This is a genomic window from Paenibacillus sp. J22R67 (assembly GCF_059692175.1).
On the sequence record NZ_JCAUAX010000013.1, the window covers coordinates 1 to 115,343 of the forward strand.

Here is a 115,343-nt window from a genome sequence, read left to right on the forward strand (position 1 = left end):
TTTAGGCTCATTCAGCATACGTTAGCGATGAAAAACATCGTTACAGCGGCGGGACCGGCGCGTGCGGGTGAATTCCGCGCTAGATAAGCGTGTTTTACAACGTTACAGCAGGCTTTAGGCGTATTCAGCATGCGTTAGCGATGAAAAAAATCGTTACAGCGGCGGGACCGGCGCGTGCGGAGGATTTCCGGAATCGTCTCCAAGTTGATCGTTTCTTAAGCGCGTAGCAAACCCTCACTGGTTGTATTGATAACCGAACTCGACGTAAGCAGCCCCTCCATGCGATGGGGCTTTTTGTCGTAGCGGATGGGCTTGCCTATCTTAACCGTGAATACTTTTTTTGATTCTAGGGAGTCTTTTTCTTAATCACTTAATTAAGTTGACACTTAATTAAGTGTGTGCTAAATTATTAACATGATAGATAAAGCCATTCAAGCGATAACGGAACCAAGGCGCCGAGATATTTTGCATCTCGTCCGTGATGAGGAGCTGACCTCAAGCGCCATTGCTTCGCATTTTGAAATTTCAGCACCGGCAATTTCACAGCATCTCAAGGTTCTTGAAGAGGCTGGGCTCGTCGTTGTTCGTCGGGCAGGCACCAAACGATTTTACGGGATTAGGAGGGAAGGTTTCGCAGAGTTGATGCAATACATTGAGAGCTTCTGGGATGATAGCTTAATGCGCCTGAAAGAAGCGGCGGAAGAAGAGGAGAGAAGAAAACATGGAAACAACGAGCAGTAATGAGACAATTAAGAAGGAAATTTATATCGCATGCCGCCCGGAGACATTGTTCTCATTCTTTACGGACCCGGATAAATTAGTTCGTTGGATGGGACAAAACGTTCTGCTTAATCCGAGCATTAGGGGCAAATTTCGTATCGATTTGAACGGCAGCGACGTTGCTATGGGTGAGTACAAAGAGATTACTCCCAACGAGAAAGTAGTTATGACGTGGGGGTGGGAGCGCTCCAAGGCTGTCCCTCCTGGTTCCAGTACAGTCGAATTTAAGCTGACACCTAAAGATAATGGCACTCTATTAGAGTTCACGCACTATGACCTGCCTGCAGCAGAAATTGCTGATCACGTAAAAGGTTGGACGCATTTTCTGCCACGCATTCAAATGGCGGCCGAGGGCATTGAGCCGGGGAGCGCTCCGTCCTCTGAAAAAGCTTAGTATTGTAGGTACATAAATCCTTTGGCAGCGCGCAGGTATTATGCGCGCTTTTCATCTTTTCTTTATGAGGCGTTCCTCCTTCTTTTCAATCTCCTTAACTTTGCTGTTCCGCTGTTCCGCATTCAGTGAAGCAACACGTCCCTCATTTCATCCCGCACCAGCTCTGCGCTCGTCCCGCACTCGTCCCGCACCTCACTCCCTCCAAGCTCATCCCAACCACTGAATCCCTCCCCTCCCTCTTTTTCATGCTCTATTCACACCTTCCACCCACTTATCCACAAAATTACCCACAGTATCAACATGTCCACAAATCGTACTGTGCATAAGGCTCGGTGCTTTCTGTGCACATATCCACAGGTTGAGTTATCCACATGGGAGTAGTTGCTGGAATTCAATGTATTTGGTACTATTTTGAATGCGCAGGAGACTGTCAGGTTACATTAATAACCAAATGCGAAGGGATAGGTGGGGCGTCGATGAAGAAGATTTTCAGCATCTATCGGACGGATCTAATCAACTTATGGAGGGTACCTACAGGTCTGCTCCTCATGGTCGCGCTTGCCATTTTGCCGTCTGTGTATGCATGGATTAACCTAGAAGCGATGTGGGACCCGTATGCCAATACTTCGGGGATCAAAATTGCGGTGACAAGCAACGACCAGGGGGCGATGATTGAGGATAAAGCCATTAACATCGGAAACGAGGTTGTGGATAATTTAAAAGATAATCATACGCTGGGCTGGACTTTTGTGGATGAAGAAACGGCACTGAACGGCGTAGAACGCGGGGATTATTATGCGAGCCTAATTATTCCCGAGGACTTCTCGCGAAAAATTACGAGTATTGTGGACGGCACGATGGAGAAGCCCGAAATCATTTATACCGTGAATGAGAAAATCAATGCTGTCGCGCCGAAAATTACAAGCAAAGGCGCGTCCAGCGTCACTCAGCAGATTAGTGAGAATTTTATCAAGACGGTAAGCAGCTCGATTCTGACACGAATGAAGGAAATCGGAGTTGATTTTGAGAAGGAGCTGCCCACGATTCGCAATATGGAGTCGAAAATTTTGGAGCTGGAGAATCGACTTCCTGAAATTGCGACGATGGGCGAAAAGGCGATTGAGCTAGAGCAGAAGCTGCCCGAACTCAAAGAAAAAGGGCAAAAGATCGTCCAGCTCGAAGAGAAAATCCCGGATATTAACCAAGCTGCGGATACTGTTTTGAAAATTGAAGAGCGCTGGCCGAAGATTCAGGCGGTTGCTCAGGAAGTGCTGCTTATTCAGCAGAAGCTGCCTGAGATTCAGAAAGCTGCCAGCCGGGTGGCGGAGCTGGATCAGAATTTCGGCAAAGTGGAGGAGGTGCTGAATACCGCCATTGATAAATCCCACAATGCCGATGAAATTGTAAGCACCGCTCTGAATACGCTGCCCCAAATCGACGCGATTGCGACGCAGGGAGCTGCTTTCGCTGATGCACTCACGAGCTTTTTACAAAAAAATGAGTCAGCTTTCCAGACTTTAATCCCCGTAGTGAAGCAAAATCTGACCCTGCTGCAACAAACGGCGGACGCTGTGACACAGCTTACTGGGATGCTGCAGGATGTAAATCTCGACCCGCAGAAAGCATTGGCGGCTATAGCCCTATTGTCTGAACGCCTCACGTCCGGCGCGGCTGTGCTGGATAACACGATTGATGTGTTCACTCGTTTGAATACGAATGTGCCTAATAGCCCATTCACGGATACCATCTCTAAGTTGACGGGTCTTCGATCGAATTTGTCTAATCAAATTCAAGCCCTGAATAAGCTGCAAAGCGCCATCGGGCGCGGCGAGAAGCCGGCAAAAGACATTGTGAATAACTTGAACACGTTGTCCAAAGAGGCAAGCGCTGCTCTAGGCAGCATTCTCGCAAGATACGATTCGGAGATAGTGCCGAATATGACCAAGGCCTTGGCGCAAATCCTGTCCATCGCCCAGAATGCAGGAGGCGCGCTTCAAACATTGAAGGCGCAGCTGCCTAATATCAAAGCGATTTTGACGGATGCGCAAAATGGCATTCATTTGGCCCAAACGCAGCTAGATACCCTGCAGAAGGAGCTTCCGGACATTCGGGCGAAGGTACACGAAGCGTCATCGACGCTTCAAAGCAAGCTGGATGCGTTCACCAGCGGCATCAATGAGGCGGCTCCATTCATCCGCAATGACTTGCCGCGAGTAGAGCAGAAGCTGCATACGGCGGCGGATTTTATCCGCAACGACTTGCCTGCGGCGGAGGAAGAAATCCGCAAAGTGGCGGATCTCTACCAGACGAAGCTGCCCGAAGTGGAGAGCGCCGTTCATCTAGCGGCTAATCTTGTGCGTAGCGATCTGCCGGCATTTGAAGAGGCTGTCCACAAGGCAGCTGACCAGATCCGCAAAGTCCAAGGAAGCGGCAGCGTCGAGGAGATTCTTCGTCTGCTCCAGAATGACATTCAGAAGCAAAGTGATTTCCTCTCCAGTCCGGTGCTGATCAAAGAGGACAAAAGATTTCCCATTCCGAACTACGGATCGGCGATGTCGCCTTTTTACACAACACTTTCGTTGTGGGTAGGTGCTATGCTGCTTGTCTCTCTGATGAGAGTAGATGTGGATAACTTGGATGGTGTATACAAGACGCATCATATTTATTTTGGACGGATGATGATCTTCTTGACCGTTGGATTGTTTCAAGCGCTAATTGTCACCCTTGGGGATATTTTTATTTTGGGAACGTATGTTGTGGATAAGATTTGGTTTGTTATTTTTGCGCTGTTAATCAGCATTGTGTTCATTACAATCACGTATACACTAGTCTCGGTATTTGGCAACATCGGCAAAGGGATCGCGATTATTTTTCTTGTGCTGCAGTTCTCGAGCTCGGGGGGGACGTTCCCGGTGAGCACAGCTTCCTCTTTTTTTCAAAAGCTGAATCCGTTCGTGCCGTTTACTTATGCCGTTGGGGTGCTGCGCGAGGCTGTTGGCGGGATGCTGTTTTGGGTAGTGCTTGAGGATGTTATCTTTCTGTGCATGTTCATCGTGGCGTGTTATTTGGTGGCGTTAGCTCTGAAAAAGCCGCTCAGCGGCTATACGAAGCGCGTAGCTGAAAAGGCGAAGATGACGAAGCTGATTTCTTGAAAATAAAATGCTCGCTCCTTGAAACAATGAACGTTGTAATTCGTCATAGAGGGTAGAGGACGGTGCCTGATATGAAAATAAGAATGTTGATTATGTGCTGGATTGTTTGGACCGCTTTCGTGCCCGCTCATGCTTTTGCGCTGTCTTGCGCGATGCCGCCTTCCATTGATAAGAGCTATGAGCTTTACGACGCGGTCATTGTGGCGAATGTGGATGAGGTTGTTACGAAAAGGAACAGGAAAGAACTGAAGTTAACTGTAATCTCGAGCTTCAAGGGGATGGAGGATCGGAACCTTGTGGTGGCGGAGGATTTCACCTGGGGGACAAGTGAGCGGGGCAAGCCATATCTGTTCTTTTTAAAAAAGACAGAGGGCGGCTGGGAGAATCCACTATGCTCGCCAACGAAACTGGCAGGGAATGCGTCTGGGGAGCTTAGCTTCCTCAAAGAGAAAGAAATTCCCCTTAAAGCTGCTGAATCGTCTGCGGCAAATGAGGCTGCACCAACGTATTGGGTGCTCCCTGTTATTTTGATGTGCGTGCTGAGTGCAGTGATATATGGGGGAATACGGTTTACGAAGTGGAGAAAAGGAAAGAATGGATAGTAAGAGACGCGATGACCTGGGGCGGTGCCTTGGGTTTTTGCTATGCCAAAATAGATCGAGTATGGTGGGGTGCAGTTACGTAGAACTTAGCCTTTAGTCTAGGTTTTATCAAGACCTTTGGCTAACCAAAGACAGTACCTTAGAGCGTTTAGAAGAAATAGGTTCTCCTTTATTATGAAGATAACGTTAAGGAGAGCGAGGAATTTGAGTGAGATTATCATCATGGTGGTCCTATTGCTTGGCTTGCAGCGCATTGCTGCTGATCCCGTTAGTGGGTCTTATCTATGTTCATCTGAATCAAGCTGGAGAAATGGCTTACAACTTGGTGACCGATTTAGATCGACAAATTCCCTTTGTGAAAGCCTTTGTTGTACCTTACTTATCGTGGTATGTATTTCTGCTTCTCGGGTTCCTGTACTTGGCGTACAAAGATCGTCGAAATTACTATATAACGCTTGTGGAGTTCGTGATAGGCTTGTTGATCTGTTATGGTGTGTATGCCATTTATCAAACTACTGTACCTCGGCCGGAGCTAACCGGTAGCGATTGGCTGCTGCGGATGGTGGAGTGGGTGTACCGATCAGATCAACCGTTTAACTGCTTTCCAAGCACGCATGTACTGACCTCGTATCTCATGATGAGAGCTTATCTGCGTACGAGTCAAGTCGCGACACGCTATAAAATCATCGTAACCGTAATGTCGTTGCTCATCATTGTATCCACACAGTTCGTGAAACAGCATGTCCTGCTCGATATCGTAGGAGCTGTTCTTGTGGCGGAAGGTGTTGTTTATGCCTTGGATCGTTTGCGAAGAGGCTGGTTGACGGAGTCACGTATCAAAGTACGGACACAGCAAAGCAAGCTCGAAGGGGGATTAAGACAATGAAACGCAGAGATAAGTTATTGATTTTGACAGGCAGTTTAGGGGATGGACATAATAAAGCGGCTCAGGCGATCCTTGAGGCTACGAGAATGCATAAACCTAACGTGGATGTGAAGGTTGTTGATTTTCTGGAGTGGACGCATCCTTACTTGCATGGTGTGGGTAAATACTGCTATATGCAGTGGGTGAAAAGCTTGCCTTCCGTATATGGCTATTTGTACCGCAAGACGCGTGATGACAATACTTTTTCCCATATGTTTAAAAAGATGAAGTCATTCAACACGGATCGGATGCTAGCGCTGCTGTATGAAGAGGAGCCGACAGAGGTCGTGTGCACGTTCCCTGGGGCTGCCGCGGCGATGTCGTATTTAAAATGCAATGGATTCACAACGGTGCCAACCGTTACGGTAATGACAGATTATACGGATCATAGCTATTGGATTCATCCGGGAACGGATCGTTACTTGGTCGGTGCTGAGCATGTGAAGCAAGCGCTGCTTCGATACGGTGTTCCTGAGCAGCATGTCGTGGTTACGGGGATTCCGATTCGCAAGCCATTTACACAGGTGTATGATCGGGCGGAGCTGCGAGATCAGCATGGTTTGGACCGTGAGATGCCGACTGTGCTGGTGATGGGTGGCGGGCATGGCTTGATCGGCAAGCAGTTCAAGTCCGTGCTTCAGTCGGATGAGCTGGCGGAGCCGGTGCAGTTCGTTTTTGTTTGCGGACGAAATGAGAAGCTCAAACAGCTCCTCGAAGAGGAGCTGGGCGGCGAGAAAACGCGGCATCGCGTGAAGGTGACAGGATTCGTGGATCATGTCCATGAGCTGATGGCTTTGTCGGACTTGATCATCACGAAGCCGGGAGGTCTCACCATCTCGGAAGCGATGGCGCTTGAACTTCCCATGATGTTGTATAAGCCGATTCCTGGCCAGGAGCAGGAAAACGCTGCGTACCTGGTCAGCCTAGGGGCTGCGATCGAAGTGAAAAATGCGCTTGAGCTGAAAAGCCAGCTGCTAGAAGTGATCGCAAATCAATCGCTCTTATCGAAGCTGAAAGAGAATGTGAAGCAGAGTCAACAGCACCAAGATGCCCAGCATATGCTTCGTACGATTTTTGAAACCCACCATCATTTCATCCCGATGGCTGACGGCATGCGTTTTGCCTATGCCAACGTCTAAAACGGGGGGTCTCCCTCTTTTTACTCTTCAAAAATACCTATTTTTCGCTAAAAAATGCGCAGTTTTTAATCTTGTCAAGTTTGATGTCAATAAGCATGGTTGGACTTGAAAATCTAAGGTAAGGTGATTAATTTAGGCGAGCAACTTGACAATATGTTTAATTGTAAAGGTGAGTTTTTGGCTTTAGCGCAGCTATTTGTCCTCGTGCATAGTGACGATGATATCCTGTGCGTAGTTGCCGAAGCTTTTGCCGAATAAGGTGATGCCACCGCAGTTGGGAGAGCTCTCCAAAGATGCGATGCGGAATTGAATATCCTTGCCGAAGGAGACGGATAGATCTTGAATCGCGGTATCGGATATTTTGGTGCCATCCAGATAGGAACCAGTGGGGCTGACCGTAATGACCTTAAGCAGACCGTGCTGCGTATTGCTGCTGCTCCACCAATCGGGCGATAAGACGCCTCGTTGGGAGCCGAAATCACCCGGGCTCGTCCAGTTGCCGAGGGGGATGTCGTTGATGTAGAACGAGATATCCGAAGGCCAGTTCTCGTTGAATCCAGGTGCTTCGGAGCAAATTTCAAAGGAGATTTCGAGTGTGCGCAGCTTTTGATTGCTGTGAAGGAAATTGGGTATCCGGTACTCCACATAACCGCTGGCAAACCACAGTATTCCCGCTTGGACATGTCCTGGATCGGCGAAATAACGCGGATCATCCAGCACGCCGATCAGCTGCGTCGGAGAGGCAAGTCCGCAGGTTGGTTTAACCTCGAAGGAGGTGTATTGGCCGATCGGGATGGCAACCGTGTTTGTTGGAAGGTCGACCTGCTTCTTTGGTTTGAACTGCAGGACGGCTTGATCTATCTTCAAGTGGCATATTTTCTGGGTGCCGCGAATACCGGTTGTATTCTCGGATGAGACGATGCCGGCTTGCTCAAGCTTCTGGATGTGTTTGGTTACAATCGCTGATGAAATATCAAGCTTCTGAGAGAGTTGTTTGATGTTGAGAGGCTCTTGTCCAAGCAGCTCGATCATTTTTACACGCGTTTCGGAGGAAAAGCATTCGAGAAAGGCCATATTTTTAGTGGATACTTCAATTTGCATAAAAGGAACCTCAATCTTTAATTTTTATGTTTATTATATAACTTGTAGGTTAATTTAACAAGTTGGGATCGGACAAAAGCAGAGGAGGGCAGCTTGGAACTTCGCTAGCGTTCCAACATGCGCACTATGTTGTACTTTGTGCAATATAGATGAGGCATTTTGCTGTATCAGCTCCCTTACATTGTACAAAATACAATGATTTCGCTAGATTTTCGCTGATTGCTAGCTTTTGAGGGCAATTGGTTGCACAAAGTACAATATAGCGGGTCGCGATAGTGAAAATAGATGGAAATGGTTGCCACAAAGTGCAATGTAGTAGGCCGTAACAGTGAAAATAGGCCGAAATGGTTGCGCAAAGTGTAATATAGATATGTTAGTGGAAATGTGGCAGGTGATTAGGAAGTGTAGAACCAAGTAATTTGGCGTGTGAATGTGTGGATGCGGGGTGTGATAGTAACTCCAACGTTTCACCATGTGTTCTATGTTGTACTTTGTGCAACATAGATGGGGCATTTTGCTTCATCAGCTCCCTTACATTGTACAAAATACAATGATTTCGCTAGATTTTCGCTGATTGCTAGCTTTTGAGGGCAATTGGTTGCACAAAGTACAATATAGCGGGTTGCGATAGTGAAAATAGATGGAAATGGTTGCACAAAGTGCAATGTAGTAGGCCGTAACAGTGAAAATAGGCCGAAATGGTTGCGCAAAGTGTAATATAGATATGTTAGTGGAAATGTGGCAGGTATAGCAAGTGTAGCAAGTGTGGCAGGTAATTAGGAAGTGTAGAACCAAGTAATTTAGTGTGTGAATGTGTGGATGCGGAGTGTGATAGAAACTCCAACGTTTCACCATGTGCTCTATGTTGTACTTTGTGCAATATAGATGTGTCATCTTGCTTCATCAACTCCCTTACATTGTACAAAATACAATGATTTCGCTAGATTTTCGCTGATTGCTAGCTTTATAGGGCAAATGGTTGCACAAAGTACAACATAGCAGGCGGCGACAGTGAATTAGGCCGAAATGGTTGCACAAAGTGCAATGTAGGTGTTGCGGATACAGATGCTAGGAAGGCTCTATACCAATGTAAGTACTAATTAGGCTCGGGTGTGTGCAGTCTCAGACAGAACTTGGGAGTAGAGCTAGCGCCTTCGCTCCGCGCAGCGTCTAGAGCAAGAGATGCCATGCATCCTCCTTCAGCTCGTAGTACCGAATGACATTCCCATGTCCGACTGGACGGAGAATGCCTTTGTCGGTGAGGCTGCGGAGCCGTTTACGCGCAGTGCGGAAATTGAGTCCGCACTGCGAGATGAGATCCATAGGGCGAATTGGTTTGCTTAGCTGGATAGCTAGCTGAAGCACCTCTTTCTCATCTGGAGAAAGTGAAGAGCCAGAGGGCTTGCGGATGAGATGGGGGCCAACCACCAACTGGAGCAGCATTCGGCAAACTTCTGGGCGTTGCTCGATATCATCGAAGGAAAAATGGATCATTTTCCACCCCATCCCAGTCAGAAAAGTATCCCGATTAAGCGCGTAGCTGAATCTCTCGCGGTCCATGTCCTTAACGTGACTCTGAAAACCGTCGCACTCAATCCCAAACCGCCCATACGGAGGGAGAAAAGCAAAGTCGAGGAACTGTGACTTGCGATTCCAATCGTAAATTTCGTATTCCGGATGAAGGTCGTCAAAATTTCCGAATAAAGTCCACCAGACGTTTTGAAGCATTAGCTTCTCTGCGTAATTATGTCCTCTAAGTAAACGCCCCTTTCGCTCACCGAGCCGAAGCGTGAGATGGTCGTCCAAGAACTTCTTATGCGCTTGTTTAAATTCCAACAAAGTAGCAGCCTCCTACATCCTTAATAAAAAAAACGCCCCAAAGCCAAGTGGCTCAAGGACGTTCTTCGTCAAATCATAATATACCATTTTCAGCTAAAATGAGGTACTCATATTCTCATGTTCTTATTCATACTTTGACACAAGAGTCCCGCTCAATCAACTCGCCGTAAATGGAAATTTTGGACGGGATGCCGCCTTTTTGGCATGAAGCGAGTGTGCGGTTGCAGAGTGAGTTAGAAACTCCAACATTCGCACTATGTTGTACTTTATGCAACATAGATGTGGCATCTTGCTGCGTAAGTCCCCTCACATTGTAGAAAATACAATGATTTTGCTAGATTTGCACTGAGAACTAGCTTTTGAGGGCAAATGGTTGCACAAAGTACAATATAGCAGGCCGTAACAGTGGAAATAGGCCGAAATGGTTGTACAAAGTGCAATGTAGGTGGGTGGGATACAGATGCTAGGAAGGCTCTATACCAATGTAAGTCCTCATATTCTCATGTTCATATTCATACTTTGACACATGAATCCCGCTCAATCAACTCGCCGTAAATCGAAATTTTGGACGGGACGCCGCCTTTTTGGATCCTGCGAAGCAGCAAATCAACGGCTTCAATGGCTAGTTGTTCCCGCTGCACATGCATGGTGGTTAGACGTGGCCGGACCATCTGCGCGGCTTCGATATCGTCAAAGCCGACCACGGACATAGCGTCCGGCACATGATAGCCTTTGGCAGTCAAATGCTGGATAAGCGAAATGGCAATCCGGTCGTTGGCACAAAACCAAGCGGTTGGCCTAACGGGGAGACCGCTCAATGTGTCCAAGAAGGAAGTTAACTCATCTTCTGGTGCTTCGGCCTTATTGGAACCAATGAGGCAGAAGGTTTTATCAATCGCTAATCCCGCATCGGACATGGCACTTGTGAATCCGAACCAGCGTTCTCGGAAGCTTTTTGACATACTGCCTGCCCCTATGAAACCAATTTGCCGATGACCATTACGGATTAGATAACTGACGATGTTGCAGGCACCTTCTGCATTCGCTGTCACAACGGAATCCAGCTGCAGGCCATCATAGCAATGATCCACGGTGACAAGCGGTGTCTCCAGATCCCTCAGCTTACGAACGTAAGCAAGGTTGAAGAGGCCGATGATAAGGATGCCGCTAAACGCGATCTCATGATAGAGATCGGGTAGGATCAACAGCCGTTCCATATCTTTCGTTACCCCGCTAATGATAGCGGTATAGCCGTTCTCTTTGGCTCTTTTTTCAATGGACCAAAAAACTTCGTAGTAGAAATTTTTATCATTCTGGATGTATTCAGGAAATAAAACAAGGAGGTGGTGCTGCTTCTTTCTTGTCTTGGATTCCGTCCGGTACTTTAGCTGTTGCGCGGCTTCAAACACACGAGAACGCAGCTCTTCGCTGACGCCGGCTTTGTGATTAAGGGCCAAAGAGACAGCGTTCTTGGAAATACCCAGCAGATTGGCAATGTCTTGCATGGAGGTTTTGGAGCTCATATAGCTAAACACTCCTTTAAGCGGAAAGTGAATTATTTATAAATTGTAAAGCTTTATTGGTATAAATGTAAAGTCGCAATATACAATTTATTACTTTACAAAATAAATAGTAAATTCAATATGTCAAGTCGCCTTGTCAATGAACTTTTCAAGTGTTTCCAGCTTCTCAGAAGTAAGTGGCCCAGAATTGTCGAGATAGAGAATGGAGGATGGCTTAACATCCCATCGAATTTCACCACGACGCAGGGAAGGACTGAATTGTTCCCAGTTGTCCAATTTCCATACGTCTAGTGCGGAGCCTCTAGTGCTAATGCGCGAGTGGTAGGCTTCCTCAGATGGAAGGTAGACGTAAACAGCCTTAACCGCTACATTCTCCGTACTCGCGTTGATAGCAGCTAGTTCTTGGTCCAGCCACAACGGATCGCTGATTTCTCGGGTAAAAGGCCCGATAACGATGGCGTCAAGGTCCAATGTCAGATTCTCGAGCGCGGCGTCCATGGTGATGCGGTATCCCAGATCACGACAGTGCTTTTTGTAAAAAGGGGAATCCCGATCCTCGGGGTCTTTCCCAGCTAGCGTCATCATCGCTATGGCTGCGGGACGCAGCAAAGTATCCATATCGAGAAAGGCGCCGCCGTGCTTACTGGCATAGGCTTTGGCTAGCGTTGTTTTGCCTGCCCCGGCAGGACCTATGAAAAAGATAAGTTTGCGCATGTTAACCTCCATTAAGAAACCCATGACAGGGAAATAGTTACGAATATTGTAACATAAGGGGCATATTCCTTTACTTTTTCATCCAAAGTTCAGGTTTTATTAATCTTTTATTAAGGTTCACGTCATATTTGCTTCATAATTGCATAGTAAGCTAATAGGAAGAGAGAGGGTTAAAACCATACTGGAAGGATAGATAGAGATGTCCGGAACCCAACAAAACACGTTACAATCGGGTAACAATACCATATCGCCATTCCAATTGCATGCCAAAGCATCAACCGAGTATTGGCCAACAGCGGGTTGGAGAACGAGCACGCCAGAGGCGCAAGGGATGTTCTCAGGCACGTTAGCTAAGACGATAGAAATGTTCGGCAGTCAACAGGTATGCAGCATCGCAGTCGTTCGAAACGGCCATTTCGTTGCAGAAGCTTATAATAGTTGTACGCAAGCAGATATTCCGCAAGATGTGAAGTCCGTCACCAAAAGTGTAACATCTGCACTGGTCGGTATTGCTTTGGCTGAACGGAAGCTGATCAGTTTGGATCAAAAGGTTCGTGATTTTTTCCCTGAGCTTGCAAATGATCCCTTGAAGTCCAAAATGACAATTAGACATTTGCTGAGCATGACATCAGGCCTGGACTGGGATAATACGAATGAGATCTCCTCAACAGAGATGATGTATTCGTCTGATTGGGTGCAGTACATACTGGATCGCCCAGGATACGCAGAGCCAGGTGCCTTGTTTAATTACAGTAATGGTGATGCGCACCTGTTGTCGGCTATAATGCACAAAGTGACGGGTCAATCGCTGTTTGATTACGCCAAGTCCCGCTTGTTCGAACCACTTGGCATGACAGATGTGAGCTGGAACTCTGATGGAAAAGATCGTTCCATTGGCGCTTGGGCGATGGCTTTGACGCTTAGGGATATGGCTAAGTTTGGCTATCTGTATTTGAAACAAGGACAATGGGAAGATCAAACGATCATTCCGCAAGCCTGGGTTCGTGACTCCCTGCAAAAGCGAGTAACGCTGAATTACAGCAATGGGACGCAAGGGGGCTACGGCCTGTTATGGTGGTCCAAGACGCTACCCAAAGGAATCGTAAAAGGAAGTAAAAAGCAATACGACATGTTTTATGCTTCAGGTTCTAGCGGAAGACGAATTTTTGTTGTTCCTGAACTGCAGCTGATCGTGGCATTAACCGCTAACTCCCCTGATGCGAATATGCCCGAATATCTGCTGCTTCATGTGCTGCAAGCGATTCGTTCAGACAAACCTCTCCCGGAGAATCAGGAGAATTATGCAAAGCTGGAGCAAGCCGTGCGAGACTTTAAAGAGGTAACTGAATAGAGCTTTGAACAAGGAAGAAGCTGCCGCGGCGGCTTCTTTTTCTTTTGCACCTTGTTGACAGGCCCTCTCGGGGTATGCTAAGTTCATAATTGATAATGATTATCATTTTCATAGTGAAGGGAGGGGGAACCTTGCCCATCGAGTCGTATGCTGAGCAGTGCATAGAAGAGAATGCCCTCCGTTCTCTTGATCAACTTTGGCTTAAATTCCGTTCTGCGCAAGGCATACAAGGGGAGGGATTGGAGCAGCAGCTTACCTCCTCGCACTGTTTACTCTTTTTTAAGCAGGGTGAAGGTACGCTGACGATTGATCTTCAGAGCTACCATGTAGTGCCTGATGCTGTGTATGTGGTGGTTCCTGGCCAAACCTTGGGGTATGACCATGCCACAGAAGAGAAGCTGGAGATGTACGTGATTGAATTCGATATCCATTGGGATACGAAGGAGCCTACCCGGTTCCCCTTACAAGGTGAAATCCCTGTACATATAGAGAATATGCTTGGCGTTCTTTGTGAGCAGTTGTGCGTTTGCCATCGAAGTTCAATGTCTATAGAGCGATTCCGGGGGCAGTCCATTTTCCAAGAGCTGTTTTACTGGATTCTGAATCATCTTCGTCATCAGTCCAAAGTGGACTCCCGTTCGGCGATGGACCGCACCAAAACTTATATGGAAAGTCATTTCCAAGAAAGCCTGACGATTGAACAACTGGCGCGGATGGCAGAAATTAGCCCTAAATATTATGTGAGCTTATTTAAAAAAACATATGGTAAAACAGCGATCGACTACTTAACCGAAGTCAGGGTGAATATGGCGAAGCAGTTCATGCTCCAGTCTGATGTGCGCTTGAAGGATATTGCTTATCAGGTTGGATATAAGGATGAGTTTTATTTTAGCCGCATGTTTAAAAAAGAAGTAGGTGTATCGCCGACCGTGTACCTGAAGAACCGCCGCCAGAAGGTCGTAGCTTACTCGGCGACGATTCTAGGACAACTGCTCGCGTTAAAAATCATGCCCTTTGCTGCGCCTCTCCATCCTAAGTGGACCTCCTTCTACTACCAGACTTATCGCACCGATATTCCGCTGCATTTGAGCGGTTACCGCTTTAACGAAGATTGGGAGACGAATGTGAAGGCACTTGCCGCCAGCCAAGCAGATTGTATTATCGCTACAGACCAGCTGACCCCCCTAGAGAAAGAACGTCTGGAGCAGATCGCACCGGTACATATCATTTCGCTGCACCAAGGTAGCTGGCGGGAACAGCTGCAGGCAACAGCACGAATTGTAGGTGCTGCTGAAGAGGCTGACGTTTGGCTGAACAGCTATGATCGCAAAGTCAGCCTGGTGCGCGATCGGTTGCATGAAGAGCTAGGTAATCAGACTGTGCTGTTCGTCAGTTTGTTTAAGAACAGCTTTCATATTCTACCGACTCAGGGGATGCGGGATATATTCAGGGATTTGAAGTTGGCTGCGCCACCTTGCAGTGAGAAGTATTTTGGTGACCGCGGCGGTCTAACCTTAGAGGAGCTCACGGCTATTGACGTAGATCATCTGCTGCTGAATGTTCAGCAGGAAACGGAAACCCTGCATCACTGGGATCGACTGAAGCACTCTCCGTTATGGCAGGATTGGAAAGCTGTGCGTAAGAACCGTGTCCATCATATTTCTTCCGATCCATGGAGGGAGTACTCTGCTTATGCCAATGAACGCATGCTGCTCGATATTCAGGAGCGTTTATGTGGAAATCGTGCATGATAACTTCTGACTATTGTCCATGTTCCAAGCGGAGGTCTTCCTCTATAATTTAATGAGAATGATTATCAATTGAATCCATGGAGTCGGATAGAGAAGGGAAGAGGCACTATGAAGAAAATGGTAACACTTGGTTTGTCGGCGTTAATTGTACTGGGACTAACTGCATGTGGAGGTAAGTCGGAGACTGCTCCTGCAGCAGCGGGCACTGCCGCTCCTGAGAAGACAAGTAGTTCAGCAGCAGCAACACCTGCATCAACAGGTCCGAGGGTCATTACATATGGCGGCAAAGAATATACCGTACCCGCGAAGGCGGAGAAGCTTGTCATTACGGGTGCACTGGAATCCATGGAGGATGCGCTGTTGTTGGACGTGAAGCCTGTGGGCGCTATAACTGTGGGAGGGAAATTCCCGCCTTTATTCGCCTCCATTACGGAGAAAGCTGAGGGCGTTGGTGAGAAAACGCAGCCAAGTCTCGAAACTATTTTGAAGCTAAAGCCTGATGTTATCTTAATGAGCACCAAATTCCCGGCTGAAACAATTGAGAAAATGGCCAAAATCGGGCCAACCATTCCGGTTTCCCACATCTCAACGGATTGGGAAAATAACTTGATGCTGCTTGGCGAGCTGACAGGCAAACAGGAGCAAGCCAAACAGGTTCTACAAAAGTACAAAACAGATGCGCAGGCACTGAAAGATAAAATAGGTCCTGTTTTGAAGGATAAAAAGGTGCTGGTTCTGCGCGTACGCTCCGGCAGCATGTTCATTTATCCAGAGGATGTATTCTTCAATCCTTCCATTTATGCGGAGCTTGGCGCAGCGGTTCCTGCGGAAGTAAAGCAGGCGAAAGCACAGCAAAATATTTCGCTTGAGAAGCTGTCCGAAATCAATCCGGACTATCTCTTCGTGCAATTTTCCGAGGATGAAAATAAAGAAACACCTAAGGTGTTCGAAGAGCTGAAAAATAATCCCATTTTCAAAAGCGTGAATGCCGTTAAGAATGGTCAGTTGTATACAAATCTTGTAGATCCATTGACGCAAGGCGGGACAGCATATAGCAAAATTAAGTTCCTTGAGGCTCTTAGCAGCAGCAAACTTGTTCAAGCAAAGTGAGTGTTAAGCGATGAAATTGAGAGTTTACGCACCGACGCTGATTCTAGCGGTAGCTCCGTTTGCGGTGCTAGGGACCATGTTATTATCGATCTTGTACGGCGCTAAAAATATAGATATAAGCTTTATCATGGATGCTTTTCTTCACTTTGATGCCGGCAATGTTGATCATCAGATTATTATCCACGGCAGGCTGCCAAGAGTAATAGGGGCGCTGCTCGTCGGCGCTTTCCTAGCTGTATCCGGTGCTCTTATGCAGGGGATGACCAGAAATTATCTGGCATCCCCTTCCATTATGGGGATATCCGATGGTTCGGCGTTCGCGGTGACGATTTGTATGGTCGCAGCGCCTTACGCATCAACGATGGCGATGATCGCCTCATCCTTTGCAGGCTCGGCGCTCAGCATCGTTATTGTGTTCGGTCTTGCCTCCTTATTGCCGGGAGGTCTGTCTCCGGTGCGATTGGCTATATTGGGTACGTTGATTGGGACTTTTTTGAGCAGCGTCTCTGCGGCAATCGCCATGTATTTCCAAGTGTCGCAAAATATTAGCTTCTGGTACAATGCGCGTTTGCATCAACTGGATCCCAAGCTGATCATGCTGGCGATACCTTTTGCCATCGTTGGACTCATTCTAGCTATCTGGATGTCGAAGTCGGTTACAATCCTGTCGTTAGGTGAGGAAATCGCCTTGTCACTCGGACAGCGAACAACACAAGTGAAAATTCTGGTTACGCTTAGCGTGATCCTACTAACGGGGATATCGGTCGCTATTGCTGGGAAAATCGGCTTCGTTGGTCTGCTTGTTCCTCATATTACTCGTTTTCTTGTCGGTATTGATTACAAATGGATTGTTCCCTGCGCAGCGGTTATTGGGGGCGTCTTCCTGGCATTGTGTGATGTTCTCAGCAGATTCCTGAATTACCCCTTTGAGATGCCAATCGGTGTTGTGACCGCCATAATAGGCGTGCCCTTCTTCCTATACCTGATCCGTACGCGGGGAGGGGAGTCTAATCGATAGAAGAACTAATACACGTTTTGTGATTCAAATGCTTTTTGGTCTCTGCCTTATTTTACTGACGGCATACGTATCACTAACGAATGGTGCTTTTGATATCTCTTTGGGAGATATCGTACGTACGCTGCTGCGCATTGATCCGCAGCATGACTATGATCTCGTCATCCTGGAATTCAGACTGCCTCGGATTATCATAGCCATCCTGGTCGGGATGGGTCTTGGGATAGCTGGGACAGTCGTCCAAAGCGTAACCCGCAACCAACTCGCTGACCCTGGCATTCTTGGCATTAACGCGGGGGCAGGGCTTGCGATTGTCATTTTCCTGTTCTTCTTCCAAGGGAAGGTCAAGGGAACCGGGTGGGCGGCCATCTTGGCCATGCCGCTTGTGGGCTTGATCGGAGGGCTCGGGGCAGCGCTCCTGATCTATTCTTTTTCCAAACTTAATGGCAAGCTGGAATCGCAGCGGATGCTGCTGACAGGCATCGCCATTGCCTCCGGTTTATCGGCTGCGACGGTGTTCATTACGCTTAAAATGAATGCCAAAGACTTCGAGATGGCTGCCGTATGGGTATCTGGCAGCATCTATAATGCGAACTGGAAGTACATCATTTCGATGCTACCATGGTTAATGGTGCTTAGCCCCATCCTGATACTTCGGTCCTCAGTGCTGGATGTGTTCCAGCTGAAGGAGGACAGCGTCCTCGGTTTGGGTGTCGCCGCCGATAAAGAGAAAGCCGTCCTCCTGCTTAGCAGCATCGGCATCGTCAGCGCCTGTGTGTCCGTATCGGGCGGCATCGGCTTTATCGGGCTGATGGCTCCGCACATTGCGCGGCGCCTAGTCGGTCAGGCGCACCGACGTCTGCTGCCGGCAAGCGCCGTGGCAGGGGCGCTGCTGGTTATGGTCTCCGATTTCATTGCGAAGACCGTATTTACACCTGTTGAGATGCCAGTTGGTGTCGTCATTGCCATCATTGGCGTGCCGTATTTTGTGTGGCTGCTCTATCGAAATAAGCATCGGCGTTGAGTTAACATAAAGAAAAGAGGTTGCAAAATGATACCGATCGATCCTATCCTTTCCAGTCAACCGTCATCAGACAAGAGGGTCCGCCAGCCATTTTCGATACGGAACGCGGAACAATTCCTTCTGCACAGTGAGTTGTGCAAACGGACTTATCAGATCAATGTAGCGACACCTGCACAGGAGCCTCCGCCGCAGGGCTTTCCGGTCATCTATTTGCTTGATGCCAACGCGTTGTTTGCTACGATGGTGGAAGCGATGCGCGTACAATCGCGCAGATCGGAGATAACAGGCGTCTATCCAGCAGTCATCGTTGGCATCGGCTATCCGTGCGATGAGCCGTTCGACCCTTCACGGTTTTATGATTTCACGATGCCGACGCCCAAGGAAGTGCTGGAAGCTTTACCGGTCCGAGGCGACAAACAAGTATGGCCAGAGGTCGGCGGAGCGGAGGCCTTCAGAGACTTTATTGAAAGAGAACTGAAGCCTGACATCGAACGGCATTATGCCATTGACCGCAGCCGACAGACGATTTTCGGGCATTCGCTTGGTGGACTCTTCGTGCTGCAAACGTTGTTCACGAGGCCGCAGACTTTTCAGACCTATGTAGCTGGAAGTCCTTCTATCCATTGGAATAAAATGCTGCTGCGGGAGCAAGAGGAACAGTTTCTCTCCTATTTGGATGACACCGAAATGCGGCTTAACCTCTTGATTACGGTTGGCGAGCTTGAAGGCTCGCATCCTAGCAATATGAATGCGAATGCTCGAGAGCTTTACAACAGAATGGCCCAGCTGCCCATGAACAAGCTGCATGTAGCTTTCAACGAGTTTGAAGGGGAAGGGCATGTCTCTGTGCTTCCTGCACTTGTCAGCCGCGCGTTACGCTGGGTTAAATAAGAGAACCTTCATTAAAAACCATCCGTTTAGGCGTCCGTTGCCGCTTCTGATGGTTTTTTTGGTGGGATTATGAGATAGTTGGAGGAAAGAGAACCGAAGGGGAGTTATTTAGTGGCATTAAGAAGTTTTACGGATTATCAATTAAGCGAGGATATTGTTCGGGCCTTGCAGAGCTTAGGTTATGAACAGCCAACTGACGTACAACACGAAGTGATTCCGATTGCACTTCAGGAGAAGGATCTCACGGTGAAGTCGCGCACGGGAAGCGGGAAGACGGCGGCTTTCGGAATTCCGATTTGTGAGTTGGTAGAATGGGAAGAGAATCGGCCGCAGGCGCTAATTCTGACACCGACGCGAGAACTCGCGGATCAGGTGAAGCAGGATATCACGAACATTGGGCGGTTCAAGCGGATTAAAGCGGTAGCGCTATACGGCAAGCAGCCTTTTGCCAAACAGAAGCTGGAGCTTCACCAGAAGTGCCATGTCGTTGTCGGTACCCCGGGACGTGTGCTGGATCATATTCAGAAGGGCACGCTGGATTTGGAGAAGGTCAAGATGCTTGTTATTGATGAAGCGGACGAGATGCTGCGGATGGGTTTCATTGAGCAGGTGGGAGCAATCATAGATGAGGTTCGAGAGGACCGTATGACGATGCTATTCTCGGCAACACTCCCGCAAGACGTGGAACAATTATGTCATCAATATATGCATAACCCGATAGATATTGAAATTCAAACGCCGGAAGCGGCGAAGGTCCAGATTGAACACGCGCTGATTACCGTGAAAGAAACAGAGAAATTTAATGTGCTTAAAGATGTCTTCGTGACAGAGAATCCTGACAATTGCATCATTTTCTGCAGAACGCAAGAACATGTGGATGATGTCTTCAAGGAGCTGGATCTGCTTGAGTATCCGTGTGACAAAATCCACGGTGGCATGATACAGGACGATCGATTCCTGGTTATGAACGCATTCAAAAGAGGCGAGTTCCGTTTCCTGGTGGCTACGGATGTCGCGGCACGCGGGATTGATGTGGAAGATATCACTCACGTCATTAACTATGACCTGCCGCTAGAGAAGGAAAGTTATGTCCACCGGATCGGAAGAACTGGCCGAGCAGGCAAGGCAGGCAAAGCTATCACATTCGTTACTCCGAATGAGCTGAGACATGTGGCAGAGATCGAAGGATATCTTGGCTTCGAGATTCCGCGCAAAGACGCTCCCACGGAGGGGGAAATCGCGCAGGGCTTGCCAGCCTTTGAGCGAAAGATGCAAGCAACGCCAATCATCAAGAGAGATAGAAGCGACCAATTGAACAAGGGTATCATGAAGCTCTATTTTAACGGCGGGAAAAAGAAAAAGATCAGAGCGGTAGACTTCGTTGGGACATTAGCTAAGATCGAAGGCGTGACGGCAGAAGATATCGGCATTATTACGATTCAGGACAACGTTTCGTATGTGGATATACTGAACGGCAAGGGTCCGCTGGTGCTCAGAATCATGAAGAACACAACGATCAAGGGGAAACTATTGAAGGTGCATGAAGCAAATAAATAAGGAGAGAATATCCGATAGGCCAAATGGCTTAGCGGATTTTTTTCGTGTGTAGAGGGAGTTCAAGGGGCCATTGAAGGTTAAAATTTTACTCAAACGAGTAAATTATTTGACTTACCCGATCCTCCCTCGCAGGGTAGACTATAGAAAACACAACACATGGGGTGAATAATCATATGGCTAACAATACACATACACATTCGAGCACCCTTTCACATGCGAAAGTGAAACGCAGAAGTTCGATGGCGCAAATACGTGAGGACCTGATCGGATATGCGTTCGTTGCTCCAATGGTACTCGGACTATTCGTCTTTACTTTATTTCCAATTATTGCGTCCTTCTTCCTCAGTTTCACGGATTGGAACTTTGTTGCCGGATTTTCGAAAGTGAAATTTCTCGGCTTAGATAACTTTATCAAGCTTGTGCACGATTCCGTCTTCTTACTATCCCTGAAGAACAACATGATTCTAATGATCGTCGTTCCGTTAACTCTTGTATTTTCGCTTCTTCTAGCGGTTGTCATCGATAAAAAAATCTATTTAAAAGATTTCTTCAAAGTTGTTTACTTTATTCCTTACATTTCTAGCGTTGTTGCCGTAGCGATCGTGTTTCAGGTGTTGTTTCACCCAACGTACGGTCCAATTAACCAAGTTTTGATGGATTTAGGCTTTGCGAATCCGCCGAAATGGCTTGCTGACCCGGATGTTGCCTTGTACTGTGTAATGGGTCTTATGGTTTGGATCAGTATCGGTTATAACATGATTATTTTCATGGCTGGCTTGCAGTCCATTCCCAAAGATCTCTATGAGGCAGCCGATATTGACGGGGCGTCTAAGTTCAGACAACTTATGAGCATCACCGTACCTCTTCTGTCACCAACAACATTCTTCCTGCTAGTAACGGGGATTATCGGTACCTTTAAAGCGTTTGACGTTATCTCAGTCCTTACTGGCGGTGGACCAGCGAACTCCACGACTGTGGTCGTTTATCGTCTATACGAAACAGCCTTTGTTAACCTGCAATCCGGTTATGCCTCTGCTATGGCAATTGTACTTCTGTTGCTTGTGCTTCTGATAACACTTGTACAATGGCTGGGACAACGTAGATGGGTGAACTACTAAGAGAAGGAGGAATACCACAATGGACAAGAATCAAAAGTTGAAAAAAACTCTCCTTACATTAGTCATGCTAGTCGTTGGCATACTATTTATGTCACCATTCCTTTGGATGATCTCCGCATCCATGAAGCCAGAAGCCGACGTGTTCGCCTATCCGATTCAGTGGATCCCGCAGCATTGGAATGTGATTGAAAACTATAAAGCAGTTTGGGAAACAAAATTCTCGCTATATTATTGGAATTCCATTAAGGTTTCCGTATTAACAACGGCGTTATCCGTCTTACTTTCTTCTATGGCAGCTTATGCCTTTTCGAAAATCAAATTCCGCGGTCGGGGCGCGCTCTTCGTGCTAATTCTGGCGATCTATATGATTCCCAGCCAAGCCATTCTCGTTCCACAGTTCCTGCTTTTCCGCTGGATCGGGTTGTTCGACAGTCACTTTGGTTTAATTCTATTAGGTTCTTTCAGTGTTCTCGGAACATTCATGCTTCGTCAGTTCTATCTGGGTATTCACGATGAGTACATGGAGTCAGCTCGGATGGATGGAGCGGGTCATATAAGAATTTTCTGGTCTATCTGTACGCCGCTTGTGCGTCCGGCCATTGCTACGTATGCGATTCTGCGTTTCATCTGGACATGGAACGATTACCAGAACCCGTTGATTTTCCTTAGAACCAAAGATTTATTCACGCTTCCGCTAGGCATCCGGTCTTTCGCTGACTTGAACGGTGAGTTCTACTCGCTTATCATGGCTGCATCGGTATCGGCTATCGTTCCGCTTCTGATCATTTTCATCATTGGACAAAAGCAGGTTATCGAAGGCATTTCGATGGGTGGCGTGAAGGGTTAATCCAAAAAGTCAAAATAAGAGTGCATGAGGTTAAAATAGTGCCTCGTGTGCTCACTGTAAGTTTGATACGATCGATCATGTAAAGGTTTTCAACCAAATCAGAGCTCACTTGGAGGGTTTCCTATGAAAAAGAGTTTACTAGTATTAAGCGGTGTGCTTGCTATCAGTGCTGCACTTGCAGGCTGTGGTAATAAAGGCGAAAAACCTGCTGCTGATAGTGGTGCTGCGGGCGGAACGAAAGCTCCTGTTACTATTAAAGTCCAAGGTTGGTATACGGAAGCGCAAGGGAACTGGAATGCCACTGTTGATGCTTACAACAAGTCGCACCCGAACGTAAAAGTCGTATATGAAAGCATGTCCGAAAAAGGCGATTCCCAAGAAGGAATGAAAAAACTTGACCTTCTAGCTGCTTCAGGCGAGCAAATGGACGTTGTGATGTATTCCAGCGCATCTGATTTCGCTCAACGTGTAGGCGCAGGAATTCTGGAGCCGCTTGATGATTACCTGAAAAAAGATAACATTGTTGTAAAAGACGAATACAAGCTTGATCCAGTAGTAAACGGTAAATACTATGCACTGCCAGGTAAAATGATTGAATGGTTCGTTCTTTTGAACAAGGACAAGCTCGATGAAGCTAAGCTTCCTGTTCCAACAGAGTGGACATGGGATCAATATGCAGAGTACGCTAAGAAGTTGACCAAAGGTGAAGGGGCTTCCAAAGCTTACGGATCCTACTTCCATAACTGGAAAGACTACGCGCTGCTTGGTCTGAACAATGACATGGAGAACCCATACTTGGTGAAATCCGATGGTACGCAAAACATCGACAATCCAAAAGTTCGTTACTCCCTTGATCTAAGAAACAAAATGGAGAACGTAGATAAAACATCCGTACCTTACTTTGAAGTTGTATCGCAAAAAATGGCTTACCGTGATGTGTTCTACGGCGGTAAAACAGCTATGCTAGCAACAGGTAACTGGATGGTTGGCGAGCTTTCCCTGAACGCGAAATTCAAAACTGTGTTTGCTCCATATCCGAAATTTGACGCCAAAGATCCAAACGGTCTGACAGAAGTAGGCGCTGACTTCATGGGTGTAGCTGCGAACTCCAAAAATAAACAAGCGGCTTATGATTTCGTGAAATGGTACACAACAGAAGGTATTCAAACACAAGGTCTATTCTTCTCCGCATGGAAAAAAGCTGATGTTGAGAAAAACGTTGATGCGATTTTGAAAAGCGGCAAACCAGATCAAGTTGCTATGATCGATAAAGAGTCCTTGCTTGCTACTTTGAAAGTCAACAAAGCTACGAAACTGGTTGTTCCTCCAACTTACGCGCTGCAACAAGAGAAAGAATACTTAACGCAAGTTGAGCTGTTCTTGACAGGCAAACAAGATCTGGAGAAAACAATTCAAACGGCTAAAACGAAAATTGAAGATATCCGTAAGAGCAACGCGAAGTAAGAAGTAACGAATCGCGCAAGATTATTGCTATAATGAAAAGAGGAGGCCTTGGGCTCCTCTTTTTCCCATTTCCAAAGGTGTATTCGAAAGGCAGGAGAACGCAGTGCCAGGTTGGCTTCGCAGGTTATCTTTACGCAATAAATTGGTGCTGACGATTCTGGTTTGTCTCGTTCTGCCATCCGTTGTATCCATGAACGTCTCCAGCTTGTTTACAAGGGATGCCGTAAGATCACAGGTGACAGATTCCTCACGCGAATCGAATCGGATTGTGAGTCAAATTGTTAATGCCCAGATAAAAAATATGATTTATGTCATGAATTTCATTCAATTTGACGAGGAATTGCAGCCTTCCATTCGGGAATTAGGCAGAGCCAATGAGGGAACTGATAAGGGAGATGTTTTGCAATATAAACAGACGATAGCCAAAAGAATGTCAACGGTTATCGATTCCTTCGGCAATTTGAGTGTGACGGTTTTGCTGCCCAACAAGGAGTATGTCGCATCCTACACGACCTTTGCTTTTAATCCGACAGATTTTATGAAAAAAAGCTGGTTTAGCGCGGTTGAACAAGTATCCGGCTACAATGTATTGTGGATCGGGGCCGAGCCCAATTACAGCGAATTGACGAATCAGCCGTACCTGCTGTCTGCAGCCAAGCCGCTTCGTAAGAACGATGTCACTTATGGATATGTGATTGTGGGCCTGGATCCCCGCTTGCTGCAAGATCTTTTCAATCAGTATCACAATAATGAATCTATGGCGATTGTTGATCAACAGGGACGCATCCTGGTCGATAAAGATTCCTCGACCATCGGTACGATTTTCCCCTATTATGATCAGATTCCCAAAGAGGATGGGTCCTCTTTTGTGAAGGTGGCGGGAGAAGATTATATTCTGCTCAGCAGCCATGTTACGCCTGAGTGGCAGCTTGTTAATATGAGCCCTTATAAAGCAGCAGCACATAAGATTGAGTCTTTTCGGAAAACAGATTTTCTAATTCAGCTATTTTTCTTGATCTTATTTGCCGTTACTTTACTATATATGGTGCGTACGCTCACCAAACCGATTGCGCGGCTTGTCCAAACGGTTGTCCGGATTGAATCCGGTCAACTCGGCGAACGCTCCAACATCAGCGGTGTGGATGAAGTGGGCCGGCTTGGGTATGTGTTTGACCGCATGATTGACCGTATCGAGCTGATGCTCGAGGAAAACCGCCGCGAGCAGGAACTCAAGCGCATGGCGGAGTTAGCGATGCTGCAAGCGCAAATCAATCCGCATTTTCTGTTTAATGTGCTGAATTCCATCCGTTTGAAAATTATGATGAAGGGGGATTCCGAGAACGCGGAATTGATCTCTTCCCTATCGTCGCTCTTGCGGATGACCATTAATCGGAATAACGAATATATCCCGCTGCATGAGGAGATTGAGATCATCGAGCACTATGTTCGACTTCTCAATTCCAGGCACGGGGATCGGGTGAACCTTCGTATTTCGGCAGCTTCCGACACGCTTCTGATTGAGATCCCCCGGTTTCTACTACAACCGCTCATCGAAAATGCCTATATTCATGGGCTAAAAAGCAAACCTGGAGAAATTACAATCGCCTCAAGGATATGTGAGGATGGGCGGCTTCAGCTCGAGGTAAGGGATTCGGGTGTCGGTATGACACCCGAGCGTTTGGAAGAGCTTCGCTCACATCTTGTAACGCTGCCTACGAAGCATCACCATGCTTCCCGAAGTCCATCCTTGTCTGGTATCGGTTTGCAAAATGTATTAGAGCGCCTTCGCATCATCTACGGCCATCGATTCGATTATGAAATAGGAAGCGGGCCAGATCAGGGAACGCAGATTGTCCTGCGCTTTCCGCAGCAGACAGGAAAAGAGGGCTAAGCATGTATACAGTCATGATTGTCGATGATGATTTACCTGTACTTGAATTTTTGAGCTCAGCGATCAAATGGGAAGAACTCGGGTTTCGTTTGGCAGGAGCCTTCGAGAATCCGCTCGATGCCCTGGAAGCTGGACGGCGTTCCAAAACCGATGTGCTGATCAGTGATATCGGCATGCCAGAAATGAATGGCTTAGATTTGATCAGATCGCTCCGTGAGGGGGACCCTCATATCAAGGCGGTCATTCTCTCTTGCCACGATGATTTTCACTTTGCGCAAAAAGCGATGAAACTTTCCGTGAGCGAATATATCCTGAAAGAAACGATGAATATAAGCAACATTTCTGAGGTGCTTGGCAGACTGAAGGAGCAGCTTGATGCCGAGGATCACGTGCTGTCCAAGAGCCGTAAGCTCGAGAGGGAGGCTGCGCTGCACCGCGGCTCGTCCAAGCGCCATTTTATCCGGAGTACGGTCAATGAGCCGTTGTTTGATTCGGTGGAGTGGAGCCAGCAAGCGGAAGGTTTCGGCCTTCGTCTTGGACAGCACGGGGTGCTGCCGGTGTTCGGATATGCCAACCGGGTGAAGGAGGCGAATCAGCGCTTCCAATCCAAGGATTTATTCGATTATACGATTCAAAATATCATTGAAGAGCTGCTCGTTGATCAGAAGGAAATCACATTGTTCACCTATGATACGGGCGAAATTATATTGTTATTCCCGCAATATGGCAGCATGCATGTCAATAACAGTCAGAAAGTCGAGCAGACGCTGCGTCATCTACAAAACTGTTTGCAGCAATATGCGAAGGTGGCATTCTCTTTCATAACAGGAAGTCCAGCCAAGGATGTACGTTCCTTGAAGGAGCAGTTGAAGCGGATGGTAGAAGGGCGGAGCTCACGGTTCTACCTGCCGGAAAGCTCAGTGATGAAGCTGGAGCATGTTCGGGAAGTCTTCGGAGACGGGGGATTGCTGCTTGCAGAGTATGCTCAGACGCTGGATGAGTTCCGAAGCGTGGTGTTCGATGAACGGTCCGATTTAATCGATATGTACGTCTCGAAATGGATTGATTTCATCCAGTACCATCGGTTTCGGCCTATGGAAGTGAAGGAATGGCTGCTGAAGATGATTCTCGATGTGCGTGTGCGGCTCAAATCGCTGCAGCATTACCAGTCGACGTTTTCTTCTGAGCTTTTGCATCATGATGTGCATGAACTATCGTCTGTACGAGAGCTGGAATTGTGGCTGAAGGATTATCTGCAGCAGGCGATTCAGTGGGCTGGGCAGGTGTACCGTGAGTCGCACAACCGTGAGATTCTGGAGTGTCAGCGGTTCGTCTATAATCATTTGCATATGAAAATATCGCTCGAAGACGCTGCGGCGCACCTTCACCTTCATCCGAGTTATTTGAGTCGGCTTTTCAAGAAGGAAACCGGTGAGAATTTCGTGGAGTATGTGACGCGGATGAAGATGGAGAAGGCGAAGGAGCTTCTGGAAATCACGGATAAAACCGTGGAACAAATCTCCGACATGCTCGGCTACGAGAATAAAAATTATTTCGGGAAGCTGTTCAAGGCGCATACCGGGACGGTGCCCAATGCTTTCCGCGGTCAGACCAAGGGGGCTCAGCCTACGTCGTAAGGCGGTGGGAGTGGCAGTAACGATGAAAAACATCGTTACTGCTGCGAGAGGGCCAGCGGAGGTAGCCGCAACGATGAAAAACATCGTTGTAGGCCCGCGAAGCGAGAGAACTGGCGTTTGACATGGCTGTAACGATGAAAAACATCGTTACAGTGGCGAGAGGGCTAGCGGAGGCAGCCGCAACGATGAAAAACATCGTTGCAGGCCGAGCGAAGCGAGAGATCTGGCGTTTGATATGGCTGTAACGATGAAAAACATCGTTACAGTGGCGAGAGGGCCAGCGGAGGCAGCCGCAACGATGAAAAACATCGTTGCAGGCCGCGCGAAGCGAGAGAGCTGTGGTTGATATGGCAGTAACGATGAAAAACATCGTTACTGAGGCGATAGGGCCAGCGGAGGCAGCCGCAACGATGAAAAACATCGTTACAGGCCGCGCGAAGCGAGAGATCTGGCTGAATTGACTGGTTACGTTTATGGCTGCACTTGACGGAAATAAGACATAACACAGAGAAACCTGGCGGTTCCCGCTAGGTTTTTCGTGCATCCGGTCAATGCTTAGTCCCAGTGAAGATGGCGACAGTCCTAACGTTGCTTTCGTGAATATTGTTTCGTGACTGCAGTCTAGTAAGAAACGTCAAAGCCTTTGTCAGCTTACACAAATTTCCTTATGTTTACAAAAAAAATGCACTATCCCTTTTTGAACCATGGTAAAATAAGGGGCGGTACATGGCTTGTCACATAGATGATAAGGGAGGAAATTGTAATGGGTAAGAGAGCGGGATGGAAAGCAAAAGCGATAAAAGCGGTGCTGGCCTTAACGGTAGCGCTACCTCTACAAGTGCTGGCTACAAGCAGCTGGCAGGCGGCAATGGCGGAAGGGCCAAGTGATCCGGCTCCATTCATTGAAGCGAAAGTTGTCAACGAAAATGCAGGGAAGAAGGTACTGTTTGATAACACGCATGAACAAACCGCTGGTGCAGCGGATTGGGTGATCGACGGTGCTTTTTCTGATTTTGGGAACGCGTTAGCGAATAACGGCTACTATGTTAAAGAATTACGTAAAACAACACCCATCACACTTAGTGATTTGAGCGGTTATGACGTTTTTGTCGTAGCTGAGTCTAATGTTCCTTATAAAACGAGCGAGCAGGCGGCTCTTGCGCAGTATGTGCAGGGCGGCGGAAGTATCTTCTTCATTGGAGATCACTACAATGCGGACCGCAACAAGAACCGTTGGGACGGTTCGGAAGTATTCAACGGCTATCGTCGTGGCGCGTGGACGAATCCAGCCAGCGGCATGAGCGCTGAAGAGAGCTCCTCATCAGCTATGCAGGATGTAGCTAGCTCGGACTGGTTAGCAACTGAGTTTGGTTTGCGTTTCCGCTATAACGCTTTAGGTGATATTAATGCGAACCAAATTGTGTCGCCTCAGCAGTCGTTCGGTATTACTACAGGTGTTTCTAGTGTAGCAATGCATGCGGGATCAACGCTAGCGATCATTGATCCGACCAAGGCCAAAGGAATTGCGTACTTACCGCAAACGAATGAGGCTTGGGCAAATGCGGTCGATCAAGGTGTATATAACGGAGGCGGCGTGGCGGAAGGCCCTTTTGTCGCCATAGCCAAGTCAGGCGCAGGTAAAGCCGCATTCATCGGCGACTCCTCACCGGTGGAGGATGCGACACCGAAGTATTTGCGTGAAGATACAGGCGCGAAAAAGACGACTTATGACGGTTTCAAAGAAGTGGACGACGGCGTCCTGCTTGTTAATATGGTGAATTGGCTGGCGAAAAAAGAAAGCTACACGAGCCTGTCGGAAGTAAGCGGCTTGCAGTTGGATCAGCCGACGGCGCTGCTGCCTTTCGAAGCGCCAGCTGCCTCCACGGAGCCACAGCCAGAGCCGTGGGCGGCACCGAATGCCGGCTACAAATGGTACGACCGCAGCACTTTCAAGGCGGGTTCCTATGGCGGCCCTGCGGCGACGGCGAGCGCAGCTTACAGCTTCGTGCATCAAGCAACGCTGCCGAATGCCGTGGATTTCCCACTGCGCGTTGTCGTGGATAACCTTCCTCCGTCTACGACGGTTACGGGGTTCAATGTAGGTATTTATTTAGTTAGCGGTGGCACGCAAATTGCGATGGTTCAGAATGCCGACGGCACATGGCCTACAGCATATGGATATAGTACACAGTTCAGCGTGACCTCGGATATCAATGGTCATGCAACGAAGGATCTGTTGGTTCGTGTTAAGCCTGGAACGACGGCTGCAGCGAATTTGCGCCTGCGTCAAGCTTCTACGAACCTGAAAACCGAAGGCGTTACCCTAGGCAACGTACCTGCTGAGTCTTTACCAGAAGAGCAAAACCCAATCCCAGCGAAGATCGATATCTCCGATGCTCGGAGTAAAGCAGCAGGCACGTTGGTGACTGTGGAAGGGGTCGTGACGACAGAACCGGGTGCTTTTGGCGGTCAGGCATTCTACCTGCAGGATGAAACAGGCGGAATCTACGTGTTCCAAAGTCTGAGCGGCTTTCATCAAGGGGATAAAGTGAAGATTACAGCATCTACGGCTGTATTCAATACAGAGCTGGAGCTAGCGGATCCAGTTGCCATTGAAAAAACAGGCGTTGCAGCACTTCCAGCTCCAATAGCTGCGGCAGCAGTAACGAATGACAATCAAGGACAATTGGTTGAACTTAGCGATGTTACCGTGAGTAATATCATTAGCGCTACGCCGGCAGGATCTTTTGAATTTGATGCGGTCAAAGGTTCAGTGAGCAATCACATCCGTGTTGATGTAAGAACGGGTTTGACACTGAGTTCATTCCCTTACCAAGCGGGACAAACGGTGAACATCAAGGGTGTCGCTGCTATTTTTAAAGGCGTATTCCAATTGAAGCCAAGAGGTTTAAGCGACTTCACAGTTGCAGCCGATACAGCAGCGCCTGTTACGACAGCGAGCTTGTCTGGCTCAGCGAACAGTGAGGACTGGTATAACGAAGATGTGACCGTATCTTTGTCAGCAGTGGATGATACGGCGGGCGCTTTAACAACGAAAATCAGCTTGAACGGCGGTGCTGCGGTTCCTTATGAGGCGCCAGTCGTGATTCAAACGGAAGGCACGAATACGATTGCTTACTCCTCTGCAGACGCGGCAGGGAATGAGGAAGCTGTAAAATCCTTGCAAGTGAAGCTGGATAAAACCGCTCCAGCGGCCGTGTTAACGCAATCTGGTCACGCGGTTGGAGATGTTACGTATGGTGATACATTAACATTTGTATTAGCTAGTACAGATGCACTTTCAGGCGTAGCCGAGCAGACATTGCTATTAGATGGCGCGGTAATCAACAGCGGCCAATCCATTGCAGCAGGCAGCCTAACACCTGGTGCACACACTGTAGGCTACCGTGTTGTTGACGCTGCTGGTAATGCTGCGCAAGCGACTGTGCCGTTTACTGTGAGCGCGAACGTAGTTCTCAGCCAAGCAACGCTTTCGGCTAATGCGATTTCGCTCAAACCGGGTGAAACAACAACGACTCATGTAGCGGGTGTTTTAAGTAACGGGACGGCTGCTGATCTTAGTAGTGCTGTCATTGTTTATAGCACAAATAATGGAGCGGTAGCGACCATTGATGCACAAGGTAAAGTGAGCGCGTTGGCAGAAGGTACTGCGCAGTTAACAGCAGCTGTTACATTAAATGGAACAACAGTGCATACGAGCGCTGTAACGATCACAGTTGTGAAGCCGTTGTCCTTAGGGGCGCCAGGCAAGCCTGTGTTGTCGGACAATAGCGGTCAAGCGACTGGATTGAAAGACGGTAACTACACAGTGACAATGAACATGTGGTGGGGTAATAACGGTTCCGTCTTCAAATTGTACGAAAATGGCGTGCTCATTCAGATGCAATCGCTGACGGACGCATCCCCGGCTGCCCAAACGGCCAAAGTAGAAGTAAAAGGCAAAGCAAATGGCACTTATACGTATACAAGTGAACTGATTAATTCTTTTGGAACAACAACAAGCGCTCCGCTGGTTGTGAAAATTACGGATGCAGGGCCAGGCAAGCCAGTGCTTTCCCAAGACAATTGGGATGGAGATGGCAGCTACAAGGTATCGATGAACATGTGGTGGGGAACGAATGCCACGGAGTATCGTTTGTATGAAAATGGTGTACTGATCGAAACGAAGGCGTTAAACGCAGTTTCGCCTAGCGCTCAAAGTGCGGTGAGTACGATCTCGGGCCGCGCTGTAGGCGTGTACGAATATCGCTGCGAGTTGGTTAATGCGGGCGGCGTTACTTCCAGTGATAAGCTGACTGTGAAAGTGACAAAGTAAGGAGTTATTGAGATCGAGCCTCTAACACCGCTGAGGGTGTTGGGGGCTCTTTTGTTCAGCGGGCCTGATGGGCATTTGCCTGCAGAATTTACATGCAGAAAGTGCAGCAAATTATTGGATTTGCAGGATTGTGAAGAGTAATCATGTAAAAGGTACATCAAATTTGCGCGTTTTAGATATAAAGTGGCTAGAACCGCGAAGTTAACTGTACTTTTTACATGTTGTCTCCTGAAAACGTGCGTATACGCCGATTTACATGAACTTTATGCATGATTTAGCTCGTACGAAGTAGTGGAGGGGTGAATCAATATGAATCTGCTCGTACGAAGTAGTGGATGGATGTCATCAATATGAATCTGCTCGTACAGAGTATCGGGGGGTGACATCTGCTAGTCTAGATAGTCCAAAATCCCGCGAACGAGGCCATATTGAACGATTTTGCCATTTGGGGTGGGGCTGATGGGCTACAGCCAACCTTTTTTGCACAGAGAGTGAAGCATCTTTAAAGCCGTTCTATGGTTGATCTCGAAATGCAATTCAACATCTTTGGGGCGTAGAGGTCTTGCTAACTGATGGAGTAGGCGGATAACCTCTTTTTCAGCCAGATGGGATCGATGAACAGGAGAGGGGGCAGATTGGTAACGGCTGAGCAAGATGCGAAGTAAGGTCATGCATAACTCGGGCCGATGAGCAACGTCATCATAAGCGAACGAGATGACACGGAAGCCAAGTGCGTGGAGGAAGGTTTCGCGGTTTAGTTCTTCGCAGTATCGTTTGCGGTCCATATCTTGCACATGGGGGCCAAAGCCCTTGATTTCCCAAATGAACTTGAGCTCTCCCGGCAGATAGGCGAAGTCGCCAAAGTAAGAGCGTCCTCTCCAGTCCAAAATTTCATACTCTGGATGCAAGTGATCGAAATGTCCGTGCATAGGGAACCACACGTTTTCCAAAAATAGTGTTTCCGCATGCAGATGCCCGCGCTCAAGTCTTCCCTTTCGCTCTCCTGATCTTCGAAGGGCGTGGGAGGCAATGAAAGCTTGATGTTTTTCATAAAAAAATAAAGAATTCATAGCGCAGTCTCCTATTCGTAATCATAAAAAAACGCCCCTGATTCATCGTAAAGGATGAATAGGGACGTTCTTCGTCGCGTTAGGTCTTATTATAGTGGAAAGGCAGAAATTTGGTTATTGGTTCTGCTCGCTACTCTAGTTCAAACATGTGGGCTTACGATTCTCGCGTTGGAATATCAACTTGATGTAACTTGATTCACAGAAGCAAGAAACCTGCTCTTCACACTAGACAAAATCTAAGCACAATGTTAGCTTAATTGAACTACTAAACGAAAGTTGTGATCAAGATGTCTAACCAACTGGCTTCCCAGGCAGGCTTGTCCGCAGGCCGCTACAGCCGATTGTGGATCGTGCTCGTGCTCGGTTCACTGGCGTCCTTCGGGCCGCTCTCGCTGGATATGTACCTGCCGGCGCTGCCGGATCTGGCCAGCGATCTCCATACCAGTACCTCACTCGCACAAATGAGTCTCACCGCCTGTATGCTTGGTCTGTCCATCGGCCAGCTCATCGCAGGGTCTGTAAGCGATGTGCGCGGCAGGCGCGCGCCACTGCTGATCGGATTGATCCTCTATGCGATCTCTTCGATCCTGTGCATGTTCGCGCCATCGATCGGCGTTTTCCTAGGCCTGCGATTCGTGCAAGGCTTGGCGGGCGCGGCAGGGATCGTCATTTCGCGTGCGATCGTTCGTGATATGTACGAAGGCGTGGAGCTGACGAAGTTTATTGCGCTGCTTATGCTGGTTAACGGAGCTGCGCCCATTCTTGCGCCGATCGCAGGAGGGCAGATTCTGCAGTTCACATCATGGCGCGGTGTATTCCTTGTTCTAGGCGCTATTGGCGTGCTCATGCTCCTAGCCGCAACGTGGGGCTTGAAGGAAACGCATCCGCTAGATCGCCGTTCCAAAGGCGGACTCGCCAATACGCTGCGAACATTTCGCGGCCTCCTCACAGACCGCATGTTCATGGGCTATGCGCTAACACAAGGGCTCGTCTTTGCCGGCATGTTTGCCTATATCTCCGGCTCGCCGTTCGTGCTGCAGGAGATTTACGGTGTTTCCCCGCAAATTTTCAGCGTTTGCTTCGCAGTGAACGGGCTTGGCGTCATCATTGCCGGTCAGGTTACTGGCAAGCTCGCAGGCAAAGTAAGCGATCATCACTTGCTGGCCGGAGGGCTTGCTATGGCCGCTTTTGGCGGCTTGCTGCTTCTCGTCGCCGTTCTTATCGGGACAGGGCTTCCAGCTATCCTTGTCGCTTTTTTCTTCATCGTTTCCAGCGTGGGCCCTGTCTCCGTCGCTACTTCTTCACTCGCTCTGCAGAGTCAAGGGAAGACGGCAGGGAGCGCAGCAGCGCTGCTGGGACTGCTTTCTTTTATCATTGGTGGGCTGATTGCTCCACTTGTTGGTCTCGGTGGCAGCCACACCGCAGTTCCGCTAGGCATCATTATTACTGTGATGGAGATAGGGGCAGTTCTCTGTTTCGTAGGGATGACAAGGGGCAGAAAAACAGCGTAAACTTTTTTGCTGAATGAGCGGCAGCTTCTCATTTTTTTCACATTTACCCTTTATACTGAAGCCAAATAGACCAATTCATGAAAAAGGTGGAATTACAGGATGAAGCTTATTCACAGGAAAGTGCTGGTCGGAACGCTCTCAGCAGGACTGCTCATTGGCGGAGGCCTCGTGCTTCAGCATAACCAGGTGTTCGCAGATGAGACGAGCACGGTAACGCCTGCACCTCAGAAGGACAAAGTCAAGGATAACCAGCATAGAGATTTTCGCGGAGGTCTACATAACCAAGGTCACGGGCCTGGCAAAGGTGGTTTTGAATTCGGTCAAGGCGGCGCCTTCGATTTCGCTGCTATTCTTGGGATTGATCAGGCCGTGTTGAAAGATGAGATAAAGCAAGGCAAAACACTGGTGCAAATCGCTCAAGAGAAAGCGAATCTAACAGAAGAGGCATTTCTAGCCAAAGTAACGGAAGCCGAGACTAAGAAAATCGATGACGCACTCGCAGCCGGAAAATTGAAGCAGGAGCAGGCCGACAAAATGAAAGCGGGTCTAGCGGATCGCTTGAAAAAAATAGTGGAGTCGAAGCCGCACGTTATGGATTTCAAAAGCGTACAACCGCGTGGTAGCATGATGCCTGGCGGGATGTTCGGCAATTCCGCTGAAATCGCAGCGATCCTCGGGATTACGGAAGACGAGCTTGCTGCGCAGCGCAAAGCAGGAAAGTCACTTGCTGAAATCGCCCAAGACAAAGGCATCACAGAGGATCAACTGATCGCCAAGCTGAAAGATAATTTAACGGATGAGCTGAAAAGCTTCGTTGAACGCAAAGGCGGAGTGCCTTCGATGAAACCAGGTCAGGGTCATGAAGGTTATAAATTCAAAGGAAAGCCCGGTCATCCAGCAGCGCCAGAACCAACAGCAACTCCACAATAAATGAAGAAGGTTGCCTCTATCGATCTCTGTGACCGATGGGGCAACCTTTTTTGAGCCTTCTATCCTCTTATATCCCCGTCTTCAAGCGGTTCCGCCATTTAAATAAAAGGACCCCCGCCAGCACAGCACACACGCCAATCATCGCATAAATCAAGAATTGCTCCACCCACATGAACATTGCCTGCCACTGATCGCCGAACAGATAGCCAATGCCAAAAAAAACGACGACCCATAAAGCAGAACCTGTAAAAGCATACAGCGCAAAAATGCGGAATGGAATGCGTATAATGCCTACAAAGTAGAAGATAAACTGCCTGATCCCGGGTAAAAAGAAGCTGAAAAGCAGCAATTTATTGCCAAACTTCTCGTAATAGCTCCGTGTCTTGTCCAGATGGTGGGGTTTTAGAAACAGCAGCTTGCCAAATCGCTCGATAATCGGCGTCCCCAGCTTGTATCCAATCCAATAGGTAATCGTCATGCCGATGATCGATCCGGTCCAGGCGGATAACATGGCTGGCGCCCATCGCAGCACCCCTTTATAAGATAAATACCCTGTATAGGTCATGGTTGTATTGCCAGGAGGGATCGGAAGCGCGATGACATCAAGAGGCAATCCGAGCAGCAGAACCAAGTAACCGTACTGAGCAAATAGATGTTCAATTAACCCTAGAAATTTCACTGTGAGTTCGCTCCTTCTTTCTCATGCTCTAGTAGAGGACACGCCATAAATAAAAGGTAGCATAAGCCTCCCAGCCTTTCCAGCCTTCAGCAAGCTGGCGAATATGGGGAAGTGTCGGCTTCTCGTCCAAGCCAAGCACATGCTTCAGCGCGTTGTGCAAACCAACATCCGCAATCGGGAAAGCGGCGGTATTGCGTAAGCAGCGCATAAGGACATAATTGGCCGTCCATGGGCCGATGCCACGAATGTTCAGCAGTTCTTTCTCCATCGCAGCAAAATCGTTCATCTCCAGCAGCTGCTCCTTGACCAGCCTGCCATCCGCCATCATCTGGGCAACGCCGATTAAGTACTCGGCCTTTTTACCCGTGAATTGCAGAGCAGTCAAAGCTTCTGGCGCAAGCTCGGCAATCCGCTCAGGTGCAGGGAACGCCCAATACGTTCGTCCTTCCCAGTCTAGCCGGGTACCAAAGGTTTCTACGAGACGTCTTTTGAGTGTGTAGGCAAAAGCCAGATTGATCTGCTGTCCCATAATGCCCCAGCTCATCGCCTCAAAAAGATCCGGAATCCCCAGCAGGCGAAGTCCATAAAAATCCTGAGTAACTTGCTTCAGAATAGGATCGTGAACAGCCAGCTCATAGAACGAAGTAAGGTCTGTGCTGAGATCAAACCACTCCCACACATAACGGGCGACTTTTTCAAGAAGTGTTGGAGTCACAGAGGTGTCTGTGCAAGACAGAATACGAATGCGAAGCAGTAAGTTATCCTCACTGTTGACAGCGATCAGCACGCGGTTATCCCCAATGAGAAGCAGCTTGTAAATAGCTGAGTTATCCACATGGAATAGACATTCATTGGTTGAGCGGGTCAAATAGCCAAGATTTTGCTCATATTGAAAAGGTTCAGGCAGCGGCAGTGTAAAAGAGCTTGTCTGCTCGCTCCACGCTAGAAGTGAAGGGTCAAAAGACGGCATAAGTCATTTCTCCTGTAATCAGTTAATTGGGCTTCCTCTATTATCCCTGAAGATGGCTTTCGTAATCTTGCTTTCTCATCTCGCATCCCTTACAAGAGAGCACCCGTTTGGGTATACTGAGCTAGTAGAGCTAAGGCACGGAGAGGAGCGAAGCCATGCAAGACAGGTACTGGCAAGCGATTGTGGCGAATGATGCGAGTTATGATGGCACCTTCTATTATGCGGTCAAGACAACAGGTATCTTCTGCAGGCCTTCCTGCAAATCGAGGGTGCCGAAGCGGGAAAATGTCCGGGTTTTTCATGATCGTCAGACAGCGGTTGCGGAACATTTTCGTCCTTGCAAAAGATGCAGGCCAGATGGTTTGCGGCTGCCGGATGAAGAGTGGATCGAGCTGATAGCCGATCATATCAAGGGAAGTTACGCTGAGCCGATTACGCTCTCGGTACTGGCCGAGCAGTTCTATGCCAGCGTATATCATTTGCTAAGGACGTTCAAACGGGTGAAGGGCGTTACACCTCTCACTTACCTTCAACAACAACGAATTGATGCAGCGAAGCGGCTTTTAATAGAAACCAATAGTCCTGTGAATGTAATCGGTGCGCAAGTAGGTATTGCGAATGCAGCCCATTTTGCTACCGTTTTTCAGAAAAAGACGGGTGTCACGCCATCAGAATTTCGGCAATCTTCCACCATCTAACCATAACCGAGGAGGGTTCTTGGATGCAAACAATAGAAGCGAAGACAGCGGCTAAATCCATTTATTGGGGTGTAGCTCGTTTATTGGATCATAACTTTTTGATCGCGGCAACGGATGAGGGGCTGATCTACCTGCAGTATCAGGCAGGAGATGCTGAACAAGGTGTAGCTGATGAAGAAGCATGGTCCGAACTAACCAAATGGGCTAAAAATCGGTTTCCTGCTTATAGCTGGATGGAGAATAAGGCCATACTAGAGCCTTATGTGCAGCAGCTGGAGGAGTATCTGCAAGGTTTGCGCAAATCGTTCACGCTGCCACTTCATCTGCGCGGGACTGATTTTCAACAAACGGTGTGGCGCGCATTAAATGAGATCCCACATGGCGAAACGGTAAGTTACTCACAGATTGCTCAGAAGCTGGATAAAGCTAACGCAGTAAGAGCTGTCGGTACAGCTATTGGCGCTAACCCAGTTCTCATTGTGGTGCCGTGCCACCGTGTACTCGGGAGTAATGGCGCATTAACAGGGTACCGCGGCGGACTGGCGAATAAAGAGAAACTGTTGGTTCTGGAAAAGGTTGAATTGTAAGCAGAAGAAAAATAAAGGGAGGAGGGGCGGGTATGCAGATTGAGGTGAACCACAAGTCAGCGAAGACGCTGCTCACGAAAGCCAGCGGCTTTCTGGAGGGATATTCCCATACGCTTAACCCGTACACTGGCTGTGCTTTTGCGTGCTCCTACTGCTACGTGAGACAGATGCCAGTGGCCCTGTTCCGGACTGAGGCCTGGGGCTCCTGGGTCGACGTGAAGGCCAATGCCGCTACTCTCCTGGAGCAAGAGCTGGCCAAAGCCAAGCGTAAAGGCCAGGTCACGATCTTCATGTCCTCGGCGACGGACCCATACCAGCCGAGCGAGCATAAGGAGCGGATCACCCGCTCGCTGCTGGAGGTGATGTCCGTGCAGCCGCCGGACTTCTTGTTCGTTCAGACCCGCAGCCCGCTGGTGAAGCGGGACGCGGATTTGTTAGAGCTGCTCGGCGACCGAGTTCGAGTCAGCATGACGGTAGAGACGGACCGCGAGGATGTCCGCCGAGCGTTCACCCCTTCCGCGCCGCCGATAGCGGCGCGGCTAGTGGCACTTCGCGAGCTGGCAGCTCGCGGCATTCCCGTGCAGGCCACGATAGCGCCAGCGCTGCCGAGCTCGGAGCAGTTCGCCGAGCGGCTGGCGGGCATCGTGGAGCGGGTGTGCATCGACGATTACTTCATGGGCGATGGCAGTGGGGGCCGGCGCACGGCACGCATCGGCGTGCGCGCTATCTATGACGCGCTGGGGCTTTCGGACTGGTACAGTCCGGATGCGTACAAGCGCGTGCACGAACAGCTCCTGCGGCATTTTCCGCAGGAGCGTGTGCTGGTCAGCCAGCAAGGCTTCTTGCCTGGCTGATGGTTTAATCCGCTTGCGCCAGGAGGGGGGCGACCCCCGTTTGACTGCGCATGCGTTGTTTGAATTCTTTGGGCGAGCATTGATTATGCCGCTTGAACAGCTTGTAGAACTGCGCCATATTGAGGATGCCAACCTCAAAGCTTACTTCCATCATGCTGAGGTCGCCTGTTAGCAGGAGACGCTCGGCTTTTTTGATGCGCTTGTAATTCACGTAATCCACGAAGGATATCCCCATCACTTTTTTGAAATACTTAATAAAGTAATGATAGCTTAAATTAAGCAGGGAGCAGACGTCTTCAACCGTGATTCGTTCACCAAGATGCATATCGATATAATCAAGCGCAGGGCGCAAGCGAGCGATACCTGACTCCTCTGCATGTGCGGACAGATCACGGCTGTCATTGCGCAGCATAAGCAGCAGCAGATTCTTGATCGCCGCGCTGATGGCAAGTTCGTAACCAATTTTGCGGGATTGCGACTCTTCGAAAATCTGCAGAATAAGCTCATAAGCGGCTTGCTTCACAGATGGATTGCTCCGGAAAAGCTCGTTGAACTGCTCAAGCGGATGAGTCAGCTCCGAGAAGCAATGCAGGTAAGGCATCGTACTTAGGTCAAAATGCTGCTTGAGATCAATTTGGAAAACGATCTGCCGCAAGGAACCGGCGGAATATTTGTACGTCCGATGGGGCTGGGAGGAACCCAGAACAATCACATCTCCTGCGGATAACACCGTATGTTCATGCTTGGTTTGAATAGCCAGGAGTCCTTCTGTGACGACAAGGAATTCTACCTGCCTATGTGAATGCCAGCGCCAAGGCGTTGGGGGACCGAAGTGAGCGGAGTCGGAACCTAGCTCCCATATTTTTAGGAAAAGCAGCGGGTTCTGATAAATGACTTCTTCGTTCTCTATTTCGGGAAAAGAACTATGTGTGGGTTCCATGGTTACGTATACCTCGCTATGGGGTAGGACATTTTTGAATATGTAAATCGTCGTTACAGGTAAGGTTTATCAAGAGAAAGTATAACATTGTTTACTTACTGAGGACACTATTGAATAATAAATAGGCACAATCTTGCCTTTCATTCTGGGCATGGACGGACTATACTCACATTATGAATGAATACGCTATCTTGGAGGGAATAAGAAGATGAGTCAAAAGCTTAAAGTAACGGTTTGGAACGAGTACCGTCATGAAAAAGAAAATGAAAAAGTACGCGCTGCATATCCAGACGGGATTCATACAGCGATTGGCGAAGGCATCAGTGGAGATGTAGATGTCACTTATGCGACTCTAGACGATGCAGAGCACGGTTTGACCGAAGAGGTTCTTAATAACACCGATGTTCTTATCTGGTGGGGACATAAAGCGCATGGCGAAGTGCAAGATGCAATCGTAGAGCGCGTTCAAAAGCGTGTGTGGCAGGGCATGGGGCTGATCGTGCTGCACTCCGGACATTTCTCCAAAGTGTTCAAAACGCTGATGGGTACATCTTGTGACCTCAAATGGCGTGAAGCGGACGAAAAAGAACGCATTTGGGTTGTCGCACCAGGCCATCCAATCGTGGAAGGCATTGGCGAGTACATCGATCTTGAGGCTGAGGAAATGTACGGGGAGCACTTCGATATCCCGCAGCCGGATGAGTTGATCATGGTTTCCTGGTTCGAAGGCGGAGAAGTATTCCGCAGTGGCTGTACGTTCAATCGCGGAAACGGGAAGATCTTCTACTTCCGTCCAGGTCATGAGACTTACCGTACTTACTACAATGAGCAAATTCGCCGCGTTATTTCCAATGCAGTTCAGTGGGCTGCTCCGACAACACGTGAGTATCCGAAATACGGCAATCATAAGCCGCTTGAAGAAATTAAAGCTAAAGTGAAAGCTTAATACGAATAAGGGGTGCCCAGACGGTCAATTGCAGACCTGCGGGACACCCCTTTTTTATTCACCGAGTGGGATCTAAGGTTGAGGCTTCATTCTTTTACTACTATTTCGTGAGACAGCTCTGGACGGAGCCCTATGTTGTATTATGTGCAATATAAATGTATGTTCACTGGGTAAATCCACAAATGGTTGTACAAAATACAACCATTTTAACCAAAAGGCCTCGAAAACGGTCCTATTGTTCATAATGTTGTAAAAAGTACAACGGAGATGGTCATCGGAGCTCAATTGCTGCCAAAATGTTGTAAAAAGTACAACATAAGGAGGAGGAGGGACAACCTCACCTCGATCTCAATCTGGCTCCTTTTGTTAATGCTGCTGAGGAAGGTAGCGCCCTGCAATGTCTACAAGCCGTCTAACGCCATCCCGCAAATGCTCCTCATTCACGAAGGAATAGCTCAAACGGATCCAAGAACGCATTTCTTTTAGCGGATCGCAGATCACGCCAGGAATGAAGGAGACAGATTGCCGAAGGCACTCTTCCAGCAGCTGGTCAACGGGGATATAGTTCGGGAGCTGGAGCCATAGATTGAAGCCTCCTTGGGGACTAACCCAATGCCATCCAGTGGAGGCTAGCTCCTGTTCTACAATTTCTTTCCTGATCTGCAGGGCGATGCGCAGTTTCTCAAGATGCTGCTGCATCCGAGGAGACTCGAAGTAATGCAGAAACATTTTCTGATTGACGAGCGGTGTGCCGTTGTCAGCTAATGATTTGGCGGTGATGAGCGACTTGATGACGTGCGGGCCCCCCATAACGGCACAGATGCGCAGCCCAGGAGCGATATATTTGCTAAAGCTGCGGAGATACACGACCCATCCTTCCGTATCATAAGTCAGCATAGGCTGAGGAGGAGGTTGGTCTAAATACATCTCGTGAATGGCGTCATCTTCAATCAGCAGGCAGCGGTAGCGTTCAGCCAGCTCAACGAGCTGCTTCCGCTGTGCGGCTGGAACCGTATAGCCCGTCGGATTATGAAAGGTAGGATTCATATAGAAAAGTCGCGGTTTATGCTTCTCCATCAGCCTCTCAAGGTTCGCCAGATCATAGCCCTCCGGGGTGATCTCAACGGGAATGAATCGCGCCCCCTGCTGGCGGAAAATATCAAGCGCAGCACTGTACGTCGGCCGCTCAACCAGGATCGGATCCATAGGGCGGATATAGATCCGCGAGATGAGGTCAATGGCCTGCTGTCCACCTGTGGTAATCAACAGATCGCTTGCAGTGAGTTGGAGGTTATGATGCCGAACCATGTAACGGCAGAAATATTCGCGAAGCTCCTCATCTCCTTGGGCGCTGGAGTAGGTGCCCATGAGCTTTGGATAGATGTCGAAAACCTTCTTCACATGTTCGGATAAGAAAAGATTCGGCAGCAGGTTGGGATCGATCAAGGCTTGCGAGAATTGGTAGATGACAGGTATGTGCTGAATTTCTGACAAGGAGTTTTTTAAAGCGATGGACGTTGAGAACGAACGCTTGCTTTCTGCGTGCCCCATAGGGACTTGCTCCTCCGCCTTGGAGGGACTTACATAGTAACCGGATTTCTCTTTGACGTAAGCTCTCTCATTCTGTTTCAGCAGTTGATAAGCACGAAAAACAGTTAGCCTATGCACCTGCAACTCTTGGGCGAGAAGCCGGATGGAGGGGAGCTTGTCATGGGCTTGCCATTCACCGCGATCCATGCGGGTAACCATATACTCATACGCTTGTCTGAAAAGCAGTGTAGCTTCTTTTCCAGATGATCCCGGAGCTTTCATGCCATATTCCCCCTCTGTTTAATCAATTATAACTGCAATCTATGGAAAACTGTTCTAGTATCTCAGATCTGTTCTGTTGCTTACCTAGTATGATACATACCAGGAGGGGAACAGTCATGATTATTTTTAATTATTTACTAGTATGTCTTATTTTTGGTACGACATTTTTGGCGATCAAAGTAGGGGTAGATGCCTCGGCACCGCCATTTTTCTCAGCAGGCTTGAGGTTTTTCATTGCAGGATTGCTTTTATTTGGTTGGTTATTATGGCGGAAAAAAACTACCGTAGCTCTTTTATTCCGCAAAGAGATGCTGTTTACGGGCATCGGTCTCACTTTCGGCACGTTCTCAACCTTATATTGGGCGGAGCAATATGTGTCTTCCGGGATTGCGGCCGTTTTATCAGCGACTGGACCGATTATGATTCTCGTGCTGCAAACCTTCGTGTTGCGTCTGAAGGCGACAACGCTCTCTGTATTTGGCTGCATACTCGGCTTTGCAGGGATTATCATCCTTTTGCTGCCACAACTTGCCGTATCCGCGAACCTCGTTTGGGTAATCGGGAGTGTGGCGATTCTGGTCGGAGAACTGTTCTATTGCATGGGAGCTTTGTATACCAAAAAAGTCATTCAGCAATTCCCGAAGGCATCGCCGATTGCGTTGAACGCGGCACAGATGATCTGCGGAGGGTTGCTGCTGCTGATTCTTTCATTTTTTACCGAACATGTGGAAGTTCAAAGTCTATTTTCTCCAAAAGCGGCCGGTTCGCTGCTCTATTTAATCGTAATTGGCTCCATGGTGGGACACAGTCTGTTCTATTGGTTAGTGGCGAAAACGAATCCGGTTTTTCCAGCTACATGGCTGTACATCTCTCCGCTCATTGCCCTGGCCGTGGGGGTCCTGTTTTATGGGGAGACGATCACTTGGGTTACGGCTGTGGGCGTGGTGACTGTCATCGCTGGAACGATTTGCACGAATCTGGACAACTTGAAACAGTTGATGTTAAGACGAAAAACGGCGTAAATACGAAGGATTGTAAGTTAATTGCCGCCTCGTTCATATGAATCCACATTTATAGAAATAATAACCAAAGGATTACTTGTTTGAATACATGCAGCGCAAGTTTGATGGAATGGAGCTAAGTGATGGGTCACATAACAGCGTTAATTTGTTCATATTTGCCTGTAGTCATGGCGTTGTTATGCTTGATTGCAGCTTGGTTTTTTGGGGATTGGAGGAATTGGAAGACCTATTATCCAACGATTCTTTTTGCCATTTGCGTGGATTTTCTGGTTAGCCTTCTAAGCTATAATTATTCGCTTTGGGAATTTCATAAATCCGCGGTAACGCCTAATCATACAATCGCGGATTTTATGATTGCTTTTACCAATCTTCCCTGCATTGTGTTGGTGTACTTATCCAGATACCCTTTTAAGTCACATCCGCTGAAACAGGTCATTTATATCGCCATTTGGTCGGCTGTATTTACCTGCATTGAAGGACTGTTCCTGCTAATCGAGTTACTTTCGTATCATAACAACTGGAATTTTTGGTGGTCTACTGCGGTCTGGGTTTTCATGTTCATTGGGCTGCGCCTGCATTTTGCGAGGCCGTTATGGGCGTGGTTGCTATGTCTGACGGGGGTAGCCTTCTTGATTCTATATTTCCATATCCCGATTTCTAAAATGAAGTAAATGGAAGGCATAATAAGTTGTATCAGCATCAACAAAAAAGAAGGAGAATTAATAATTAATTCTCCTTCTCCTAAAGGGTAAACTAGCCGCTAATGTCCAGATTTCCACCCAAATTTGGTTGAACGCTTTGTTGCATCATTTGAACCATTTGCTGAGCTTGTTGCGTGGATTGGTCTTTAGCCATGCTAAGAACACGTATTTGTACAGCTTGGGCTAAGTTGTTCTGTGCCAAGGGCACTGAAATTGCAGGGATGTCCATGAGTTTCCTCCTTTATGAATGATCGGCTAACAGATTATATATCGGAAAGCGAGCAGGAATTTCTTAGCTTATGTGGGGATGAAAAATCCTTGCTTTTTTTATTTTATGGTGCTAATATTCATGAATAATATTACTTATGTTTTGTAAGTGACCTTTTGGCAGGACACTTGCGGAACACAAAATTTAATAATTGAATCTTCGGGGCAGGGTGAAATTCCCTACCGGCGGTGAGGATACGTGCCTATGTATCTCAAGCCCGCGACTCCCGGCCTGTTAAGCAGGATGGGACTGACTTGGTGAGAATCCAAGGCCGACGGTTATAGTCCGGATGGGAGAAGATGAATAACAGCTTGTCAAAAACTTAGGTTTTGACAGGTCTGTTCGTCAATGCCCCCGCTGCGTCTAAGAGCGGGGGCATTGTTTCTTTCAGAAGGTTCAATTCAAAACTTTTCTTAGGAGGTTTTTGAATTGGAAAATGTATTTAAGCTAGGAACAAAGAGCGCGAATGTGGTTTCAACGCGCTCGGGCGGTATCAGCGGGGTATGGTATGTGGCACTTGGAGCTACGCTTTGGGGGCTCGACCCACTCTTCAGGATCTTACTGTTAAAAAGCTTTACCTCAGCGCAAATCGTGTTTATTGAGCATTTGCTTCTCGCCTGCTATGCACTGCCGGTACTGGTGAAGTACCGTAAAAGCTTGATCGGTAAGCTGTCGCTAGGCGTTATCGGCGCTTTGCTGTTCATCTCATGGGGAGGATCGGCGATTGCGACCATCTTGTTTACAGCTGCATTCTCGCACGGCAATGCGAACGCGATACTGCTTTTACAGAAATTACAGCCCTTATTCGCTATCATTTTGGCTCGCGTGATGCTCAAAGAAACGCTGCCTTCTAAATTTTTTGCCTATATTGCAGTGGCCCTGCTTGGCACGTATTTGCTAACGTTTGGCTTTTCGTCGCCAGAGATGGGTCTCAAAGATTTGGGTACTCTAAGCTGCTTATTCTCGATCCTTGCGGCAGGATTATGGGGCGGCTCGACCGTCATGGGCAAGTTCTTATTGCAGAAAAAGCTGGATTTCCCCATCGTTACTTCGTTACGGTTCCTGCTCGCTATCCCACTGTTGACGGTTGTACTTGTTGGTAGCGGCGATGCTTGGCACGTAACCGGAACTAGCGGCGGTCTGACACTAATAGCTGTGAACCTGCTGTTCCAGGCGTTTTTCCCGGGCTTGCTCTCTATGCTCCTCTATTATAAGGGGCTGACCTCGACCAAGGCGTTTTTCGCAACTTTGGCTGAGTTGGCCTTCCCGGCCGTTGGTATCTGTGTGAACTGGCTTGTATTCGGGCAAAAGCTAACCGTAGGTCAGCTCGCTGGTTTCATCGTAATTTGGCTTACCCTGTGGGTAATGAGCCGTAATCAGAGTAAAGCAGCGGCATAAAATAATAAAAGGCTGCCCTGAAAGTAGAATGTTCTACTATCAGGGCAGCCTTTTGTGTACCCCCAAGCAGCCTCAGGAAACCTTCGGCACCTTGAGCTTACTATCCTTTTGCGCCGCTTCTCCAGGCTCAAGATAGAACGAAACCCCGTCCCGCTCGTTCGCGGCACGCACTGTCATACCGTGATGGTCCATGATCTGCTTCACGATGGCGAGCCCGAGCCCGAACTGGCCGTCCCCGCCAGAACGGAAGGGCTCAAAGAGGCTGTCCGCGATCGCCTGATCGAGCGGCGGACCATCGTTACTGATCTGCAGCTGCGAGAAGCGGGCTGCAGCTTGCTTGCCCTCGCCATGGGATGGAGCCGTGAGGATAATCCGGATGCCGCTTTTGGCATAGCGGAGCTGGTTATCGAGCATATTCTCCAAGGCAATCTTCCACTGGTCGGGATCGCCATGCAAGGTAGCAGGGGGGAGCTCCATCTCCCACTCGATTTCTGGCCGGCGATAGCGCAGCCTTTCAACCACATCTTCGATGACTTCGTGCAGCTCGAAAGGGCGAAAAGGCTTCTCGCGAGCGGTGACATAATTCAGCTTATTGAGCAGCAGCAGGTCGCGAATACGCTTCTCTAGGCGCTCGCCTTCCTTCAGAATGACGCCTAAGCTTTCGCTTAAGGTTCCTTTCGGGAAAACCCCGTCGAGAATGGACTGCGCATAGCTGCGGATAACCATAACCGGGGTTTTCAGCTCGTGAGAAGTATGCTGCAGGAAGAATTGCTGCGCCCGGTCTTGGCGCACGAGGCGCTGCCGCATCGCTTCAATGGCTTTGGCTAGGCGTCCTACTTCATCCTTGCGTCCAGTTTCGATCGGATCATGCCAATCACGCTCAGCCATGCGTCCAACGTGGCGTTCCATCTGAACGAGCGGACGTGTGAAGTAACGGGCGATGATTAGACAGGGCAGCCATGAAATCACGATGAGGCCGACCATCATCAGCATAAGTCTGCCGAACATGGTCATGACCAAGTCGTTGCGGTAATTGCCCCAGGCATAAGAGACGATAAAGCCGGGCTGGCCCTGGACGACCTCTTTTCGAATCACATAAAAGATACTTTTCTTATCGATGCTGGTTGTATACTTGGCAACGGGCAGCTTTTGGGCATAAGCATCTTGCTCCATGGCTTGTATGAAGGGCTCCCCGCTTGTGAAAGTCTTGTTAAATGTCTGGGCTTCTTGGGTTCCGATAATCGTGAAATGCCGGATGGCTGGCGCGCTCAGAGTTGCTGTGAAGGGAGACATCACCTTCGTTGCAATTGAGGCTTCCAGAGGGATACCGGGGATGACCGTGCCGCTAGTCTGTACAGTTGCCGTTGCTGGTAATGCTTCTGCTTTGGAGACGTTGAGTGGCAGTGTATCAGCAGGGGTTAGCGTTTTGATGTCTGTGATGATATCGGCCTGTACCCCGGTTATCCCCTTTGTGGCGAGTGTTAGGGAAGGCGACGTCATCGTCGTTGCTTCCATACGAAGCCCACTTTGCGTATCTAGTAGAATATCGTATAGCTGCTCTGTAAAAAATCCCTTCAACGTCCAAGGCAGCAGAACGGCAAGCAGCGTAAATATGAGCAGCGTTAAAGCCGCGAATGCTCCCCAAAGCTTCATAGCAAGCGGCCATTGTCCTATTCGAAGCGTCATGCTTTCACCATCCTATATCCGTATCCGTATACGGTTTCTAAACGCAACTCTGGCAGCTTGCGGCGAAGTCTTCGTACCAAATCATCTACGACCCGGTCGGTTCCGAAGTAGTCAATCCCCCAAACAGCTCGGAGCACTTGCTCACGCTCTAGCACCTGCCCATGATGGCCCACTAAATAAAGCAACAGCTCAAATTCCTTGGAGGTAAGCTCAAGTTTACTGCCATCCTCAGCTGTTACCGTGCGCGCTTGCTCATCGATGAGATAGGGAGCTATATTCAGCTTCGTGCGGCGTTCCAGTCCAGCAGGTATCAGGCCGGCAGGGTGCCCGCCGTATACGCGTTCCAGCAGCTTGCGAGTACGGATGACGAGCTCGCGAGGTAAAAAAGGCTTGGCCAAGTAGTCATCGCTCCCCATTTCTAGGCCAATGATCCGATCGATATCCGCGTCTCGGGCTGATATGAAAATAACGGGCTGCGCCGGCTGATCCGCCTTAATCTCGCGCATGAGTTGATAGCCGTCTACGCCCGGGAGCATGATATCGAGGACCCACAAGTCCGGCCGCTCGGATATGGCGGATCTTGCCGAGGTTCCGTCTTCGAACGAACGCACTTGCCACCCCTCTTTCTCTAAATAGGCGGCAAGAACGCCCCTGAGATGCTCTTCATCTTCCACTAAATAAATGCGATACATGTATATGTCTCCTTCTTTCTACTCAGCGATGGGGAAAAGGTGGAGCCGTTCGCAGCATTTTGCGATCGGTCCACCGGAAGGTCAACTAGCTATTTATCTATTAGAAAGTTATTTAGCTTCTTCAGCTTTCTCTTCTGTTGCATCATCTGCTTTTGCAGCATGTTCTTTCAGTTTTTTTGCAAGGTCACGCAGCGATTCCGTTTCTTTTTTGTAATCCGTGAGCAGCTCTGGCAGCAGGCTTTGAATGGCAGCAGCATCGTCAGCTTCTACAGCTTCAGTTAGCTTTTGCTGGCGTTTGAACGCTTCGGATGGCTCCGCTTTAATTATATCACCAGAGATAGCTGTTCCCTCAAGTGGAAGTGCTTGGATGGTGGTTGTAGCGTCCACGCCGTCTTTGATAATAGTAAACATGCGAGCTTCTTTGCTTGGAACTAGTTGAGCTGCTTCGCCATCAGGTAAAGTTGGAACCGGCTGTGCTGGATCAAGTTTGAAAATTTTATTTTCTAAAGTACCTGGCGAAGCGGGCAGTGCAGTAGCGGAGCCTTTAATCACCATTGTTTTGGCAAAAGCAGGCTTCGGCATTTCGCTCTCAGCTTGTTTCCGATCTTCTAAGGCTTGCTTCCATTCGGCCAAGCTATCTGGAGCGTAAGTGCTCACTAGCAGCTTCAAATAGTTGCGCTCATGAGCTGGTTGCAGCAATAAGCCGCCTGAGCTTGTGTGAAGCTGAACCGCGCTTGTTGCCATCACCGGAAGGGCTGATGTGACTGCGATGCTTGCTTTCGTATCCGTTGTAGTAGCGTCAGCCGCTGATGCGCCACCGACAGCTCCGAAGGCCATTGTTACCATAAAAGCTAGCAGACTAGCTTGACTTGCGCGACGTTTCCATTGTGTTTTCATAGTAGAAAACTCCTCTCAATTTTGGGGTATGTAGGTGAGTGTCTCTCCCTTACAACCTAAATGTACAGCAAGATTATGGACATCCTATCGTAACATTGTGGGAAATTATGTGTATGCTTTGAAGACTTTGGAGTTATGGGTGGAGTGTGTGGATATGCCATTGGACGTTTTCCAATGAATAGGCGTTGGGAGTGTCCTACTAGTCATCTCATTGGATGGATTCCAATGAGATGGCGTAGATAGGGGCGAAATCAAGAAGGATTCAGTGATCCCGTTGGAATTCATCCAATGAAAAGTGGGATTTTGCCAATTAATCGGCCAGTTCGTTGGATATCGTCCAACGAGGTGATAAACGTAATGTCGAAAATGTAGTAAACTGTATGCTGGAACAGAATGAACAGGGGGTGTCCACATGAAAGAAGTTCATCTAGGGCCAGAGGAAAACTTCACCAAGCTGCCCGCAGAAATCGTATTCGATAAGAATTTGTATTGGTTAATTCAAACCGAGGATCAAGCAACGTACCGGCTCGTGTCAAGCCGATGCCCGCATGCCGGCGCTATTGTAGAGGCTGAAAAAGGGGAATTCGTGTGTTCGATGCATGGTTGGACGTTTGATCTCCACTCAGGTGCATGCCTGAACGTGCCGACCAAAAGCCTAGCTGCCTATGACGTTGTCGTCAAAGAAGGCCAGCTTATCGCGCATGTATAAAAAGAAAAGGACCTGCCTGATCCGTTGAACGGTTAGGGCGGGTCCTGATTTTTTATAAATTCAAGTGAAGCTTACGTGTATTCAGCATACCGTCCAAGCCGGTAGGGTCTTGGCTCACTTTATATTGCACAAAAGCTTCCGCGGCCTCCGAAGTGCGAATGCGCAGCGGTTTAGGCGCCATGTCCATCAGCTTGACCATAACCTCGGCAACCGATTCTGACGTTTGAGGCACAGAATTCCGTTTAGAGAAGGCGTCCAAATATTGCGTGATAATCGGCTTATATTCATCTTCCAGAATGCCACCTGTTTGTTGAACATGCCCAAGGACCGTCTGGTTAAAATTAGTTGCAATCGCGCCAGGCTCAAGCAGTGTAACATCAATGTTGAACGTTGGCTTGTAGTACGTAGCTAAGCTTTCTAATAAGCCTTCAACGGCAAATTTAGCCGAGCAGTAGATTTCATTGAAGGGTTGTCCAACTAAACCGCCAACACTCGTTGTTGCTACCAAATGTCCGGCATCTGATTTACGCAGAAGCGGCAGTCCAGCGCGGATCGTATGCATAACCCCATAGACATTCGTATCATAAACGCGATGAATATCTTCCATCTCCGCTTGTCCTAATGCTCTTAAATAACCAAAACCAGCATTACAGAACAGAACGTCCAGGTAACCATGATGACTGTCGATCACAGCAAAAGCTTTTTCCAGCGACTCAGGGCTTGTTACCTCCATCTCCATAAAATGAAGGTTCGCATGGTGCCCATACTGCTCCTGATCACGTTCGACATTTCGCGTTCCCGCATAAACAGTCCAGCCTAATTCTGCAAATTTCAGGGCCGTCGCTAGACCAATGCCTGAGGATGCGCCAGTAATCGCGATAACTTTGCTTTTGCTCATAGTTAATCACTCCAAATGTTAATGTTATAAACTGTTTAATTTCTATACAGTATGTTAATTCAACAGAATAGTCAAGTCATTAAAAAATCCCAACGTGGTTAAGGTCGGGATCTACGTGCTATAGCGGCAGCTTCTCCAAAAGCTTTCTGAGCTGCGCAAGCTCCTCTTCGGTATAAGGCGTGAAGAGCTGTTCAATTTTGTTATTATACGCCTCTAAGATGTCGTTTATAAGCGTATGTCCTTTGTCCGTAACTTGCAGCAACAGGCTTCTGCGGCTGGTAGGATGAGGCTTGCGAATCACAAGCTCCTGCTCTTCTAATTTATCCAGCAGCTGCGTAATCGCACCACGGGTCAGGCCGAACTCATTCGCAATATCAACAGCGATGCAATCTGGATGCTTGCGAAGAAATTCTAACGCATACATCATGATCGGTGAAACGTGAAATGGGGGAAGCACTTGCGTTAAATAGGAGGAGAGGGCATTCTTGATTTCGCGAAATTTGTACGTGATGAGGAGATCCTTGTCCATGGATTAGCCGCCCTTTTTGTTTAGTATCTATACATTATAGCAAGGTCGAACCTGGGATCCAAGCTCCTGAAGGGTAAAAAAAGAGACCCACAGCAACGGGCTGCGGGTCTAAGTATATATATTTTAAAGGGGGGTTGAGACTTATTATAGGCCTAGTTCATTAAAAGCAGATGAAAAACACATTTCATTTTCATTACATTTTTTCTAATGATAAAATAGAAGGATCAATGAAGGGCGGGGGAACGCTTTTGAAGCATTATTCCATGCGATCACATTTGACGGTAACGTTTGCCATCATGGCGATGATTCCGATCCTGATTCTTGGCTCCTTTCAGGTTTCTCAAATTACACATATTACGCAGGAGTCCATTCGGAATCAGCAGCTGACGACTTACCGGCTGGGGGACGCCGTGCAGGATTATATGTACTACCATCGCAATGCGGTTGAAACGCTGGCGGCCACGATTTCGGCCTCGGATGCGGCCTTTCGGACGCGCGAGAGCTTGACGTTGAAGCTGCAGTCGCTGCAGCAGAATTTGGCGGGTTTCTCAGGCATTTATGTGGTTGATCCAAATAACTTGATCAAGGCTACGCATAACACAGCTAATGATTCGCTGATTGGTACTGATGTGAAGGATCGAGACTACACGAAGCGGGTGCAAACCGCCCAAAACACGATTATCTCGTCACTTTTCCTTGGGCCTGAGGGGTTGAATCAGCCGGCTGTTGCGATAGCAGTACCCATCTATAAAGGAAATAAGCAGCCTGATGGCTTCGTGCTCGCTGTGCTGGAGCTTACGCCTATCAAGGAGCTTGTGACGAAATACGATTACGGCAAAGAAGCGTATCCAGTTGTACTGGATCATGGGGGCAAGCCCATCTATCATCCCAATGGAGCGTTGACTGAAAAGTTGGCGGATTTATCTCAGGAGCCAGTTGTAGCCGACGCACGGGTTCAGAAGCAAGGCGAAGGAACTTACCAACTAACCAACTCTACGCAAAAAGAACTGATTACTTACAAAACCATCCCCGATATCGATTGGATCGTTTGGGTGAGCAAATCCAAAGCAGCGGTGAATGCCGCTTTTACCGAATCGCTGAGCATTACGCTTTTGCTATTGGTGATTACGCTTATTTTGACGGTGCTGCTGGGCAGTCTTTTGGCCAAAAGGTTGAACGGTACTATTCACGCTTTAGTTGGCTACACGAAGCGTTTGGCAGGCGGCACATTCATGGAGCCAGACGGCAAGGTCGTTCCGAATGGGGCGCCGCTGGAGCTGCAATTGCTGGCGGACCATTTCTTCAAGATGGCGGAGCAAATCAAGGAGAACCAAGGCGCGCTGCTTCAGCTCAACAGTGAGCTGGAGGATCGTGTCGAGGAGAGGACCCAGCGGCTGCAGGACGAGCATGCCACTTTAAATGCGGTGCTGGAGAGCATGTCCGATGCCGTCGTATTGATCGATATGGAACATCAAGTGGTGTATGCCAATCATCGGATGGCGGAAATATTCGCTATTCCGATGCCTGAACTGACGATTATGCAGGAATCGGTGTTGTTCGACCGTATTGCGCTGCTGCTGCCTGAACGTCAGGACGAACTGGAGAAATTGACGGCGGGGCCGAGGGTACAGGGGACTTTTACGGTGAAAAGTGGTCTGGGCAAAGAGCGCTTTATGATGGTATCGGCTTTTCAGGTGGCGAGAGAAGGGCGGGTTTTTGGCCGTGGGTATGTGTGGCGTGATATGACGAAGGAGCATGAAATTGATGCTTTGAAAAATGATCTGATCTCACTCGCTTCCCATGAGTTCAAAACGCCTATCACCAGCATACGTGGCAGCGTAGAAACGCTGCTTCGAGTCGATGCGCAGTGGGAAGAAAGCTTTAAACAGGAGCTGCTCCAGGGGATTCACGAGGATATCGGGCGCATTCAGGATCTGATCGACGACTGGCTGGATATTTCCAAAATCGATTCCGGCGCTATGCGGATCAACCCGCAGCCTCTTCGTGTGGAAACCGTTGTAGAAAGCGCTATGCGAAGACTTCCGCAGCAGGCTAATGACATGCATACGCAGTTCGAGGTGCATGTGGCGGAGGATACACCGCTAATTTATGCAGATAAACTACGGATGGAGCAGGTGCTAGTGAACTTGTTCACGAATGCGGTTCGATACAATACGCAGCATCCGATAATCCGGATTACAGCTCATGCTGATGAACGTTTTGTGAATTTAAACGTGCAGGATAATGGTATCGGCATCGCTGAGGAGCATATGGACAAACTATTTGACCGGTTCTACCGGGTAGATGTTTCTTCGAGAAGTCAATCCGGGGGGACAGGGCTGGGTCTGGCGATCTGCAAGGGCATCCTGCATGCGCACGGCGGAGAGGTTCATGTGGCAAGCAAGCTTGGTGAGGGAAGCACATTTACTCTCTCCATACCGAGGTTTATAGGGGAGGAGAACGGACATGAACAAGAAGAAAATCATGATCGTCGATGATGAACCGAAAATTGTGCGTTTCGTCGCGGCGAATCTGAAATCGTTGGATTTTGAAACTCTGACCTGCCAAAGCGGGGCAGAGGCGCTGGAGAAAGTTGAAGAGTTTGATCCGGATTTAATATTGCTTGATCTGATGATGCCAGGGATGGACGGATTCGATGTGTTAAAAAGACTGCGCTCCTACTCGAGCGTCCCTGTCATTATGCTGACCGCACGCAGCAATGGAGCGGACAAAGTGCAGGGGCTCAATCTCGGAGCGGACGACTATCTGACGAAGCCATTCTCCTTAGACGAGCTATTCGCCCGAGTGAATGCTGTGCTGCGGCGCATGGATGGCCGCATAGCACCTCCGGTCACCACGAGCGAGATTACGCTCGGCCCTGTGACCGCGAACCTCGCCCAGCGCCGTATCTGGCTGGGCGAGACCGAGGTGAAGTTCACGGAGACCGAGTACAACTTATTTGCGCTGCTGTTGCAGCATGCGGGGAAAGTCATGACCCATGAGCAGCTGCTCAGCGAGGTTTGGGGAAGCGAGTACCGCGATGAGGTCGAGTACTTGCGGGTTACCATCGCCCGCATCCGGCAGAAGATCAAAAGCGCAGCGGAAGGTGCTGCTGCGGAGCTAATTGTAACCTACCCGGGGGTAGGTTACATGGCGAAGCAGGAGTGAGCGTGAAAAATCCCCCTTGTCAGATATTTATCAGATGAGGGGGATTTTTTGTTTGTGGGCTGCGAGTAGTTCGTCCTCGTAGGAGGGGGATGTTAGCTGCTATAAAGGTTGATCGAGAGTGCGCAAAAGGCCGTCTCACCGCGTAAAGAGTAGCTAGATGTGGCTGAGAGTGCCGATTAGGCCGTCTCGGCGGGAGAAAGTTGCTCGTGTAGCAGGAAATGTTGGCTGAGAGTGCATAAAAGGCTATCTCACCGCGTGAAAAGTAGCTAGATGTGGCTGAGAGTGCCGATTAGGCCGTCTCAGGTGAAAGAAAGTGCCGCGTGGCAGTAAAAGTCGATCGAGAGTGCGCAAAAGGCTGTCTCACCCCGTGAAAGGTAGCTAGTTGTGGCCCAGAGTGCTGATTAGGCTGTCTCGTGTGCTAGAAAGTGTCGCGTGTGGTAGTGAAAAACAGCCGAGAGCACCAATGCTAAGTCTATGACGTACTACCTAATAACTAAAGCTTGCTTTGAGGTTAACAATTCATGCTTTTTATCAGCATTGTTCTCTGAGATATCAAAATTAGCAACAGCCCAAACTACATACTCTCCAGGGACATCTATGTTGAAGGTATATCCTTCAACAACGGTTCCATTTTTAGGAATACCTCGCACTATACCAAGGCTTGCGATTGGATAGTGATTTATAATTTTCTCCTTGCTATCGGCAATGTAAAACGTAAATAGTTTTTCGCCATGAGTAATGCGTATTTCGTCATTTGTATTATTCGTAAATTTTGCTTTAAGTGTGAAATCAGTATTCTTATTTGCAATGCTAGGGCTTGTGAGTCCAACCGTATATTCCTTTTTCGTAGAAGAATCGACACCTTCAGAATTAGTATCCTTGATATTATTGACTGGTTGAGAAGAACAGGCACAAAAACAAAACGAAATGTTTCAAAAAAATCCTAACCCCCGATTATTACGTGCGTAATAGTAAGGACGTTCTTCGTTTTGGAAATATTGCATTAATATGGAAAAAAATACGCTCATCAACATCCCAAAGTCATATCACTCCCGAAGCAGTTGCACATCCAGCGGATAATCCGGCACCTCGAAGTTGCGGACAGCGTCAGAGACCAGATCCACGACAGTCATCCCATTCCAGCCAGTATCCGCATAAGTAACGCCGCCGGTGAGGTAAGCGAAGCGTCCATCCGCGCTCGCAGCGACCATTTGGTGCATACGCTCCAGCGGGAAAAGCTTCTCGGTGTACGTTTCGACGTCGAGCACGGTCAAGTTAGGCTTGCCGGTTGCACTTCCCGCAGCACCAATGCCGATGATGAGCAGTTGCTTGTCCTCGGCCGTCAGAGCAACGCCCTCTTGATGCGTGTTGCCCGTCAGCGGCTTCGTCTCATACTTGCCGCTAGCAGGGTCGAGCACGACTAGGCCTCGCCCCTGATACGGCAAGAGCAGGCGGCCATCAGCACGAACCGCCGCGTAGTGCGGCTTCTCGAAGCCGCCTTTGCCGAAGGGAGCCACTTCAAGGGTGCGAGCCTTGAGCCGCACAGGATCGACAGCCGTCACGGAGTAGGAGTCGTGATCGATGCTGTAGATCTCTCGGCCGTCGAGGCTAGTCACCACATCGAACGGTCGAACGCCTACAGCGACACTGCCTGTCATGATGAGTTTCTCCGCATCCATGATCTCCAGTTGGCTTTTCACGCTTCCGCCGCGACCGGTCAAGTACACGCCGACATAGACGAATTTGCCGTCAGGGGATACGGCAATTCCCATTCCACCGGGACGGTATTCACCGAATTGGGGCTTACCAATAGCGTCTGCTGCCTTATAAGGTACTAACGCAACACGTTTGCGTTGCTGCGTATCCACGACAGCGACACCTTCCGCAGTAGATATATAGGCGCGATGATTAGGACCTAAGGCAATGGCAAAAGGCGCCTTGCCAACCGTCAGCTTTTCGAATTGTCCCGTAGCCGGGTCAAGAAAAGACATATAATCACTTTTAGAGTGAGTAACAAGCAATGATTCTGATACAGGCGCTGTTGTTGGTGTTGGTGCGGTCGTTGGTGCAACAGTTGGTGTCGCATTTGGTACTGCCACAGGCGCAGGTGTAGGCTTCCCGAGATCCGTACTCGGAGAAGCAACGGAGGAAGGTGCAGGACGCGAACTGCAGCCGACCACGATAAGAACCAGCGTCAGCATAACGAATAACGCACGATTTTTGAACAGCATATAAATCACCTCATTGAAATGGATGGTAGAACAAAGAGGCGGTCCCAAGTCACCAAATGACCGAGGGAGAGTCTTTTCTTGAGAATTTGGGAGCGCTCCCTTAGATTAACGGGAAATACTACCGCTATTTAATTGAGTAACATAGCTACTGGGTGAATAAATGGAATTTTCTCCTGTTAATGGGGACGATTGAGCAAGGAAGTATAAGAGTTGTAGTGGATTAACGGTATAATTTCCAGTAATTTTTTACCTTTTTTAAGCCGGAATTGCTTGAAATAACGGGAGATTTTCCCGCTAATCGCTGCGGCTCTATAAAAAAGAGGATGTCCCCAGTCATTCAATGACCGCGGGACATCCTCCTCCGTAGCTCTTACTTCCTAACTTTATTTCGCAACAGTCAAATTTACTCCCGCAGCTGAAGCCGTAGCCCACTTGCCTTCTGGAGCAACCGTATACGTCATACCTGGTACAAGCTGCCCGTTATTAAGCAGAGCAAAAGTACCCACAGCACCTTTACGGGAAGTCAGCGTGTACTCTGCCGTCAGAACAGTACCATCGGTACCCGTCAAAGTAACGCGACGTGAAACGAAGATTTCATCCTTTGGATCCTGGGAAAGGGTCACGTTAATTGTTTTCGCATCCACTGCGGAAGCGGATTGAATCGTTAGCGGTGCGATATCTTTCGCTGTGAATGTAGGATTTTTCAAAGTAGCCCAGTCCGCAGAAACCGTGTAAGTCACACCTGGCCTCAATGTTTCGCCGTTAGGCAGAATGAATTTCGGCGCTTGGCGGCCATCGGTTGCCTGCGTGAATAGCAAATATTTGGCAGTCATCGGTGTGCCGCCCTCAGGCGTGATTTGCACCTCACGGTTACGCATGGAAGAAAGAATTTGGTACGTCATGCCATTATATTGGTTCTTCTCATTTACGATAAAGGAGCCTGGACGGCCTTTGGCATAGGCTGCAATGACATAACCATAATCCGCTACGCCATCAGCCAAGTGGGATTCAACCTCAAAAACGTCATTAGCTACTTGCTGCGTGGAAGCCAAAGCAATCTTCTCAGTGCTCGCAGTAAAAGTCCCGGCAAGCTCACCTTTATAAGTTAACGTGTAGGTCGTTCCGGCTTTTTGCGTTGGAACTGGAACAATGTAAGTTGAAGTGGAACCTGTTTTTAACCGTGGTACGTTGCCAATAGCCAAGCCGTTGTCAAAAACAAAGTTTTTGGACGCGGGCTCAAGTTCTAATTCTGCTGTAGGAATCGGAGCTGAGAAGGTGACTTGCAAGGTAATTGCGTTCAAAACCTCCAGCTTCGTCACATGGATAGGGGCTAATTGCTGCGCTTCGAAAATGAGAAGAGCGGCCTCACCACGCGTCACTTGGCTGCTAGTTAAAGAAGAGTAACTCGGCAATTGCTGTACCGCGGCTGCATCCACTTTTAACACTTTAGCAATAATGCCTGCCAGCTCCTCGGATGAGAGTGTAAGGCTGCCTTGGAATTGACCGTTAGTGGCAGTGATGGCTCCTACAGATTCAAGGGCTGCTGCGTAAGAGTAGAACCAATCTCCTTTTGCTACATCGCTAAATGTAGTTGTTGCCGCTGTGTCCAGGTTGACGTGCAGAGCGAGTGCGGCCATTTTGGCGATTTCAGCTCGAGTTACTGCCTGATTAGGAAGGAAGCTGTGATCCTCATATCCGGATAACACTTGTTGCACAGCCAATTGTTCAATAGCTGCTTGTACTTTGGAGGAGCTTGCGGCATCAGCGAAAGGGTTCGCGGCCATGGCATTGAAAGGTAGAATTGCGGACAAACCTACAGTTGCTGTAATGGTCAAAGCGGCAATTACTTTTTTATTGTTTTTCATCTATAAACACTCCTGTTCGATATAATGGGCTTGCTAGGTTTAAAAAGTTGCCTTATGCCTTATGCGTCATGTGTCTGCATCGTGCGTCTTGCGTTGTGCTTGCTTACAAGATCAAGCTTACACGCCAGAGCATTACAATCGAATAAAAAATCAGACCTGCACATTACAAAAACGTAAAAATCACATGGCAACCTGCCCAGCAAGCAAAAAAAAGCCTTACCGCCCAAAGGAATGAGCAGTAAGGCTGAAATTTACGATTTACTGTGTTACATGACATCTATCTTTATCTACATACGGACATCCGTACGCTGCACAACGCTGTGCGAGGAGGACCCAGTAAGCCGTTCTGGCGAAAAGACTTGCCTAACCGGTACAATGATAAACACAGCAACCACAGCTTTGATCGCATCCCCTAAGAGGAAGGGGTAACAGGCCGCAATCATCGCTTTTTCAAACGTATAAGACGGGACTTTGAACATCAACCAAGGAACTCCCGCAAGGTAAAGGACTAGAGAACCGAAAATCTCAATCACTAGGAAGGCTGCGATGTAGCCCATAACGCCCTTCACACGAATACGAGGCAAGATCATACCAATCAACATGGCGGAGATCGGCCAGATCATAATAAAACCGCCGGTAGGTCCAAGCACGATGCCTAAACCGCCATTTCCGTGAAGCAACGGAAAGCCAACAGCCGTCAGGATCACAACGAGAGCCATACTGAAAAAGCCATAACGTGCTCCGAGCAAGCCGCCGGCAAGCATAACCGCTAGCGTTTGCAGAGTAATGGGTACAGGTGTAAAAGGCAGTGAAATACTTGCAAAGCTGAATAACACAAGGATTGCTGCAAAAAGGGCACTGAAAACAACGCCGCGTAAAGTGAGTTTCATATTGTTCATCGCTCCTGTTTCTGTTATTGTTTATGTATTGTCAACTTAAATTTATAACAATGGTTAACAATAAATCATTCAGATCATAGCATATCTTTTATGAAAGTGGAAGGACATTTTATATATGGCAAATCGAGAAATTGTGGCTTCTTTGCAGAGCGCCTCCGTCGTCTATCGAACACAATCGGAAGAAGGTCGGCGCGTATGGTCGGACGTCTCTTTAGATATTTATAAGGGGGAATGGATGGTTGTAATCGGACCAAATGGCAGCGGCAAAAGCACCTTAGCTAGCTGTCTCTTGGGCTTAAGTCCACTCTCAAGCGGAGAAATATTACGCAAGGCACCTGGGCAAATTAGGGGCGTGCTGCAATTGCCGGATGCCCAGTTCGTAGGAGAAACCATCCAAGAGGAATTTGATTACCTGCCGAGCAAGCAGGATTTAACCGTAGAAGAACGCAAAGCATGGTATCTCCAAAGCTTGTCAGCTGTGGGCTTGTCGCTCCCGCTCGAACGTACGCTTTCTACCTTATCAGGGGGGCAAAAGCAGTTGGTTAATCTTGCGGCCGCACTTGCTCTACAACCTGAAATCCTAGTGCTAGATGAGCCGACGGCGATGCTAGACCCCGCAGCAAGACAGGGGGTCCGCCAAGCTGTACGCGAAGCCCATCAACGAGGTACGACCATTGTATGGATCACACATCGACTGGAAGAAGTGGCGGATGCGACGCGCGTCATCGGGTTTGGTGAAGGGCGGATCACGTTTGATGGGGGACCGCGGGCTTTCTTTTATGGGGAAGATGAAGATAAATCGCTAGAAAGATCACCTTGTTCCGAGTTAGGGCTCGACTCTCCCTATGTGGTGAAGACAGCCTTCGATTTACTGAATCATGGCTGCAAGCTTTGTCTGCTTCCGCTGGATATGGATGAGCTGGCCGAGGCGGTGGCAAATTCATGTCTATAGCCTTGCAAAACATTCAGATAAATGTCCCGGATGATCCTAATCAGCAACTGCTGAAAGATATCAGTTTTGAGCTTTCTGACGATTCAGTTACCCTATTAATTGGTCATTCAGGTTCGGGGAAGTCGACGCTTCTTCAGGTGCTGGCGGGTATTTTGGAACCAGCCTCAGGAGTAATAACGCTTGATGAGCAGCCTTTGTGGGATAAAAGAAAGGTAGACCAAGCTCACCTTTTGCGGCTCGGCTTGATCTTTCAATTCCCGGAGCAGCAGCTGTTCGCCAGCAACATTCGCGGGGAATTCGCCTACTCGCTGCGCCCTTATCGGCTCACGGCGGAAGAGCGCGAGCGCCGCATCCGCGCCGCCTTCGCAGACCTCGACCCCCGCGGCGTCTTCGCCTTGGAGCGCTCGCCCTTTGCGCTAAGCGGCGGCGAGCAGCGCCGGCTCGCGCTGGCGACAACCTTCGCCACGGCACCGGATTGGCTCCTCATGGATGAGCCAACCGCCGGCCTCGAGGCGGCGGCCGTCCGCGAATTGCTGCGCATCATTCGCGCGCGAGAGCGTGGCGGTTTCCTCATCGCCACGCACGACTTGGACACGTTCCTGCCGCTGGCAGACCGTGTCCTCGTTTTAGACCGCGGTGAGCTCGTCTTCGACGGCTCGCCGGAAGCACTGTGCCGCGCGCCAGAGCTGCTTACGCGCGCGGGTGTTGGCCTCCCGAGCAGCGTGGAGGCCGCTCAAGCCTTTGCGCGCCGCGGCATCGCCGTCGCGCCGGATTTGCTCACGCCGGAGCTGGCTGCTCCGGCGATTTTACAGGCGCTGCGCGAGCGCAGCAGCGCAAGCCCAGCGCCGGCGCCGCAAGCGGCAGCGCCGACACCCGCGCGCGAAGCGCACGCTGCGCCAGCGATGCCGCAGGCCGCGTGGCTAGCGCGTGATCCGCGCGCGAAGTGGCTGCTCTACCTGCTGCTTGTCATCGGAACGATGCAGCTGCAGGTGTGGAGCGGCCTCGCGGCTTCTGCGCTGCTCCTGGGCCTTTCGTGCCTCGGCCTTCCGCGAGCCGCGATTCGCGGCAGCTGGAAGATCGCCGTGCCGTTCTTGATCTTCATGTTCATGTCGCTCGCGCTGGCAGGTTTATCGTGGAGCGCGGCCGAAGGGCAATTCCCGCTTGGCTTCGCGTTCGATCGCGCTTGGAGTGCAGCCTTCGTGCTCACACGTCTGTTCTTGATCCTGATGGCCGGCTACTGGTTAGCCGTGTCTACGCCGTATGGTCAGCTTGTGCAGGGACTGAACTGGGCGCTGTCCTTTTTCCGCAAGATGAAGCTGCCGGTGGAATCCTTTGCTTTGGCGGTCTCGCTCTTGTTTCGCTTTATCCCGCTTATTTTACGGGAGTGGCAGCGCTTCTCGGCGATTGTGAGGGCTAGAGGCAAAGCGGCGATCAGGCCCGGCATGGTACGTATGAGGGATATCCCGGCGCTGGTCGTGCCGCTCCTGCTCGCTATGTTTCACAAAGCCGAGCAAATGACCATAGCGATGGAAATGAAAAAAATCGACGGTAAGCAGCAACTGCTGAAAAAAAGCACGTTAAGCTGGCAAGCTAAAGATACGCTGCTTGTTATTTGGAGCATAGTTGTTTTTGGCGTCCTGATGCTTATGCGTCATTAATAGGGAGAGCAGCTCATTTGGAGGAGCTGCTCTTTTTGCTCGGCTGTTGTCGTTATTGAGGGAATCTTGAGCACGCCTGCCCCGTATACTATACTTTGAATAAGAAATGCGGACGGCGGTGCCAAACATGAAATTTTCTGATTACAGTATCTATGAGCAGCAAACGCTGCGTAAAGTGAAGCTCTGGGAAATTCGCCAACAGAAAACGCCAAATATGATTGAAAAAGCCTCGAAATCCGTCTCCACAAACATCAATAAGCTCATCCCGGAAAAAGTGCACAAAACAATCACGGCAACCGTCAGAGGGATGTTTCAGACGACGCTGTTCGGGATGAACTATATCCCTCAGAATGACCCGCTTGTGGGCGCTACTTTAGCGGAAAGTGATGCTAAAGCGGAGGAATTGCTGTCGCTCTACAAGAAGATTGCGGCTGCCGAGGGAGCGGGTACAGGAGCTGGTGGGATTTTGCTCGGACTGGCGGACTTCCCGATTCTGATCGGAATAAAGTTGAAATTCCTGTTTGAGCTTGCGCACGCCTATGGCTATTCCACGAAGGATTATAGAGAGCGCCTGTTCATCTTATATGTGTTTCAAATCGCGTTCTCCAGTTCGACCAAAAAGCCGGCTCTACTGGACACGATCAAAAATTGGCACGAAATCGCAAGCGGCTTTCCACCAGCGGATGCGTATATGGATCAAGTGGATTGGCTGCAGCTTCAGCAGGAGTATCGGGATACAATTGATTTCCGTAAAATGCTGCAGCTTGTACCCGGCATCGGTGCTGTCGTGGGTGCGTGGGCGAATTTTGGCCTGCTCGAAGAGTTAGGCGTGGCGGGCATGAACTGCTTTCGCTTGCGCCGATTAGAGGATAAAGCGAGGTTGGATGCTGAGAGTGAGCGTGAAAGCGAGAGTGGGAGTGGGAGTGAGCTGTAAATGAGTCGAATCTCTCGTTGGACGAAATCCAACGAAAATGCCAATTTGCCCGCTATAATGCGGTTCTCGTTGGATGAAATCCAATCCGCAGGGGGAATTGGCATCCCTTTAGGCTGATATTAGCGAGTCTCGTTGGATTTCATCCAACGAAACGCGGAGATTCCGCCTCATAAAGGTGCTCTCATTGGATTTCGTCCAATGAGAAGACATGGCTTCGCTACAGGAGTTCCTGTGCCTGACCCGCCCGCCCGTGCGCCAATGCCGCAGTGCCATGCTCGGCCTGACCCACCCGCCCGTGCGCCAGTGCCGCAGTGCCATGCTCGGCTTGACCCGCCCGCCAGTGCGCCAGGCCGTTGTGCCATGCTCAGCCTCCCCACCCTCCTGTGTGCCCGTGCCGCAGTGCCATGCTCGGCCAAATCCGCCCACCAGCACCACCGCCTTTTTTGACCAAGCTAGGCAATATTCCAGTGATTTTTAGCAAGGAAGCACATATACTAAAAGTGAGCAAACCATGTGCAATCCCTGACTGACTATGTGATTTTTTTCACATGACAACCTTGAATGGTTTGGTCGATTTTTTCATAGAGAAAAAAACGATTTAATCGGAGGAGAGGATTCGGATGAGTAAGCCGAAGGTAGTTATTCTGGGCGCTGGCTACGGTGGGCTAGTAACCGCAATAAGGCTGCAGAAGCAGATCAAAGCAGATGAAGTGGCAGTCACACTGGTGAACAAACACGATTATCACTACATGACGACGCATCTGCATATGCCGGCAGCTGGTACTGATCATCATGAAAATGCGCGTGTAGCCATTAAGGAACTGATCGATGAGCGGAAAATTCATTTTATTAAAGCGACGGTTAGGCAGATTTTGCCTGAGGAGAAGAAGGTTGTTCTGGCGGACGAAGTCCTTACTTACGATTACCTGGTAGTGGGGCTTGGAAGTGAAACGGAAACCTTTGGTATTCCAGGACTGCGTGAGTATGCGATGACGATTAACAGCATTAATAGTGTCCGCTTCATACGCCAACATACGCAGTACATGTTCGCTAAATATAAATTGGACTCCAAGCATAAGGAATATTTGACCATCGTCGTTGGAGGCGCAGGTTTCACAGGTACGGAGTTTGTTGGAGAATTAGCGGATCGGATTCCTGATCTTTGCCAAATGTTTGACGTTGACCCTGCACTTGTTCAAATCATTAATATCGAAGCATCGCCTACCGCTTTGCCGCCAGGACTGCCGAATGATCTCGTGGAATACGGCATGGAAGTGATGCGCCGCAAAGGGGTTCAATATAAATTATCTACCGCCATTAAGGCATGCGAGCCCGGCGGTGTCCTACTGGGAGACGGCCAATTCATTCCTGCCGGCACTGTTATTTGGTCGGGCGGCGTCCGCGGGAATTCCCTGCTGCAGGATGCTGGCTTCCATGTTCAACGCGGCAGGGTCAAGGTGGATGATTACTTGCGTTCCTTGCAATATCCCGATGTTTTTATTACGGGGGATTGCTCCATTGTCATGAGCCCAGAAGGCACGCCATACCCCGCCAATGCCCAAATCGCGGTCCAGCAGGGCTATAATACGGCAACAAACTTGCTCCATACCCTGAGGGGGAAGCCCTTGCGACCTTTTGCCTATGATTACAAAGGGACGGTCGCCTCGCTGGGTCGCGGAGAAGCTATTGGCATCCTGAAGGTCAAAAAAGTGAAAGGTAAACTTGCCGCATTTCTCAAAAAAATGATCGATGCCCGCTATTTATTTCTCATTGGCGGTATCCCACTCATCTGCAAAAAGATGATTTTTAAGCAAAAACAAGCCACAAGAAAGCGTCATGTGAGAAATTAATTTGACTAAAATACGCTAAAACCTAATGATTCCGACAATAAGCTAGTAAATCAGAGATACTGAAAGGATTATACCATTGTAAGCGGATTATCAAATGAATGTGGGGAGGGAATAATCTTTTTTAAGATTTTTCCCTCCTTTACTATGAGCTAATAAGAGAGTAGTATCAACTCGTACGTTAACAGTTGAATATTTCGCTTAATTTTCTATTCAGAAAAGCGGGGGAACCATAGGTTTCAACGGGGTGAGTAAGGTGCGTCTTGTCGCATGCGGCAGATACCTTTAGGGCAGATTTCTCGCAGCCCGAACCCGTCAGCTAACCTCGTAAGCGGTCGTGAGAAAGGAGAACATGTGGCTAAGCACAAGGTCTATCCTTGTGTTTTTTTGCGCTTAAAAATGGGAAATCAAGCTGAAAACTAGGTTATTTGGAGGAATTTCAAAGCATGACAAGTGACTCACTGAAAAAGATTGTATTCGGTAAACCGCTGAAATCGGCGGAGCTGGAATCTGAGAAAATGCAGGTATGGAAGGCTCTGCCCATCCTATCTTCGGATGCCCTGTCTTCGGTAGCCTATGGCACGGAGCAGATTTTGCTAGAGCTTGCGACTGTTGGGGTTGCTGCTTTTGCTTTCTCATTGCCGATAGCAATCTCGATTATTGCTTTAATCATGCTTCTTGTTTTGAGCTATCGCCAGGTGATTGAGGCCTATCCGATGGGCGGCGGAGCTTACATGGTGGCCAAGGAAAATTTGGGAATGATGTCGGGAAGACTGACTGGGGTTTCACTGCTGATTGATTACACGTTAACCGTTGCGGTTTCGATTTCGGCAGGTGTGCAGGCGATAACGTCGGCTTTCCCAGTTACAGTGCCTTATATTGTCCCCATAGCCTTAGTGCTCGTCTGGGTGATGGTTTGGCTGAATTTACGGGGTACTTCTGAATCCGGCACCGTGTTCGCGATTCCAACGTACTTTTTTATCCTGTGCATACTGCTCCTGATTGGTAAAGGGATCTTCGATATGCTGACAGGATCCATGAACACGCATGAGTTTCAAGTGGTTCCCAGCTCGATGACGAGCTCACTTACATTGTTTGTCATTCTAAAAGCTTTTTCATCCGGCTGCTCGGCCGTGACAGGTATTGAGGCGATCTCGGATGCGGTGCCGCATTTCCGTACGCCATCTGTCAAAAATGCCAAGAGAACCCTGGCTTCCCTCGGTACTCTGCTGGCTATTGTCTTTGGCGGTGTCACCTTGCTGAGCTTGGGTTATGGGATTGCACCTGATCCGCACGGACATACTTCGGTCTTGTCGATGGTTACGGAGCAGGCATTTGGGCGTGGAATCATGTATTATGCGACACAGATTGGCACCATGCTGATCCTGGTGTTGGCTGCGAATACGAGCTTCAACGGGTTTCCGATCCTGGCGTCTATTATGGCTCAGGATAAAAACTTCCCGCGCATGTTCTCGTACCGGGGAGATCGGTTGTCGTTTCACTACGGGATCGTAACGTTAGGCGTTTTGGCAAGTATCTTGCTCGTCATTTTTAAAGGAAAAACCGATGCACTCATTCCACTTTATGCGATTGGCGTCTTTTTATCTTTTACCCTTGCCCAAAGCGGTTTGGTCCGCAAATGGTTCAGAGAACGTCCGGCCGGCTGGATCGGCAAGTTCGTAATTAATGGTCTGGGGGGAATTGTTTCCCTTGCTGTTTTGATTATTTTCTGTATTACCAAATTTAGCGAAGGCGCTTGGATTGTTATTATTGTGACGCCGATTTTACTTTGGGGAATAACCAAAATTAGCAATCACTATGATGATGTAGCCAAACAGCTGCGCATTGATATCACGCAAGAACGCGTATGCACGAAAGAACCTGTGATCATAGTGCCTGTAGCAGGCATTCACCGAGTGGTGGCGCAGTCTTTGAATTATGCCAAATCCTTATCTCCAAATGTCATTGCTTTCTACGTATCGTTTTCGGATGAGGATGAAGAGGCGATGCAGGAGAAATGGGATAAGTGGGACCCAGGCGTTCGGCTTGTTGTGTTCAAATCACGATATCGCACCATTTTGAAGCCTTTGGCGGAGTTTATTGAAAGAGTCGATACCCATGTTTCGGAAAAGCAATCGATCATGGTGATCCTGCCTCAGTTCATGCCGAAGAAATGGTGGCATCGCCTGCTCCACAACCAGTCTGCCGCACGTATTCGTTCCAAGCTGCAAGCCGATAAAGATATCGTCGTTGCGACGGTGCCCTATCATTTGCACGAGTAGCGGTGTACAATAAAGGGGTAAAACTGATGTAGAAATGGAACAGAGGTGAGCCCTTTATGGCAAAAAAGAAATGGTCTAACACAACCGCTGAACCTAGCGCGCAAGATAAACCTGCGACACTCAAAGATTTACTGCGTCCTGATATCATAGCGGGGCTGAAAGCTCAAGCTGATGCGATGAAAGCAGAGGAACAGGCTCGTAAGGATGCTGCCAGAGCTGAAGCGGAGGCTGCGCGCAAGGCGGAAGAGAAACGGCTGGAGAATGATTTTGGTCACTTGCTGGAGAAGAGCAAGCTTGATTGGAGAAAACACAAATGAGGAAGCGCTTGGTGTGCTTCCTTTTTCTTTTGAGTGTGGTGATAGCGCTTTCAGGTTGTGGGGTGGAGGGAATTGCAACGCGTGTTGTAGAGCCCGCCGTCAGTCCGGTGTTCTTACCGCCATCCATCCCCACAGCAGTACCGGTAGAGGGATCGGTGGAGAAGACAATGGGAAAGGGAACAGGAGAGATATCGACTGAGAGATTAGCTGAGGGATCGCTGGGTACATCACCAGTGAGATCGTCGGAGACACCGACTGACTCTGCAATGGATGTATCGACAGACGTACCAACACACACATCCGTACTTGCGCAGGCGCTCGTATCTTCAACCACGCTATCCCTTTCATTAGTAGAAAGTTACAAAACAGCCGTCCCCGATAAATGGGGCGAGAACATTCCTGGCGTGCGGACGCATCTTGTGACGCAGGAAAAGGTGATCGCCTTAACCTTTGATGCTTGCGGCGGCAAAGAAGGCAGCGGCTACGATGAGAAGCTGATCGATTACCTGATCAAAGAGCAACTACCAGCTACCTTATTTGTCAATGCGAGATGGCTTGACGCCAATCCAGATATTTTTGCCAAGCTGGCGGGGAATCCGCTGTTTGAGATCGAAAACCACGGGACCGAGCATAGGCCGCTCTCTGTGAACGGCAGAGCCGCCTATGGCATCGCAGGAACCAAAGATGTGAGCGATGCGATTCGCGAAGTAACGGAGAACGCCGATAAGATCGAAAAGCTGACAGGAAAGCGGCCTTTATTTTTCCGCTCAGGCACAGCCTTCTACGACGATATTGCCATCGACATTGCTCACGACTTGGGCTTCCAGTTGGCGGGTTATAACGTGCTTGGCGACGCTGGAGCTACATTTAACACGGAGCAGGTGTACAGGGCGCTTACAAAGGCTCGGAGCGGTTCCATCGTTTTGGCGCATATGAACCATCCAGAGAAAGACACGGCTGAAGGCGTCATGAAGGCCATACCTGTTATGCAGAAGGCGGGTTTTCGATTCGTTCTGCTGTCGGCCTATCCCGTAGAGTGAAATAGAGGGAATTCCTACCGTTAATCTGCGCTGCTCAGGGGTAGGGAATGAAATAGCGGTAGAAGCTCCAGTTAAATCGTCGGCAGCTCGACAAAACTGGATATATTTGGAGAAAATAACAGTAGAAAATCCAGTTATCTGGCTAAAAGTAGAGCGAATGTGAGAAATAGCAGGAGAAATCGGCGTTGTTCTGCAGGTACAATCCATTAAGAGGCTTCAACTGAATAGCTGGAGACAGCATTTCCAGTTAAAATGCAAAAATCGCCTTCAGGGAACTCCCCCAAAGACGATCCTAGTGCAAATCACCTTTTTTTCATCGTAAAAAACTCGCACTCATCCCGATTATAGTACGCTAAATCAGCAACACGCGACTGCAGAACCACGGTCGTTTCGCTGAAACGAAGGACGACCGCATTCGAGTCGACAATGTGATCGTCTTTGAAAACACGGACAAGAGCTCCTTTTTCCACAGCCTCCTGAAAATCGGAATCCGTCACTAAACGTTGGTTACTAGCCATACTTTGCATTCTCCTTGCCTGTGTAAAATAGTTCTTCAATTGTACCACAAGGCGCCAACAATCTCCCGTTCTCCACGAACGCCTACTCTTCGCCCAGCATACAATGTAGCACCAAAGAGTCTATTTCTGGTTACTGACGAAATGGACTCCCAAATGCTGCATGGGCAGAGAGGATGCGTGATCCCGATGGACATTCAATTACTACCGATTCATTGGGTTTATCTAGTATTTATTGGCTTTATTCTTACTCTTTTAATTAAACGTAGAGACACCACGATGATTTGTGTGGTTGGGATTTTTGCGCTGGGTTTGCTAGCAACGGAAACATTAAGCGGTTCAGTATCAGGGGTCTTCAACAGCTTTATTTATGCAACCAAAGAGTTGATGGGAACGATCATGATTATCTCGATCATAGTGGCAATGAGCCGTGTGCTTATTCGCACGGGCATTAATGAAACGATGGTCGCTCCACTGACCCATTTTCTGAGGACGCCGGCTCTTGCTTTCTGGGGGATCGGGATCATCATGATGGTAACTTCCTGGTTTTTCTGGCCATCTCCCGGTGTTGCCCTCATTGGTGCGGTGCTGCTGCCTGTGGCGGTACGTGTGGGTTTACCTGCATTAGGTGCAGCCATGGCGATGAACTTGTTCGGGCACGGGATCGCGTTATCAGGGGATTACATTATTCAAGGTGCGCCTAAATTAACAGCGGATGCTGCTGGATTACCAGTTACAGCGGTAATGGAGGCAAGTGTGCCGCTTGTTATTGTTATGGGGCTTGTCACAACGGTCACCGCTTTCTGGATGATGCGTCGGGATATCAAAAATGGCACATGGCGCGACGGTCTTGTAACGAGCGGTACGGGGGATAAGGATTCGCTGCTCTCCTCCAAGCAAGATGCCAAGTCCAATCTGTCTTCGAAAATGAGAAAAACACTCGCGATTATCATTCCCGTACTCTTCGCTTTAGATGTGATTGCGATGTTCGTTCTCAATCTCCAGGGTGGGGACGCGACTGCGCTTGTCGGTGGAACCGCCGTGTTCATCCTCATCGGCGTTACATTGCTGGCCCACCGCAGTCAAGGGCTGGAGCAAACGACTGCCTACCTCATCGAAGGCTTCGTCTTCGGGTTCAAAGTCTTCGGTCCCGTGATTCCAATCGCCGCCTTCTTCTATCTCGGCGACGCTGCTTTCACGGACCTGTTCGGTAAAATTCTTCCGGAGGGCTCGCACGGAATCGTGAACGACCTCGGCGTCGCGCTAGCAGGCGTCGTACCGCTGAACGGCGCGGTCGGCGCCGTGACGCTCACCGTCGTAGGCGCGATTACCGGCCTCGACGGCTCTGGCTTCTCCGGCATCTCCCTCGCGGGCTCGATTGCGCAGCTCTTCGCAACCGCCATCGGTTCCGGTGCGGCGGTGCTGACCGCGCTCGGGCAAGTGGCCGCCATCTGGGTCGGCGGCGGTACTTTGATTCCGTGGGCGCTCATTCCAGCTGCGGCGATTTGTGGTGTCAGTCCGTTCGAGCTGGCGAGGCGGAATCTACTGCCTGTGCTGATCGGCCTCGCAGTGACGACGGTCGTGGCTATGTTTTTGGTGTAGGTAACAGCAAGAGCCTCCAAGTGGAGGCTCTTTTTCTGCCTGTAGACAATGGCTGAAGGAGTCCAATTTGGCGATATCACAAGTCTAGCGCAGATAGGATAGGATAGTATCCCCTAAAGCGGTTACAATCAACTCAGAACGAACGGGATCGGATTTGCCTATGACTCGTCTGAGCAGTAAGCTTACATACAGATGACTACATGAATTTGGAGATGAGACGAATGGAAGCAAAGTTTTGTATGACTTGTGGAGCTCCTATGGAGACACGCGATGTGGATGGTACGGTAAGAAGGGCTTGCACGTCGTGCAGCTTTGTACACTGGGGCAACTACAGTATTGGTGTAGGCGCGCTCGTAACCAAGGATGAGAAAATATTACTTGTCCGCAGAGCGCAAGAGCCCGGCAAGGGGAGATGGACGAATCCCGGCGGTTATATTGAGCAGCATGAGCTGATTCAAGATACCATTGAGCGGGAAGTGCTCGAGGAGTGCGGTGTCACAGCCAAGGTCACGCGCCTGGTCGCTGTGCGAGATTTACCTAGAAGCATTCATAATGTGTACATAGCTTTTGAGTTGGATTATGTCAGCGGTGAGCCTGTGCCAGATGGGGTAGAGGTGGATGCTGCGGGTTTTTATAGTCTTCAAGAGATGGAAACGATGCCGGTAGCGGATTTCACGCGTTGGTTGATCGATGTTGCTTTGCATTCTACGACAGTTGGTCTTGTTGAAGATAAAGAACCTATTGTGAAAATGGACGGGTACGGTTTGTACCGCATTCCCAAGGTCCAAGCATGACGAAGCCGATTGGCCTCCGGGGGCATCACCTGCTTTGTTTGTTAGGGTACCGGGGAATGGGATATTCCAAGGAGTTCTGTGAAAATATGACGAGTGTTTACGAGACACTTCGAGAGCAGCCGACTACAATTATTCGTGTCGTCCTTGGTCCCGATGATCTGTGCGCAGTCTATCCGAAGGATGAGGTGCCGCACTGTGAGAATAGAACCGTCTATGATCGCGATGCGGAAATCGTAGCCAAGCTTGGCTTGCAAGTAGGGATGGAATTAAGTTGGGCCGATATTTGCTCAAAAGTAGCCGGTTATGTGAAGCCGGAGGATATCGGCCATTTGTGCGCCACATGCCGATGGGAGCCTTACGGCGTATGTGCCGAAGGTGTGCGTTTGATTGGGGAGGGCGGCGAGCTGCCGCCTGTACCTTCTAAATAGGGGCTACTCGGTCCAACGCCTTCCTACCCTCAGAGCTTAAAGCTTGAGGAACTCTGGACCGCTAGGTGTCAGCAATTAAATCGCTGTCATAACACAAAAAAGAGGCTGTCCCAGAAGTACCTAATCGTAGCATCTGTGGGACAGACTCAGGTGGTAAAAGGTGAATAATTGAATGAGGGGCTAAGCGACTTGTATGTGCTTAGCCCCTTTATTTTTTGTCATCCACTGCCGCTTTTTCAGCCGTAACGATGAGAAACATCGTTAGAGTGAGTTCCAGTGACTGCAAAGGCAGCTGTAACGATGTAAAACATCGTTAGAAGCCAGTGCAGAGCGGGGGAAACCCCGCTTTTTCAGCTGTAACGATGAAAAACATCGTTACAGTGAGTGCCAGTGACTGCAAAGGCAGCTGTAACGATGTAAAACATCGTTAGAAGCCAGTGCAGAGCGGGGGAAGCCCCGCTTTTTCAGCTGCAACGATGAGATATATCGTTACAGTGAGTGCCAATGTTCTGGGACAGCCTCTTTCTTTTAGACAAATACGCTGACGTCCGAGCCAGTCTCCAGCTTTTCTGCCGGAGAAGACAACACATTTGCCACCATCAGCAGATCATCGACGGGGCGAAGGAAGGAGCGGAGCAAGCGGCTGTCCTTCAGTTCGGGATCCAACCATTTATCGGCCTGCTCTTGATCGAGAATGGCAGGCATATGGCCATGGTAAGGAGAGACCAACGGGTTCGCTTCCGTCATTAGCATCATGCAGGTGCGCAGCTCCTCCTCACCGCTCGGCGCCCGCCAGACATCGTATAAGCCTGCGATGCCAAAAGTGCCGCTGCGCATTTTGAATTTCACCCACTGAGTCTCCTTGCCTTCCGTGACACGGACATAGAATCCGCTGCAGGGAAGGATGCAGCGCTGTTTTTTGATAATACGCTCGAAGGCTGTGTTCGTGAAGATGGAATCGCGTTCCCCGCAAACCGCATCCTTGGCCCAAAAAGGCATAAGCCCCCAGCGGAATTCATCCAGAAGACGCTCTCCCTTTCGATTGATCATGATAGCAGAAACGGACTCAGTTGGTACGACCTCATAGCGATTAGCGGTATAGGACAGCAGGCGGTCGATACGGAATTGTTTCATGACGTCATTGACGTCAGCAAGAATAGATACAGAATGACACACAATTATTCACCTCATTTGATTTTGAGTTATTATTTTCCTGTTTCCCCAAAATCATGTATGAGTATATAAAAAAACTGAGAGCTCTACGCCCTCAGCTACCTGTGTATGGTTCGGATAAATAAGTATGAATGCAATTTTTCCCATTTCTCTTGGCAATATATAAACACTCATCCACCTGCTGAAACCAGGCTTTCTTCATCGTGTTGCGATTATAAGGAGCGAGTCCAATACTCATCGTTAACGGTCGCCCTGGCATCTCCGGGATATCCGTTTCACGGATAATCTGCATGAAGGTTTCACACACCGCAAGTACCTCTTCGTGGGACTTGCCTACAAACAGCACGGCAAATTCCTCGCCGCCATACCGGAACGACATATCATCTGGCCCCAGCACATCTTTGAGCAGTCCGCCAATCGTTTTGAGCACAACGTCCCCCACCCAGTGTCCATAAGTGTCATTGATTTTTTTGAAATTATCGATATCCATCAGGGCAAGCTCCAGTGGCGTATCATAGGGCATATGCGAGATGAGATGGTCCGTATGCTCTTGAAAAGAGCGGTGGTTGAACAACTCTGTAAGCGCATCTACTTTGGAAAGCCGGTCAATCATGACGTTGCGAATGAGCAGATCCTGCTCACGTACAATGGAGGCTCCAAGCTGCGCATGCAGCGTGCGGCCTTTCGTCATAATAGCGAAACAGACAAGGGCTGTAGCGGATAGAACTGTGAGTGACACGATGATTTCAGAAGGCGTAATGAGATAACCTTTATAAACCTGGCTAAGTACTAATGCGGTTAAACTTGCAATACCTAAACTATAAGCGAAAATAATATACTTCTTTTGAAAATAAACAGAGGATAAAATAATCGGAATGCTAACTAATTCATAAGAGCTCATCAGCTCAGGGATACACATAATATAGATACAAACCATGGTCATGGTCCATACAATCATGATAAAATCACTGTATCTTTTGAGGAAGTGAATGGCCAGATAACCGGCTCCCATAAGGGCAAGCTGCAAGCTAGTCGGAATGACTTGGAAATGCAGGAAGCTATGAAGCCACTGGGTAGGCTGTTCATAGATATCAAAGAGAAAACCGATCATAGCTGCTACTTCATAGATAAGCAATATCCACCATAAGAGATGGATGAGTTTTCGGTTCCAAGTATGATCATTTTCCGGAAGTTGTTCCATCAGAAAAAGGCCACTTTCCTTTCATGCTAGCAAATAGTGGAAATATTTTTCGTGCCTTGTGAGACCATTGTAAAGAATAACCACCCGATTAGGCAAGCGATGAAAATTATCAATAGAAACACCAGGAGGGCTATGACAGCTCAAGGTTATATACACGCATGGGAACATTATAAAGACGAGCTCGTTTTGCTGGATAAAAAGCTGGAGCTTCTCTATAAGCGTCGGCAGAAGCTTACCCCCGATCCGCAAACAGATTCGTTTCGCGGAATGTTTGTGTCCGAAGATGAATTCATTCGCCTTATCGGTGAACAGGAGATAGACGAGGAGCTCCAGGAGGAGGAAATGGCTCTCTTGGGGGACATTCAAGAGATGGAAACCTACATAGCTGGTCGGCTAGAGGAAAGCCGTCATAAGGGCGTATTTCTGCCTTTGTCGTATGCAGCCTCCGTTTTTGGGCTTTCCGCGATGGAGGAGCGGTTCGTCATGCTCGCGCTAGCGGTGGAGTTGGACCGCAAATATGAACGCATTTTTGGCTTCCTGCAAGATGATCTAACTAGCAAGACGCCTAACATCTCATTGGCGCTGCAAGTTGCGTGCAGCACGCCGGAGGACATGAGAGCAGCGCGGACAACCTTCGTTGCTCCCGAGGGCAAGCTGGCGCGGTACATGCTGCAGCGTGAGGAACAGGACTTCAGGGGCCAGTCGCTGCTCTCTAAGCCGCTGCTTCTGGACAAGCGAATCGTTGCTTTTCTGCTCGATTCCGGGGAAGTCGACCCGAAGCTGAAGCCGGCGGTCGAGATGGTGTACCCAGACGACGAGCTCGCTCCCTTGCTCGTCCAAGAAGATTTTCAGCAGCGGCTGCGGAGCTTCATCCATGAGGAGCAGCAGTCACCGGCAGCTGAGCGCAAAAGGCTCGCATTCCACCTATGGGGGAATGCGGGCGCAGGCAAGAAGCTGCAGGTGAAGCACTTCAGCAGCCATTTCTCTAAGCCGCTGCTGATTGCGAATCTTGCGGATGTGCTGCTGCATGCCGCAAGCTTTGAGGAGCAGGTGAGCGCCATCGTGCGCGAGGCGATTCTGCACCAAGCCGTGCTGTGCTTCACACGGCTGGAAGAGCTCTACCCCGAAGAGCCGGATCTTGCGGCGCAGCAGCGGCTCGGCCGGTTTCACGAGCTGCTGGACGGCTACGGCGGCATGATCTTTCTGTTAGCCGGCAGATATAACCGGCTGAACTGGAAGCCCAAGGAGCGTCTGCTCCTTGAGCATGAACTGCAAGTGCCGGACGAAGGCGGGCGCGAGCGCCTTTGGACGGTATTCGCGCGCGAGCTTGGCGTGAGCGCGGACGTCGATGCCCGGGTGATGAGCGGGAAATTCCGCTTCACCCCGGGGCAAATTCACCGCGCGCTGACGCTTGCGCGCGGGTACTCCGCCTGGCAGCGTGAGCCGCAGGCTTATGCCAACCCGGCGGCGCTGCGCACCGATGCGCTATATAAAGCGTGCTACCAGCAGGTGCAGCACAAGCTGGAGCGCAAAGCGACGCGCATTGAGCCTCGCTATCAGTGGGCGGATATCATTCTCGCCCCTGAGCAGAAGGATCAGCTCCGCAATGCGTGCAATCAGGTCAAATACCGTGGCGTCGTGTACAACGACTGGGGGTTTGAGAAGAAGCTGGCCTACGGCAAGGGGCTTAGCATGCTGTTCGCTGGACCGCCGGGCACGGGGAAGACGATGTCTGCGCAGGTGGTGGCTGGCGATCTGCAGCTTGAGCTTTACAAAGTCGATCTGTCGCAGGTGATCAGCAAATATATCGGCGAGACGGAGAAAAATCTGCACGAGATTTTCGAAGAGGCGCAGCTTAGTAATGCGGTGCTGTTCTTCGATGAAACCGATGCTCTTTTCGGCAAACGGTCGGAAGTGAAGGATTCGCATGATAAATATGCCAACATTGAGACGGCCTATCTTTTGCAGAAGATGGAAGAATATCAAGGCATCACGGTGCTAGCTACGAATCTATTAAATAATATTGATGAGGCGTTCCTGCGCCGGATCAATTATGTCATTAAATTTCCTTTCCCTGATAGCGAATATCGCGAGAAAATCTGGCAGTCCATGTTCCCACCGGCTGCGCCTCTCAGCGATGATGTTGATTTCCGATATTTGGCGCAGCGCTATGAAATTGCTGGAGGAAACATTAAAAATGTCGTCCTTTCCTCCGCCTTCCTAGCCGCAGAAGCGGGCGAGCCGATTCGGATGCAGCATATTATTAAATCGATTCGCCATGAGCTTCAAAAGTCAGGTAAAATTTTGGCCAGACAGGAATGGGAAGATTATTAGAAATTAATAGAAATTAATATAACTTTCTATAGTCAGTCTAGCGATTTGCAATTATAATAGAAAAAGGTACACAATGTGACATATTCCCTACCATTTCAACACATTACATAGGTATTTTGAGGCAGGAAGTGATTCCTATTGGTGATTATTCAGTAATTGCCGATGTAAGCGCATCTTTAGTGAAGCTGCTTAGAGAAAATATGACACCAGATCCCATTCCGCAGCCGGAGATGATTGGGCTTGCTTCGCCTGTCGATAAAGGGGATTTCTACCTATCTCTTTATTTGTACAACGTTCGTGAGAGCGGCGATAATCGCCAGACCCATATGATTGCCCGAGGGACGACTCAGATTCAATATCCTCCTATGGTCGTTGATCTAAGCTATTTGCTGACGGTACATTCACCAGCTGAGCTTCAATCCAGAGCGCTCGATGAGCATCGGATCTTGGGGCGAGCCATGCAAGTGCTCTATGATCACTCCATTCTTAGAGGCTCTATGACTGTAGGAACGCTTGCAGAGAAAGATGAAGAAGTTCGCATTGTGATGGAGCCCCACAAAGGCGAAAGCATCCTGAATATGTGGAACTTCGCAGACACCCCATATAGACTTTCTGTCAGCTATACGGTGGGACCTGTCAATATTGATTCAACCCGCATCAAGACCACCAAAAGGGTTTCGGAAACCGATTTCCGCATAGAAGGTTAGGGGGCTGGGTTGTGGAACATATCCGAGTATCACGTTTGAAAACCCGTGTATCCCTAGTTGTCTGCGTAATCGATGCGATGACCTCACAAACTCCTCTTGGCAACACGACCACCGTATTTGTAGAAGGCACCCGTTCGAAAGCAATTAGTAAATCGAATGGTTCCTATATATTTAATGATTTACCGCCCGGTGAATACCGAATTATGGTAAGCAACGAGCACTATTTTCATGAACAAACTCTAATCACAATAGGAACCGACAATTTAATAGAGGTTGTTCAGTTAAAGCCGCTGCCTTCCTATCCGTTTTCCCAAGGTGCTGGACTCATCCGAGCCATGCTTCAGGATGCGGCGGGTGCTCCAGTGCGTCATGCAAGTCTGCAGGCCACCATTCTAACCGAAGAGTGCGCCAGGGCTCGCGTTATGGCAGATCAACTGGATAAGGGAGCGGAAGAGATAACACTAGGGGCGTTTACAGGTGTTATTTCTGCAGGTGATACATACATACTTCGAGGACGAGGTGCCAAAGCCGCAGAGGAGCATATCCAGATCGCGGAAGTTATTGAGCATCAGAAGCGCTTTCGGTTAAAGAACAAACTGACTAAAGCGTTTGCTAGAGGCTCTCTTTTGCTGCCTATCCAAGAAACACGAGTGACAGAACGCGGAGAGGCTGTGGTTGCTTTTCGTGGCAATCGGATTTCGGCTTTTCAGACAGAATTGGTAATTACATATGGTTCCAACAAGCATTTGACGAAGGAAGTTCTGGTAGCAGAAGGAACGACCACCAATCTTGGCGTTATCCGCCTTACCTAACCCTAATTAGTAGAATGGACACGTCCATCTTCTATACAAAAATGACAAGCAGAAAGGAGAGAACTGGTTTCACGTCTATGGCTGTGTCATTTATTTTAATGCCATATTGACGGAACTGGGGAACAATGGCTGACTATTTATCACCTGGAGTCTATGTGGAAGAGTTTGACAGTGGTGCACAACCGCTTGAAGGTGCAAGCACAAGTACGGCCGGGTTTATAGGGCTTGCGCAAAGAGGGGAAATTGAAGGTGTCCCTCAATTGGTTACAAGCGTAGCTGATTTTCATCGTTTATTCGGCAGCTACTTGTCCGAGAACGAATTCGGCGAGTATCGCTTCCTTTCTTACGCTGTTGAGCATTTTTATTTAAACGGAGGTTCCCGTTGTTACGTTATGCGTGTAGCGCCAACTGATGCGAAAGTAGCAACGAATAAAGCGGAAACCAACAAAGAATCCGCAGTTCTCCAAATTGCTTCCAAAAACCCTGGAACATGGGGCAACCAAGTTCGTGTCGTAGTTGTGCCATCCAGCAAAGCCAAAACACAAATCTACGAAGTGCTTAGCGAAACGCAATACCGTGTGAAAAATAACGCTGGCTTTAACGTAGGCGACGTCGTTGCTTTCGAAGCAGCTGGCAAAAAGCAATACAGTAAAGTCATCGCATCCCAAGATAACATCATTGAGCTTTCCGTAGAACTGGAAGGTGATGTTGTAGACGCTGGTCTGCTTGCTGCTAAGGTTTTGACAACTTGCGAGTTCACGTTGCATGTATTCTACGGCGATGAAGCTGAGACATACGAGAAAGTGTCCTTGAACATCTCAGCAGCTAATCATATTGAGAAAATCGTTTCGCGTTCGAACATCATTACGGTGAAGGATTTGACAGAAGGTAAAGATCTTGGCCCTATCGCTCCTTTTGAGGTGCTTTCCGGCGAGGATGAAGCGGTTGGGAAATTCCAGATCGCCCTGTCAGGCGGAAGCAACGGTTCCATCGCGCAAGTAACGCCTGATATCTTCATGGGTGTAGATCGTGGACCTGGTAAACGTACAGGGATTCAGTCTTTCATCGACAACGATGTTGTCAGCATCATGGCAATTCCTGGTGTAACTGAGCCTACCGTGCAACTTTCTCTGGTTGCTCACTGTGAAAACCTAGGCAGCCGTTTCGCTGTTCTTGACATTCCGCGCGAGAAAACAAAAGTGGCTGACGTTATGACGCACCGCAACATTTTTGACAGTTCTTACGCAGCGATGTACAATCCTTGGCTTCAAGTGTTCGATCCATTAGACAAAAGAAATATTTCCATCCCGCCATCAGGGTCTGTCATCGGTATCTACTCCCGTTCCGACCAAACGCGTGGCGTACAAAAAGCGCCTGCGAACGAAGTCGTACGCGGTGCCGTTGGTCTAGATTGCCAATATAACAAAGGCGAGCAAGATATTTTAAACCCACAAGGCGTTAACTTGATTCGTGCTTTTGCCGGACAAGGTATTCGTGTATGGGGTGCTCGTACAACGTCCTCTAACGGTTTATGGAAATATGTTAACGTTAGACGTTTGTTCATCTTTATTGAAGAGTCCATCAAGAATGGCACGAACTGGGTCGTTTTCGAACCAAATGATGAACAGCTTTGGGCTCGTGTACAACGTACCATTGATGCGTTCTTAACGCGTGTTTGGAGAGACGGCGCCTTAATGGGCGGAAGTACGTCTGAGGCGTTCTACATTAACATTGGCCGCAGCACAATGACACAGGATGACATTGATAATGGCCGACTCATTTGTGTGATCGGGGTAGCGCCGGTGAAACCTGCCGAGTTCGTGATCTTCCGCATTACTCAGAAAACAAGAGAAGAATAGTTGAAACGCTAGATATTTCTTAAATTAGGAAAGGGGTATAACATGGCTGGCGAACGTAGGGATCCATACCGCAATTTTAGATTTAGAATTGAAGTAGAAGGAATTCAGCAAGCTGGATTCAGTGAAATCTCCGGATTTGACGCTTCCCTTTCGGTAATTGAATACCGTGAAGGCAATGAAACCATTACACCTCGGAAGCTTCCGGGACTTGCAAAATACGGGAACATCTCATTGAAGTGGGGGGTTACTGACTCCATGGATATGTACAACTGGATGTCCGAGTCCATTCAAGGGAAAGTTGCCCGTAAAACCGTTACGATCATCGCGATCAATGAAGAAGGCGGCGACGTAGCAACTTGGCAGGTTATCGAAGCATGGCCGTCTAAGTACTCAGCACCAAGCTTCAAAGGTACAGGCAATGAAGTTGCCATTGAGAGCCTAGAACTTGCTCACGAAGGTATGACACGCACGAAGTAACGATTGTTAGAGTAGGCGCCGGAGCAGCAGTCTCCGGTTCCTATCTCTTCTTTTTTTCAGCTTAAAGCATAAGGAGGAAACCATCATGGCTTTCAAAACAGAATACGAGTTCGAACTGCCTAGAGGATATGTCGATGAGAACGGTAACCTGCACAAAAGAGGCGTTATGCGGTTAGCAACAGCTGCAGACGAAATCCTGCCTATGCGTGATCAACGCGTTCAGCAAAACCCTGGCTATCTGACTATTATCTTATTGACGCGTGTCATTACCAACCTTGGTGATCTGCGTGCAATTGATACTAGAGTCGTTGAGAAGTTTTTTACAGCGGATCTCGCATTTTTGCAAAATTTTTATCGCCAAATTAATGAAATGGAAGTGCCGAGCGTGCACACTAGCTGTCCGAAATGTGAGCATGAGTTCGATGTGGACGTGTCTTTTTTGGACGAGATGGCGGGGGCATAACCGGATATCCCATTGACAAGATCTATGAGGAAGTGGGCTTCATTGCTTACTATTTTCATTGGACGCATGATGAAATCATGTCAATGGAACACAAGGAACGCCGAACGTGGTGTGAGGAAATTTCTCGCATCAACCGCAATCTGAATGACGATGGTAAAAAGCAGTCTGACAACCCGTTTGATGTGTTCGGTAAGAGGTGAGTAATAAGTGAAAATATCCAAACCACATAATGTTGGCAGCGCATTTCGATTCGTGGTAGAGCTTGACGGACTGATCGTTGGAGGTTTTTCTGAGGTGACCGGCATGAAGTCGGAGACTGAGGTAAAGCCGTTATGGGAAGGCGGTGTCAATTCGCACCCCCACTACATGATCGAACATACGAAATACCCGAACATTGTGCTCAAAAGAGGCATCTCCAATTCCAGTGAGCTATGGGAATGGTACGATAGCGTTACTCAAGGTAAAATCAAACGAAAAAACGGCTCCATTATCCTGCATAATCAAGCAGGGACGGAGATGTGCCGTTGGAACTTCTTTGGAGCCTTTCCAGTGAAATGGAACGGACCGGATTTGAACGCCACCAGCGGAAGCGTAGCAATTGAGTCTATCGAGCTGGTACATGAAGGTTTGAAGACGATTTTTAAAAAGTAAGGAATACTTGAATCAAGGCCATAACTCTTAGGGGGATTGTTTATGAAATCTCGACAATCAAATAAACCCCCAGCGAAGAAGAAAAAGGCCAAGAAAGCTGTTTGGCAGACTTCGGTGACAAGCAGCAGCTCTGCAGGACGTACAGCAAGGGAATCGAATCTATTTGCGACCGGCATTGTGGGCAAATATGGTTTCTGGCGAAACAACTATTTAGGATTGTTAGCCCTTATTTTTAAGCAAAATGGTATGCGCAGCCGTAAACAATTAGCGGCGTTAACAGATCCGAATGATCGAGCATGGGTTATTCAGCTGGAATTGCTTTTACAAAGCTTGCAGCATCCGGAATCAGCACCGCTCATCACAAAGCAACAATCCATTCGTCAGATAGAGCAGCTTATGACGAATGCCGGGTATAAAATTCCGGCGGCCCAAGCGTTATCGCATAGATCTTCAAGTGCATCGGATGTAACTTCGGCTCATCTGCAAGCGCAACTGCCAGCTGAGAAGCCGGTTAAGAAAAAAGAGCGCAAAAGCAAGAAGCGACTCGAAGCTGAGTCATCCGTTAACCATATGAATCGTCCTGAGATGACCCCGGAATCCCTAAGTGAGAAAAGGGTCAAACCCGCATTAATTAATCACGTTAATAAAGGAAGCTTACCGTTAATTAACCGCTCGATTGGGCAGATCGCTGCATCGATAGGGATGGTTGGCAGCAGCCGGCGTTCGATGCCGGAACTGCAGTCACAGACGGTGAGCAGACATCAACATACAACTCAAAATGTAAACATACAGCTTAAAAACATTCACCTTTTTCATAGAAATGTCATTCGTGAAAAAGGTGATCAGCCTGCAACTGGCACTGGCTTAAATAGTTCATCTAAGACTAGTCATATTAACGTGGCTAATCATGTAGAGGCTATTCAACAAACTTCGCGTTTACTTGAACAGTTTCAAGAAGGCAAGTCATCTGTAGGAGCACTTGAAAAACAAGGCTCTGGTTCTTTTACTGTATCGAGTGCAAGGGCAGGTTCAGGTTCAGGTTCAGGTCAGCCTTCCGTTTTACAGGCAGCTTCGCTATTTTTGAATGAAGTAGTTCAGCCACAGTTGGTCAATAAGATGCAGCATCAACAGGTGTTTGCGGAGGATATTACGGCCATAAGCTCGCCGGCGTTATCCCGCAAAACGTTGCCAAAGCTTGGCGAAGGTCCCTTTTCGACATGGACGGTGCCGGCGACGGTGCAGTTCATCAATAGTTTGTTAGTAAGAAACGCTTCTCAGGAGGCTGCATTTACAATAGATTCAATGCCGACTTCTCCTAGAAGTGATAGGAGGATGGATCGTAAACCTGAGGCTTCAACGTCCAGAGGTTTCCTGGCAACGAGTCAAGCCCCAGTTGCGATTAATGCTTCTCGCTTAACGTCAACTGTACCCTTTGCTATGCACGCGACGACTAGTTTGAATGCAAGCGCTGAAGCTCGGAGAGGCGGGTTGAATTCGCCACGCGTGTGGCGTAAGCCACAAGGACAAGAGCAAGCGCGTATGGATGCTCAAGTTCAAGCGCAAGAGCAAACTCGCATCCAGGAACGTTTGGACATGCATGTGCTTGAACGCGAGAGAGTACGGATGCGGGAGCAAGAGCTGCAAGAACAACAAGAACTGCAGCAACTAGAGCAAGAGCAGGAACGAGCTAAAGAGCAAGAAAGAGTGCGTGCGCAGGAGAGTGTGCTTAATCAACGCGCCGCAGAGCTTCAGGAGCAATTGCAAATTTTGCAAGAGCGAGTGGAGAATCAAGGGGATGAAACTCAAAATCAGCAGGATCAAGCTGGAGCTCATTGGCAAGGTAGTATAGGTGGCCAAGAGCAAGGTGTCGTGCAGGAGCAGCAACTAGCTCAAGAGCAAGAGGGCTTGCGAGCGCGAGAGCAGCAGACAGTGCAAGGGCAAGAGAGAGCGCAAGAGCAGCAGACAGTGCAAGGGCAAGAGAGAGCGCAAGAGCAGCAGAGTGTGCAAGAGCAAGAGAGAGCGCAAGAGCAGCAGAGTGTGCAAGAGCAAGAAAGAGTTCGAGAGCAGCAGAGTGTGCAAGAGCAAGAAAGAGCGCAAGAGCAGCAGAGTGTGCAGGACCAAGAGAGAGCTCAAAATTCAGCACACACGGATGTACAGACGGAAGTTCTTCAGCAAGGATACGTGCAGCAGCCTGGGCAAGTGGTTGATCATGCAGCAGGTGATCCGGCGGTTAGACAGAGGAACGATGAGTTAAAGCAAGCTGGAGCAATTTCCAATGACGAGAAACTTACTGATGATGTAAGAGCAGCTAGCCCAACTATGCGAGCTGCGGGCAAGATGGAACAGAGTTCCGTAATGGAGCACGCTGTGCAGCCTGTCGCTAGTCGTGTGAGTGGACAGCGGATTCCTGCTATTTCAAGTCATGAAAGTGCGTCCAGAGCTTCCAAGCTTATTCATAGAAAGCCCAGCGCCATGGAAAATGGTGTAGAAGCTGCCTTGAAAATACAAAGCAATGAAAAATTGCTGCAGCAGCTCCTCCAAAAACAAAGACAGCAATCTTCTAATGATTCTATTGTTGGAAGTATATATACAAATCCTAAACTTATGACGATGCCCAAACCGCGAATGTTGCGAGGGGACAGTAGTCAGCGGAGACTATCGGATAGAAGTAGTGAAGCTGGTACAGCGCTACGGGGTAGTTCTCATGAAATGAATCATGGTGAGAACATACAGCCGATAAGTCTGCAAAGCCCAATGGGTAGGCAAATGGAAGGTTTTCGAGCCGGTCTACAGGCAAGTTCCGTCGTGCAAAACACTCAGCGGGTATTTCGATCCATTTCTAAGTTGGAGAAACAAGTAGGGGGAAGTCGATCTGAAGCGGGGAATATCGTTTCCTCAGCACAAGGCGTACACCAACCTTCAAACATAACTTCTGAGATATCTACAAATATAGCTAAAAAAAATGGAAATAGCTTAGCGAATTTAGTTTCGGCAAGTCCCTTCGACGGGTACCGTGCTAGTCTAAAAGCAAGCACGCGCCTCCAAGAGGCTGAGCGTATATTCCGCTCTCCAGCAAGCAAGGAACGAAGCAGCGTTAATCACGAAGATCGGGTAGCAAACCAAATGGCTGAGCTGGATGCTGATGTCGTGCAGAGCACTTTACCTTCAGCTGATTTAGCTTCTGAGATATCTGCAAAAATCGCAGAGTCCAGTATCGCGAAAATAGGCTCTATTTTTACCGTGATGGAAGCAATCAATGGCCAAAATAGACCGAGCAGCCGCATGGTCAGTGAAATTACAGAACATTCCGCTGAAGGTGCTAGGGGAGATCGGGTAAGAGGATCGAACTCTTTTGGACGGATGGTTGAAAGGATTTTCCGCAAACCGGCGGAGCAGCAGATACCCGATTCAGCGGTACCACAAGAACAAGCCAGACGCAGTCGGTTGACTGTAAACGCGAGTGAAAAGGGATCGAACAATTGGACACAAAGCAGCCTGTCTTCTGGAGGTTTTGCAGCTGAGATTGCTTCAAGAATAACGGAAAACAGCTTGAAAAACATGGGACCGAGCCTTGCACCGGCGGCAGCGGAAATCGGGATGCTGAGGAATAGGCAAACTGATGCAGTACTGCGGAAGCAGTCGTCAGTTTCTGCCGTCCAAGCCATTTGGAGACAAAGAGAGGGACAGTCTTCTCTGGATAGAAAAATGGAACCGGAAAGCAGCGACCGTACTGTATATGATAAAGAACTGATAGAATCTGTAACACCTGCAAGAGAATCATCGTCTGGAATCGCTCAGAGTAAGCCCTTAAGTATCGCTAGAGGAATAGCAACTTCAGTTCCAATGGTAGGTAGAACGACCAAAGCCTCGCCGGGTGAGGGAAACTCAGCTAGCCCAGGTCAAGTAAGGACGCTAAATTCGAATCTGATGGATACAAACAGATCAACCGAAGTTCATCGGTTGATGTTGATGGAAGCTGAGGCACGCGCGAAGCTACAATTGCAGGCAGGGAGCGCAATGCAATCGCGGAAGCAGCCTGCCACGGGAGCTAGGCGCGGTGCGCAAGTAGAGCATATTCAGCGGCAAACCATAGCCGCCGAAAGCGAACGCGCGCTTCGCGCGAGTTCTGGTTCGCTCCATCAGTCGGAAGCTGGCAGCTTCCTAACTGATTCTGCAGAGCGAACCATCAGAGCCCTGAGCGCGCTGGAAGAAGCGCGCGCTCAGGCAGAGCAGCCCGCTGCCGCTTCGCGGGCAGCGGCAAGAGCAGACGCGCGCACGACGCGCGCGTCAATGGCTCGCCAGCCCGCCAGCATGACACCACGTGTCATGCCGCTGCTGGCGAGCAGCGCAGGAGCGCGCATCGCTGCTCCTGCGGGAAGCGCTGCGGCTTCGCCAGCCGCAGCGGTAAACCTCCTGCCCGCCTACGGGGGGGGCAGTTTCACACAGGCGGCTGCCATTGGCAGAGCCGCCGCCACAACCGCTGGCGCTCAGCGCAGCGCCAGCATGTTGCTGCCTAACCGAGGCGGCAGCATCACGTCCGCGAGGCAGGAGCATTTAGCCTCGCAGCTGCCAACGTTGGAGCACAAGCAGGCTCCAGCGGCTCCTGTACCGAACAGCGCGCTGGCGGATGCCCCGCTGGAAATGGACTGGCTGCGCACCAAAGCCAGCGCAGATGATGCCCAAACCCCAGCGGCGCCGGTTCCACAAGCGCCGCCGGAGCTGACTAGCGAGCAGCTGCAGGAGCTCATGAAGCAGATCCCGCAGCTGGATGTCGCCAAGATTGCGGATAAGGTATTCCGCGAAATCGAGAAAAGAATGAAGTTCGAGCAGCAGCGACGTGGATTTTAACTTTTTACATAGAAGAAGAGGAAAGGACTGACACCTGTGGCACTCAAGAAAGCCATGATTATCGTAGACAAGGGAAACAGCAAAGAGAATGTGCAAGTTTTGTTTAATCCGGGTGAGTATACACTTGATACGACCAACAGCTATTCTTGGAATACGGTGCCGGGTCTGTCCATGCCTATCGGCCAATTCGTGAGTGGTGGGACGACCACGCTCTCCATGGATTTTTATTTTGACACCTACGAAAAAGGGACGGACGTCCGTGAATATACGAAGAAAATATCCGGTCTTCTGGATGTAGAAAAGGAACTGCATGCGCCTCCGATTTGCCGATTTGTCTGGGGTTCCCTAGACTTCAAAGGCGTTGTTGAAAAGGTGAATCAACAGTTCACGATGTTTCTCGATACAGGAGTGCCGGTTCGTGCCAAGCTGAAAGTTACCTTTCGCTCCTGGCATACGAAGAAAGAGCAGCTGCAGACCATTCCTCGCCACTCGGCGGACCGAACGAAGCAGAAGATGCTGAAGCAAGGGGAACAGCTCTGGATGATTGCTGCTCATGAATATGAAGATCCAAGCCTATGGCGGGAAATCGCCAAAGCCAATCAGATCGATAATCCGCTTAAAGTCGTAACGGGACGACGTATTGCTGTCCCAAGATTGGACTGATCGGATGGCAACTTTAAGCTTGGAATCAAGCACATTCACTTATGATGATTTAGCTAAGAAGTACAAAGAATTTTTCGCGCCAGCTTACTTAATTACGGTTGATGGGACGAAGCTTTCTGATAATATGGCCATTTCCACGATACGCGTGGAGACCTCAATTGATGGAACAGCGGATTCTTTTTCATTCCGAGTAACGAACGCTTACGATGTGATGAAAAACGATTTTCAGTGGCTTACTGAGTTTACTTTGGGGAAGGCCATCGACATTAGTCTTGGTTATGTGGATAAATTCACGCCCGTATTTACTGGATTTATCACATCTGTCGTCGTCGATTTCCCAGAAGACGGGGCGCCTGGTCTTATTGTACGAGGGATGGATTTCTCGTATTTGATGATGAAGGGAACGAAGTCCCGCTCGTGGAACAAAAAGAAATATAGCGATATTGTAGAGGAAATCGCCAAAACCTACGGCGCCAAAGTTCATGTGGATGCGACGACGACGGAATATCCGGTGATTGCCCAAAGCCAGATTAATGACTTTCATTTTATTCAAAATTTGGCCAATTTGGTTAACTATGATTTCTTTGTTGTCGGGAAGAACTTGTATTTCCGCAAGCCGCTTACTGAGATGTCGCCTGTATTGACGCTGGAAATGGGAAAAACCTTGCGCACGCTAACACTAGACATGAATCTTGCCGAGCAAATCACTAGCGTGAAAGTGAGGGCATGGGATAACAAAGAGTTGAAAGTGATCGAAGGAGAGTCGGCCACCATCTCGAAGCTTGGCGGTAATTCCAAGACGGGTAAAGATATACTCGCATCCAGAGGGGATTTCGTGGAGCATGTTTATACGAACGTTACCTCTGTAGAGGAAGCCAAAACGTATGCCAGTGCCTTGTTGAACAGACGGGCGATGAAGTTGACCAGCGGTTCTGGGGAATGCATCGGCATTCCGGAAATCAGGGCAGGGCGGTACATCAAGCTTGATGGTGTAGGCAAAAAGTTTGATCAGCCCTATTATGTGATGGGCGCTACACACCTGATTAATGATGATGGTTATACGACACGCTTTCAAATAGGAGGGAATGCCGTATAATGTTCAAACTTCCCGATATCACCCTAGGCGGTGTCGCCAACTTCGCTTCCCAGAAAATCGGCGGTGTTATGGTCGCAGTTGTGACTAACAATAACGATCCAGATAAGCTCGGGCGGGTGAAGCTGAAGCTGCCACTGCAAGAAACGGAAACCGAAACGGATTGGGTCCGCATTGCCACGATGATGGGCGGTAAGGAGATGGGCAGTCTTTTTATCCCGGAAGTGAATGATGAGGTACTAGTCGCTTTCCATCTCGGAGAGCTGCGTCAGCCTTTCGTGATCGGCATGTTGTGGAATCCGAAGAATAAGCCACCGACACCAGCAGACAAAAACGATCTGCGGATGATCAAATCTCGTTCAGGCCATGAATTATCGTTCAATGATAAAAGTGGTGACGAGAGCATCACGATAAAGACGAAAAAAGGTCAAATTATCGAGTTGAAGGATAAGGACGACAGCATTTCAATTGCGGATCAGAGCGGGAATAATAAGATAATGATCAAAGGCGGGTCGGCTAATGAGATTTCGGTTGTCAGCCAAACGTCCAAAATCACGCTTAATGCCAAAGGCGAAGTAGCGATTGAAAGCTCCAAAGAAATTAAAATTAAATCAACGCAAATTAACATAGAAGCATCAGCGACGATGGCACTTAAGGCAGGGGCTACGCTGGATTTGAAGTCGGATGGCATCATTAATATTAAAGGCAGTATGGTCAAAATCAATTAACGAAGGAGCGTGGACAGGTGTCGGAAGCATTTTTGGGGCGAGGCTGGAAATTCCCGATTCAGGTCGATCCTGCTACAGGGCGAATTCGAATGTCCGAATATGAGGAAGACATCGCTGAAGCGATCCGCGTTATTTTGGGCACCACACAGGGAGAACGTGTTATGCGTCCGAGCTTTGGCTGCGGCGTGCAGGAGTTTATTTTTGGCCTAACGGACGATACATCGCTGCATCTGCTGGAGAGCAATATTCAAGAGGCGATTCGCAATTGGGAGCCGAGAGTCCATGAGGTGGACGTGAAGGCTGTGCCAGAAGCAGATGATCCAGGTAAAGTGATGATTCGCATCTCTTATCTAGTCCGTACGACGAATAACTTGTTTAACCAAGTGTATCCTTTTTACTTATATGAAGGTTCTAAATAGAAAGAGGCAGCGGAAACGATGATGATACGTGCAAGAGAGGAGGTGGAGCTGAGCGATGCAACCTCCCAAAATTGATCCCAGAGATATACCAGATCTCATAGCGCAGATGAAGGAAATGGCGCCTTATTACACACCGGAATGGCGCTTTACGCCTGAGAACCCGGATCCGGGTTCAGCGTTATTCCTCATGTTCGCGGACATGTTTCATGACAACATCAAACGTTTGAACCGAGTGCCTACGAAAAACCTCATTTCGTTCCTCAACATGTTCGATGTCACGCTGCTTCCGGCGAGACCAGCTAGCAGTTATTTGACTTTCGCGCTGAATGAGGGGACGAAGGAGTCCGTGTATATATCGGCGGGTACGCAGGTTGCAGCTGCAGCCGAAGGCAGTCATATTCTGTATGAAACCGCCCGCAGCGCCCTGTTGACGCCTGCCCTGCTGACGGACGCTTACGTGACCAGCCGTAAACAGGATAAGATTATTCGCATCGCGGAGGAGTTTTTGACCGCATCCCGGCAAGGTTTGGCAGCCCCGACGGCGCTTTTTCGGCTGCAGGGCGATAATTTGCAGGAGCATGCGATCTTTCTGGAGCATAGCGCTCTCTTCACCTTGTCCAGCACGGCGCGGATTGAGATTGAATTCCGCAACTCCAAACGGCGGTTTGAAGAGCTTGCGCTCTCAAGCCAACTGGCTGACCCGCAATTAACCGAGTGGCTGTATGCCACAGCGGATGGATGGATGCCTTTTGACCAAGTAGCAGCTAAGGGGAATCGGGTTATTCTCTCGAAAGCACACGAGGGGGAACTTGCCCGGAAAGAAGTAAACGGAAGAGATGGCAGATGGATTCAGTGTCGTTTGAAGCCTCTTCTGCCCGGAGGGAAAACGTTGGCGGACAGCCAGTTATCCATGGACCATATTTCGTTCAAAACTGATTACACGGATTTGCTTGAACAAGGCGGTATTCAGCCGGACCTTATGTTTTACAATGATATTGCTGCGGATCCGAGCGGCTTCTATCCGTTTGGCGACCAGTTTGCACTGTATGGCACTTTTTATATCGGGAGCCAAGAGGTGTTCACGAAAAAAGACGGCGATATTAAGCTGAGCTTTGGGCTGCAAGCCATTGAGAACCGTTTTGGAGCGGAGCTAGCTGATCAAATCGATTGGAAAATGGTGATGAAAAAGTCCAAATTCGATAAGCCTCCTGTCATCCATATTACGGTGCTGCAGGTCGCTTGGGAGTATTGGAATGGTACAACTTGGGTGCGTCTAGAGGTAGGCAAAGAAGCGGAGAAGCTGTTTTATTACCCAAAGGAACAGAAAGTGCGTAAGGACATTAGCTTCCGCTGCCCGCTTGACCTTGAAGCTACTTATGTGAACGGCAATGAAAATCATTGGATAAGAGCAAGGATTTTGCATATCGAGAATGCCTACGTGGCGCAGGCGCTTTACTTATCCCCTTGGATCGATGAGGTCTCTATGACTTACGAATACGAGGATCGCCTTTACCCTGCTGAACGGTGTTTGGCGCTGAATAACACGGTGTTTGAGGATCGGACACGTCACAGCAAGCAGCTCGAAGGTGGCTACGAGCCCTTTCAGCCACTAGCAGGCAGTCATCCGGCGTTACATCTATGTTTCGATTCACCCCCTGTTAAAGGCCCGATTTCGCTCTATGTTTCGGTGAAGCAGCAGCGATTTGCTGAGCAGGACTTGCCTCTGCTGGAATGGGAGTATTTGCGTGCTGGTTTAATGCCGGGACATGCTTCCGAATGGGCACCTCTTAAGGTGATCGATGATACGAACGGTTTGACGCAGAGCGGGACCGTGCAGTTTGTTGGCCCTTCTGACTTTGCTGGTGAATCGTTGTTTGGCAAAGAGGGATTCTGGATTCGTGCTGTGAACCGTGACGATAAATATGATGATACGACAGGACGGATTCAGATTCCTACGCTTCATGGACTCTATATGAACACCGTTCAGGTTCTCCAACAGGAGACGATTATCGGAGAAGTTCCTGAGGCCAAAGGGCTGGAAGAACTCGAATACCAGCTAAGCCGGAACGGCATCGTATCGGAAGAAGTGTGGGTTGATGAGACGGAATTCGTTACAGAAGAAGAGATTGCTGAGTACGAAAGAGCTGGCACACCGCAAATGGAAATTAGCCGAGATTCGGAAGGCAATTTGCTGCAGCTGTGGGTTCGTTGGATTTCCGTACGACAAATGGCGGATTCAGGCAATAAAGATCGCCATTATATGATCGATCGTACATTTGGCCGCATCCGTGTCGGCGATGGCGTCCATGGCATGCATCCGCCAAAAGGTGGATTGGCGCAGCTTAAAGTTACCTATCAAGTGACTTCGGGGCAAGTAGGTAATGTAGGTGCGCGTGAAATTAATCAGATGCAGGATTCTATCGCATTTGTCGGTGAAGTGTATAATCCGGAGCCGGCCTCTGGTGGCTGCCAAGCCGAGAAGCTGGAATCTGCCCTAGAGCGCGGGCCTGAGATGCTAAAGCACAGAAACCGTGCGGTTTCGGCCAAAGATTACGAATGGCTCGCGCGCGAAGCCTACCCGAACATCGCCAAAGTGAGCTGTATCGCCAATCGAAACGCTTATATGAAAAAAGAGATCGGCGCCATGACTCTTGTCATTTTGCCAAAAGAAGGCCAGCAGGGAAGCCTTGCGTTTCCTGTGCTTAAGAAGCAAGTTGAGCGTTATATCATCGAGCGCGCGTCGAGTCTCGTGGCTTTCCCGGAGCGGCTCCAAGTGATCGAGCCGGTGTATATGGAAATTTCCGTTTCGGCTATCGTTGCTGTTGAAGGCATGGATGCTGTCGTCATGACGGAAATACAGGCCATGGAGAAGTTGAACCGCTTCTTGGATCCATTGATTGGAAATTTTGACGGCAAGGGCTGGGCTATCGGCCAGCAAATTCACCCATCTGTCTTTTATGCGCTGCTGAAGACGATTCGAACGATCAGCCATGTAGAGAAGCTCTACATGACGGTCTATAAGCTGGAGGACGGCGAGCGTGTTGAGCTGGATGTGAACCGACTCCCGGTGCTCCCGCACGGCATTATTGTGAGCGGCAAGCATAAGGTGGTCGTGAACGCTTTGTAATAATTATCTAAGGAGGTGAGCACAAGTGCTGCCAATCCCTAATTTGGATGACCGAATGTTTGAACAGATGGTGATGGAGGCGCGGAAGTCGATTCCTAAGCTGTTTCCCGAGTGGACAGATGAAAATGAACATGACCCTGGGATTACGCTGCTGGAGTTGATGTCATGGATGACCGAGATGCAGCAGTATTACTTAGACCGCGTAACGGAGAAAAATGAGCGGAAGTTCCTGAAGCTGCTCGGCATTCGCCCGCGAGAAGCGGTGTCGGCTGTTTGTGATGTGGCATTTTCAAACGTGGATCAGCCGCTTGTGCTTCCCAAAGGGACTCCGCTGCAAGCCATGGATCAGCGCTTTGAGACGACTCGCACGGTACAGCTCGTACCGTCGACATTGGAGAAGGTGCTGGTGCGCACAGAGACGGCAGCTGGCGATTTTACATCGAATAACCAGGCGAAGATTGCTTATTACGCTTTTGGATCAGATGCGATTGCAGGTGCACATCTCTATCTAGGGTTCGATCGTGCACTGCCAGTGGAAACAGAGGTTTCCTTAGCTTTTCAGCTGTACGATCGTTATCCAGTCCGTGTAAGTCATCGGCAGGATGCGGCAACGCCAGTCATTTCATCTGCGAAGGTGGGATGGACGTTCGCTGGAGCAGGACAAATAGCAGAGCAGGGGCAGCGTGGACAAAGCGAAGGATGGCTGCCTGTTGAAGCTGTGAGCGACACGACGGTTCACCTGTCACAGAGCGGTGAAGTGCGTTTCCGCATTACTTCTGAGATGAAGCCAATGGCGCTCTATCCAGCTGATGACCGCAGCCGCTACTGGATCTGCTGTACACTGGAAGAGGACGGTTACGAGCTTCCGCCCAAGATCGAGAAAGTAAGCCTGAACAGTGTGCAGGCGGCAGAACAGGAAACTTTCAGTGAAGTGACGGCATTTAGCAGTACGGGAGAACCTAATCAGCGTTTCGAGGTCAGCTCTTATCTCGCCTTTGGTGGGCTGCACACCGTGCAGGTGCAGAATGAGCAGGGCCGCTGGCTCGACTGGCACATCGTCGCTGAGCTGGAGGACTACGGACCGGATGATCTCGTCTGCCAGCTGCTGCAGGATTCGGCCCGCCGTACGACACGTCTACGCTTTGGCGACGGGGTGAACGGCAGCATCCCGCCGCAAGGCGCGCAGCGGGTGCGGCTCATTGCCTACACGGCCGAGTTCGACTACGGCCGTTATGTTGGAGGCAGCAAAGGTCTGCCGGGGCAGACCTTTGAGGTCGCTCGCGGCCGCACGTTCAAACCTAGCAGCATGTTGCTGCAGGTCGGCTATTGGCCGCGTGGGGGAGGCAGCGTCGTGTGGGACGACTGGCAGTCCGTGGATGACTTCGATAATTCGAAGTCCACGGACCGGCATTACGTCTACGACGCTGAGGCTGGAACCATCCGCTTCGGCAATAACGAAGCGGGGCTTGTCCCGCCCAAGTCGGTGGAACCGAATATCCGGTTCCTGGCGCTGCAAGCGGGCGGGGGCGAGCGGGGCAACGTGAAGGACGGCCTCGTGACCGGCTTCACGGAGGAGCCTGGCGTGAGCGTGACGAATCCGTTCCCGGCGCGGGGCGGCCTGGAAGCGGAGACGCTCACGCAGGCGAAGCTGCGCGTGCGGCGCGAGCTGGACACGCCAACAAGAGCGGTGACCGGCGAGGACTACGAGCGCATCGCGAAGGCGACGCCGGGTCTGCGCGTCGCGCGGGTGAAAGCGATCCCGCTGTACAAGCCCGGCATGCGGGACTATCCCAAGGTCAAGGCGCCAGCGCAGATGACCGTCGCGGTCGTGCCTTATAGCGAGAGCGATAAGCCGAAGGCGAGTAAAGGCTTTTTGCAAACGATCAAGGGGCATCTGGATCGGCATCGGCTTTTGACGACAGAGCTCCACGTGATTCCGGCGGAGTATATCAAAATCACGGTTCACGCCGTGGTTGTCATGGAGCCGAAGTACAAAAACGAGCAGCGCCGCATTACCCAAGAGCTGAGAATCCTGCTCCAACCGATGGATCATGGTCAGGGCTCGGAGGGCTGGCGTTTCGGTCGAACGGTGTACAAAGGCGATATATACGGTGTTATTTCCCGGATCAAAGGTGTAGTCTATGTGCAGGATCTTTGGCTGGATGCCGAAGGCACTGGTTTTCACAAGGATGGCGCCGGCGATATTCATATTCCGCCTTATGCGTTGGTTTACTCCGGCAATCATGAGGTGGAGACGATTAGCCAGATGGATTTATAGCGCTTCACAACAGAAAAGAGGTGACGAACGATGCAGGATGGACAAACGTTTTTTTCATTGAACAAACCGCTCGATTGGGAGCAGGGCTATGAGGCTAACATCGATATGCGGGAGCAGGGCTTTTCGATTAAGCAAACAGAGAAGTACAGCATTCATCGCATCGTTCGCACAGACGAGCTGGAAGGCATACACCCGATTCATGAGATGACGGTTGGCGCTGGAAGGAAGCTAATTTTGCTGGACGAGGCCTCGAATGTGTGGATTTATGATGATCAAAGCCGCCATCTCGAGTCGTTATTTCGGCATGGGCACGGGCTGTTCAGTCACCAAGCGAAGCTGGCCTCCATGTCCGATCTTCTGGTCATTGCGGATAGCGAGCAAGCGACTGAAAGAAGAATTGCTGTGTATTCCCTCTCCAATGGACAGACCATGTGGGCAGTTGATGCGTGGCAGGGGCTAGAGCTGTTCCCCCTCTCAGTCAATTCCAAATTAGCGACGAAGCATACCTTTTATACGACAGTTCCTTTGGATATTGCGGTTGGTATGAATGGAAGTCCGGAAGTTCCCAAAGGCGGCAGGATTGGCATCCTTCAGTGGAGCTCGGCAGGCGAGGTCGTGCGTGTATATGAGCATGACATGCACCGCATGGAAGAGGCGGTAGATGTTTCAGCACTAAAAGGGCGGTATTTCACTGCTGCTGCAGATGGCACTCTGGCTTTATTGGATGCACACCTCAGAACCGTAACCGTGTTCCATGAGGATGGTCGGGAGCCGCTGCATTTTAAACTGGAGCAGGAAGGGCGCTTTGCTGGCATTTCCATTGATACGAATCATAATCTCTATATAGGGGACAGCGGATACGCACAGCAAGAGGGGGTTACCGAGCGGTTTATTCTCAAATATCGCGGAAATGGCGAGTTTTTCGATAAAGTTACGAATTTCCGTGGTCGAGCGGACACGCTGGTGCATGACAGCCGGAATCGGCTGTACGTGTTTGACCGGATTAGCGGTCAGGTAAGCTTACTTGATCTTCGTGCCCGGACGATGCTGCTTGAGGGTACTCAACTGCCGGAGGCGGTATATTTCTCGGGAGACCTGGATACGACAGAAACTGAAACCCAGTGGCACAAAATACGACTCGAAGCCGATATTCCAGAGGAGACGCAGGTTCGCTTTTCCTATTTTGCCTCGGATGAAAGTGAAGGGCTGGTAGATGGCGACTACGTAAACTATACAAGCTACCTGACGGATCCGGATATTGGGGTGCGTGAAAAGCTGGCAGCTACTCGCGATTTGTGGTCAGAACCGATTCTCAATCCAAAGGATGCGCTGCTGAATGCGAGGGGCCGTTATCTCTGGTTCAAAATGGAATTGATCGGCAGCGAGCAAAAGTCGCCGTACATTCGCAAGCTGCGCGTGTACTACCCTAGAACATCCTTGATTGACTATCTGCCGCCGATCTATCAGCAGGATGAGGAGCACAGCCCTTTTCTGGAGCGTTTTCTAGGGATGTTCAGCACGTTTTTCGATGATATGGAGGATAAAATCGACCATATTTCCGCTCATTTTGATCCGGATGCGGTAACTGGCACTTATCTCGAATGGTTGGGCCGATGGCTGGCGATTACCGATCATGAAGCATGGGGCGAGAAGAAGCTAAGGGAATTGATGAAGCAGGCTCCTGAACTGTATAAATTGCGCGGTACTCGCGAGGGCTTGATTAACATGCTGAAGATTTATACAGGTACGGAACCTTTTTTACTGGAATATTTTCAATTCAAACAGATGCAGGAGACATCGGAGTTGCGGCAGCTTTTTGCCCAATTATACGGGGATAATCCTTACTGCTTCTGCATTATGCTGGGGCCCGAAGTGGTGCGTACCGACGCGCAGCGACTCACGATCGAACAAATTATTGAAGACCAAAAGCCTGCTTACACCGAAGGCAAACTGATCGTTCTGCAGCCGTGGATGTACGCGGATATGCATACGTATCTAGGAATTAACACTTACTTATCTGAGCCTACGTTATTAACGCTCGACCAGCGTTCCTCGATGCCTTACAACACGGTGCTGATCGATGTGGATCGCGATAAACGCATGGATATACATACCCGGTTGGAACTGGATTCCGAAATCGAATAAACGAAATGAGCCTTGGAAGGTGAGGGGATACTTATGAAGAAAACACGCTATTACCCGTTTGAGCGCAATCGGTATTTCTATGGAAAGCTGCTGACGGTCAGGGATTTTGAGTCCGAGCAAAAGTATTTCAATGACAAGCGCAGAATGATGAATCGTCTCCTGCATGGGTCTGGTGTACTAACGGGTCTGCAAGTTGTCGCTGTTGATGAGAAGTCGGTTTCAGTTGAAATGGGAGCTGCGATCGATGCGCTTGGCCGGGAGATTGTCGTCCCTTCCCCCATGACGTTGAAGCTTTCGATGATGGATGGGTTCAGCAACAACGAGTATGCGAAGAACGTGTACCTCTGTATTGCCTATGACGAAAAGGAAAAAGAGCCCGTTCACGCCGTAGCTAATTCCTCCGTTCGATCGGATGAAATTAATGATTATAACCGCGTGCTTGAGAGCTATCGTTTATTTATTCGTGAGGATGCGCCTGAACCTGCGAAGCTGCCTTTGGCGAATTTGACAGACCAAACGATCGTACTCTACCAGGATGCGCATGTGCGCGTACTTCAGACAACACCTCGTTATGTGAATCCGGGTCAGTTGTTTGAGATGAAGCTGCGTTTTGAGAAGACGTTGCGAGTAGGCCGGATTTCTTTCCAATATGCGCTTGCAGCTGACCGTGTAGAAGCGATTGACGGCAACTCGATCTTGTTCGAAGAGCCGCAGGATGTGCAAGAGAGCGAATACGAAATGAGCGTGCTTCTACGTGCAGACAGCAGCGTTGGCGTGAAGGCGACGATTGGTGTGGTGGGCAGTACAGCCGTATTGAAACTTGACGATAAGCAGCTCGAACTGCAGCCACAATCCGTTGGCGAAATTCAAGTTATCGGCGACGCCGTTCAGGAACGTTTGATGACGGATTTTGTGAAACAATCGTTGGAAGCATCCTTGGAAGCACCGTCGGAGCCTTGCATTTATTTGGCCAAAATCTGCCTCATTCAAGTGGGGCCGACTTATGTCATTGAGAGTGTTGAGCAAGTGCCGTTTGGCGAGTATGTGTACAATTCATCGGTGATGTATCGACTTGCTAGAACGAACGAGTACCGTGACGAAACGTCTGGTCAGTTTGTGACGAAGTCCAAAGTGAAAACATTGGCGCCGGGGCAGCCTCCGGAGTTTAAGGTCAATTTCAATAAAGCGATTAGCGAGCTTTCGTTTGATTTGGGAATTCCGGCAGGTGGCGGAAGCGGCATTGCCGGCATCGTGAGCGGTGTCGTGAACATTCCGGTGGAGCCGTTCACGAAGATTTCGGTGTCGCCCTTCGGGAAGGCGACGAAGAGCTTTTTCTCCGGCGAGATCGTGCACGGACTTGGCGAGGGCAACGTTTTGATCATCACGAGCCTGGAAGAGAGCAGCGAGGATGCTTTCTCCGACATACTGTCCAGCGGGGAGCGCGTGTATGGCGGGGCATCCGATGTGTTCAAAGGCACGGAGTTTGAGCCGGACGCGCCGGAAGTGAAGATTGGCACGATCGCCTATCCGCAGAAGGGCACCTTCCGGATTGGCGTGAAGGTGCAGCAGACGTCTGAGCCGTCGAATGTGCGCGTGCGCTGGTGGGCGTACAGCGCTGAGATGGCGAGCGCGGTTTCCGCTTCGGCGGGGAGTGACTCGCTGGACGAGGCGCTGTCCGCGATGCGGGAGGCGGCTTCGGCTGGTAGCGGAACGGAGTAGCGTGCAGGGAATGAGACAAGGACCTCTGGGAGGTCCTTGTTTTTTTTGAGGTTAGGGGAGATGGCAACTGGAGTTACTTTGGCCATAGTGGAGCAGCGGAGGGAAGTAGCGGGAGAAACCGGCGTTAATTACAAGTAATCCATCTACTCCTGAGTCCAGTTGCAGGGAGACGCTCCATTTAGGTGGTTCGGCTGAAATAGATGGAAAATTTACCGTTATTCTGCGCTGTTTGATGGCAGGGAACGAAATAGCAGTAGAAACCGTAGCTAGAATTAGACGTGGACAAGACGTTAAAAAGGTTTAATAATGGTCTTATTGAGAGAGGTGTTCGGAAGTGGCAGACAAACGACAACGATATAGTGAAGAGTTCAAAACAGGAACGGTAAAGATTATCCAAGAGCAGACAAAGAGTGTGGCGGAGATTGCAGAAGAACTGAACATTCCAGCTAGTAGCATTCATAATTGGCTTTCACAGTATAGGAAGTTTGAGCAAGAAATCCTGGAAAATCCGGATATGATCCGTCAACTGGAGCAAGAACTGAAAGAAAAGGAACAAGTGAATCAACAGAAAGAACGGGAAATAGCAGATCTTAAGGAGGAAATAGCCATTCTAAAAAAGGCTCAGCACATCTTCAGCAAGCAAAGGAACTGAGGTTCCAATTCATTGAAATTCATCGTTCCGAGTTTCGAGTTGAGAAGATGTGCGAAGTCTTGCAGGTGTCTAGGAGCGGTTTCTACAAGTGGTTGAACACAGAACTCAGCGAACAAGCGATACGTAAAGCTTTGATCGTGGAGCGAATTCAATACCATTTCAACGATTCAGAAAAGCGGTATGGCAGCCCGAGGATTACCCAAATGCTTTTAAAGGAGAAGATTCAGGTCGCTGAAAGAACCGTAGGCAAATACATGAAGGAATTAGGATTACGCTCAAGTGAATCACGCCACTAGAGTGGCGTTAATTACAAGTAATCTAGCTACTGCTGCGCCCAGTTTCAGGGGGACGCTCCAGTTAGGTGGTTCAGCAGCATCAGATGGAAAATCTACCGTTAATCTGCGCTGTTCGGTGGCAGGAATTAGATTAATGGTAGGAACTCCATTTAAATCGGCGGTAGCTACCCAAAATCTGCTAGATTCGCTGGTATTAGCGGTAGAAACTGGAGTTAATTGCGAAGCTAGCTTCTCTATCAAGCTCATCCAGTCGAAACAGAGCTCGGAGCCCCCTGAGCATTAGCCGCAGCATGTATTGCTTTATCTCCCCTACGTACCCTACCAAACACCAAGTAAAACACAACCCAAATCACAAAAGACAAACCAGCTAGCACTAAACTAATATTGCTAAAAACAAAGCCGGAGGAATAACGATACAGCGGATTCCAGCCCAGCTCACTACCCAGATCAACGGCTTTGCTGTAAACACCAATAGCGATGCCTTGCGCAATGAAGTTGACCATGGCGAGCATGCCCATGCCGACCCCAACCTGCTCCGCTTGCAAGGTTCTGGACACGGAGTTGGAAACGGCGATGACAAGGAAGGACTGCCCCACGTTGCCGAGAATCAGGAAGCCAGCAATCAGCAATGGAGAGCTCGCGGTGAAAATGGAAAGCAGCAAGAAGCAGCTCACTAATAAAGCGGCAGCCAAGTAAGCGACGAAGGAGTTGCCTTTGGCATCTGCAAGCTTGCCGCCTTTGCGCCCGAATATAGCCGCAGCGGCGGCGGCCGGGATCATCATGAAGCCGATCCAAATGGAAGGCAGCTTGTGAACATTGGCGAGTAGCAGTGGGCTGAGCACATAGAGAGAGCAGCAGGTGCCATTCACAAGGAAGGAAATCGTAAGCCCGAGTGTATATTGGGCATTCCCAAAAAGCTTCGGAGCAATAAAGGGGTCATCCGCCTTGTTGATTCGAACAAGGAACAAGGTCAAAGCGAGCAACGAACCGAGAGCAAGCCATAAGCCTTTTGATACGCTCATCAAAAGCAAAGCAATAGCGGCGGCGAGCATAACGCCGCCAAGCCAATCAAATGAGCCAGCGCCCCGAGGCTGCTCATCACGCAAATATTTGCGGTACAAAGGGAGTACCGCTAGAACCAGTAGCGGCACAGCGAACAGCCACCGCCAATGGACGGTGCTGATGATCAAAGCCGCTACCACAGGGCCAAGCGCGTTGCCGAAGGCTAGCCCAACGGCCGTCATGCCGAGCGCAGCACCCCTGCGCTCGGGAGCGAAGTAACGCAGCGGGATGATCATCGCAATCGCGGGAATAACGGCGGCGCCTGCGGCCTGCAGGCACCGACCTATGAGCGCCATCGCGAAGGTTTGCGAGGCCAGCCCGAGAAGGGAGCCGGCCGCGAACAGGAGAAGCCCGAAGGTGACGATGCTTTTCAGCGTGTAGCGGTCAGCCAGCTTTCCGTAAGTGACAGCGCCGATCGCGTAGATGAGAATATAAGCGGAGGACAGCCAGCTTACTTGGGAGAGGCTGAGCGAGAATTGCTCGCTAATTTTCGGCAGAGCAATATTGAACATAATGCCGGTCATCATGGAAATCGTCAAAGTGAACATCAGAACACGCATTAATTTGTTGCCGTTGCCGTTGCTGTTGCCATTGTCATTGTCATTGTCATTGTCATTGCCGTTGTGCTGCGTTCCACCCGCATTCGCAGACACTGTTGCGGGAGTTAAGCTATTCATGCGACAATCACGTCCTTTTCTATTTAAAATGACTGTCAGTACTGACTGACATCTGCAGGATAAAAAAACTAGGGCTGCAATGCCCTAGTAAAAACTTTTACACTCTCATGCACGAATGGTTCTAACCCAATACTAGAGTAATTCGTGCGACTGTCGAGATCGTTCATGAACGCACCGAATTGCATCATCATGAATGAGAAGGCATGAAGCTCCGGGTTATCGGGGATTATTTTGCCTTTCTCAGCCATCGTGGTGAAATAATCGGTTAGAAATTCGAGCAATTGTTGTGGATGTTTTTGGGTGCGCTCGCGGAATCCCGGCAGCTGTCCGTCTTCTTTCAGCGAGATCTGAATCATTTTCCGATTGCGATTCATGATTTCGTGATAGGTCTTCGTAATGAGCAGCAGGTCGGCTTCAAGCTCCCATACCAGCTTTTCGGCAAACAGCTTCTTCATTTCTTCCGCATAATGATAGCGGTCATAAGCAGCTTCAAGGAGCTTCTGCTTGCTGCCGAAATGACGAAATAAAGTCTTCTCGCTGAGGCCTGCCGCAGTGGCAATTTCGAGGGTGGTTACCCCATTGTAGCCCTTCTCTGCAATTAAATTGAGCGCTGATAAAAGCAGTTTATCGCCGCTGCCAATCTTGCTGCTGGTGCTGTTCATGGCAATCCCTCTTCCGAAACAATGTCAGTACTCACTGACATTATCTTAAGGGACATCGCTGAGAAAGTCAACCGAAGAATCCAATGAGCAGAATGCCAATTGTGATGAGAACGGAGCAAGTGATTCGCTTCTTGCCTTGCTTTTCTTTGAGGACGACAATGCCTAGGATGGTGGCAAAAACAGTGCCGATTTCCCGAATCGGTGAGATATGGGCGACAGGTGCATATTTCATGGCGAATAAAAACAACAAATAGGACCCCGGATTCAGTATGGCTCCGAGCAAAATAATTCGAGTATTCAGCTTCCATTCAAGACGCAGCTGCTTGGAAGCGATGACGATCGGCGTTAGCGCCGCAACGAATCCAATATTCGTCACTTCGAGCAAGGAGATCGCCGAAATATGCTGCAGATTTAGTTTATCGACGAAGACGTAGCAGGTTGTGCATAAGCCTACGCAAAGGGCCATCAGGAATGGCTTGATGTTTGAACGCGAGGCAGTTCCTGACCTTTTACCCGTGAAAATGCCGCTGAGAGCAAGGAAGCCAGTGACCATGAAGAGAAGCCCAAGCCAGCCGTATATCGATAAGGATTCCCTAAGGAACAACACGCCGACTATGGGAATGAATAAGGTGCTGGTGCCACGCATAATCGGATATATTTGGGACAAATCACCCATATTGTAGGTGCGTGCTAATAGCAGCGCATAGATGCTCTGGAAAGCTGCTGATAAGAGCAGTAGGCCGTAAGAGGATAATGATAATGGATGAAGCCATAATTCTCTGATCAAATAAGGAAGCAGGATCACGGTGGTCACCATAATGATTGACCAGAGGAAGACACTTTTGTTGTGGCTGCTTTTGGTGAATAAGCTCCAGATGGCATGGGTTAAGCCGGAAGCTATGACAAGTAAGATTGATACGATAACCAAGCCATCATCTCCAAACAATATCGGTAAAATTAATCGCCGGGTGTATGCTCAAGCTGTTCGCTTACAACCGTGCCATCGGCTAGACGCAGCCAGGTTTCGAAATTACGCTCCCCTTGGCGGAGTCGAATTATCCGTGCGCCGCGGGGGAAGCCTTCCTTGCCGTACGTGTTATACCCCGTGGCACGGCCATAGCAAAGCTCGATGCCATGAAGATTGCCGCGATAGTCGTTGACATGGTCGTGGCCGCAGAAGGTGCCGATGACATCGCCCATCTCTACCATGGCCGCGAAGAGGCCAGAGTTAACAGGCGCACAGCACACATTTTCATGTTTGCTGCCATAGCAAGTTTCTGTATCCCAGACCTGCTGATATTCGGGGAGCGGGATATGGAAGAAAGCGAGTGCAGGCATGGTTTGCCCATCATTTTCGGCGTGCAGCTTTCTCGAAGTTTCTACGTACCAAGCGATTTGGCTGTTACGAATCCAATCGTATCCATGGATATGCGGTACAGGCGATTGGTTGCCCGAGTCCAAAAAATAAAGTGCCGCAGCGGCTTCCCCGTCAGCACCTTGAATGGATAACGTATAGTTGCCTACGCCATGAATATCATGCGGGCCGCGCTCTGTCACGGTATGCGGTTGATCCAACACCGCTCGCATGAGGTCCTCACGCGTAATGATTGTTTCCGTATCATGGTTGCCGAATACAACGGCCCATGGAATGCCGCGCTTTTCTGCGGCGTGGACAGCTTCCCGAAACGCTTCCAACGGCTGTTCGCAGATAGGCTCGCCAGGAGTTACGTACCCGGTGTAGATGACGTCGCCTGTAAATACGACCAGATCAGGCTGTTCCGCATCCAGCACATCTTCCATCAGCTTTCGCGTTTGCTGATCGAGGGTGCCGCCGTCTTTCCAATGTAAATCTGTAAATTGAGTAATCGTAAAGGTCTGATCCTCACGAAAGAAAAGTTGATGCTTCATAAATGTAGCCCTCCATATTCTTTAGGGTTGTTGTTTTCATGTGGTTTTTTATTAAAATCTTGTTGTTTGTTGACAATTGTATCTCTGCTGCTCTAAAACTGTCAATGAATAATTTACATTTCATTTACGTTTCATTTAATCATAAGAATTGAACATGCCAATAAAAAAAGATGATTTACTATATGACGCATTCCACATACCTTTAAGATATACGCAATTTTTCTAGATATGAAGGGAGACTCCCCACGTGCCAAATGTGAAGTTTGAATTGCGCTGTTTGAATTCATTAGCCAAAGTGATTGCTCATCAGGAACCCGATTCCCGCTATACGCTAGAAAAGGCGACAGTCCTCAGGGGCGAGGTGTACTCGTTTCAGGTCGCTTACCGAGCTGAGCAGCTCGTCAAAGGATTGCGCCTCGAGATTGCGAGCTCATTATCTGATTCCATCACGATTCGGAAGGTAGGGATGGCGCCAAGTGAACTTACCATGTATGGGGATCACGACGGATACATAATCAGCGATCAGCCGGGGCTGTACCCAGACCCCTTGCTGCCTTTGGAGGCTGGCGGCGAGATAGCGCTCCCCAAGTGCTGGGGTTCATTCTGGGTAACCATCGATCTGCGGGACCAGCCTCAATCGGACGGTCTACATCCGATTGATGTTAGGCTGACGGCAGTGGACGGCGTTCAAGTTGGATCGCAGCGCATCCATTTGCAGATTTTAAGCGCTTCCTTGCCCAAGCAGAAGCTCATCCGCACGGAATGGTTTCACACGGACTGCTTGGCTAATCATTACCAAGTGGACGTTTTTAGCGAAGAGCACTGGAGACGAATTGAGCAGTATGTCCAAACAGCGGTCAAGCAGGGTGTAAATATGCTCCTAACACCGTTATTTACGCCACCGCTGGATACAGAGGTTGGCGGTGAACGTACGACTGTGCAGCTTGTGGGTGTGGAGCGGGATGAGCAGGCGTACCGGTTTGATTTTAGCTTGCTGGAAAGATGGATCTCGCTAGGGGAACGCTGTGGGGTTCACTATTATGAGTTCTCTCATTTATTTACGCAGTGGGGGGCGCAGTACGCTCCCAAAATTATAGCGACTGAGCAGGGGCAGTTGAAGCGGATTTTTGGTTGGGAAACAGACGCATCTGGTGACGCATACGGTCAGTTTCTGGAGGCCTTGCTGCCAGAGCTTGATCGCTTTATTCAAGAGCGGGGGCTTGGGGATCGCGTATTTTTCCATGTCTCCGATGAACCGACTGTGGATCAGATGGAGTCTTACCGAACAGCTGCCGGCAAAATCAGCAAGTTCCTAAGCCGTTATCCAACATTTGACGCCCTATCCGATTATGAGTTTTATGCGCATGGTCTAGTGAACACACCTGTCGTAGCTAACAATCATATCGATGAATTCATCAGCCGTGGCGTCGACAATCTATGGGTTTACTATTGCTGCGCACAGTATAAGCAAGTATCGAATCGATTTTTCGTGTTTCCTTCCGAGCGGAACCGGATTATTGGCTTTCAGTTATATAAGTTTAATATCAAAGGCTTCTTACATTGGGGATATAACTTCTGGTATTCACAGTACGCCCGTAAAATGTTGAATCCGTTCATCCAGACAGATGCGAATCGGGCGTTTCCTTCCGGAGATGCTTTCCTCGTCTATCCGGGGGAAGAAGGGCCGATCGAATCCATTCGGATGGTCGTCTTTTATGAAGCTTTGCAAGACTTAAGGGCGCTTGAAAGTCTGGAGAGCTTGATCGGCCGTGAGCGCGTAATCGCATTGATCGAAGAGGATCTCGACATGCCGCTTACGTTCAGTGAATATTCACAAGATCCGAAATGGATCATCGAGAAACGTGAGCAGATCAATCGCCTGTTAGTATCGCGTTGACAGGCTAACCTCCTGCTTATACACTAGATGAAAACAACACGAAACATCACAATGTTGCTATCATCGGTCATAGGCAGGAGGTTATTTATGTCATTAACATTCGAGGATCGCAGGATGAAGATCCTGAACCATTTGGAGATGGAAGGGAAAGTACAGGTTCTTCACTTGTCTGAGCTCCTCAGCGTTTCGACCGAAACGGTCCGGAGGGACCTGGATCGCTTGGAGAAGGAGGGCAAGCTTCGCAAAGTGTACGGAGGCGCAGTCAAAATGCGCATGGAGCTAGTCGAGCCGCCTTTTCTGAGACGGACGCAAATGATGAAGAAAGAGAAAGTATCGATTGGCAAAGCGGCTGCTTCCATCGTGCAAGACGGGGAGACGATCATGCTGGACAACAGCACGACAACGCTCGAGATGTTGCCTTATTTGAAGGATCATAACAATGTTACCTTGATCACGCACTCAGTCCCTGTCCTTAATCTGGCGATGGAGACTTTTGGCGGCAGAATTATTTTCTTGGGCGGAGAAGTCAATCTGGAACTCAAAGCAGCCACGGGCTCCCTTACTGATCAGATGTTAGACCTATTTAAGGTGAATAAAGCATTCATTTCGGTTGGCGGCATTTCACTTGCTGATGGGATCACTGACTTTCACTTGGCCGAAGCGGTCATTTCGCGAAAAATGATGCAGCGCGCGGAAGAGGCGATTCTGGTTGCGGACCATTCCAAATTCGGCATGTCTACGTTTGCCAGAGTGGCGAAGCTGGACGAAATCTCGATGCTGATCACGGATTCGGGCTGTCCGAAGGAATGGATTGATACCATCGAAGCACTGGGCATTGAAGTGCTGATCGGCGAATAACCCCGATTCATCCCATAATCGCTACTGAACCGCTTACGTAAAGCGGCGAGGTGGCGATTTTTCCTTTGTTTTTCAGGGAATTCTCATAAAATGAAGATGCTACAAAAAGCGGCGACGCGCTTTCTTAAGAAAACAATACGACTGAAAAATAAGCGATATACGGCTTCCCCTGCACCATGTATGCTTCATTCACAGGCTAATTCGCTTACGGCATTAGCGCCAAATCAAAATCATCAATAATCATCTAGGGGAGTGTTTCTATGAAAAGAAATAAAGCATTCAAGGTGCTTCCTGTACTTGCCTCCGCGCTCGTACTATCCTTAGTAACGGCTTGTGGCAATTCTGGTACAACGAAAGAAGCAAACGGAAGCGCAGCGCCAGCTGCAACGGCATCCGTTTCTAAAGATCCTGTGAAAGTGACATTGTGGACACCGATGAATCCGAATGCGAAAGCGGTTGTCAAAAGCTTGAACGAGCTTCCTATGGTTCAGGAATGGGCCAAGAAGACGAATGTGACCTTTGATTTCCAACATTCCTCAGGAAACACGCCGCAGGATGACGTTCAGCAGTACGGCGTTATGGTCGCTTCCAATAACTTGCCGGACTCGATGCTTTGGAACTGGAATAGCGTCCAGGGCGGAACCGCAAAAATGTTCAAAGACGGCACGATTATTAAACTAAATGATCTCATTGAAAAGAATGCACCGAATTTGAAAAAAATCTTGGATGCCAATCCCCAAATCGCCAAGCAAATTAAAGCGGACAACGGCGATATTTACGCATTGCCTCACTTGAAGGTCGGTCAATACGGTCAGTACAAGACGTTTAGCGGTATGGTAGTCCGCCAAGATTGGCTCGAGGAGCTTGGTTTGCAAGCGCCGGAAACGATGGATGAGTGGGAAACTGTGTTAAGAGCTTTCAAAGAGAAAAAAGGTGTTATTCCTTTCACTCTGAACAAAAGCTATCCGCTTTCCTTTGCTGACTTCGCAGGCGCGTATGGCGTTGCAGGCATGTCGACGATTGCCAATGCAAGTTCTTTCTATATCGATGGCGGCAAAGTGAAATTCGGTCCAACGCAGCCGGAGTTTAAGCAATATTTGACGACGATGCAAAAATGGTACAAAGAAGGTCTGATTGATCCGGACTTCGCTTCTAATGATACGAAAACGATGGATGCCAAAATTACCTCCGGTAAAGCAGGCGCGTTCTACGGCTTCATCGGCGGCAGCATTGGGACGTACACACCGGCGCTTCAGAAAACAGATCCGAAAGCGAAGCTGGCGGCTGTGCAGTATCCAGTTCTGAAAAAAGGCGATGAGCCGAAGTTCGTGCAAGCGTCATGGGAATATGACAATATCGGAACGGTCATTACAAGCTCCAATAAGCATGCAGCAGAAACGGTAAAAGCCATCGATTATCTGTACAGCGACGAAGGAGCTATGCTCAAAAACTTTGGCGTAGAAGGCCAAACGTATACCAAAGCAGACGGTCAGCCGAAGTACACGGACTTAATTTTGAAAAATCCGGACAAACTGCCGATTTCTCAGGCGATGGCCAAATATTTTATCGCCAACTACGGCTTCTCCGGTTTGGATGATGACCGCTACAATGATCAGTACTACCAATTGCAAGCGCAAAAAGACGCAGTAAAACTATATGCCAAATATGCGGACAACGCTTATAAAGTCATGCTTCCGCCAGTTGTCCTGTCGACCGATGAAGCAAAAGAGTCTGCGAAGATTCTTAACGATGTAAGTACACTGCTGACCGAACAAATCACGAAAGTCGTGATGGGCGCTGCGAAAGTTGAAGACTATGACAAAACGATGGAGCAAGTGAAAAAGATGAACATTGACCGTGCGGTTGAGATTTACCAAACGGCGACGGATCGTTATAACAAACGTTAATACGTGGCAGATTGCAGGGGTATGGGGGAGCTCTGCCTCCCCTTATCTAACACATCAGTAAGGAAGTGAGAACATGGCGAATTCCATTCGGGGCCTACTCGACGACATTAGAAAAAATCGCGCAATCTACCTGATGGTATTGCCGGTTGCGCTGTACTTCTTCATTTTTAAATATTTCCCGATGTATGGAGCGGTGATCGCTTTTAAGGATTTTAGCCCGGCCAAAGGGATCTGGGGCAGTGATTGGGTCGGCTTTGCCCATTTCAAAGACTTCTTTCAAAGCTATTATTTTGTACGCGTCCTGCGTAATACGTTCTTAATTAGCTTCTATAATCTGATTTTCGGCTTCCCGGCACCGATTATTCTCGCGATTTTGCTCAATGAAATTCGCCAGAAGATGTTCAAATCGATCGTGCAGACGATTTCCTATTTGCCGCATTTTATCTCGATTGTCGTTATCTCTGGATTAATTATTGATTTTACGAACCGCGGCGGCATTGTGAATGCTATCATTATGTTCTTTGGCGGTCAGGATTCAGCACTCATGAATAATGCGGAAAACTTCCGTACCATTTTCGTTTCCACATCCGTTTGGCAAGAGCTTGGCTGGTCATCCATTATTTATTTGGCTGCTCTTAGCGGCATCAACCCTGAACTGTACGAAGCTGTTCGCGTTGACGGGGCGGGAAGATTCCGCCAGATCTGGAGCGTAACACTGCCAGGACTCATCCCAACGATCATGATCCTGCTCATTCTTCGGATTGGCGGCTTGATGGAGGTCGGCTTTGAGAAGATTGTCCTGCTTTATAATCCGAATACGTATGAAACGGCAGATGTTATCTCATCGTTTGTTTACAGGGAAGGGCTTGCCCAAGGGAATGATTACAGCTATACGACGGCTGTAGGACTGTTCCAATCGATGATTAACTTCGCCTTGCTTATTAGCGCTAACAGCATATCCCGCCGATTCTCGGGCAGCCGATTGTGGTAGCCTAATCTTACGACGTCAGCTTTTCTTAGGAAAAGCTCTCAGGAGGAAACGAACGATGAAATTAAGCGCATCTGAGCGTCTATTCGATATCGGTAATGCGATTCTTATGATTTTGCTAATTATTTGTACCGTGTACCCGTTCTACTATGTGTTCATGGCTTCTATCAGTGATTCGAACTTGCTGATCCAGCATACAGGGCTGCTGCTTAAGCCGCTCGGTTTTAATTTGAGCGCCTTTGAGAAGGTGATTGCGAATCCGAACATTTTGACTGGGTATGGGAATACGCTGTTAATTTTGATTCTGGGTACAATGGTAAATCTTTTTTTTACAACGCTTGGTGCTTACGCACTGTCCAGAAAGTTTGCTATGCGCAAATTCCTGATGATCAGCATTGTTTTCACGATGTATTTCAGCGGGGGCTTGATCCCGACTTATCTGCTAATCAACAATTACTTGCACATGGGTAACAGCTATCTTGCGCTGATCGTGCCCGTAGCCATATCCACCTGGAATTTAATTATTATGCGAACATCATTCGAAGCCATCCCGGAAGGGCTGATGGAGTCTGCTAAGATTGATGGTGCAGGCGAGTGGCGCATTTTGTTCCAGATCGTGGTCCCGCTGTCGATGCCAGTTATTGCCGTCATGGTGCTTTACTACGGTGTAGCGCACTGGAATTCGTGGTTTAACGCGATGCTGTTCCTTCATGATCGGGAGAAATTCCCGCTGCAGCTCATCCTTCGCGAGATTCTCGTCCAGAACAGCACGGATTCGATGACCACAGGAACGGGGAACGCGAACGACACGCAAGCGATTGGAGAAAGTATTAAATATGCAACGATCATGGTGGCAACGTTACCGATCCTCATTGCTTATCCATTTTTACAGAAATACTTTGTGAAAGGCGTTATGGTCGGAGCAATCAAAGAATAATAAAAACCAGAACCTGTTCTCTTTTTGGATGTGCGAAAAGAGGGCGGGATATTTGGGTTATAAGCCTGATAGGCAGGGAAACGCCAAAAAATGATGATGCTGCAAGAATCGTAGATGTACATCAGCGGGAGAAGATGGGATAATGCGCATACAGCATGAGTAGGGGAGGGCTTCTTTTCATGAAGCGGAGCGTATTTCTTTTTTGGCTTTATTCGAACTTAACCATCCTTTGTATCCCCATTGTCATTACGATGTTGGTGCTCTTTCAATCACAGCATTTGCTCCACTCGGAGGTCATCCGTTCCAATAAAGCGCTGCTGAATCAGGTGAAGCAGTCTCTGGATAATCAATTTAAGGATATTAAACGGATGGGTCTGCAGCTCTCTCTAGACCCGAAAGTTATTAAATATGTGAATCAAACGGAATTCAACAGTTCGCAAGTGAAAATCGACACGCTCGACCTTATTACATCTCTTCGTTCCTATGCGGCATCGAATGGGGATATCAACGATTTGTATGTGTATATGAAAAAGCAGCATTTCGGTGTGACCACCTCGACGATGAATCAAGACGACCTTCTGTTCCAATTGCTTCACGAAAACAATAAGGGGATGACCTTTAAAAAGTGGAGCGACAGCATGGAGAAGATCTATTTCGGTAATTTTCTGCAATTAGCTGAAGATGACATGGTGTATATGCAGTCTCTGCCTATTCAGAATGCCGATGAGGCACCGGCGACACTTGTGGTTATGCTGAATGCGGAACGCCTGAAAGCAGCCATCTCGAACATTCAGCTCGCTCAAGCGGGTATTGTGCTGATACTGGATTCCAGCAATAAGCCGATTATGATTGCGGGCGAGCCGGGGCATGTTTCTGACCTTGATTTGGCCCAGATTTCATCCTCTGATGAGGGCTCGTTCAGCCAGAAATGGGACAAGGAAGAGGTGACGGTTTCCTATGTTTCCTCGGTCGAAAATGAGTGGAAGTACGTCTCTATCGTACCTACGAAAATATATGCGGCGAAAGTCAGCCAATTGCGCAGCTGGATTTATGCGGGGCTATTCATGTGCATTTTCGTCGGCGGTCCGATGTCCATTTGGTTGACACGCAGGCACTATATGCCGATTCGCCGGATGGTGGATTTGGTGTCTCCCAAGGTTAAATCAAACATGCAGGGCAGTAAAGACGAATTCCTGCTGCTGCAGTCCTTCATGTCGGAGAATGCCGCCTTTCAGGATACGGCGAATACGACCATCCAGAAACAGCAAGACGTGCTGCGCAGCCACTTTCTGGCGCGACTTCTCAAGGGCCGAGTCGAGAGCGGCTCAGCACTCGCACAGTCAATGGCTTCATTCGACCTGCAGTTCGAGACGAACCGCTTTGCAGTCTTGCTTTTTCATATCGGCGATTATACCGCTTTGTTTAATGACAACGGATCACGGGATAGCGAATCCAAGCTGCAATATGTGTATTACATTGTGACGAACATCACGGAAGAGCTGATTGGCCGCAAGCATACGGTGTTTACGACCGAAGTGGACGGCATGATTGCTTTCCTCGTTAATATCCTTAATGAGGAGGAAGCTCAGGCGAAGCAGGACTTAATCGAAGCAGCGCAAGAGGCGCAGGAAATTATTCAGGGGAAATTTTATATCCAACTGACGATCGGCATTAGTGATATTCATCCGACGCTGGCGGGAATTCCGCACGGATTCGATGAGGCACTGGAGGCACTTGAGTACAAATTCGTTATCGGTCCGAGCCAAATCATTCCCTTTGACCGGATTAAACGGCCGAAGAATGAGCTGTATTATCCGCTGGATATGGAGCGTCAGCTTATCAATCATATACGGACAGGGCAATATGAGGAGGCTATGGAGGCGGTCAGCGAGCTGATTGTCACGAATGTGTCCGACGGCACGCTGTCGCTGCAGCTAGGCAAGCTTCTTATGTTTGAGCTGATCGGCACGATTCTGAAAGCGATTGAGCATTTGGATCAAGGACCGAACGAATTGGCAGTAGAGAAGCATGCTTTAATCAAACAATTGACACAGTGTGAGTCGTTCGCGGAAATTGAAGATGACATTTACAAGTTTTTGAAAACCGTCTGCGATTATGTGGACTCTAAGAAGAAAAGTCATAATACGAATCTGAAAGATCACGTGCTGAGCTATATCGATGAGCATTTGGCGGATATGGATTTGAGTCTGACTTCGCTGTCATTGAAATTTGAAGTGAATGCGCCGTATTTGTCACGCTTCATCAAAGAGCAGTCTGGCGAAACCTTCATAGATTATGTTAACAAGCAGCGCGTCCAGTTGTCGAAAAAACTGATGATGGACACCGATGACACGATTACGGATATCACACAGAAGGTCGGGTTCTCGAACAGCAATACGTTTATTCGTGTGTTTAAGCGTTATGAGGGAATTACACCAGGGCAGTTTAGGAAAGGCGATCAGCTATGATCGTCTTGTTTCTATTGGATAAAATGAAGAAAATGGCAAATACTAACCGCATGGTTAACAGGCGGGAGGTCGAAGCATGGAATTGCCACAAGATTCATTCCAAATCTCTACAGAGATTAAGACGAATATGCGCAAGCTTTTCGATTGCTTTCACTCTTCCGACGATATTCGGACCAGGGAATTCCGCCTGCAGGGCGTTCAGGGCGCGATTCTTTATCTTAATGCTGCCACCAATCGGGATAAGCTGCAGTCTGATGTTTTGAGGCCTTTGCTTGAATCCAAAGAGGGGCTTCTGGAAGATATTCTTCCCATCCTTGATATTGAAATCGTCACCGATTTGAAGAGTGCGGCAGCGGGGATGCTGCAGGGAAAATGCGCGATTCTGCTTGATCAGCGAGTGGACATTATTCTCGCTGACGTCGGTGCCAGTATTGAGCGCAGCATCGCAGAATCCCAGAATGAGCAAGTCATTCGCGGTTCCCATGAAGGCTTTGTCGATGACGCAGAAGTGAATGTGCAGCTCATTCACAGACGACTCAAGAATCCCAATCTGGTCGAACGGGACTTCACCTTAGGCGCGCAAAGCCCGACTGGAGTCAAACTGTTGTACATGAGCGAGCTTGCTGATCTCAATGTTGTTAACGAAGTGATTGCCAAGCTTCTGACCAATGAAGATATATATATTAAATCACCAGGTCAAATTTTGAATCGCCTGGAAAGCAGTTGGTGGTCGCCATTTCCGCAATTGCTCTATACCGAAAGGCCTGATACCACGGTTTCACATCTGATGGAGGGCAGAGTTGTCCTGCTTGTGGATGGGAGTTCGTTTGCCGTCGTTCTCCCGGTGACCTTTTTTATGTTTTTTCAAATTGCAGACGATTTCAATGTCCGGTGGTGGAACGGGACTTTTTTTCGATTTCTTCGTTTTATTAGCGTCATGATGGGTATGGGTCTTCCTTCCGTTTATATCTCGATCGTCTCGAACCATTTCGAGGTGCTGCCAATTGATTTGCTATTTTCATTAAAAGCTTCTTTGGAGAACATTCCTTTTAATCCGCTCATTGAGGCCATGTTTATGATTACTGTATTGGAACTGCTTAGAGAAGCGGCTATTCGGCTTCCAAAGTCCATTGCCTCTACACTGTCAATTGTAGGAGGTTTGGTTATCGGCAGCGAGGTGGTTAACGCAGGTTTAGTGTCCACGACGATGATCGTCGTTATTTCATTGACGGCCGTCGCTTCTTTCAGTTTGCCATCTCATGAAATGCGTCTCGCGGTTCGATTGGTCAGCTTCCCGATCATGATCGCTTCTTTGCTGCTTGGTTTTGCTGGGATTGCCTTTAGCTTTTCGCTGTTGTTCATGCATTTAAGCAAGCTTGAAACGTTCGGCGTCCCTTACTTTTATCCATTTACGCCACTCCAACCGCGCCGAATCTTGACTACGCTCATTCAGCTTCCTAAGCGAATCTTTCGCAGGAAAGCTTCGGATAGGAGGATGTCATGACCAGAATGCAATTATTTGCTTTCATCCTGCAAAATCAGGTAGGCATCGGTGTGTTGTCTTTCCCCTATGTTTTGCATCAAGCGGCTGGTGAAGACGGCTGGATATCCATTCTTTTGGCGGGGGCATGCGTGAACCTACTCCTGGTTATCTATGTCGCTCTGTGCCGAAGATTTCCAGGGCGAAATATATATGAGTTTATGCCGCTTATTCTTGGCAAATGGCTGGGGAACGCGGTCAACGCCTTTTACACGTTCCATTTTCTATTTCTTTCCTGTCTGGTTTTGTTGATGGAAATGATGTTTGTTGAGCTCTGGATATTGCCGTTCACGAATCCATGGCT

At 49.0% G+C, this 115,343-nt stretch carries 95 protein-coding genes and 2 riboswitches (1 of these 97 running past the window's edge); of the genes, 69 read left to right on the forward strand and 26 right to left on the reverse strand.

Features of this window, described 5'->3' with window-relative positions; translation table 11 throughout:
- Window positions 1-89 precede the first annotated feature (89 nt).
- The 7 genes from AC58VC_RS32135 (at window position 90) to AC58VC_RS32165 (ending at window position 6,992) form a co-directional block, all read left to right on the forward strand.
- Entirely contained in the window at window positions 90-227 is a 138-nt protein-coding gene (locus tag AC58VC_RS32135) for a hypothetical protein (protein ID WP_497375017.1), read from the forward strand.
- 187 nt (window positions 228-414) lie between these two features.
- Window positions 415-741: an ArsR/SmtB family transcription factor gene (locus AC58VC_RS32140; protein ID WP_497375019.1), complete on the forward strand. Its 327-nt coding sequence runs from the start codon at window positions 415-417 to the stop codon at window positions 739-741.
- Entirely contained in the window at window positions 722-1,174 is a 453-nt protein-coding gene (locus AC58VC_RS32145) for an SRPBCC family protein (RefSeq protein ID WP_497375021.1), read from the forward strand. The genes AC58VC_RS32140 and AC58VC_RS32145 overlap by 20 nt, the downstream gene beginning before the upstream one ends.
- A gap of 476 nt (window positions 1,175-1,650) precedes the next feature.
- Complete coding sequence (locus tag AC58VC_RS32150; protein WP_497375023.1) at window positions 1,651-4,326, forward strand: YhgE/Pip family protein; 2,676 nt, start codon at window positions 1,651-1,653, stop codon at window positions 4,324-4,326.
- 71 nt (window positions 4,327-4,397) lie between these two features.
- Window positions 4,398-4,928 (forward strand): hypothetical protein, encoded by a 531-nt coding sequence (locus tag AC58VC_RS32155; protein WP_497375025.1) that lies wholly within the window; start codon window positions 4,398-4,400, stop codon window positions 4,926-4,928.
- Window positions 4,929-5,136: 208 nt separating this feature from the next.
- Window positions 5,137-5,814: a phosphatase PAP2 family protein gene (locus tag AC58VC_RS32160; RefSeq protein WP_497375027.1), complete on the forward strand. Its 678-nt coding sequence runs from the start codon at window positions 5,137-5,139 to the stop codon at window positions 5,812-5,814.
- Complete coding sequence (locus AC58VC_RS32165; protein ID WP_497375029.1) at window positions 5,811-6,992, forward strand: MGDG synthase family glycosyltransferase; 1,182 nt, start codon at window positions 5,811-5,813, stop codon at window positions 6,990-6,992. Before AC58VC_RS32160 ends, AC58VC_RS32165 begins: the two co-directional genes overlap by 4 nt.
- Before the next feature lie 192 nt (window positions 6,993-7,184).
- Here the strand turns inward: AC58VC_RS32165 and AC58VC_RS32170 are convergent, their stop codons facing one another.
- The 4 genes from AC58VC_RS32170 to AC58VC_RS32185 form a co-directional block, all read right to left on the reverse strand.
- Window positions 7,185-8,093 (reverse strand): ArsR/SmtB family transcription factor, encoded by a 909-nt coding sequence (locus AC58VC_RS32170; protein ID WP_497375031.1) that lies wholly within the window; start codon window positions 8,091-8,093, stop codon window positions 7,185-7,187.
- A gap of 1,170 nt (window positions 8,094-9,263) precedes the next feature.
- Entirely contained in the window at window positions 9,264-9,929 is a 666-nt protein-coding gene (locus tag AC58VC_RS32175) for a putative endonuclease domain-containing protein (protein WP_497375287.1), read from the reverse strand.
- Between the two features lie 515 nt (window positions 9,930-10,444).
- Complete coding sequence (locus AC58VC_RS32180; protein ID WP_497375033.1) at window positions 10,445-11,455, reverse strand: LacI family DNA-binding transcriptional regulator; 1,011 nt, start codon at window positions 11,453-11,455, stop codon at window positions 10,445-10,447.
- Between the two features lie 123 nt (window positions 11,456-11,578).
- Window positions 11,579-12,169, reverse strand: coding sequence for a P-loop nucleotide/nucleoside kinase family protein (locus AC58VC_RS32185; RefSeq protein WP_497375035.1), 591 nt, complete (start codon window positions 12,167-12,169; stop codon window positions 11,579-11,581).
- Window positions 12,170-12,368: 199 nt separating this feature from the next.
- On the opposite strand from AC58VC_RS32185, the gene AC58VC_RS32190 reads away from it, so the two are divergent.
- From AC58VC_RS32190 to AC58VC_RS32250, 13 genes are all read left to right on the forward strand, one after another.
- Complete coding sequence (locus tag AC58VC_RS32190) at window positions 12,369-13,520, forward strand: serine hydrolase domain-containing protein (protein WP_497375037.1); 1,152 nt, start codon at window positions 12,369-12,371, stop codon at window positions 13,518-13,520.
- Window positions 13,521-13,651: 131 nt separating this feature from the next.
- On the forward strand, window positions 13,652-15,271 hold the full coding sequence (locus AC58VC_RS32195) for an ABC transporter substrate-binding protein (RefSeq protein WP_497375039.1): 1,620 nt from the start codon (window positions 13,652-13,654) through the stop codon (window positions 15,269-15,271).
- Between the two features lie 108 nt (window positions 15,272-15,379).
- Window positions 15,380-16,381, forward strand: a complete 1,002-nt coding sequence (locus tag AC58VC_RS32200) for an ABC transporter substrate-binding protein (protein WP_497375041.1) — start codon at window positions 15,380-15,382, stop codon at window positions 16,379-16,381.
- A gap of 10 nt (window positions 16,382-16,391) precedes the next feature.
- The gene (locus tag AC58VC_RS32205) at window positions 16,392-17,399 is read left to right on the forward strand and encodes a FecCD family ABC transporter permease (RefSeq protein ID WP_497375043.1); all 1,008 of its coding nucleotides are present in this window, start codon (window positions 16,392-16,394) and stop codon (window positions 17,397-17,399) included.
- Window positions 17,400-17,427: 28 nt separating this feature from the next.
- Window positions 17,428-18,420 (forward strand): FecCD family ABC transporter permease, encoded by a 993-nt coding sequence (locus AC58VC_RS32210; RefSeq protein WP_497375289.1) that lies wholly within the window; start codon window positions 17,428-17,430, stop codon window positions 18,418-18,420.
- Between the two features lie 27 nt (window positions 18,421-18,447).
- A complete protein-coding gene (locus AC58VC_RS32215) occupies window positions 18,448-19,311 on the forward strand; it encodes an alpha/beta hydrolase (RefSeq protein ID WP_497375045.1) in 864 nt (287 codons plus the stop codon).
- 111 nt (window positions 19,312-19,422) lie between these two features.
- On the forward strand, window positions 19,423-20,868 hold the full coding sequence (locus AC58VC_RS32220) for a DEAD/DEAH box helicase (RefSeq protein ID WP_497375047.1): 1,446 nt from the start codon (window positions 19,423-19,425) through the stop codon (window positions 20,866-20,868).
- 173 nt (window positions 20,869-21,041) lie between these two features.
- Complete coding sequence (locus AC58VC_RS32225) at window positions 21,042-21,986, forward strand: carbohydrate ABC transporter permease (RefSeq protein ID WP_497375049.1); 945 nt, start codon at window positions 21,042-21,044, stop codon at window positions 21,984-21,986.
- Between the two features lie 19 nt (window positions 21,987-22,005).
- A complete protein-coding gene (locus AC58VC_RS32230; RefSeq protein WP_497375051.1) occupies window positions 22,006-22,833 on the forward strand; it encodes a carbohydrate ABC transporter permease in 828 nt (275 codons plus the stop codon).
- Window positions 22,834-22,956: 123 nt separating this feature from the next.
- Complete coding sequence (locus AC58VC_RS32235; RefSeq protein WP_161408122.1) at window positions 22,957-24,297, forward strand: ABC transporter substrate-binding protein; 1,341 nt, start codon at window positions 22,957-22,959, stop codon at window positions 24,295-24,297.
- 103 nt (window positions 24,298-24,400) lie between these two features.
- Window positions 24,401-26,188: a cache domain-containing sensor histidine kinase gene (locus AC58VC_RS32240; RefSeq protein WP_497375053.1), complete on the forward strand. Its 1,788-nt coding sequence runs from the start codon at window positions 24,401-24,403 to the stop codon at window positions 26,186-26,188.
- A gap of 2 nt (window positions 26,189-26,190) precedes the next feature.
- Window positions 26,191-27,825 (forward strand): helix-turn-helix domain-containing protein, encoded by a 1,635-nt coding sequence (locus AC58VC_RS32245; protein ID WP_497375055.1) that lies wholly within the window; start codon window positions 26,191-26,193, stop codon window positions 27,823-27,825.
- Window positions 27,826-28,588: 763 nt separating this feature from the next.
- Window positions 28,589-32,161 carry an OmpL47-type beta-barrel domain-containing protein gene (locus tag AC58VC_RS32250; protein WP_497375057.1) on the forward strand — a complete coding sequence of 1,191 codons (3,573 nt, stop codon included), beginning with the start codon at window positions 28,589-28,591 and terminating at the stop codon, window positions 32,159-32,161.
- A gap of 464 nt (window positions 32,162-32,625) precedes the next feature.
- Here the strand turns inward: AC58VC_RS32250 and AC58VC_RS32255 are convergent, their stop codons facing one another.
- Window positions 32,626-33,231: a hypothetical protein gene (locus AC58VC_RS32255; RefSeq protein WP_497375059.1), complete on the reverse strand. Its 606-nt coding sequence runs from the start codon at window positions 33,229-33,231 to the stop codon at window positions 32,626-32,628.
- A 287-nt stretch (window positions 33,232-33,518) separates the two neighbouring features.
- Between AC58VC_RS32255 and AC58VC_RS32260 the strand changes: the two genes are divergently transcribed.
- A complete protein-coding gene (locus AC58VC_RS32260) occupies window positions 33,519-34,742 on the forward strand; it encodes a multidrug effflux MFS transporter (protein WP_497375061.1) in 1,224 nt (407 codons plus the stop codon).
- Between the two features lie 99 nt (window positions 34,743-34,841).
- Complete coding sequence (locus AC58VC_RS32265) at window positions 34,842-35,672, forward strand: hypothetical protein (RefSeq protein WP_497375063.1); 831 nt, start codon at window positions 34,842-34,844, stop codon at window positions 35,670-35,672.
- Window positions 35,673-35,739: 67 nt separating this feature from the next.
- Here AC58VC_RS32265 and AC58VC_RS32270 read toward each other — a convergent pair whose 3' ends face one another.
- Window positions 35,740-36,351, reverse strand: coding sequence for a DedA family protein (locus AC58VC_RS32270; RefSeq protein WP_497375065.1), 612 nt, complete (start codon window positions 36,349-36,351; stop codon window positions 35,740-35,742).
- 28 nt (window positions 36,352-36,379) lie between these two features.
- Window positions 36,380-37,321 carry a DNA-3-methyladenine glycosylase family protein gene (locus AC58VC_RS32275; RefSeq protein WP_497375067.1) on the reverse strand — a complete coding sequence of 314 codons (942 nt, stop codon included), beginning with the start codon at window positions 37,319-37,321 and terminating at the stop codon, window positions 36,380-36,382.
- Window positions 37,322-37,476: 155 nt separating this feature from the next.
- On the opposite strand from AC58VC_RS32275, the gene AC58VC_RS32280 reads away from it, so the two are divergent.
- The 3 genes from AC58VC_RS32280 to AC58VC_RS32290 are packed head-to-tail and all read left to right on the forward strand — an operon-like array spanning window position 37,477 to window position 39,460.
- Window positions 37,477-38,019: a bifunctional transcriptional activator/DNA repair enzyme AdaA gene (locus AC58VC_RS32280; RefSeq protein WP_497375069.1), complete on the forward strand. Its 543-nt coding sequence runs from the start codon at window positions 37,477-37,479 to the stop codon at window positions 38,017-38,019.
- A gap of 23 nt (window positions 38,020-38,042) precedes the next feature.
- The gene (locus AC58VC_RS32285; protein ID WP_497375071.1) at window positions 38,043-38,606 is read left to right on the forward strand and encodes a methylated-DNA--[protein]-cysteine S-methyltransferase; all 564 of its coding nucleotides are present in this window, start codon (window positions 38,043-38,045) and stop codon (window positions 38,604-38,606) included.
- A 32-nt stretch (window positions 38,607-38,638) separates the two neighbouring features.
- The gene (locus AC58VC_RS32290; RefSeq protein ID WP_497375073.1) at window positions 38,639-39,460 is read left to right on the forward strand and encodes an SPL family radical SAM protein; all 822 of its coding nucleotides are present in this window, start codon (window positions 38,639-38,641) and stop codon (window positions 39,458-39,460) included.
- Between the two features lie 4 nt (window positions 39,461-39,464).
- Here the strand turns inward: AC58VC_RS32290 and AC58VC_RS32295 are convergent, their stop codons facing one another.
- Window positions 39,465-40,400 carry a helix-turn-helix domain-containing protein gene (locus AC58VC_RS32295; RefSeq protein ID WP_497375075.1) on the reverse strand — a complete coding sequence of 312 codons (936 nt, stop codon included), beginning with the start codon at window positions 40,398-40,400 and terminating at the stop codon, window positions 39,465-39,467.
- A gap of 208 nt (window positions 40,401-40,608) precedes the next feature.
- On the opposite strand from AC58VC_RS32295, the gene AC58VC_RS32300 reads away from it, so the two are divergent.
- On the forward strand, window positions 40,609-41,346 hold the full coding sequence (locus AC58VC_RS32300) for a ThuA domain-containing protein (protein WP_497375077.1): 738 nt from the start codon (window positions 40,609-40,611) through the stop codon (window positions 41,344-41,346).
- A gap of 366 nt (window positions 41,347-41,712) precedes the next feature.
- Here AC58VC_RS32300 and AC58VC_RS32305 read toward each other — a convergent pair whose 3' ends face one another.
- Window positions 41,713-43,158, reverse strand: a complete 1,446-nt coding sequence (locus AC58VC_RS32305) for an aminotransferase-like domain-containing protein (protein WP_497375079.1) — start codon at window positions 43,156-43,158, stop codon at window positions 41,713-41,715.
- A gap of 116 nt (window positions 43,159-43,274) precedes the next feature.
- Here AC58VC_RS32305 and AC58VC_RS32310 point away from each other — a divergent pair, with 116 nt between their 5' ends.
- Together AC58VC_RS32310 and AC58VC_RS32315 are read left to right on the forward strand one after the other, a co-directional pair.
- Window positions 43,275-44,180 (forward strand): DMT family transporter, encoded by a 906-nt coding sequence (locus AC58VC_RS32310; RefSeq protein WP_497375084.1) that lies wholly within the window; start codon window positions 43,275-43,277, stop codon window positions 44,178-44,180.
- Between the two features lie 122 nt (window positions 44,181-44,302).
- On the forward strand, window positions 44,303-44,851 hold the full coding sequence (locus tag AC58VC_RS32315) for a CBO0543 family protein (RefSeq protein ID WP_497375087.1): 549 nt from the start codon (window positions 44,303-44,305) through the stop codon (window positions 44,849-44,851).
- Between the two features lie 82 nt (window positions 44,852-44,933).
- On the opposite strand, the gene AC58VC_RS32320 is transcribed toward AC58VC_RS32315, so the two are convergent.
- Window positions 44,934-45,110: a YjfB family protein gene (locus AC58VC_RS32320; protein ID WP_497375089.1), complete on the reverse strand. Its 177-nt coding sequence runs from the start codon at window positions 45,108-45,110 to the stop codon at window positions 44,934-44,936.
- 190 nt (window positions 45,111-45,300) lie between these two features.
- A riboswitch (FMN riboswitch) is annotated at window positions 45,301-45,454 on the forward strand.
- Between the two features lie 124 nt (window positions 45,455-45,578).
- Between AC58VC_RS32320 and AC58VC_RS32325 the strand changes: the two genes are divergently transcribed.
- Window positions 45,579-46,547: a DMT family transporter gene (locus tag AC58VC_RS32325; protein WP_497375091.1), complete on the forward strand. Its 969-nt coding sequence runs from the start codon at window positions 45,579-45,581 to the stop codon at window positions 46,545-46,547.
- A 72-nt stretch (window positions 46,548-46,619) separates the two neighbouring features.
- On the opposite strand, the gene AC58VC_RS32330 is transcribed toward AC58VC_RS32325, so the two are convergent.
- From AC58VC_RS32330 to AC58VC_RS32340, 3 genes are all read right to left on the reverse strand, one after another.
- Window positions 46,620-48,233 carry a HAMP domain-containing sensor histidine kinase gene (locus AC58VC_RS32330; RefSeq protein WP_497375093.1) on the reverse strand — a complete coding sequence of 538 codons (1,614 nt, stop codon included), beginning with the start codon at window positions 48,231-48,233 and terminating at the stop codon, window positions 46,620-46,622.
- Window positions 48,230-48,925: a response regulator transcription factor gene (locus AC58VC_RS32335; RefSeq protein ID WP_497375095.1), complete on the reverse strand. Its 696-nt coding sequence runs from the start codon at window positions 48,923-48,925 to the stop codon at window positions 48,230-48,232. Before AC58VC_RS32335 ends, AC58VC_RS32330 begins: the two co-directional genes overlap by 4 nt.
- Window positions 48,926-49,033: 108 nt before the next feature.
- On the reverse strand, window positions 49,034-49,822 hold the full coding sequence (locus AC58VC_RS32340; protein ID WP_497375097.1) for a hypothetical protein: 789 nt from the start codon (window positions 49,820-49,822) through the stop codon (window positions 49,034-49,036).
- Between the two features lie 412 nt (window positions 49,823-50,234).
- Between AC58VC_RS32340 and AC58VC_RS32345 the strand changes: the two genes are divergently transcribed.
- Window positions 50,235-50,531: a Rieske (2Fe-2S) protein gene (locus AC58VC_RS32345; protein ID WP_497375099.1), complete on the forward strand. Its 297-nt coding sequence runs from the start codon at window positions 50,235-50,237 to the stop codon at window positions 50,529-50,531.
- A 52-nt stretch (window positions 50,532-50,583) separates the two neighbouring features.
- On the opposite strand, the gene AC58VC_RS32350 is transcribed toward AC58VC_RS32345, so the two are convergent.
- Together AC58VC_RS32350 and AC58VC_RS32355 are read right to left on the reverse strand one after the other, a co-directional pair.
- A complete protein-coding gene (locus AC58VC_RS32350; RefSeq protein ID WP_497375101.1) occupies window positions 50,584-51,429 on the reverse strand; it encodes an SDR family oxidoreductase in 846 nt (281 codons plus the stop codon).
- A gap of 118 nt (window positions 51,430-51,547) precedes the next feature.
- A complete protein-coding gene (locus tag AC58VC_RS32355) occupies window positions 51,548-51,958 on the reverse strand; it encodes a MarR family winged helix-turn-helix transcriptional regulator (RefSeq protein ID WP_497375103.1) in 411 nt (136 codons plus the stop codon).
- Window positions 51,959-52,221: 263 nt separating this feature from the next.
- Between AC58VC_RS32355 and AC58VC_RS32360 the strand changes: the two genes are divergently transcribed.
- Together AC58VC_RS32360 and AC58VC_RS32365 are read left to right on the forward strand one after the other, a co-directional pair.
- Window positions 52,222-54,456: a sensor histidine kinase gene (locus AC58VC_RS32360; RefSeq protein WP_497375105.1), complete on the forward strand. Its 2,235-nt coding sequence runs from the start codon at window positions 52,222-52,224 to the stop codon at window positions 54,454-54,456.
- Window positions 54,425-55,126 (forward strand): response regulator transcription factor, encoded by a 702-nt coding sequence (locus AC58VC_RS32365; protein ID WP_497375107.1) that lies wholly within the window; start codon window positions 54,425-54,427, stop codon window positions 55,124-55,126. The genes AC58VC_RS32360 and AC58VC_RS32365 overlap by 32 nt, the downstream gene beginning before the upstream one ends.
- A 1,046-nt stretch (window positions 55,127-56,172) precedes the next feature.
- Here AC58VC_RS32365 and AC58VC_RS32370 read toward each other — a convergent pair.
- The 3 genes from AC58VC_RS32370 to AC58VC_RS32380 all read right to left on the reverse strand — a co-directional run bounded on the left by AC58VC_RS32370 (window position 56,173) and on the right by AC58VC_RS32380 (window position 60,112).
- Entirely contained in the window at window positions 56,173-57,357 is a 1,185-nt protein-coding gene (locus AC58VC_RS32370) for a YncE family protein (RefSeq protein ID WP_497375109.1), read from the reverse strand.
- A 383-nt stretch (window positions 57,358-57,740) separates the two neighbouring features.
- Window positions 57,741-59,222 carry an S-layer homology domain-containing protein gene (locus tag AC58VC_RS32375; protein ID WP_497375111.1) on the reverse strand — a complete coding sequence of 494 codons (1,482 nt, stop codon included), beginning with the start codon at window positions 59,220-59,222 and terminating at the stop codon, window positions 57,741-57,743.
- Between the two features lie 287 nt (window positions 59,223-59,509).
- Window positions 59,510-60,112, reverse strand: a complete 603-nt coding sequence (locus AC58VC_RS32380; protein WP_497375113.1) for a biotin transporter BioY — start codon at window positions 60,110-60,112, stop codon at window positions 59,510-59,512.
- A 124-nt stretch (window positions 60,113-60,236) separates the two neighbouring features.
- Here AC58VC_RS32380 and AC58VC_RS32385 point away from each other — a divergent pair, with 124 nt between their 5' ends.
- The 3 genes from AC58VC_RS32385 to AC58VC_RS32395 all read left to right on the forward strand — a co-directional run bounded on the left by AC58VC_RS32385 (window position 60,237) and on the right by AC58VC_RS32395 (window position 63,665).
- Window positions 60,237-61,073 carry an ATP-binding cassette domain-containing protein gene (locus AC58VC_RS32385; protein ID WP_497375115.1) on the forward strand — a complete coding sequence of 279 codons (837 nt, stop codon included), beginning with the start codon at window positions 60,237-60,239 and terminating at the stop codon, window positions 61,071-61,073.
- A complete protein-coding gene (locus tag AC58VC_RS32390) occupies window positions 61,064-62,731 on the forward strand; it encodes an ATP-binding cassette domain-containing protein (protein WP_497375117.1) in 1,668 nt (555 codons plus the stop codon). Before AC58VC_RS32385 ends, AC58VC_RS32390 begins: the two co-directional genes overlap by 10 nt.
- A 127-nt stretch (window positions 62,732-62,858) precedes the next feature.
- Window positions 62,859-63,665: an EcsC family protein gene (locus AC58VC_RS32395; protein ID WP_497375119.1), complete on the forward strand. Its 807-nt coding sequence runs from the start codon at window positions 62,859-62,861 to the stop codon at window positions 63,663-63,665.
- A 167-nt stretch (window positions 63,666-63,832) separates the two neighbouring features.
- Here AC58VC_RS32395 and AC58VC_RS32400 read toward each other — a convergent pair whose 3' ends face one another.
- On the reverse strand, window positions 63,833-64,027 hold the full coding sequence (locus AC58VC_RS32400; RefSeq protein WP_497375121.1) for a hypothetical protein: 195 nt from the start codon (window positions 64,025-64,027) through the stop codon (window positions 63,833-63,835).
- A gap of 258 nt (window positions 64,028-64,285) precedes the next feature.
- Here AC58VC_RS32400 and AC58VC_RS32405 point away from each other — a divergent pair, with 258 nt between their 5' ends.
- From AC58VC_RS32405 to AC58VC_RS32420, 4 genes are all read left to right on the forward strand, one after another.
- Window positions 64,286-65,515, forward strand: a complete 1,230-nt coding sequence (locus AC58VC_RS32405; protein ID WP_497375123.1) for an NAD(P)/FAD-dependent oxidoreductase — start codon at window positions 64,286-64,288, stop codon at window positions 65,513-65,515.
- 185 nt (window positions 65,516-65,700) lie between these two features.
- A riboswitch (cyclic di-AMP (ydaO/yuaA leader) is annotated at window positions 65,701-65,861 on the forward strand.
- A 97-nt stretch (window positions 65,862-65,958) separates the two neighbouring features.
- Window positions 65,959-67,794: an APC family permease gene (locus AC58VC_RS32410; RefSeq protein ID WP_497375125.1), complete on the forward strand. Its 1,836-nt coding sequence runs from the start codon at window positions 65,959-65,961 to the stop codon at window positions 67,792-67,794.
- 56 nt (window positions 67,795-67,850) lie between these two features.
- Window positions 67,851-68,111, forward strand: a complete 261-nt coding sequence (locus AC58VC_RS32415; RefSeq protein WP_497375127.1) for a YqkE family protein — start codon at window positions 67,851-67,853, stop codon at window positions 68,109-68,111.
- 35 nt (window positions 68,112-68,146) lie between these two features.
- Window positions 68,147-69,151, forward strand: coding sequence for a polysaccharide deacetylase family protein (locus tag AC58VC_RS32420; RefSeq protein ID WP_497375291.1), 1,005 nt, complete (start codon window positions 68,147-68,149; stop codon window positions 69,149-69,151).
- A gap of 302 nt (window positions 69,152-69,453) precedes the next feature.
- On the opposite strand, the gene AC58VC_RS32425 is transcribed toward AC58VC_RS32420, so the two are convergent.
- Window positions 69,454-69,669, reverse strand: coding sequence for a hypothetical protein (locus tag AC58VC_RS32425; RefSeq protein WP_497375129.1), 216 nt, complete (start codon window positions 69,667-69,669; stop codon window positions 69,454-69,456).
- 186 nt (window positions 69,670-69,855) lie between these two features.
- Between AC58VC_RS32425 and AC58VC_RS32430 the strand changes: the two genes are divergently transcribed.
- The 3 genes from AC58VC_RS32430 (at window position 69,856) to AC58VC_RS32440 (ending at window position 72,490) form a co-directional block, all read left to right on the forward strand.
- The gene (locus AC58VC_RS32430) at window positions 69,856-71,268 is read left to right on the forward strand and encodes a hypothetical protein (RefSeq protein WP_497375293.1); all 1,413 of its coding nucleotides are present in this window, start codon (window positions 69,856-69,858) and stop codon (window positions 71,266-71,268) included.
- Window positions 71,269-71,489: 221 nt separating this feature from the next.
- Window positions 71,490-72,062: an NUDIX domain-containing protein gene (locus tag AC58VC_RS32435; protein WP_497375131.1), complete on the forward strand. Its 573-nt coding sequence runs from the start codon at window positions 71,490-71,492 to the stop codon at window positions 72,060-72,062.
- Complete coding sequence (locus AC58VC_RS32440) at window positions 72,059-72,490, forward strand: DUF1284 domain-containing protein (protein ID WP_497375133.1); 432 nt, start codon at window positions 72,059-72,061, stop codon at window positions 72,488-72,490. Before AC58VC_RS32435 ends, AC58VC_RS32440 begins: the two co-directional genes overlap by 4 nt.
- Before the next feature lie 528 nt (window positions 72,491-73,018).
- Here the strand turns inward: AC58VC_RS32440 and AC58VC_RS32445 are convergent.
- On the reverse strand, window positions 73,019-73,666 hold the full coding sequence (locus AC58VC_RS32445) for an SOS response-associated peptidase (protein ID WP_497375135.1): 648 nt from the start codon (window positions 73,664-73,666) through the stop codon (window positions 73,019-73,021).
- A gap of 91 nt (window positions 73,667-73,757) precedes the next feature.
- Complete coding sequence (locus tag AC58VC_RS32450; RefSeq protein ID WP_497375137.1) at window positions 73,758-74,864, reverse strand: GGDEF domain-containing protein; 1,107 nt, start codon at window positions 74,862-74,864, stop codon at window positions 73,758-73,760.
- Window positions 74,865-74,996: 132 nt separating this feature from the next.
- Between AC58VC_RS32450 and AC58VC_RS32455 the strand changes: the two genes are divergently transcribed.
- From AC58VC_RS32455 to AC58VC_RS32545, 19 genes are all read left to right on the forward strand, one after another.
- Window positions 74,997-77,198, forward strand: a complete 2,202-nt coding sequence (locus AC58VC_RS32455) for an ATP-binding protein (protein WP_497375139.1) — start codon at window positions 74,997-74,999, stop codon at window positions 77,196-77,198.
- 128 nt (window positions 77,199-77,326) lie between these two features.
- On the forward strand, window positions 77,327-77,905 hold the full coding sequence (locus AC58VC_RS32460) for a Pvc16 family protein (protein WP_497375141.1): 579 nt from the start codon (window positions 77,327-77,329) through the stop codon (window positions 77,903-77,905).
- 11 nt (window positions 77,906-77,916) lie between these two features.
- Entirely contained in the window at window positions 77,917-78,717 is an 801-nt protein-coding gene (locus AC58VC_RS32465; RefSeq protein ID WP_497375143.1) for a peptidase associated/transthyretin-like domain-containing protein, read from the forward strand.
- A 125-nt stretch (window positions 78,718-78,842) separates the two neighbouring features.
- On the forward strand, window positions 78,843-80,576 hold the full coding sequence (locus AC58VC_RS32470; protein WP_497375145.1) for a phage tail sheath subtilisin-like domain-containing protein: 1,734 nt from the start codon (window positions 78,843-78,845) through the stop codon (window positions 80,574-80,576).
- Between the two features lie 42 nt (window positions 80,577-80,618).
- Complete coding sequence (locus AC58VC_RS32475) at window positions 80,619-81,053, forward strand: phage tail protein (RefSeq protein WP_145658801.1); 435 nt, start codon at window positions 80,619-80,621, stop codon at window positions 81,051-81,053.
- Between the two features lie 85 nt (window positions 81,054-81,138).
- Window positions 81,139-81,516: a phage tail assembly protein gene (locus tag AC58VC_RS32480; protein WP_145658799.1), complete on the forward strand. Its 378-nt coding sequence runs from the start codon at window positions 81,139-81,141 to the stop codon at window positions 81,514-81,516.
- Between the two features lie 20 nt (window positions 81,517-81,536).
- Window positions 81,537-81,716: a DUF6760 family protein gene (locus tag AC58VC_RS32485; protein ID WP_497375295.1), complete on the forward strand. Its 180-nt coding sequence runs from the start codon at window positions 81,537-81,539 to the stop codon at window positions 81,714-81,716.
- Between the two features lie 7 nt (window positions 81,717-81,723).
- Window positions 81,724-82,167 carry a phage tail protein gene (locus AC58VC_RS32490; protein WP_497375148.1) on the forward strand — a complete coding sequence of 148 codons (444 nt, stop codon included), beginning with the start codon at window positions 81,724-81,726 and terminating at the stop codon, window positions 82,165-82,167.
- A gap of 42 nt (window positions 82,168-82,209) precedes the next feature.
- A complete protein-coding gene (locus tag AC58VC_RS32495; RefSeq protein ID WP_497375150.1) occupies window positions 82,210-87,015 on the forward strand; it encodes a hypothetical protein in 4,806 nt (1,601 codons plus the stop codon).
- A gap of 36 nt (window positions 87,016-87,051) precedes the next feature.
- Window positions 87,052-87,678: a CIS tube protein gene (locus AC58VC_RS32500; protein WP_186456340.1), complete on the forward strand. Its 627-nt coding sequence runs from the start codon at window positions 87,052-87,054 to the stop codon at window positions 87,676-87,678.
- A 4-nt stretch (window positions 87,679-87,682) separates the two neighbouring features.
- The gene (locus tag AC58VC_RS32505) at window positions 87,683-88,774 is read left to right on the forward strand and encodes a phage late control D family protein (RefSeq protein ID WP_497375152.1); all 1,092 of its coding nucleotides are present in this window, start codon (window positions 87,683-87,685) and stop codon (window positions 88,772-88,774) included.
- Complete coding sequence (locus tag AC58VC_RS32510) at window positions 88,774-89,499, forward strand: phage baseplate assembly protein V (RefSeq protein WP_497375153.1); 726 nt, start codon at window positions 88,774-88,776, stop codon at window positions 89,497-89,499. Before AC58VC_RS32505 ends, AC58VC_RS32510 begins: the two co-directional genes overlap by 1 nt.
- Window positions 89,500-89,516: 17 nt before the next feature.
- Entirely contained in the window at window positions 89,517-89,918 is a 402-nt protein-coding gene (locus tag AC58VC_RS32515; RefSeq protein ID WP_079410475.1) for a GPW/gp25 family protein, read from the forward strand.
- A gap of 55 nt (window positions 89,919-89,973) precedes the next feature.
- Complete coding sequence (locus AC58VC_RS32520) at window positions 89,974-93,045, forward strand: baseplate J/gp47 family protein (RefSeq protein WP_497375155.1); 3,072 nt, start codon at window positions 89,974-89,976, stop codon at window positions 93,043-93,045.
- A 55-nt stretch (window positions 93,046-93,100) separates the two neighbouring features.
- On the forward strand, window positions 93,101-95,323 hold the full coding sequence (locus AC58VC_RS32525) for a putative baseplate assembly protein (RefSeq protein ID WP_497375157.1): 2,223 nt from the start codon (window positions 93,101-93,103) through the stop codon (window positions 95,321-95,323).
- 30 nt (window positions 95,324-95,353) lie between these two features.
- Window positions 95,354-97,468 carry a phage tail protein gene (locus tag AC58VC_RS32530; RefSeq protein WP_497375159.1) on the forward strand — a complete coding sequence of 705 codons (2,115 nt, stop codon included), beginning with the start codon at window positions 95,354-95,356 and terminating at the stop codon, window positions 97,466-97,468.
- Window positions 97,469-97,501: 33 nt separating this feature from the next.
- Window positions 97,502-99,187, forward strand: coding sequence for a hypothetical protein (locus AC58VC_RS32535; protein ID WP_497375161.1), 1,686 nt, complete (start codon window positions 97,502-97,504; stop codon window positions 99,185-99,187).
- 334 nt (window positions 99,188-99,521) lie between these two features.
- Complete coding sequence (locus tag AC58VC_RS32540) at window positions 99,522-99,839, forward strand: transposase (RefSeq protein WP_497375163.1); 318 nt, start codon at window positions 99,522-99,524, stop codon at window positions 99,837-99,839.
- Window positions 99,840-99,904: 65 nt separating this feature from the next.
- Window positions 99,905-100,135: an IS3 family transposase gene (locus AC58VC_RS32545; protein WP_497375165.1), complete on the forward strand. Its 231-nt coding sequence runs from the start codon at window positions 99,905-99,907 to the stop codon at window positions 100,133-100,135.
- A 242-nt stretch (window positions 100,136-100,377) separates the two neighbouring features.
- Here AC58VC_RS32545 and AC58VC_RS32550 read toward each other — a convergent pair whose 3' ends face one another.
- From AC58VC_RS32550 to AC58VC_RS32565, 4 genes are all read right to left on the reverse strand, one after another.
- On the reverse strand, window positions 100,378-101,757 hold the full coding sequence (locus AC58VC_RS32550) for an MFS transporter (RefSeq protein WP_497375297.1): 1,380 nt from the start codon (window positions 101,755-101,757) through the stop codon (window positions 100,378-100,380).
- A 185-nt stretch (window positions 101,758-101,942) separates the two neighbouring features.
- Window positions 101,943-102,536, reverse strand: coding sequence for a TetR/AcrR family transcriptional regulator (locus AC58VC_RS32555; protein WP_497375167.1), 594 nt, complete (start codon window positions 102,534-102,536; stop codon window positions 101,943-101,945).
- Between the two features lie 67 nt (window positions 102,537-102,603).
- Window positions 102,604-103,464 (reverse strand): DMT family transporter, encoded by an 861-nt coding sequence (locus tag AC58VC_RS32560; protein ID WP_497375169.1) that lies wholly within the window; start codon window positions 103,462-103,464, stop codon window positions 102,604-102,606.
- Between the two features lie 29 nt (window positions 103,465-103,493).
- A complete protein-coding gene (locus AC58VC_RS32565; RefSeq protein ID WP_497375171.1) occupies window positions 103,494-104,444 on the reverse strand; it encodes a metallophosphoesterase in 951 nt (316 codons plus the stop codon).
- Window positions 104,445-104,691: 247 nt separating this feature from the next.
- Here AC58VC_RS32565 and AC58VC_RS32570 point away from each other — a divergent pair, with 247 nt between their 5' ends.
- From AC58VC_RS32570 to AC58VC_RS32605, 8 genes are all read left to right on the forward strand, one after another.
- Window positions 104,692-106,341 carry a DUF4091 domain-containing protein gene (locus tag AC58VC_RS32570; RefSeq protein WP_497375173.1) on the forward strand — a complete coding sequence of 550 codons (1,650 nt, stop codon included), beginning with the start codon at window positions 104,692-104,694 and terminating at the stop codon, window positions 106,339-106,341.
- An 87-nt stretch (window positions 106,342-106,428) separates the two neighbouring features.
- A complete protein-coding gene (locus AC58VC_RS32575) occupies window positions 106,429-107,199 on the forward strand; it encodes a DeoR/GlpR family DNA-binding transcription regulator (protein ID WP_497375175.1) in 771 nt (256 codons plus the stop codon).
- Window positions 107,200-107,459: 260 nt separating this feature from the next.
- Window positions 107,460-109,106 (forward strand): type 2 periplasmic-binding domain-containing protein, encoded by a 1,647-nt coding sequence (locus tag AC58VC_RS32580; protein ID WP_497375177.1) that lies wholly within the window; start codon window positions 107,460-107,462, stop codon window positions 109,104-109,106.
- 73 nt (window positions 109,107-109,179) lie between these two features.
- Window positions 109,180-110,097: an ABC transporter permease gene (locus AC58VC_RS32585; protein WP_497375179.1), complete on the forward strand. Its 918-nt coding sequence runs from the start codon at window positions 109,180-109,182 to the stop codon at window positions 110,095-110,097.
- 55 nt (window positions 110,098-110,152) lie between these two features.
- Entirely contained in the window at window positions 110,153-111,031 is an 879-nt protein-coding gene (locus AC58VC_RS32590) for a carbohydrate ABC transporter permease (RefSeq protein WP_145658761.1), read from the forward strand.
- A 179-nt stretch (window positions 111,032-111,210) separates the two neighbouring features.
- Entirely contained in the window at window positions 111,211-113,499 is a 2,289-nt protein-coding gene (locus AC58VC_RS32595; protein WP_497375181.1) for a helix-turn-helix domain-containing protein, read from the forward strand.
- Between the two features lie 76 nt (window positions 113,500-113,575).
- Window positions 113,576-115,003 carry a spore germination protein gene (locus AC58VC_RS32600; protein WP_497375183.1) on the forward strand — a complete coding sequence of 476 codons (1,428 nt, stop codon included), beginning with the start codon at window positions 113,576-113,578 and terminating at the stop codon, window positions 115,001-115,003.
- A protein-coding gene (locus AC58VC_RS32605; protein WP_497375185.1) for a GerAB/ArcD/ProY family transporter crosses the window boundary here: on the forward strand, window positions 115,000-115,343 show its 5' end (the start). It continues 727 nt past the right edge of the window; 344 of the gene's 1,071 nt are visible here — the first part of the coding sequence; its start codon is at window positions 115,000-115,002; its stop codon lies beyond the right edge, outside the window. The genes AC58VC_RS32600 and AC58VC_RS32605 overlap by 4 nt, the downstream gene beginning before the upstream one ends.

Bases quoted from the DNA above. Each gene is read 5' to 3' on its own strand.
- AC58VC_RS32280 (WP_497375069.1), top strand. From the start codon at position 37,477: ATGCAAGACAGGTACTGGCAAGCGATTGTGGCGAATGATGCGAGTTAT.
- AC58VC_RS32470 (WP_497375145.1), top strand. From the start codon at position 78,843: ATGGCTGACTATTTATCACCTGGAGTCTATGTGGAAGAGTTTGACAGT.
- AC58VC_RS32225 (WP_497375049.1), top strand. From the start codon at position 21,042: ATGGCTAACAATACACATACACATTCGAGCACCCTTTCACATGCGAAA.
- AC58VC_RS32315 (WP_497375087.1), top strand. From the start codon at position 44,303: ATGGGTCACATAACAGCGTTAATTTGTTCATATTTGCCTGTAGTCATG.
- AC58VC_RS32245 (WP_497375055.1), top strand. From the start codon at position 26,191: ATGTATACAGTCATGATTGTCGATGATGATTTACCTGTACTTGAATTT.
- AC58VC_RS32550 (WP_497375297.1), bottom strand. From the start codon at position 101,757: ATGCGTGTTCTGATGTTCACTTTGACGATTTCCATGATGACCGGCATT.
- AC58VC_RS32410 (WP_497375125.1), top strand. From the start codon at position 65,959: ATGACAAGTGACTCACTGAAAAAGATTGTATTCGGTAAACCGCTGAAA.
- AC58VC_RS32530 (WP_497375159.1), top strand. From the start codon at position 95,354: ATGCAGGATGGACAAACGTTTTTTTCATTGAACAAACCGCTCGATTGG.
- AC58VC_RS32425 (WP_497375129.1), bottom strand. From the start codon at position 69,669: ATGGCTAGTAACCAACGTTTAGTGACGGATTCCGATTTTCAGGAGGCT.
- AC58VC_RS32510 (WP_497375153.1), top strand. From the start codon at position 88,774: ATGTTCAAACTTCCCGATATCACCCTAGGCGGTGTCGCCAACTTCGCT.
- AC58VC_RS32205 (WP_497375043.1), top strand. From the start codon at position 16,392: ATGAAATTGAGAGTTTACGCACCGACGCTGATTCTAGCGGTAGCTCCG.
- AC58VC_RS32480 (WP_145658799.1), top strand. From the start codon at position 81,139: ATGGCTTTCAAAACAGAATACGAGTTCGAACTGCCTAGAGGATATGTC.
- AC58VC_RS32375 (WP_497375111.1), bottom strand. From the start codon at position 59,222: ATGAAAAACAATAAAAAAGTAATTGCCGCTTTGACCATTACAGCAACT.
- AC58VC_RS32380 (WP_497375113.1), bottom strand. From the start codon at position 60,112: ATGAAACTCACTTTACGCGGCGTTGTTTTCAGTGCCCTTTTTGCAGCA.
- AC58VC_RS32340 (WP_497375097.1), bottom strand. From the start codon at position 49,822: ATGAAAACACAATGGAAACGTCGCGCAAGTCAAGCTAGTCTGCTAGCT.
- AC58VC_RS32400 (WP_497375121.1), bottom strand. From the start codon at position 64,027: ATGGCACAACGGCCTGGCGCACTGGCGGGCGGGTCAAGCCGAGCATGG.
- AC58VC_RS32475 (WP_145658801.1), top strand. From the start codon at position 80,619: ATGGCTGGCGAACGTAGGGATCCATACCGCAATTTTAGATTTAGAATT.
- AC58VC_RS32330 (WP_497375093.1), bottom strand. From the start codon at position 48,233: ATGACGCTTCGAATAGGACAATGGCCGCTTGCTATGAAGCTTTGGGGA.
- AC58VC_RS32435 (WP_497375131.1), top strand. From the start codon at position 71,490: ATGGAAGCAAAGTTTTGTATGACTTGTGGAGCTCCTATGGAGACACGC.
- AC58VC_RS32235 (WP_161408122.1), top strand. From the start codon at position 22,957: ATGAAAAAGAGTTTACTAGTATTAAGCGGTGTGCTTGCTATCAGTGCT.
- AC58VC_RS32230 (WP_497375051.1), top strand. From the start codon at position 22,006: ATGGACAAGAATCAAAAGTTGAAAAAAACTCTCCTTACATTAGTCATG.
- AC58VC_RS32200 (WP_497375041.1), top strand. From the start codon at position 15,380: ATGAAGAAAATGGTAACACTTGGTTTGTCGGCGTTAATTGTACTGGGA.
- AC58VC_RS32600 (WP_497375183.1), top strand. From the start codon at position 113,576: ATGGAATTGCCACAAGATTCATTCCAAATCTCTACAGAGATTAAGACG.
- AC58VC_RS32165 (WP_497375029.1), top strand. From the start codon at position 5,811: ATGAAACGCAGAGATAAGTTATTGATTTTGACAGGCAGTTTAGGGGAT.
- AC58VC_RS32595 (WP_497375181.1), top strand. From the start codon at position 111,211: ATGAAGCGGAGCGTATTTCTTTTTTGGCTTTATTCGAACTTAACCATC.
- AC58VC_RS32395 (WP_497375119.1), top strand. From the start codon at position 62,859: ATGAAATTTTCTGATTACAGTATCTATGAGCAGCAAACGCTGCGTAAA.
- AC58VC_RS32305 (WP_497375079.1), bottom strand. From the start codon at position 43,158: ATGAAAGCTCCGGGATCATCTGGAAAAGAAGCTACACTGCTTTTCAGA.
- AC58VC_RS32290 (WP_497375073.1), top strand. From the start codon at position 38,639: ATGCAGATTGAGGTGAACCACAAGTCAGCGAAGACGCTGCTCACGAAA.
- AC58VC_RS32300 (WP_497375077.1), top strand. From the start codon at position 40,609: ATGAGTCAAAAGCTTAAAGTAACGGTTTGGAACGAGTACCGTCATGAA.
- AC58VC_RS32180 (WP_497375033.1), bottom strand. From the start codon at position 11,455: ATGAGCTCCAAAACCTCCATGCAAGACATTGCCAATCTGCTGGGTATT.
- AC58VC_RS32260 (WP_497375061.1), top strand. From the start codon at position 33,519: ATGTCTAACCAACTGGCTTCCCAGGCAGGCTTGTCCGCAGGCCGCTAC.
- AC58VC_RS32580 (WP_497375177.1), top strand. From the start codon at position 107,460: ATGAAAAGAAATAAAGCATTCAAGGTGCTTCCTGTACTTGCCTCCGCG.
- AC58VC_RS32285 (WP_497375071.1), top strand. From the start codon at position 38,043: ATGCAAACAATAGAAGCGAAGACAGCGGCTAAATCCATTTATTGGGGT.
- AC58VC_RS32390 (WP_497375117.1), top strand. From the start codon at position 61,064: ATGTCTATAGCCTTGCAAAACATTCAGATAAATGTCCCGGATGATCCT.
- AC58VC_RS32505 (WP_497375152.1), top strand. From the start codon at position 87,683: ATGGCAACTTTAAGCTTGGAATCAAGCACATTCACTTATGATGATTTA.
- AC58VC_RS32170 (WP_497375031.1), bottom strand. From the start codon at position 8,093: ATGCAAATTGAAGTATCCACTAAAAATATGGCCTTTCTCGAATGCTTT.
- AC58VC_RS32210 (WP_497375289.1), top strand. From the start codon at position 17,428: ATGCTTTTTGGTCTCTGCCTTATTTTACTGACGGCATACGTATCACTA.
- AC58VC_RS32370 (WP_497375109.1), bottom strand. From the start codon at position 57,357: ATGCTGTTCAAAAATCGTGCGTTATTCGTTATGCTGACGCTGGTTCTT.
- AC58VC_RS32385 (WP_497375115.1), top strand. From the start codon at position 60,237: ATGGCAAATCGAGAAATTGTGGCTTCTTTGCAGAGCGCCTCCGTCGTC.
- AC58VC_RS32575 (WP_497375175.1), top strand. From the start codon at position 106,429: ATGTCATTAACATTCGAGGATCGCAGGATGAAGATCCTGAACCATTTG.
- AC58VC_RS32495 (WP_497375150.1), top strand. From the start codon at position 82,210: ATGAAATCTCGACAATCAAATAAACCCCCAGCGAAGAAGAAAAAGGCC.
- AC58VC_RS32440 (WP_497375133.1), top strand. From the start codon at position 72,059: ATGACGAAGCCGATTGGCCTCCGGGGGCATCACCTGCTTTGTTTGTTA.
- AC58VC_RS32455 (WP_497375139.1), top strand. From the start codon at position 74,997: ATGACAGCTCAAGGTTATATACACGCATGGGAACATTATAAAGACGAG.
- AC58VC_RS32335 (WP_497375095.1), bottom strand. From the start codon at position 48,925: ATGTATCGCATTTATTTAGTGGAAGATGAAGAGCATCTCAGGGGCGTT.
- AC58VC_RS32520 (WP_497375155.1), top strand. From the start codon at position 89,974: ATGCAACCTCCCAAAATTGATCCCAGAGATATACCAGATCTCATAGCG.
- AC58VC_RS32255 (WP_497375059.1), bottom strand. From the start codon at position 33,231: ATGAATTCTTTATTTTTTTATGAAAAACATCAAGCTTTCATTGCCTCC.
- AC58VC_RS32585 (WP_497375179.1), top strand. From the start codon at position 109,180: ATGGCGAATTCCATTCGGGGCCTACTCGACGACATTAGAAAAAATCGC.
- AC58VC_RS32310 (WP_497375084.1), top strand. From the start codon at position 43,275: ATGATTATTTTTAATTATTTACTAGTATGTCTTATTTTTGGTACGACA.
- AC58VC_RS32190 (WP_497375037.1), top strand. From the start codon at position 12,369: ATGTCCGGAACCCAACAAAACACGTTACAATCGGGTAACAATACCATA.
- AC58VC_RS32350 (WP_497375101.1), bottom strand. From the start codon at position 51,429: ATGAGCAAAAGCAAAGTTATCGCGATTACTGGCGCATCCTCAGGCATT.
- AC58VC_RS32150 (WP_497375023.1), top strand. From the start codon at position 1,651: ATGAAGAAGATTTTCAGCATCTATCGGACGGATCTAATCAACTTATGG.
- AC58VC_RS32345 (WP_497375099.1), top strand. From the start codon at position 50,235: ATGAAAGAAGTTCATCTAGGGCCAGAGGAAAACTTCACCAAGCTGCCC.
- AC58VC_RS32250 (WP_497375057.1), top strand. From the start codon at position 28,589: ATGGGTAAGAGAGCGGGATGGAAAGCAAAAGCGATAAAAGCGGTGCTG.
- AC58VC_RS32450 (WP_497375137.1), bottom strand. From the start codon at position 74,864: ATGGAACAACTTCCGGAAAATGATCATACTTGGAACCGAAAACTCATC.
- AC58VC_RS32185 (WP_497375035.1), bottom strand. From the start codon at position 12,169: ATGCGCAAACTTATCTTTTTCATAGGTCCTGCCGGGGCAGGCAAAACA.
- AC58VC_RS32295 (WP_497375075.1), bottom strand. From the start codon at position 40,400: ATGGAACCCACACATAGTTCTTTTCCCGAAATAGAGAACGAAGAAGTC.
- AC58VC_RS32155 (WP_497375025.1), top strand. From the start codon at position 4,398: ATGAAAATAAGAATGTTGATTATGTGCTGGATTGTTTGGACCGCTTTC.
- AC58VC_RS32415 (WP_497375127.1), top strand. From the start codon at position 67,851: ATGGCAAAAAAGAAATGGTCTAACACAACCGCTGAACCTAGCGCGCAA.
- AC58VC_RS32555 (WP_497375167.1), bottom strand. From the start codon at position 102,536: ATGAACAGCACCAGCAGCAAGATTGGCAGCGGCGATAAACTGCTTTTA.
- AC58VC_RS32535 (WP_497375161.1), top strand. From the start codon at position 97,502: ATGAAGAAAACACGCTATTACCCGTTTGAGCGCAATCGGTATTTCTAT.
- AC58VC_RS32590 (WP_145658761.1), top strand. From the start codon at position 110,153: ATGAAATTAAGCGCATCTGAGCGTCTATTCGATATCGGTAATGCGATT.
- AC58VC_RS32320 (WP_497375089.1), bottom strand. From the start codon at position 45,110: ATGGACATCCCTGCAATTTCAGTGCCCTTGGCACAGAACAACTTAGCC.
- AC58VC_RS32275 (WP_497375067.1), bottom strand. From the start codon at position 37,321: ATGCCGTCTTTTGACCCTTCACTTCTAGCGTGGAGCGAGCAGACAAGC.
- AC58VC_RS32265 (WP_497375063.1), top strand. From the start codon at position 34,842: ATGAAGCTTATTCACAGGAAAGTGCTGGTCGGAACGCTCTCAGCAGGA.
- AC58VC_RS32355 (WP_497375103.1), bottom strand. From the start codon at position 51,958: ATGGACAAGGATCTCCTCATCACGTACAAATTTCGCGAAATCAAGAAT.
- AC58VC_RS32405 (WP_497375123.1), top strand. From the start codon at position 64,286: ATGAGTAAGCCGAAGGTAGTTATTCTGGGCGCTGGCTACGGTGGGCTA.
- AC58VC_RS32365 (WP_497375107.1), top strand. From the start codon at position 54,425: ATGAACAAGAAGAAAATCATGATCGTCGATGATGAACCGAAAATTGTG.
- AC58VC_RS32145 (WP_497375021.1), top strand. From the start codon at position 722: ATGGAAACAACGAGCAGTAATGAGACAATTAAGAAGGAAATTTATATC.
- AC58VC_RS32140 (WP_497375019.1), top strand. From the start codon at position 415: ATGATAGATAAAGCCATTCAAGCGATAACGGAACCAAGGCGCCGAGAT.
- AC58VC_RS32360 (WP_497375105.1), top strand. From the start codon at position 52,222: ATGCGATCACATTTGACGGTAACGTTTGCCATCATGGCGATGATTCCG.
- AC58VC_RS32215 (WP_497375045.1), top strand. From the start codon at position 18,448: ATGATACCGATCGATCCTATCCTTTCCAGTCAACCGTCATCAGACAAG.
- AC58VC_RS32430 (WP_497375293.1), top strand. From the start codon at position 69,856: ATGGACATTCAATTACTACCGATTCATTGGGTTTATCTAGTATTTATT.
- AC58VC_RS32525 (WP_497375157.1), top strand. From the start codon at position 93,101: ATGTTTGAACAGATGGTGATGGAGGCGCGGAAGTCGATTCCTAAGCTG.
- AC58VC_RS32565 (WP_497375171.1), bottom strand. From the start codon at position 104,444: ATGAAGCATCAACTTTTCTTTCGTGAGGATCAGACCTTTACGATTACT.